The following is a 115,343-nucleotide window of genomic DNA, read 5'->3' as shown; positions in this document are numbered from 1 at the left end:
TTGTGCCGTTGACTGGGCGGTTGGCATTGCCGGCAGCGAACAGAATAACGCAGCCTCTGCCGCCCCGCCCTTGGGTTGCTGCTTTGGTGATAACGGCACTCTGCCGCAGGGAAAGGGGATAGTAAACTGCCACAGGCCCCCAACTGCAAGAAATGACGGCGGCACCTTTTTCGATCGCCCAATTAAATATTTTTTCGACAGAATCGTCATCGAGAAAACCCGTGGTACGAATGGGCATCAGGGCGCATCCGGGGGCGACGCCGACAATGCCTTTGCCGTTTTCTTCAGCAACGGCGACGCCGGCACAACTTGTGCCGTGGTTGTCTGAGTCGGCGACTGGCATCGGGGAAGTGTCGCCCTCTTTGAAATCGATGGGTGAGACGATTTTGCCTTGGGCTTGAAAATCCGGGTGGGTGATGTCAACTGCATCGTCGGCGATCGCAATTACGATCGATCGAACTCCGCGAGTCAGGTTCCAAGCTGGTTCTGCATAAATTTGAGCACCGCCGACAAGTTCCTTGCCGCCTTTGTTGTTGAGATACCACTGTTTGGGATAAAGCGGATCGCGGGGCGTGTAATGCTGCTGCGTCTCTACTAAAATGTTGGGTTCTGCTACGAGAACTTCTGGATATCTTGTCAGGCGGTTGGCAATTTTGACCGGGTTTTCTGTTGCTTGTTTGGTGACGAAGCAGACGAAGGTGTTGGGAATTCCTTCTACTGGCCGGACTATTTTTAAAGCTGCTGCATTGGCGATCGCCTTTCGCGATTCTTCGTCTACTTGTTCGCCAAATTGAATGGTAATTTGGTCGGTTAAATAAAAGAATGTACTGGGATTGTTCGCGGGGCAATAGACGTGGCTGGCAAAAGCTACGGCATCGCTGGCGCGCGCTGTTTGCATTGCTGCTTCTAGGCGATCGGCTGAAACGAGATATTCTTCGAGATTACTTTGGCCGACGCGGCGGTTGAGTTTTGCCCCAGTTGTTGCAGCCCAATCGTTTGAGGCTGATGCTGTTGGTGAGGGGCGGACTGTAAAGCGATCGTCCGCTTTTGACAGCAGCAATTCATCGCCGCCGCGCTGCAAAATCAGTGGGAGACTTTCATCGGGAACTCCAATTCCTTGATAGTTTTGGAGAGTCTCGGAGGTGGGTTTGCTTGGTTGTACCATCAGAAATGTTCCTGTTTGATTTTGATGTAGATTTATCAAACATATTTATAAGCTGTCAGGGAGGTTTTTGCTATGAGGGGTTTGAATCTGTAACTAACAGCGGTAGTTTTTCCATCAGTCCGCGTCGGACTTAGTTTGTGCGATCGCGTTGCTAGCGGTTTCAACCGCCGAGTCTTTTTCGATATCAGCGAGTTTTTCAGATAAACACGCTCAAATAAACACGCTAGGATTAACATTAAAAAATTCTCCCAGCGCCTTAGCTTGGGCTTTGCTAATCGCCCGTTTACCATTAACCACCTCAGAGACTACTCCTTTGGAACCAATCACACCCACCAAATCGGCTTGTTTGAGTTCGCGAACTTCCATGAGATGCAATAGAACATCCTGGGGAGTCGCTTCTGGAATTGGGTAATATTTTGATTCGTATTCTTCGATCAACAGCCCCCAGAGACTCAGTAAAGTTTCTTCTTCTACTGTTAATTCTTCCTTAGACATCAGAAAATCGACTTCTGCGAGGGCAAGATCATTATCTTCTTCGTTCAGGATTGGCTTAGGCTGAGATTTAGCCAGCAGTTGACCGTAAGCTGTTCTTTCAATTGCCATATTCATGGTGCGTTCGATTGTTGAATTAGATCGGGACTTACGCATCAAATACCAAAGAAACCGGGTTTTTTACCAGGTTTAAAGCCTCAAATGCAGTATTTAGGTAAAAAAACCCGGTTTCTGCGTCCCGGACTAGATTGCCGGGATCTGTCCAATCCCCCGCGATTTCCTTGTTCAATCCAAAATCTAAAATCCAAAATCTAAAATCCAAAATCGATCGCCCACCCTTTGACATTTCAACAAATTTGGTTTACACTTAGCCGGTTGCGATCGCCAATGGTAAGATCGGCTCAAGCTAAATATTTTTTTAAAGCGCATAGGCGCAAAGTAATTTCATGGTATACTCTGGAACTGTTTGCTGGCTTCGCTCCACTGCCCGGATTACGATCGGGGCGATCGCAGCTTTTACCCTGTTGCAACCGATCCAAGTCCAAGCACAACAACCTTCTGGGCCAGAGAACCAACAGCAAATCGAGCCCGCCGACGACCCCACAGACCCCAACAATCTTCGCCCTCTGACGCAAGACAGCAGTCTGCTGAGCGTCCCAGGAGGCCAGCGTTTGATGACAGAAGCCAGCAGTGCTATTTCCTCTCAGAATTACGCACTGGCTACTCAAAAACTCCAAGAATCCCGCCAAATTTTCAATCAACTGTCCAACTTCTACCAACAACTGGGTAGCAGTTTTGCCGGAATTGACATCCGCTTGGCGGAAAGCCACCGCACCAAAGCTGTAGAAACAGCCCAAATGCGCGACGAAGCCACCTACCGGCTGGCGTTGGTACACCGGGCCCAAAATAAGCCCGAACTGGCTGTGCCCCTGCTGATTCAGATTATTCGATCGCAGCAGCCAACTCGCGACTTGGGCAAGAAAGCTTACCAGCAGTTACTGGAATTGGGTTTTGTGGATTCGCCCTTTCCCCGACCTGCCAGCAGTCAACCGCGATCGTCTAACAAATAGTTCCACTAAAATCTAAATTACAGCCGTTTATCAGAGAAACCAATGGTTACACCGTCTCAAGTAGCAGAAATGATTAAGGCAGGGTTGCCCGACGCTAAAATACAAGTTGACGATTTGACCGGTGGCGGTGACCACTACCAGGCGAGAGTCGTCTCTGCAGCCTTTGAAGGAAAAAGCCGAGTACAGCAGCACCAACTGGTATACGGCGCTCTCAAACAGGCAATGGCTAGTGAAGCCATCCACGCTTTGGGCTTGGAAACCTTAACTCCTGCAGAATGGGAAGCGAAAAGTCAAGCTGCTTAATTGTTGAGCGGCAATTGGGTATCACAAGTTTGTGCTTGTGTCAATAGTTGCTTGAAATACAACTGCTGCACTTACCCACAAAAACCAAAGAAACCGGGTTTTTTAACCGGAATCTATGGCTGTAACGAAAGATTTTCCTAAAAAACCCGGTTTCTGCGTCAGTCAACGTTGAAAAATTTTCAAACAATATTAGGACCTACCATGAGTACAACAGCACATCAAAGAATTGACGAGTTGGTTAAGCAAAACAAAATCATGGTGTTTATGAAGGGCAATAAGTTAATGCCCCAGTGCGGTTTTTCTAATACTGTGGTGCAAATTCTCAATACTTTGGGAGTGCCTTACGAAACTGTTGATGTTTTAGCAGACCAGGAAATTCGTCAAGGCGTTAAAGAGTATTCCAACTGGCCGACAATTCCTCAAGTTTATATCAACGGCGAGTTTATTGGTGGCTCGGATATTATGATCGAGATGTATCAAAAGGGCGAATTGCAAGAAGTTGTGGAAGTGGCTTTGGCTTCTTAAATTAGACAGAAAAAACATTTCCCCGACTTCTTTAAGAAGTCGGGGAAATAACAGCAATCGCGTTTTACTTTGAATTAAGTTAATTTACTTACAGCGGATTCCAGGTTGATAAAGTACACCCCAGAAACCGGGTTTCTTCTGGATTTCTCGCCAGAAACCGGTTTTATTCAAGAAACCCGGTTTCTCTGTACTTCACTTACCTGGAAAGTGCTGTAATTATTCGTTACCAGGCAAAGCCTAGGAACGCAATGCAGTAGGCTAGGCATCGAATTTTTAGGCTCCCAAAGCGAGGCCGAGCCTGTGGACATCGGTTCCGAGGCATAGCCGGGGAACCAGTTAAAATTCCCAATTCCCAATTCCCAATTCCCCATTCCCCATTCCCAAATCATCAAGGGTTTATCAAACCGAATTTGCTATTTAATAGTAGTCTGCTTCAGTTTGGGTCTGTGGCATTGCAAAATTGGAGGGGTCGTGAATGTAACGGGCTGCTTCTTCCTCTAGTCTGTGAATCAGATAGGGTTCCAAACTGTTGGAGTGCCGCAGGGCTGCTAAATAGCCGTCTAAGTAAAGCCGCAGGTCATCAAAGCGATAACCTCTATTCCACATTTCGACGAGGGCGTCGGTGAGTTTTTGGTAGTGCCGGATTGTTTGGGTGTCTTGTAGCATGGTGTGAGTTTGAAATCCTTTGTGGTTTGTATAATGACGGCGGGATTTAGGAATGGCCTCGATTGATGCTGAGTGGCTCAGCTTGAAGCTATTTCTAAATAAAAGTTTTTACCCTGCTCAACAGGCTACCCTCCATAAAAAATTTCACTCGTTGCAATGCAGTTGCTCGACTTTTTGCGCGCACCTAGATAATTCGCTGTGCGTTTAATTGAGTCGGGATGTGGCTGAATTTGACGGTCAAAGTGGCTGAGTGTTCCGGCTACCGAGCGAACGGTTGGAGGAATTCTAGTTTCACTTGCGCGATTTGTCAACCTCCTGGAATTGGGGGCTGGGTCGGGGGGATCGCTTTTGGCAGGCGGTTGGGGCATGGGATCGATCGGCTTTACACTGTCCTATTTTCATTGTAAGCTCATCGCCAGAATGATTTAACCTTTCTGCAGGCTGACCCTGCCAAATTAACCCAATCTTTAAAATTCCTACCCTAGGTATGTCCGCTGCTTTAAACGCAGCTCATGCTTGAGTAGCGATGGTTACAAAAGCTTGACAAAAGCTCTGTTAACCTTGTAGCAATTAGTGATATGGGAAGCTCGCCTCTGTGGAATCTGCAAGTATTTCAATTGTTGAAGGGAATCCGCACCTGCGATCGCTCTTGGGCTGGCATCTACAGCAAGTCGGTCACTGGGTGCACCAGTCAGCGGATATCAGTCACGCTAGGGAAATATTTTTCAGCCGCCAGCCAACCCTAGTCATTCTGGATGCCCAATTGCCCGATGGGGACGGTTTGGAATTTTGCAACTGGCTACAACAGCAGCAGCAGTCGCTGATTTTGATGCTGTCGGCGCGGAATTCGGAATCGGATATTGTTGAAGGTTTGAAGGCGGGGGCAGACGATTACCTGACTAAACCCTTTGGGATGCAAGAGTTTATGGCCAGGGTGGAAGCTCTGATGCGCCGCAACCGCACGATGCTACCGCCGGCGACGCTGGAGTGCGGGCTGCTGAAAATTGATTTGGTGCAGCGCCGAGTCAGGTTGTACGAGGAACATATTGAGCTGACTCCCCAGGAATTTAGCCTGCTGTACGTGCTAGCTCAAGCTGGAGGAGTGCCGCTGTCGCGCTCGGATTTGCTGCGTCGGGCCTGGCCTGATGCGATTGATAACCCCCGGACGATCGACACTCACGTACTCTCTCTGCGTAAAAAAATCGAAATCGACCCGCGACAGCCGAGCTTGATTCAAACTGTACGCAATGTCGGCTACCGACTGAATCTGGAGTTGTTAAATAATGCCAATCAACATTCACCAGTGCCCAGGGCGGTGCTTTCTTAAACTGCGATCGGGCTATAAGTCTGATTTTATTTGGGGAATTGATTGGCGATCGCATCGGTTTTCGCTGCCATAATAAAGTCATTGCGATGCAGTCCAGAAATCTCGTGAGTCCACCAAGTAACGGTAACTTTCCCCCACTCGGTTAACAGTGCGGGGTGATGTCCTTCAGTTTCTGCTGCTTCGCCGACGCTGTTTGTAAAGGCGATCGCACTTTTGAAATCCGGGAATTCGTAAGTGCGTTCTATTTGGGGAATGCCATTTTTTTCGATCAAATTCCAGTCGGGAATTTGAGGTTTTAGCTGGACAATTTCGTAAGCTGTGACGCGGGCAGAGTTTGGGCTGCAGGCTGCACAGGGTTCTGTTGCTAAAGGTTCCATAAATTGCTGTTTAGCGAGAAGATGCTAAAAGATATTATAGACATTTCTAATCTGAATTATTTTGAAGGGCAACTGTCCTTTAGGATTGACATCTTGCACCATTTTTAATAAGCTTTTTATGGGCGGGTAGGATGCCCAACCCACAAGAAATTCACTCTTTGTGGAACAGGCCGGAAAGCCTGTTTTTGAGAATGGTGCAAGGCAGACATTGCGATCGAAATCGTTCAAAAAACAGATGAGCAATCCTTTAAAATTTCTGGAAATTATCGTTCACTGTGGAATCGGTTGACCGATAATATCAGGAATGGGCGGGTTGATTTGGCTATCTCGGTGATATTGTAAAACTTGGCGAACCCGCCCCTTCAAGTGCGATCGATCAACCGATAATTTTCTTAATCAAATCCAACTTACCCTTATAGGGAGCGTACCGCCATTTTAAGTCAAGTAAAAATGACTTTTGCAGCACGCTTTTTTGATGCGAAAAGGTATCAAAACTTGCTTTTGCGTGATAGCTACCGATGCCGCTTTCACCAACTCCGCCAAAAGGTAAATCTTTTACTCCCACTTGCATAACCGTGTCGTTGAGACAAACTCCCCCCGAAGAAGTTTCCCGCAAAACTCGCTCTTGTTTCTCTTTATTTTTGGAGAACAAATACAAAGCTAAAGGTTTGGGACGGGCGTTGATTTGGGCGATCGCCTCCCCGAAATCATCATACTCCAAAACTGGCAAAATCGGCCCGAAAATCTCATCCTGCATCACCGGCGAATCCCAGGAAACACGATCTAAAACCGTCGGTGCAATATATCTATCTTCCGGTTTCACTTCCCCACCGACGACAATTTCTCCATCTTTGATAAACGCACTCAAACGGTCTAATTGCCGCTGGTTGATAATCCGCGAATAGTCGGGACTTGTTTGCGGATTGTCGCCGTAAAATTCGTGAATGGCTGTTTTAATTGCTGTCATCAAAGCAGGTTTAACTTTTTTATCAACTAATAGGTAATCGGGAGCGATGCAAGTTTGTCCGGCATTGAGAAATTTGCCCCACGCAATGCGTTTTGCTGTGTATTCAACCTGAATGTCTGAGTCTACAATGCAAGGACTTTTTCCACCTAATTCTAATGTGACAGGTGTCAGGTGTTTAGCGGCAGCTTCCATGACTATTCTACCGATTTTAGTGCCGCCTGTAAAGAAGATGTGGTCAAATTTTTCGGCTAGCAATTGTTGGCTGATTTCGACTCCTCCTTCGACGGCGGCTATATAGGCGGGATCGAAGGTTTTGGATATCAGGTCGGCGATAACTTCGGAGGTGTGCGAGGCGATTTCCGAAGGTTTGAGAAGTGCACAGTTGCCGGCGGCGATCGCCCCGACCAAAGGTGATATCATTAGCTGAAATGGGTAATTCCAAGGCCCGATGATTAAAACAACGCCCAAAGGTTCAGGGTAAATGCGGGCCGATGCTGGGAATTGATCTATCGAAGCAGCCACTTTTCTCGGCTTTACCCACGATTTGAGGTTTTTGATGGCATAATTAACTTCGGCGATCGATGCGATTTCAAGATAAGCCTCGAATTCCGGCCGACCGAGGTCTGCCTTGACGGCATCGACTATTCGTGATTGATTAAGTTCGATCGCACTTTTAAGTTTTTTGAGTTGTTCAAGCCGAAAATCCACATCTTTCGTTTTCCCAGTCGCAAAAAATTGCCGCTGCTGCTGGATAATATCGCTGACGCTGATTACCATTTTTTGTCCTCCATGTCTATAAATAAATGTTACAACAGGAAAACGGAACTTGGGTAAAGTGCGATCGGTGTTAAAGCGCAGACCTCTTGAAAAAGTCTGCGATCGGGGCTTTATGCTATAACTTATAAAGTATTAATTGTAGATGCTTAATTTGAGTTAAGTCATGAAAATATCTAAGAACGATTTTTTTTTCTATTCCTGCTGGCTGCTTTGCTTGCTTGCAGTAGCAGGATGTACCTCTAAGCCCGAAAAGCAAGTTGTCATCTGCTCGAAAGACTTTACCGAACAAGTCATCCTCGCCGAAATTTTAGCACGCCATATCGAAGCTAAAACAGATATCAAAGTAGAACGAGAACTGAATCTGGGAGGTTCGCTTTGCCATCAATCCCTAACAGCAGGTAAAATCGACTTGTACGTCGAATACACGGGGACTGCTTACGCCAACCTGCTCAAACAAAAACCGATTTCTGACCCCAAAAAAGTCCTCGATTACCTCAAACAAGAATATCCCAAACAGTTTAAAGCAGAATGGACGGAACCGCTGGGATTTAATAACAGTTTTGCGATTATTGTGCGGGGAGACGATGCCAAAAAACTCAATTTACAAACTCTCTCGCAACTTGGGAAAGCTTCACCTAACCTCCGGGCTGGTTTCGGCCCAGAATTTAACGAGAGAGAAGATGGGTTTCCCGGGTTGGCGAAAACTTACGGAATTAAGTTTCGAGAACAACCGAAGGAATTGCTGTTAGGATTGCTTTATCAAGCGCTGCAACAAAAAGAAGTAGATGTGATTGCTGGTAATACGACGGACGGTTTGATTCAAAGTTTAGGTTTAGTAGTTCTCAAAGATGACAAGGGCTATTTCCCGCCCTACGAAGCAGTTCCGGTTGTGCGATCGCAAATTTTGGAACAATACCCGGAATTGCGTCCAGTGCTCGCAGAATTGGGCGGCAAAATCTCTGAGGAAGATATGCGGAAACTCAACTATCAAGTTGACGGGGAACAGCAGGAAGCGGGACAAGTGGCGCAGGAGTTTTTGCAGCAAAAGCTGGGCGCTGCAAAGCCCGCACCTAGCGCAAAGTAATGGTTAGTTTCTCTCCTAAAAGTTCACTTTATAGGCGTAGCAGCTTACTTAAAAGTTGGGATTAGAAATTGGTAAGTATTGGGATTTCTACGGTTTCAGCAATTTTATGAGCTAGCTTTTTAAAGTCTCCGTAAACACTTTGCACGGCCTGGATGTGAGAACCAATTGCCCCATCCGCAGGTTTGAGGTGGAACATAGGTTTATGGGCTTCCTGGGCAAGCGGCATCAGACTCTGATAGTGTTTTAGCAAAGCTAAACAGTGAGGATCTTCGGCGATGGAAAGTGTGCTATTTTCCGATTCATTGAGCACAGCTTCCCGATAAATATTAGGAATCCGTGCAATCCATCGCTGATAAGCTTTCACTGGGCGGTCTAGCCGTACCGAGTGTTGCAGGACAATATAACCAACAGGTTGCATTTGACCTTGAGGAAGCTTTAAATCAGGGGCAGGATTTTTCTCTAATCTTTCTAGCCATTCTTGCCGCCAGCGTCTGAGAGTTGGGCCGAGATTTTTCAATCCTTGCAGTGAGAATAAATCCGGTGATAGAGGAACTACTACATAGTTAGCTGCAATCAAAGCGGCCCGGTTAATCGCTCCTAAATTCGGGCCGATGTCTGTCAAAACTACATCAGCTTGATGAACTGTTGCTGCTTCTTGCAAGAGTCGCCAAAAAGCAGAAATGACCCGAAAAGAACGCTCCTTGCGATCGGTGCAGCCGGGCCATTCTGCTGAGAGGTCATCTTCAAATCCAGAGAGCAATAAATCTCCTACCAAGAGTCCCAATCTTTCTTCAATGTGCTCTACTTCTGGAGTAGCAATATCACCAATTCCTCTAACTAAAGGCTGTACGCAGCGAAAAACTGTGTTAGGTCGGTTATTGCCTTCCCACAATTCTTCTAAACGTTCTTCCTCTAGAAAAGCAGCAGTCAGATTGGCTTGGGGGTCTAAATCTGCTGCTAGCACCCGCATTCCTAAATTGCGATACATCCAGGCTAAATGATATACTAGCGAAGTTTTACCGACGCCACTTTTATTATTGAAAAAAGCAATAATGGGTACTGTCACGGATGCCTCCTAATAATTACTAAAACATGAGCATCTTCGACAACAAACTCCGGTGGTGGACTGCCATTTTTTTGCAGTGAATTGCGATCTATGGCGATACCCATTCCAAACCTTTGTACATAACCAAGATTTTTTAAGGCTTCTGCTAAGTTTGGATTGCGGTAGTCAGTGATTCCAGGCCTACCAAAATTTTGTCTGTTAACTTGTCCAAAGGGCCCTCCGGGGTTTTGAATTTCAATGCGATCGCTAAACCAGGTAATTCTTACTGGTGCATACGTCCCTTCATAGGTGCGGTGCAAGAGCGCATTTCTAGCAAGCTGTTGCAGTGCTACTAACGGGTAATCTGGCTGCTGGATTTCCACTGACTGAGCGGTAATATCAGAAGCTATTGAGATATGAGATTGCAGTATTTCATCTAACACTCTCAGCATCATAGAAAGTGGCCCGGCAATTTCTTTCTGGTCTTTAATTGGGTCGGTTAGCTCAGTTCCCTCAATTCGCAAAAATTGAATGTAAGCACCCGGTATCAATTGCCTTGGGTCTTTTCCTACTACCAATATACCTAAATTTGTTGGCTGAATTGACGGTAAACTGGTAATAAATCTTACTGATGCTAATTGGTGTTCGACGGTTCTTTGATTTTCTTCTAATATGTCACTAGGCAATGCTGAAGGTAGATATTCCTGTTGAAATAAAGTTAAATTTAAGTCATCTAGTGTCCCGGAAGGCAAAGATTGAATATCAAAAGGTAAATCTCTGGAACGCCGTTTTTCTGAGAGACGGCGCTCTTCTTCGGCTGTGGCAGTAGCGCGGCGGGGGCCCACCCGTACCCAGATTCGCCCCTCATAGCGGACAGGGGGTGCATCTGATGGTTCTACAATGACTGCTGCTAACTCGCATCCCGCAAGCGTTCGCTTTTGCACGGTTATCGCGGGAAAAGGCAGTATATTTCCATCTGAACGCATATCCGAGAGGGTTAGTAACAGTTGATCGGTGATGCTCAAATTGGCACAGCTTCCATCATCATTAACACCTATAAATAGTACCCCTGGCTGTTGGTGGTTTGGCAAGTCGTTGGCAAAAGCGCATATAGCCTGACGGAGTTTACCCCTATCGGATGTTGAGGCCTTGCGCTCTACTCGATCGGATTCAATGTCTTTGAGGAGATTTTCTAACTGACTGTCATCCATGCTTTAACTTATTTGTCGTAAATTATTCTTACTGCTTGCTAACAGCCGACTGCGGCTATAGCAATCCTAAATCATTTGTGAATTTCTTACTCCCTCCCCTTGATAAGGGGAGGGTTGGGGTGGGGTAAAAAATTTACGACTCCTGCAAGGATTGCTATAGTTTGGGAATTGTTAAGAGTTTAAATAGAAAAGTTTATTTTCAATTACTACTTACCAATTTCCCGCATCAGCCGCTAAATTAAATTTCTAAGTCCCTTCACTCAGCCTCCGCAAATTCAAAATATCGCTCATCTTTTTAATTTGCATACAAGTCCGCTCGAACTGTTGTTTATCCTGGATATCCATGCACAAATCAATTAAGGCCGGCAATCCGGGATATGTTTTGACTTGAGCGCTGCGGACGTTTACTTGGTTGTCCTTCAAATGCGATAAAACATCATTGAGAACTCCCACTCGATCGAGGGCTTCAATTTGAATGTTAACCGGATAAGTGTTGGGTCGAGATTCATTGCGGTTGCTGGAATTCCAACTCACAGGAACCAAGCGATCCCCAGGTACGCTCTCAACATTTGAACATCGTTGTCGGTGAATCGAAATTCCGCGAGTGCGAGTCACAACTCCAATAATTGATTCCCCAGGAATCGGACAGCAACAGCCGGCTAAATGGTAGAGCAATCCCTCTACACCTGCGATGGGCGATTTGCTCGGAGACGAACTCGGTAATGGTTTCGGTGTCGTCGATGCAGGTATTAGCTGGGGCAATTCGTGGGTTGCTGCGGGAGCAGCTTCAATTTTTTGCTGCACTTTTACTAAATCTCGCAGTCGATTTACTACGAGATTTAGGGTGACTTCGCCGTAGCCTAAACCGGCGATTAAATCTTCGACGCTGTGGTAGTTGCAGCGCTGAGCCACCGATTGCATGGGTTCAGATTTTAGCAAAGATTCTAAGCCGTTTTTACCTAATTCTTTTTCCAGCAATTCTCGGCCGCGAGCGAGATTTTCATCTCGGTGCGATCGCTTCAACCACTGGCGAATTCGGTTTTTTGCTCCGTTTGTCTTGACAAAATTCAGCCAATCGGAACTCGGATGACCATTTTTTTGGGTCAAGATTTCTACAATATCGCCGTTCTTTAAAACCTTGTCTAGTGTCACCATTCGCCCGTTGACTCTGGCACCGGTGCAGTGATTGCCAATTTCTGTGTGAATGCGGTAAGCAAAATCTACGGGAGTTGATCCGCTATTGAGAGCAATTACGTCTCCGTTAGGAGTAAAAACGTAAATATCTTCGTCGAATAAGTTGTCCTTAATGCTTTGTAAATATTCGCGATCGTCTTTGAGGTCGCTTTGCCATTCAAGGAGTTGTCGCAGCCAAGTAAATTTTTCGTCATCGCCGGTGACTTTTGTGTTAGAACCGCCGGTTTCTTTGTATTTCCAGTGCGCGGCAATGCCGTATTCTGCAATGTGGTGCATGGCTACGGTGCGGATTTGCACTTCGATGGGGCGGCCGCTGGTTCCGATTACTCCGGTGTGCAAAGATTGGTAGCGGTTGGCTTTTGGTAAACCGATATAATCTTTAAAGCGGCCGGGAATCGGGCGGAAAGAATCGTGGACGATCGCCAAAGCCCGATAACAGTCATCATTGGTTTCTACTATGATCCGCACCGCTGCAATATCGTACACTTGGTTAAAGCCTTTTTGGCGGCGCTGCATCTTCCCATAAATTCCGTACAAATGTTTGGGACGACCGCTAACTTCATAGCATTTAATGCCTAAATTGTCAAGCCTTTCTCGCAAACTATCTGTGACTTCTGCGAGTTGAGTTTCTCGATCGGCCCGCTTCACCGCCACCAATTCCTGAATTTCGCGGTAAGCTTCAGGTTCCAGGTATTTAAAGGCTAAATCTTCCAATTCCCACTTAAAGCGGCCAATACCCAAACGGTTCGCTAGGGGAGCAAAAATATCTCGGGTTTCTAGGGCAATACTGCGCTGCTTTTCTTCGGACAAATGCTCCAAAGTTCTCATGTTGTGCAGCCTGTCTGCCAGTTTGACGACAATGACGCGAATATCTTTAGCCATTGCTAGGAACATTCGGCGGAAATTTTCCGCAAGGCGCTCTGTTTTGCTGGAAAAATTAAACTTAGAAAGCTTGGTGACACCTTCAACCAACTGTCGCACTTCGGCGCCGAACCGCTGTTCTATTTCTTCGAGAGTAATATCTGTATCTTCAACAATGTCGTGGAGGAAGCCGGCGGCAATCATGACGTTGTTGCCGCCCATATACCGGAGTATTCCAGCGACAGCTACCGGATGGCAAATGTAAGGTTCTCCTGATTTGCGGTATTGTCCTTCGTGCAAGTCGCGGGCAAATTCAAAGGCCCGACAAATTAAGCTGTCGTCCGTCGAACAATTCGGGTTAGGGCCCCCATCAGGCTCCGATCGAGCATTCAGGCATTCTTGCAGCCAATCGGGAACTACAGCAGGATCGATCGAAGGAGAGGGAGTCAGAGTGTTCGCGTTCATGGGGTACACCTTTAAAACTTAGAAATACAAATGGTTAAAAGCCGGTTTTCGGTTGAATTGCCGAAATTATGTGTTTAGCTATACTAAACTAATTGAATGCCACAATTTGCAATTCAAAAAAATAGTCGATTTTTCTCAAACTATACCTATCTAATTCCGAGTCGCCCCCCCTCGCAGGTAGGAAAAGATAGTGACACCACTGCTGCCGCAGCAGTCTGTCGATCGGGGAAAATCGGGTAAAATAAGCATATTTTGGCGGTAGCCGTTGAGGTTGCGGGCGATCGGCATTTACCGGCAACGCTAAACTAAAAGCAGCAGCCAGAAGGGTAGAGTCAGGGCAGCAAATCAAAAAAAGTTCTCACAAAACAGGGAATAGCTCCAAAAACGCACAGCTTCCCTCCCTATGAGCAAACTTAAGTAAGTATCTACTTTGATTATAAATACAAATTTGTTTACAAAATCATGATATTGTCCGAAGACCGCCGCCAGTGCTACCAAGAATTACAGCAAGCGCTAGAAGAACTACAAAGAACTGCTGCACAGGAGAATCTGGATCGGGCCGCGCTGGCGATCGAATACACAAAAGTGCAACAATTTTTCGGAAACCAAATTATGAGAGCCGAAAGCGATGAGTTAGACGCCTCAGAAACACCCCCAGAGCAGTCCTATTTGACGGAAATTCACAAGCAACTGCGGTTATTGGGGACAGATGTCACCTTTTTGCAAGCGTCGCGCCAGCCAGCGACAGCAAAGGCGAGGCAAACTGGGGCGATCGCGCGGCTTAACACGCTAATTGGCTACTGTGGCGCGCTGCTGCAAAAAAATTCTGGTTCTTCAGGGCCCGCCTAGATACAGAATTAATAATTGAATTAACAGGGAATTAATAAGGCAAGGAGAAATAAAGCGGTGGAATGTCCAAAATGTAAACATCCCAATTTAGAAGGCGGTACCTTAGCCGGCCGTATGTCGGTGCAGTGGTGTCCCAACTGTTACGGTATCTGGATTCCAGGCAGAGAATACGAAGCTTGGCAAAAAGAGCAAAGCCAGTGGTACAACAAATCCGAGAAGCCTGATGCGACAGCGACTCTCGGCATAGAATTCACGCCGTCTCCCTACGACAGCAAAGCAGCGCTGTGTCCCGAAGACGGTCACTATCTGTCGCGGGCGAAAGTTCCTTTCAGCAGAGTGCCCTTTTACATAGAGCGCTGTATGTTGTGCGGGGGCATTTGGTGCGATAACGGCGAGTGGGACATTCTCGAAAGTCTGGGATTCCACACCGAGATTGACAAGATGTTTTCTCCGAATTGGCAAGCTAAGGCCCGCGTGCAAGAACTCGCCTCTCGGGAACGTCAAGTGCTGACTGAGAAGTTGGGGCCGGATATCGCCGGATATGTGTTGGAACTCGCGGAAGTTTTAGCAGACCATCCTCACGCAGATTGTGCCGCTACTTACATACTGCGGAGAGCTGAGTTGAAGCGAAGGGAAATTTAGTCAGTTGTCAGTTGTCAGTTGTCAGTTGTCAGTTGTCAGTTGTCAGTTATCAGTTGCTCGGTGAATGATGTACTAATAAAAGCTTTGTTTGTAGCTATTTTTATTTGTATTTACAAACAGCAGAGCCGTCTCTTGCCCATAACTAATAACTCTGAAACACTAAGAAGTAACAACTAACAGCCAGGATATTGACCATTAAATAACAAATAACAAATAACAACTGACCGCTGACTACTGACCGAAAGGATCCAGGATACAAGCCCCCGAATTTATCTCGCGCAAGTTAATGCTTTAATTCTTTAATCTAAAATCCAAAATCTAAAATCTAAAATCGATTGACTAAGGACTAATGACTAATGACTAATGACTCTTCTCTATTTTCCGTTGACAATCTGCGAGTAGCTTATCCCCAGCGGCGGGGCCAATCCGGTTGGGCCGTGGACGGGGTTTCCCTGACGCTGAAACCGGGGGAAAAGCTCGGATTAGTTGGGGAGTCTGGGTGCGGTAAGTCAACTTTGGGAAGGGCGGCGATGCGGTTGCTGCCGGATTCAACGCTGATTGAGGGGCGAGTTAGTTTTGCTGGAGAGTCGGTGTTTGATATGAATGCTTCGCGGCTGAGACAATTTCGGGGCGAAGCTGTAGCATTGATTTTTCAAGATCCGATGACTCGTCTCGATCCTTTGATGACTGTAGGAGAACATTGCATCGAGACTTTGCAAGCTCACCGACCGAATTTGGATCGCAAGCAAGCTAAGAAACGGGCAATCGAAACTCTGGAAGCTGTGAAAATTCCCGCGTCTCGCTGGTCGCAATTTCCCCACGAATTTAGCGGCGGAATGCGGCAAAGAGTAGCAATTGCTTTGGCTCTTTTGCTCGATCCCAAATTAATTGTGGCGGACGAACCGACTACAAGTTTGGACGTAACTGTAGCTGCTCAGATTTTGCAGGAATTAACCAGACTTTGTGAGGAACGGGGAACGGCTATTTTGTTGATTTCTCACGATTTGGCGATGGTGGCTGAGTATTGCGATCGCATTGCGGTGATGTACGGCGGTAAAGTTGTAGAAACAGGGCCGGTGCTAAACGTTTTTGAAAAACCGCAGCACGAATATACTCGATCGCTCCTCAAAGCAGCTTTGCACATTCAAGCCGATTCTGACAAAGGGTTAGCATTCGAGGAAATCAGGACTGAAGCCGTTACTGCAAACTTAACAAATTCGCCTCTTTTGACCGTAACCAATTTGCAGCAACACTACAGTTTAGAAAGCAATTTATTAGATCAGTTGTTTTCCAGGAATCGGCAGGTAATTAAAGCCGTAGACGGCGTTAGTTTAGAGCTACAACGGGGAGAAATCCTAGGGCTGGTGGGGGAGTCCGGCTGCGGCAAAAGTACCTTGTCACGCACGATTTTGCAGCTAATTACCGCGACTGGCGGCAAAGTGGAATTTCAAGGAATAGATATAACTGCCCTGAACCGCGATGCTGTGAGGAAGCACCGCCGCGAAATGCAAATGATTTTTCAAGATCCCCACGCTTGCCTGAATCCGATGATGACTGTCGGGCAAAGTATTGCTGATCCTTTGTTTATTCACAAATTAGCTAATGGCAGCGAAGCTAAAAAACAAGTAATCCAAATGTTAGAGCGGGTGGGTTTAAGTCCAGGGGAGGATTTCTTTCGCCGCTATCCGGGGGAATTGTCAGGAGGACAACAGCAGCGAGTTTCTATAGCCCGTGCTTTGATTACTCGGCCGCAACTGATAATTTGCGACGAACCTGTGAGTATGCTGGATGCCAGCGTGCAGACTCAAGTTTTAGAGCTGATGTTGGAGTTGAAGCAGGAATTTAATTTGACTTATCTGTTTATTACGCACGATTTGTGGGTGGCGAGATTTTTTTGCGATCGTATTGCGGTAATGAATGCTGGAAAAATTGTTGAAATCGGTAAGACTAGGGATATTTTTACTAATCCGCAGCACCCTTACACTCAGCAGTTGTTGCAGGCTGCTCCTTTACTAGCCCGAACTAATTGATTTGGGATTTGGGATTTGGGATTTGGGATTTCGGAAATTTCGGGTTAAATTGGTTAAAGTTAAGGGATACTTTTCAAATCCTTCCACCGACACCAAGCACGATATGGCAGAATCTGACCTAGGCAGTTTTGCGGTGGCACCCGAAGCCTCATTCGCGATCGCAGAAGATGAAGACACCGAGATCGATCGTCCGACGGTAACTCGATCGTCAGCATACAACAACTGGTCTGCCGACGATCCAGTGGGAGCTTTGTTCAAGGAAATGGCTCGGTATCCTCTACTGACAGCAGCCGAAGAAGTAGAGTTGGCGCGCCGCGTTCAAGAATTGGTAGCCCTGGATGAACTAGAACAGCGTTTGCAGCAGGAATTGGACAGAGTGCCGACAAAAGCTGAAATCGCAGCGGCTTTGGGGATAAGCGAAACTCAAATGCAACAGCTTCGCCACCAGTGTCAGTCGGCGAAACGGAAAATGATCAGCTCGAATTTGCGCTTGGTGGTTTCGATTGCCAAACGCTATCTTAATCGGGGCGTGCCTTTTCTCGATTTAATTCAGGAAGGAGCTTTGGGTTTAAATCGAGCAGCCGAAAAGTTCGATCCAGAGAAGGGTTACAAGTTTTCTACCTATGCCTATTGGTGGATTCGCCAAGGAATTACCCGGACAATTGCCAATCAAGGGCGGACGATTCGCTTGCCTGTTCACATTGTCGAACAGTTAAATAAACTCAAAAAAGTTTATCGAGATTTGAAGCGTTCTCTTCAACGAAATCCAAGTGAAACTGAACTTGCTAGAGAAATGCAAGTTAGTTGCGAACAGCTTCGCTACCTCCAGCAAGTACGTCGGCAATCTTTGTCTCTCAACCACCGCATCGGCTCAGAAGAAAGTTCGGAACTTTTGGATGTTCTCGAAGATAACGCGACGCAATCTCCCGAAGCTCAGATGAATGAGATGATGATGCGCCAAGATATTTTGGAGGTGTTGGACAGTATTTTGACTGAGCGGGAAAAAGAGATTGTTGCTATGCGTTACGGTTTGCTGACCGGCGAACCTTACACTTTAGAAGAGGTCAGCAGTTTGTTCAATTTGTCCCGCGAACGAGTCCGTCAAATTCAAAATAAGGCAATGCGAAAGCTGCGCCGCCCTCAAGTGACGGAACGATTGAAGGGCTGGTTGAAATAAACTAAAAAACCTTGAGTTGGCATTTTGAAAAATCTTAAAATTATTGTGGGGTGGCACTCCGAGGCCACCGTAAATATGCTGGTTTAATGTGGAAAAGCTTAATTAAAAATTACCAATTAAAAATTTCTGGATGTGGTATTTTTAATTGTTGATTGTCGCGTACTACTTACTTATTTATGTCTTCTGAGGTAATTTTGCGCCCCGCTACCCGCGCCGACGTGCCGGTGCTGTTTGATTTGATTAAAGCTTTAGCTGAGTACGAAAAATTATCTCATGCCGTTACTGGCAATGCCGTTGATTTGGAGCGTCATTTGTTTGGCGATAGACCTTTTGCTGAAGCGGTTTTAGCCGAGTGCGAAGGTCAAGTTGTGGGCTGGGCGCTGTTTTTTTACAATTATTCTACTTTTTTAACTCAGCCGGGAATTTATTTGGAAGATTTGTTTGTGGTGCCTGAGTTTCGAGGGCGGGGGATTGGCAAGTCTTTGATAGTTTATTTAGCGCAGTTGACGGTGGAAAGGGGCTGCGGGCGTTTGGAATGGAGCGTTTTGGATTGGAATGAATTGGCGATCGGATTTTACAAGGGTATCGGTGCTGATGTGATGCCCGACTGGCGGATTTGCCGGGTTGCGGGCGAGTCTTTGGCAAATTTGGCATCGAAGTAATTCAGGCGTGTGGAACAGGCATCTTGCCTGTGTGTGAAACAGGCATCTTGCCTGTGTGTGGCACAGGCATCTTGCCTGTGTGTGGCACAGGCATCTTGCCTGTGTGTGGCACAGGCATCTTGCCTGTGTGTGGCACAGTATGTGGAACAGGCATCTTGCCTGTGTGTGGAACAGGCATCTTGCCTGTATGTGGAACAGTATGTGGAACAGGCATCTTGCCTGTATGTGGAACAGGCATCTTGCCTGTTAACCTAAAATGCCGCACTGGGGTTAATTAATACCGACCTAATTAATTGACAAAAATATAGGAAAATTTAGATAAGAGTTAAGTTAATTGGGAGAGTAAATCGTGATTATTTGGGTAAACGAGCAAATCGATCCGTCGGGCATTCTTTATTCTTGTATTGCTTGTTGCGATGAGACTCAAGCGAAGGATTGCCACGAATCTTTTGAGAAGAATTTGACGGCCGAGCAAAAACAGCAGGGCTGGGTTGCTACCTTGCGGACTGTTAGTTCTTGGGATGAGGTGCCTGTTAATGCTTTGAAATTGAATTAATGAGTGCAAGTCATCAGCAGCTTTAGTCTCGCCCTGTTTCCGTTCGCTTGAAACGGCAGGAAAACGTGGGCAATCTGTTCGTCCAAGGCAAGATAGCTCGATCGCACATTGGTCAAAATAACAGAAGTTTTGTGAATCTGAAGGCAAAAACCTGCCATCATTTGGCGCGGAGAATCTGAGGATTGTGCCCTGGAAGCTGCGGGAATTTGGGCGGAAATTTTCGGGCTGGCACTGCTGCGAACACGCTAGGACGAAAAAGCGTGCCAGTGCGATCCTTTTCGAGGGCTCCGCTAACGACAATTTGCATTTTTTAAACTGATTTTAGCATTACTATTAATAGATAGAGGCATTTCCAATTGTCTAGTTAAATTTTTATGATTGAAACCTTATTTCACGCTTATACGCCTCTAGTTATCTGGACGGGCTTGGGACTGCTGCTGTTTCGGTACATCCCAGTTAATTTTCCCAAGCTGCTGAGCTACTTTCTTTTCTGGATTGGGATACCGCTGCAAATTCTAGTTTTAGCCCGTCACAGCGAATTTTCGGGTGCTGTGGGATTCACGCCGGCGATCGCCATATTCGTGTTATTTCTGAGTACGAGTTTTGCTTGGCTGACTTGGGTATTATTGCGTAGGCTGAGTGCGGCCCACATCCAAAAGCCCTATTTTCAGGGCAAAAATTCTCTAGTAAATTTATTTTTAGTAAATTTTAATTCCCTGAAGCGATCGAGCGAAGGAAGTTTTATCCTAGCTGCGATGTTAGGGAATACGGGCTTTGTTGGATTAGCAATCACCCCGTCTATCATCAGCACCGATAACAACAACTGGGCTGTCTTGTACAGCGTCACTAACAACGTTATTGGCACTTATTGTTTCGGTGTATTTATTGCTAGCTATTTTGGGAACTCCGAGCAAAAAAATCACTGGTGGACTCAGATCCGGGACGTGCTGACAGTTCCCGCCCTGTGGGCATTTTTAATTGGTTTTTATACTAGAAACATCCCCCTGCCCGAAATAGTGGAATCGGGATTGCAGACTGCTGTTTGGGTGGTAATTGCCAGTGCTTTGCTGCTGGTTGGCATCCGGCTGAGGTCTATTAAGAAATGGGAAAGTTTTGAACTGGCCTTAATCCCGTCGCTGTTAAAAGTGGTAATTGTGCCGGTGCTAATCGGATTGGGTGCTAGTTATTTCGGATTGAGCGGCGATCCGAGGTTCGTGTTGGTGTTGATGTCGGGAACGCCCACAGCTCTTTCCGTGTTGATTTTAGCAGAAGTCTACGAGCTCGATCGCGATTTGTTAGCTAGCAGCATCGCCATCACTTCTGTCGGGTTGCTGTTGATGCTTCCGCTGTGGTTAGCTGGGTTTAGTTAATATTAGCTGGAGTCTACAATCGGCTGGAGCTAAAATTTCGCAGTACAATCAAACATAACTGCACGGAAAAGGCTATGAATGAGACAATAACTGCTACAGGTCTGCCTCCTGCATTCCCCGACCACACGCAATTGCCAGACGAAGACGGTACATTTGTGAAAAATTTTCACGAGCATCCCCAGAGCATCATTCTGGCAGATTGGATGTTTTGGGATTTGCTAGCCGTAATGGAAAGCAAGAGCGCGATTGTACTCCGTTGGCTGTAGTTAGCGACTGTGAGCAATGGAAATAGATCCCCATGCTGAGGATTGATATCAAATTCCCCAAACTCTCTCTGTAGCGCGAGCATCCCGCACCAGATATTTTACAATCACAAAAAACAAAGCTGATGGAAACTAAACCACCTCTACCGCCCTTTACGTTGGAAACGGCTAAAGCCAAAGTTCAAGCTGCTGAAGATGCCTGGAATACCCGCGATCCCGAACGAGTAGCCTTAGCTTATACGGAAGATTCTCAGTGGCGAAACCGTGCCGAATTCTTCAGCGGACGGGAACAAATCAAGGCTTTTTTAAGACGAAAATGGGCAAAGGAATTAGATTACCGTTTAAAGAAAGAACTGTGGAGTTTTACAGACAATCGGATTTCTGTTCGATTTGAGTATGAGTGGCACGATGATTCTGGCTACTGGTATCGGGCCTATGGTAATGAACAGTGGGAATTTGCCGAAAATGGGTTAATGCGAAGACGTGAAGCTAGCATTAATGATGTTCCGATTCAAGAGTCTGAACGGAAGTTTCGATAAGATTTATCTGTGAGTTGTTAGACGCATAAACCGGGTTTATTAGGAAAATATGCAGGTTGGTAAGCTGTCGCGCATTTAAATTATATATTCAGGGCGGGCGGGACACCCCACAAGACTGTAATTTTTTTTGACAGACAATTTATATCATGTCCAATCGATTGACCGCGATTAAAAGCCGGGGCGGGTTTACAGATTTTCCCGTTTCTATTTAATATATTGGCGAACCCGCCCCTACAGGAATCATGGTTAATTGACCGGACATGATATTAAATGTCGCAACAGCTTAGTAAGGACTTTAGTCATGATTGACTAAACGCCAGAAAGACAAATAAAGTCCTCACTACGAACGAAAGGTTTGCAGTAAGGACTTTAGTCATGATTGAATAAACGCCAGAGAGAGGAGTAAAGCCCTCACTACGAACGAAAGACGCGCAATTGCTCAACTTTCCTCAATCGGTAAGCAAACTTGGAGAAGTAAGCACAAAGACATCCCTGGTTCCCACTCCTTCAGATTCCGGTTTAATCGGTGTAGTAAAGTGGAAAAACTCGTGGTCGTTAACTAACAGCAATTCTCCCGGATGCAGAATTTTATTAAAAACAGGCTTCTCTTTTTTAGCCAAGTACAAATGCGTTTCCCCGCCTACAATATTAGTTCTGTCAACCGAGAAAATCCCGATAAAGTCAGTACCGTCTTGGTGAATGCCTTCCGGTGCGGGGTTGCCGAAATTGTTTGGCGAACAAGTCGTCCTGATTTGATGGATGCCGATTTCAGCTTCGGGGTGAATTTTGCAGGAATCGAAAAAAGCAAAAATCATCTGTTTGAAATTATCGAGGGCGATTAGTCGATCGTCCAATTCGGCAAATTCCCGCCTGATATCACCCACTAGCGGATTGTATGTTTTGCTTTGATACAAATAGCCGTGAGGTAACTTAACTAACTCATTTCCGTTGACCGCAAACCGCGATAATCTTCTCGAACGATACTTACCTTTCACATACGGATCGACAGGCATATCGTCAAAAAATTCCTTGAAACCTTCTAGCTTAATCGAGTTTACTTTTTTGAAAGTAAACATGAAGGCATAATCCAAATGAATGGATTCTAATACGGTTTTCATAGATTTTACTCCCTGAAGCCTTGCTCCCCTCCCTAATTTTGCCTGTAGGAGGTGTATGCTTCTACTCTAGCGCAGGTTTTTTGTATGTGTCGTAAAAGGCACTACAAAAATTGCAAAGATATCGTAAAGCTTGCAAGATGAATCCGGGGGCTGGTTCTTCTTTTAATCCAAAATCCCCAATCTAAAATCCAAAATCCAAAATCTAAAATCGATTGACTGCTTTCACCAGCGACTGACAGGCGCGCAGGAAAACGGCAACATCGACCCCAAGTGCAACGTACTGAACGCCAGCATCAATCCACTGCTGGGCGATTTCGGGGTTTTCGGCAAAAGTACCGGCGGCTTTGCCTGCTTTGCGGATGGTTTGCACTGCCTCCTGCATCATGTCGATGACTCGGGGATCGCGGACTTGGCCGGGAATGCCGATCGACTGTGACAAATCGTAAGGCCCTAGAAAAATCACGTCAACCTCTGGCACAGTAACAATTTCTGCCAGGTTGTCGATGCCACCTTTGCCTTCGACATGAATCACAACTAAGGATTCTTCGTTGAGTTTGTCGGTGATATTTGTACCTGCGGCGGTGTACAGTCCGGCCCGCGTAGCGAAGGAAAGGCCTCGCGTGCCCAGAGGACTGTATTTAGCACTTTTGACAGCGGTTTCGGCATCGATTTTGCCTTCAATTTGAGGTACTTGAACCCCTGCACTGCCGATGTCGAGAGCTCGTTGAATTTGCGGCCCGTCGTTTTTGCTGACGCGAACGATCGGTGCAATTCCACTACAGTCGGCGGCGCGACACAAATCTTCAGCAGCAAGCGGGTGCAGGGGGCCGTGTTCCATGTCGATAACGGCAAAGTCGAATCCAGCGTGACCGCAGATTTCTATGAATGCGGGATAAGGGCAGTTCATAAATAAACCGAGGACTGTTTCGCCTTGTTTAATTTTTTGTTTCAGTTGGTTTTGACGCATGGGTAATCCCGGAAAGTTAATTTTTTTTAGCCGCAGATGAAGCCAGATTGTTTTTAACAATACAGCTAAAATATTGTCGCGGTCGATTACTTTATGTTAACAAAATAGACAAAAATTTTATAGCTGCTTTTGCTTCTATCTTAAAGGGAATCAAGCACAAAAGCCAGCCAAAAAGAAACATTCCTAAAATTGGTAAAAATATGGCTCCCACGGATGGTTCGACTAACCAAGCAAATAAAGAAAACATTCCAATACTGCCCGTTGTCCACAGCCAAAGAATCAGAAATCCTAGAACTATTTTATGTAAAGTCATCCTAATTTTTATATAACAACCAAACTTTTGAGTATGTATATCTCCTTCTATAATTGGGATCAATGACTTGCGACCGATGATGATGCGATTGATTTTGAATTTTTTGCCAGAGATTGTTCCTTCATAGGGTTTTGCAGGTGGCGGGCCAAAGGGTAGTGTTACTCTAAAAAGTTTGGGAGGAGTGACAACTTCCTCCAACCGGGACACAACTTCCGAAAAAGTTAAACTGGTAGTAATTGTTAAACTCTCAAACGGAATAAATAACCTAAAAAATTTGACTATTTTGAGCATAATGTTCATCCGGCTGTTCAATAGTTGTTGCTGGTATTAATGCCTCTTATCTAAAAAAGTTTTCCCTGACAACAGCGCGAAATACCAGTATACTGCAAAATAAACATTTAGATGGGATGAGTGTTTTTCGCGCTATGTCAAAATTAATTCCACAATCTCCGATGAAACTTCGACAGTATCTATTTGTGCTCAAAGGTCGATCGATCCTTAGCCTCACCCTCGGCATAATTTCCGCGATAGGGAGCATTTCGCCAGTATTTGCCGAACCTGGGCGTAATCCAGACAATGCAGAAACTTGCGACATTCTAGTAGCAGGCGGCGGGCTCGCAGGCGCTGCTACCGCTTACGAAGGTTTGCTGGCGGGGCGCACAGTTTGCCTCACTGAAATTACTGACTGGGTAGGCGGTCAAATTTCCTCCCAGGGAACTTCCGCACTCGATGAAAGAGATACTCAGCGATCGCTCTTATTTTACCCCCGTGGCTACCTAGAATTGCGGCGGCGGATCGAGCAACATTACGGCCGGCTAAATCCCGGAGGCTGTTGGGTTAGCTATTCCTGTTTCATGCCCTACGACGGTCACAAAATTCTATTTAACATCTTGCAGGATGCCGCTAGAAAAGGCAAAGGCACGCTGAAATGGTTTCCCAATACAGTTATTAAAGAACTAGCAATTACTCCTGCTGTGGCGGGGAATACGGTTGGGGGTCAACAAATTAAAAGTGCGATCGCCATTCAACACAAACCAGCCGCCAACACCGGGCCAATCAACACCGAAACTCTTTCTCAGACTATCGAAGATGCCTATCGCTACGATAATTCTCCGCGATTTAACAAAACTATTATTCGGTTTATTCCCAAACCACCTAACCAGTCAAATTCAAAACCTAGACCTGCTGATTGGTACGTGGTAGATGCCACCGAAACAGGGGAATTGATCGGACTTGCCGATGTTCCCTACCGCCTCGGAATTGACCCGCGTTCCCCTCTTGAACCTTCTTCTGCCAGCCCCACCGGCGACGCTTACTGCACTCAAGGTTTTACCTACACCTTTGCGATGGAGGCAACGAAGGAACCGCAGCAGCATCAGGTGCCGTCTTTTTATCAACAATACGCTCCTTACTACAGCTACGAATTGCAGAGATTGGCTAGCTTTCCCTTAGTTTTCACCTACCGCCAAATCAGGAGTATGAGACCGGATGAAAAGCGACCTTCTGACCCGAAGCAATTCCCCATTTATCCGGGGGATATTTCGATGCAAAACTGGACTTGGGGCAATGACTATCGTCCCGGCAATTCTCAAGATAATTTAATTTACACTCGCGCGCAGTTGGAAGCGGCCGGTCAACTGCAACCGGGGGGATGGATGGGCGGTTTGCGAACGGAAACTTTGCGAAGAGGAGAGGAAAATGCCAAAGGATTTTTCTACTGGTTGGTAACAGGAACTACTGACTCGCAGCTAGGAGATGGAGTGAAAAAGCCTCATCCAAACAATCGTTTTTTGAGCGGGTTGGATTCGCCGATGGGGACGGTGCACGGACTTTCTAAATATCCTTATATGCGGGAGGGCCGGCGCATTATTGGGCGGCCGAGTTTCAATCAGGCTCAAGGTTTTACGGTGTGGGAAGTTGATATGTCTCGCACTGACTTTAGGGCTGATTTTTACCGCCAGAATTTGTCGGAGGAAGAGTATCGGAAGTTGTGGTTGGCTGTGGGTGGTTTGAATGCGCCGGCTTTGGCTGTGGGAAGTCAATCTGTTGAGGATACAAAATCGCGATCGCGCGCTACGATTTATCCTGATTCTGTGGGTATTGGTCATTATGCGATCGACTTTCACCCCTGCATGACCAACAGTCCGCCGGAAGCACCGGGAAATACCGAACGCGAAGGCACTCGCAAAGGTCAAGGGCAAGCTTATCCCTTCCAAATTCCGCTGCGGGCAATGATTCCTCAGAAAATTGACAATATGTTAGTGGCAGGTAAAAGTATTGCTGTTAGCCACACAGCGGCCGCTGCTTATCGAGTGCATTCTTTTGAATGGTCTGCCGGTGTGGCGGCGGGAGTTACGGCTGCTTTTTCCCTAGAAAAGGGGATTCTCCCTTATGAATTAGTGGACGAATTGCCATCCCGCGAACCGAACTTGGAAGTTTTGCAGTTGCGGTTGCAACAAAATGCTAATCCCATCGCCTTTCCGGGTACTTCTATTTTCAATAGTTCGTGGCAAAATTGGAAATAATCGCAGTTGGTAATCTGTAGGGAGGGCATCCGGCCCGCCCCACAAGAAAATTCACTCTTTGTGGAACAGGGTGGAACAGGCTTTCGAGCCTGTTCCTGACACCCCACAATTAACTCGTTACCAAGAAGAGCCTGCTAACCAGTATAAAATAACCAATAACTCAATATCCGATCAACAGCAATTTGTCATCTATCTTTCGATATAAGCAGTCAGACACTGCTTTAGTCCGATAATATCAATAATCTCAAAAATTGTCCCCCCTTCCCCTTCAAACTCCCCAAAGGTAACGGTCATGTCAACTGCACAGATAACAAGCCCTAATTCCAATAATGCTTATGCCAAACAGTTACTCAGAACCTTAGTAGCTGTCAAAAAAGGGGACTTTTCAGTTCGGATGCCCATAGATCAGACTGGTCTAGCGGGAAAAATTGCTGACGAACTTAACGACATTATCGATCTCAATGAGAGAATGGCGGCCGAACTCGATCGCATCGGCACAGTTGTCGGTAAAGAAGGCAAAATCGCCCAGCGGGCCACCATCGGCAACGCCGAGGGGTCATGGGCAGCTAGCGTAAATTCTGTCAATACCCTAATTACAGATTTAGTGCAACCAACCTCTGAAACCGCCAGAGTAATTCGGGCCGTAGCAAAAGGAGATTTATCGCAAACCATCGCCCTAGAAATAGAAGACAGACCCCTCAAAGGAGAATTCCTCCAAACAGCGCAAATTGTTAACACAATGGTAGACCAGTTGAGCTCCTTTGCGTCGGAAGTAACGCGGGTGGCTAGGGAAGTAGGAACCGAAGGGAAATTAGGCGTACAAGCAGAAGTTAAAGGAGTTGCCGGAACCTGGAAAGATTTAACGGATTCAGTTAACTCAATGGCAGGAAATCTTACCGCCCAAGTACGTAACATTGCGGAAGTGACAACCGCTGTGGCAAATGGCGATTTGTCGAAGAAAATTACAGTAGATGTAAAAGGGGAAATTCTCGAACTGAAAAACACGATTAACATCATGGTGGATCAGTTGAGTTCCTTCGCATCTGAAGTAACCAGAGTTGCTAGGGAAGTAGGAACCGAAGGCAAATTAGGCGTGCAAGCTGAAGTGCGGGGAGTTGCCGGAACCTGGAAAGATTTAACGGATTCAGTTAACTCGATGGCGGGTAATCTTACCGCACAGGTGCGGAACATTGCCGACGTGACGACTGCTGTGGCAAATGGCGACTTATCCAAGAAAATTACCGTAGATGTTAAAGGTGAAATTCTGGAGTTAAAAAACACGATTAACATCATGGTGGATCAGTTAAATTCCTTCGCATCTGAAGTAACGCGGGTGGCGAGAGAAGTGGGTTCCGAAGGCAAACTCGGCGGTCAAGCAGAAGTTAAAGGAGTTGCGGGAACTTGGAAGGATTTAACTGATAGTGTTAACTTCATGGCAGGCAGTTTGACATCACAAGTCCGCAACATCGCTGAAGTGACAACCGCTGTGGCAAAGGGCGATTTATCCAAGAAAATTACCGTCGATGTGAAAGGGGAAATTCTTGAACTCAAAAACACCGTCAACACGATGGTTGACCAGTTAAATTCCTTCGCATCTGAAGTCACCAGGGTGGCTAGGGAAGTGGGGACGGAAGGGAAATTAGGCGTCCAAGCTGAAGTGCAGGAAGTAGCAGGAACTTGGAAAGATTTAACGGATTCTGTTAACTCAATGGCCGGGAATTTAACAGCCCAAGTTCGCAACATTGCTGAGGTGACGACGGCGGTTGCTAACGGTGACTTATCTAAAAAAATTACGGTACAGGTTAAAGGCGAAATTTTAGAACTGAAAAACACCATTAACGTGATGGTGGATCAGCTTAATTCCTTTGCATCTGAAGTAACCAGGGTTGCTAGAGAAGTGGGTTCCGAAGGTAAACTGGGCGGTCAAGCGGATGTCCGAGGCGTAGCAGGAACTTGGAAGGATTTAACGGATTCAGTTAATTTTATGGCGGGTAGTTTGACAGAGCAAGTACGGAATATTGCGGCTGTTACTACTGCTGTGGCAAATGGCGACTTATCTAAGAAAATTACTGTCGATGTGAAAGGTGAAATTCTGGAGTTAAAAAACACCGTCAACACGATGGTGGATCAATTGAATTCCTTTGCTTCGGAAGTAACCAGGGTGGCTAGGGAAGTGGGAACCGAAGGGAAATTAGGCGTGCAAGCTGAAGTTAAAGGAGTTGCCGGAACCTGGAAAGATTTAACGGATTCAGTTAACTCGATGGCGGGAAATCTTACCGCCCAAGTGCGGAACATTGCGGAAGTGACAACGGCTGTAGCAAATGGCGATTTGTCGAAGAAAATTACAGTAGATGTTAAAGGTGAAATTCTCGAACTGAAAAACACGATTAACATCATGGTGGATCAGTTGAGTTCCTTCGCATCTGAAGTAACCAGAGTTGCTAGGGAAGTAGGAACCGAAGGCAAATTAGGTGTGCAAGCTTACGTGCGGGGTGTAGGGGGAACTTGGAAAGATTTAACTGATAATGTTAACTTGATGGCGGGGAATTTGACGGCGCAGGTGCGGAATATTGCGGAAGTGACGAAAGCGGTGGCAAATGGCGATTTGTCTAAGAAAATTACCGTGGATGTCAAAGGCGAAATTCTTGAACTGAAAGACACTATTAACGTGATGGTGGATCAGCTTAATTCCTTCGCTTCTGAGGTGACGCGGGTGGCGCGGGAGGTGGGAACTGAGGGTAAATTGGGCGGCCAAGCTGAGGTGAAAGGAGTTGCGGGCACTTGGAAAGATTTAACCGACAATGTAAACTCGATGGCGGGGAATTTGACAGCGCAAGTGCGGGGTATTGCTAAGGTTGTGACGGCGGTGGCGAATGGTGATTTGAAGCGCAAATTAATGCTGGAAGCTAAGGGAGAAATTGCGACTCTGGCAGATACGATTAACGAGATGATTGATACGCTGGCGACGTTTGCAGATCAAGTTACTACGGTGGCGCGGGAGGTGGGAATTGAAGGAAAATTGGGTGGCCAAGCGAAGGTTCCGGGCGCGGCGGGGACGTGGCGAGATTTGACGGATAATGTGAATGAGTTGGCGGCGAATTTGACTACTCAACTGCGGGCGATCGCCGAAGTAGCAATTGCTGTTACCAGAGGCGATTTAACGAGGTCAATTTCCGTCGCCACTGAAGGAGAAGTTGCCATTGTTAAGGACAACATTAACCAGATGATCGCCAATCTCCGGGAGACGACGCAGAAGAATACTGAGCAAGATTGGCTGAAAACAAACCTTGCTAAGTTCACTCGAATGCTACAAGGTCAGCGGGATTTAGAAACTGTTTCTAAACTAATTCTCTCAGAATTGACGCCGCTGGTTTCGGCTCAGCATGGCGTCTTCTTTATGATGGAATCTGTCGAACACGATCCGTTTCTCAAACTGTTAAGTACCTACGCCTACCGGGAACGCAAACAGTTAGGAAATAGATTCCATTTAGGAGAAGGTTTGGTAGGACAGTGCGCCCTGGAAAAAGAACGGATACTGTTGACTGAAGTGCCGGAAAACTACGTTAAGATTGGATCGGGACTGGGAGAAGCGACGCCGTTGAATGTGGTGGTTTTACCCGTACTATTTGAGGGACAAGTGACGGCAGTAATTGAGTTAGCTTCGTTCCGCCGCTTCAGCGAAATACACTTGACATTTCTAGATCAACTTACAGAAAGTATCGCCATTGTTTTAAATACAATTGCGGCGAGTATGCGGACGGAAGAGTTGCTAAAACAGTCACAGTCTTTGGCAGAAGAGTTGCAAACTCAGCAAAAGGAACTAACGGAAACTAACAAGCGTCTCGAACAACAAGCGCAGTCGCTCCGTGCATCGGAGGAACTGTTGAAGAGTCAGCAGGAAGAGTTGCAACAAACGAATGAAGAACTAGAAGAACAAGCTGAATTGCTAGCGCTGCAAAATAAGGAAGTTGAGCGGAAAAATCGAGATATCGAACAGGCGAGGGGGTTGTTGGAAGAAAGAGCCGAACAGTTGGCTCTAACTTCTAAGTATAAGTCGGAGTTTCTGGCAAATATGTCTCACGAGTTGCGAACTCCGCTGAATTCGCTGTTGATTCTGGCTCGATTGCTTTCTGACAATACTGAGGGTAATTTGACTCAGAAGCAAGTTGAATACACGCGCACAATTTACTCGGCGGGAAATGATTTGCTGGGGCTGATTAATGACATCTTGGATCTCGCTAAGATTGAATCAGGCACGATGTCGGTGGAAATTGAGCAAGTGTTGTTTGCGGATTTGCGAGATCATTTGGATCGGACTTTCCGCCAAATCGCCCAGGATAAGAAGTTGAATTTTCAAATAGAGCTTGAGGGTGGGTTGCCAAAAGGTCTTTATACAGATGCTAAACGCCTGCAACAAGTTTTGAAGAATCTTCTCTCTAATGCGTTTAAGTTTACAGAACGGGGTGAGGTGAAATTGCGTGTCGAAGTAGCGCGGGAAGGGTGGAGTTTAGAGATAGAAAGTTTAAGGAGTTCCCCTACTGTTTTGGCTTTCTCAGTTAGCGATACGGGGATTGGGATTTCTGCTGAAAAACACAGGGTTATTTTTGAGGCTTTCCAACAAGCTGATGGTAGCACTAGCCGCAAATACGGGGGCACGGGTTTGGGTTTGTCAATTAGTAGAGAAATCGCTAATCTGTTAGGCGGAGAAATTAAATTGACAAGTCGCCCTGGTGAGGGTAGTAGGTTCACGCTTTATCTGCCGCAAACTTACCAAGAATCGCGAATAATGAACGATCGGGAATCGGGAACGGGCAAGCAAGTGGCTCAATTGCCTGCTGCTATTTCTTCTGCTGTTCCTTCGCCGAATTTCAACTTGCCGATCGCTCCTTATCCATCACCGGTTATCGCTGACGATCGGGAAAATGTCGAACTCGACGATCGCGTGCTGTTGATTGTCGAGGATGATGTAAACTTCGCTCGGATTCTGTTGGATATGGCGCAGGAACAGGGTTTTAAAGGTTTGGTGGCTTTGCGGAGCGATATCGGTTTGGCGATGGCGCGAGAGTTCAAGCCAACGGCGATTATGCTGGATCTAAATTTGCCTGTGATGGATGGCTGGACAGTGCTCGATCGCTTGAAGCACGATCCAAGTACGCGCCACATTCCGGTTCACATTGTATCAGTTGAAGAAGGGCGGCAGCGCAGTTTGCAGTTAGGGGCGATCGCGTATCTACAAAAGCCTGTCAGTCGCGAAGCTTTGAGCAAAGCTTTGACTGATATTAAGGGGTTTGTGGAGCGGCCCGTGAAGAATTTGCTAGTCGTGGAAGACGACGAAACACAGCGTCTCAGTATTGTGGATTTAATTGGCAATCACGATGTTTCTACAACGGCTGTGGGGAGCGGTGCAGAGGCGCTAGCAACTTTGAAATTAGGGCATTTTGACTGCATCGTACTCGATTTGGGACTGCCAGATATGACGGGTTTTGAACTGATTGAGCAGATCAAGCAAGAGGCAAGTTTGAAAAGTCTGCCGATTATTATTTATACGGGCAAAGAGTTGACGAGAACCGAAGAAACTCAACTGAAGCGGATGGCGGAAACAATCATTGTTAAAGATGTGCGATCGCCAGAACGTTTGTTAGATGAAACAGCTTTGTTTTTGCACCGAGTTCAAGCAAATTTGCCGGAACCAAAGCGCCAAATGCTAGAGCAATTGTATCAAACAGATTCGACGCTGGCGGGCAAAACAGTCTTGATTGTTGACGATGATATGCGGAATATTTTCGCCCTCACAAGTATGCTGGAGCGCCATAAAATGGAAGTTGTGTATGCTGAGAATGGCAGAGAGGGCATTGCTAAATTGCAAAGTACGCCTGAGATAAATATTGTGTTGATGGACGTGATGATGCCAGAGATGGACGGTTACGAAACCATGCAAGCAATTCGTAATATGCCTCAATTTGCGTCCTTGCCAATGATTGCTCTGACTGCGAAAGCTATGAAGGGCGATCGGGAAAAATGTATCGAAGCTGGTGCGTCTGACTACATTACCAAACCTGTGGATACGGAACAGTTGCTCTCGCTGCTGCGTGTCTGGCTTTATCGATAGTCATTAGTCATTAGTCATTAGTCATTAGTAAGCAGTGAACAGTTGTAGGGTGCGTCGCTACCAACCATCCCAAACAAAAATCGACCATCGATGAGCGACGCACCTTACAGTTGACCTGTGACATTAACCAATTCCCAAGTCCCAATGCCCAATTCCCAATAACTAATTAAAAATGCCCGAAAGCCATGAACTTGAAACAATCGAAATTCAACTCCTACTAGAGGGAATGTTTCGCTATTACGGATTTGATTTTCGCAATTATGCTCTTGCCTCTCTCAAGCGCCGTATTTGGAACACTATTCGCTCGGAACGGCTCACCACTGTGTCTGCACTTCAGGAAAAGGTACTCCACAATCCTGCTTACCTAGACCGTTTACTGCTGGACATTTCTGTCAATGTAACGGCGATGTTTCGCGATCCCAGCTTTTACATTAGTTTCAGAAAAAAAGTTGTACCGCTGCTGCGTACTTATCCTTTTATTCGGATTTGGCACGCGGGATGTTCAACGGGAGAAGAAGTCTATTCTATGGCAATTTTGCTGCAAGAAGAAGGACTTTATGACCGTTGTCGGATTTACGCTACGGACATGAATGAATTAGTTTTGAAAACCGCAAAAAGTGGGATATTCCCGCTGAAACAGATGCAAGAATATACGCAACTTTACCACCAAGCGGGGGGCAAGAGAGCGTTTTCTGAGTATTACACTGCGGCCTATGAAAATGCAATTTTTCGCTCTTCACTTAAAGATAATATTGTCTTTGCTCACCACAACCTAGCAACGGATAATTCTTTTAATGAGTTTAATGTTATTTTATGCCGTAATGTGCTGATTTATTTCAATTCACACCTCCAAGAGCGGGTACACAAGCTTTTTTATGAGAGCCTGGTAATGTTTGGGGTTTTAGGCCTGGGTCATCAGGAGTCTCTGATTTTTACACCTTATGAAAAATATTATGAAGCACTTGAAAGTAGTGATAAACTCTACCGAAGAGTTAAATAAAAAAAATTTTGAAATAGTGGTTGTGGGCACGTCTTTGGGAGGGCTAGAGGCTCTGACTGTGCTGCTGGCAGATTTGCCAAAAAGCTTTCCTTTGCCTGTAGTTATTGTCCAACACCGCCATAAGAGTTCTCAGAATAGGCTGACAGATTTTTTACAACAGCACAGCTCTCTCCCAATCACAGAGGCCCAAGACAAAGAGCCGATCGCACCTGGACGAGTTTACTTGGCTCCTGCTGACTATCACTTGCTAATAGAATCGCCCTGTGAGGAGGAGTTTAGCCTGTATGAAAACAACTTGACAGAATGGGGGAGCGTGGCAGTGGAGTCAATCCATAATTCAAAATCCCCAATTCCCAATCGCGTTTCTCCTACATTTGCACTATCAACTGAGGCTCCTGTCTGCTATGCGCGGCCCTCAATCGATGTGCTGTTTGAGTCTGCTGCGGATGCCTTTGGGGAGAAAGTTATCGGCATAATTTTAACGGGAGCTAATTCGGATGGTAGTAAAGGGCTGGCAAAAATTAAAGCTGAGGGAGGATTGACATTCGTGGAGGAACCGGCTTCAGCTCTATGCCCAACCATGCCAGCATCGGCGATCGCAAATGTTGAAGTAGACTGGATTTTACCCCTCTCTAAAATTGCTCCCTGTTTAGTCAATTTGCTAAGAATTAAAGATTAAAAAAATTATGAATCAGCAGTCGCCCCATCGAGTAAATGTCCTTTTAGTTGACGATCGCCCAGAAAATTTGATAGCTCTAGAAGCTATCCTCAACAGCCCCTCTTATCATCTAGTACAAGCTAATTCGGGCGCGGAGGCTCTGAGATGTCTGCTTAATGAAGATTTTGCGGTAATTTTGCTTGATGTGCAGATGCCGGGAATGGATGGATTTGAGACAGCAACATTGATTCGCTCTAGAGATCGATCGCGAGCGACTCCGATTATTTTTATCACAGCATTCAGCAGTAATGACACCCACGTGTTTAAAGGTTATTCTCTGGGTGCGGTGGATTACCTGTTCAAACCCTTGGAACCGGAAATATTGACCTCGAAGGTGCAGGTGTTTGTGGAATTGTTCCAGAAAACAGTGGAGGTGAAACAGCAAGCAACACAGTTAGCTGCTGTTAATAGTGAACTAAGTAAAAGTGAAGAGCGGTTTCGCACTTTGTGTGCTTGTTCGCCGCTGGGAATTTACTTAGCTGACGTTGAAGGGCGTTGTACATACATTAATCCCCGTTGTCAAGCAATTTGCGGGTTAACACTGGAGGAAAGTTTAGCAGATATTTGGCAGCGGGAAGTTCATGAAGAAGATCGCGATCGCGTAGTAGCACATTGGTTAGCTTGGATTAAAGAAGGCAAGGAATATTCTAACGAGTTTCGATTAGCTGGTAGCGAAACTGTGCGTTGGATTAATGTGCAGTCGTCGCCAATGTTTTCGGATTTGGGAAAACTGATCGGTCATGTGGGTACGGTTAGAGATGTCACAGACCGCAAGCAAGCAGAGGAAGAACGCGGCCGACTAATCCGCGAACAAGTGGCGCGGCAAGAAGCGGAGAGAGCTAACCAGATGAAGGATGAATTTTTAGCTATTCTCTCTCACGAACTCCGTACTCCTTTAAATGCAATTCTCGGCTGGTCTAGGCTGCTTCGTACCAAAACATTTGACCAAGACACTATAGAGAAAGCCCTAGAAACAATAGAGCGCAATGCTAAATCTCAATCTCAACTCATCGAAGATATTTTAGATGTTTCGCGGATTCTGCGGGGGAAACTAAATTTAAATAAGCATCCGATTCGGTTGGAATCTGCGATCAAGCTGGCAATAGATTCTTTGCAGCCGCTGACTGAGGAAAAATCAATAGTCATAGAATTAACGTGCAGTCCCAATGTAGGTGAAGTTATCGGCGATTTCGATCGCTTGCAGCAAATTGTGTGGAATTTGCTGTCAAATGCGATTAAGTTTAGTCCGCAAGAGGGTAAAGTACAGGTGCGCTTAGAGTCGGTTGGAGATGAGGCTCAAATTCAGATAATTGATAGCGGCATTGGTATCGCTCCTGATTTTTTGCCTTATGTTTTCGATCGCTTCCGCCAAGCTGATAGCAGCACAACTAGGTCTTACGGGGGTTTGGGACTGGGATTGGCGATCGTCCGTCACTTGGTGGAACAGCACGGCGGTAAGGTGCAAGCAGAGAATAATCCGGGCGAGGGTGCGAAATTTACGGTGGCTTTACCTGTGGCACAGAGGAACGCCGTCGCTGCTGACGATGATTGGTCGGAGCTCAATGACAGGACAGAGACCCTTCCTACTCTAACTAATTTGCAATTGCTGGTGGTGGATGATGACGATGATACGCGGGAGTTTTTGATTGCTTTACTCGAGGACGAAGGAGCTATGGTGCGATCGGCGGCATCGGTGGCAGGGGCTCTAGCTGCACTGGAGAGTTATTGGCCGGATCTACTGCTGAGCGACATTGGAATGCCGGAAGCAGACGGCTATGAGTTGATCGCGCGCGTGAGAGAAATGGAAGTGATCAGGGGTGGAAAGATGCCTGCGATCGCCCTGACGGCCTACGCGAGAGAGGAAGAGCGCCAGCAAGCGCTGGAAGCGGGTTTCCAGATGCACTTATCTAAACCAGTTGACATAAATAAGTTAATTGCCGCAATTGCTAACCTCACAGGGATGCTCGGAAATCCCGATCCAACTCACATCTTGCACCATGCTCAATAACAGGCTTTTCGGCCTGTTCCACAAAGAGTAAATTTTCTTGTGGGGAGTAGGGGTTGGGCAGGAGAGCCCGTCCCTGAAGGCTGATTGACAATAGTGTTCTTCGGTGATTTCCAACGGACTCGGCGGTTAAAACCGCTTTGTTGACCCAAAGCATCCAGGATACCCGCCACGTGATTCATCCGTCCAGAAATAAAAAACCTGTATCCGATGAAACTTGCCGAACGTATTTATTCGTGGGCTCTATGCTTCAATCTAAAATCTAAAATCTAAAATCGATTGACCCCCAATCCCGTGCCGATTAGTGAGAAAAATATTAAGCTAGCTTAAAGGACACGCGATCGACAGTTCGGAACAAGACACCCGTTTTTCCACAAAAAACTGGATATTTGCCGTTTTTTTGCTTCAACCTGCCGTCAAAGTACAAAATTACTCGCCAATCAATTCATGAATATTTTTAGCAGTCTGCTTTCTAGCCCAACTCAAGCACCCCAAGTCAAAAAACAGCGTCGAGGCATTGAAATTAAGTCGGAACGCGAAATCGAAATTATGCGGCAGGCCGCGAAAATCGTTGCAACGGTACTCAAAGAAATTTCCCAAATGGTGAAACCGGGAATGACTACTGCTGATTTGGATGCTTATGCCGAAAAACGCATCCGTGCTATGGGGGCAACTCCGAGTTTTAAAGGCTATCACGGTTTTCCCGGATCGATTTGCTCTAGCATTAATAACGAAGTTGTTCACGGCATCCCCAGTCCCAAAAAGGTAATTCGGGCCGGAGATGTTCTTAAGGTAGATACGGGGGCATATTATCAAGGTTTTCACGGCGATTCTTGCATTACGATCGCAGTTGTGGAAGTGACTCCCGAATCGGCAAAATTAATCCGAGTCGCAGAAGAAGCTCTCTACAAAGGCATCGAACAAGTGAAGGCGGGAGCCTATTTGCTCGATCTGGCTGGTGCGATCGAAGATCATGTCAAAAGCAACGGTTTTAACATCGTTGAGGAGTTTACGGGCCACGGTGTCGGGCGAAATTTGCACGAGGAACCGTCGGTTTTCAATTTCCGCACGCGGGAAATGCCGAATGTGAAATTGCGAGCGGGCATGACATTGGCGATCGAACCAATTCTGAATGCCGGTTCTAAGTACACTCGGACGCTTTCTGACAAGTGGACGGCTGTAACCGTTGACAATGCTATGTCGGCTCAGTTTGAGCATACTGTGTTGGTAACAGAAACTGGCTATGAAATTTTGACCGATCGTTCCAAAGTTTAAGTGGAAGGGTTCAACAATAATTTTGAGTTTTGAGTTTCGAGTTTTGAATTAAAGATTTAAGAACTTTTTAATCGTTAGATCAAAACCTAACTCAAAACTCTTGAGTTGGACAACAAGTTTTTAACTTCCTTCGAGGGATGGAGTGACAATAAGAGTTAAATGCGGCTAAATTAAAAAATAGTGGTAAAGCGTAAGGGTAACAACTATGTCAGCACGATTATTATTGGTAGATGATGAACCGGGCTTGCGGGAAGCAGTACAAGCTTATTTGGAAGATAGCGATTTTGCGGTTGAGGTTGCCAGTAATGCTCGCGATGGGTGGGAACTCTTGCAGCAGACTAATCCAGATTTGGTGATTTCAGACATTATGATGCCCCAGGTGGACGGTTATCAATTTCTCAAGCAAGTGCGGGAAGATCCTCGCTATAAGGCTTTGCCGGTGGTGTTTTTGACGGCTAAGGGGATGACGAGCGATCGTATTCAAGGCTATCAAGCAGGCTGCGATGCTTATCTTTCTAAGCCCTTCGATCCCGACGAATTAGTAGCAATAGTAACCAATTTGCTAGCCCGCCGCGCGGCTGCTAAGGAGACAAGCGAAAATCCTGAAAGTCCAGATATTGCTGCTTTGACAAGCCAAATGGCGAGAATTGAGTCTTTGCTGAGTGGGCGGAGTTCGATCGCCCAAAGTCCTTCGCCGATTAAAATTGATTTGACTCCGCGAGAACAAAGTGTTTTGGATTTGGTTGCTCAAGGTTTGATGAATAAGGAAATTGCCCGCCGCTTGGAAACTAGCGTGCGTAATGTGGAAAAGTACGTCAGCCGTTTGTTTAGCAAGACGGGTACTAACAGCCGTACTGAGTTGGTTCGCTTCGCCCTCGAACACGGCTTGACGAAATAGGAGTCCTCTCGACTTGGCTGGAGGCTGTGGCTTGCCGAGCTGCGTTACCAGGCTCTTCCTGGTAACGAGAATTATGCAAAAAATTAGAAATGTTAAGATTTGACACTCCCCAGCCTAAAGGCGTGGGGATTCTTAATTCATCGACTGACCTTTAAGCACCATGTCCTTGCGGCAGTCCTTAAACCTTTCAACCGTACAATAGTACAAATTGACGAGTCTAATTCACTGTTACCCCAGAGGGTCTATCTCCAAAAGCGTACTAGGATACAAGCAAGCGAGTTTGGGTATGCCCTACCCTACTTAACAAATCAAGAAATTGTTTGTTGTTACTGGTTTAAGGATGCGTTGATCCTTTAGCTGTTTTAAGAGTTTTCGCCGCTCTGCGTCCCCCGGTTTATACCTAAAAGTGTGTCTTAACTGTTTCACGATGGTAAAGGAGTTTAACCTTGACTATTTTAGTATACTACAAATACCAGCAATTCCTGATTTTTAGGAAGGGATTTAAGAAATTAAAGCCGCCCTAGAAGGACGGGTTTTAAACCCAATTTCCTGATAAGTATTGACAGGTATCCGGCGGCTGTGGTATGTCACATCAGCTTGCTGGTGGCAGCGCGGGAGTGCGAAAACTGGTGTGCGAAAACTGGTGTGCGATCGAACTTCTCACCCACTTTGCTTTGAGTCTGAGATAAACACTCGCAAACACCGGGGAATTACTTAGCGGGAAAACCTGACTGTTTAAGAGTTTTCACGTAGTAAATAGAAAAGCAAACACTTGACCGGATATGCTCCGTTAAGCAAACTTGCCACGAAAAGTCACAGATAAGGTTATATCCTGTGGAAAAACAAGCCACTATTAATTACAGTTCTGGACGCACTCCTACAAAGAAACCGGGTTTTTTACCTAATTTACGGTGTGTAACAAAGTATTTCGTAAAAAAAAACCGTTTCTGGGCCCCCAGGCTAAAATTTTACACCCTAGTTCAAGCTCTCAGATTCATCTGTGGAGTCAATCTAAAATCTAAAATCTAAAATCGACTGACAGCGAAGGAAAGTAGCCGCAGATGTTGAATGTATAGTAGTACCAAAGTTTAGTTTATATCAGGAGGATACCATGAGGAAAATCACGGCGCGACAAACGATAAGTGCCATAGTAGCACTGCCGATCGTACTAATAGCCAATACAACTCAAGCTTTAGCGACTGATACCGCTCAAAAAATAGAGCCCATTAAGAAAGTTTCGGATTTTGGCGATGAGCTAGATTTTGATATTGGGCCACCAACAACCATCAGCATTGAAGAAAGCGAGGATTGGGATGAACCTGATTTTACAGCTACTTTAGATATGGAGATTAGTAAATTTATGACAAAAAATCTTCAAGCTGTATTTGATGAGCCGCCGCCGATAGTTTATCTCAGTGCTGCAAGGGGTCAGTCAAGCAAGGAATGCCGGATTTCAGCGATATGCGAATAACTGAATCGGATTTGTGCGATTTTGGCGATGGCTGGGACTCCCGCAAACAAAGACTCATTTGCTGGGTAGAATTTGAGCAATTATCAAGATTTCAGTAAACTCCGGTTGATTTTGCTGGGAATATGCGAATAACAGAGTATGTATTTTTTTGGGTATGCTTTAATTGCGATCGGCTAAAATAATAAGTATGCAGGCTGAAAAAAACTTAACTAATTGATAGTTAGTCCGTAGGGTGCGGATCTGCTTAATATTTGATAAAGATTGCAGATTGACGGGTGTATCCGCACCTTACTCGCGTCTCTCTTCTTGTGTGTACCACATATACATGGAATATGCTGTAAGTATGCAGGCTGAAATAAACTTAACTAATTGATAGTTCCCAGTGATGGGAAATCGCCAAAAAGGGCAGAAATAAAATTAATCATGTGATTGTTCGCTGTGATTGGCAAACGTAAAAACGGGTAAAAGTAAACTTAGTTAGAGCAACCGCCCAAAAGGTGAGGACGTTCTTAATTGCAGTTCCCCCCTGCGGTCTATTCTTTCCATCCGTTACATCCGTTACATCCGTTACATCCGTTAAATAATCCGTTGCCGAACTTCCATCCGTTACATCCGTTACATCCGTTAAATAATCCGTTGCCGAACTTATTTTTTTCGGCAGTTGACAGCACCTATCCTGAGAATTTTTTTCAAATATTAATTATGATTAATTCGCACTACCAGCAAGAAACCGCAGCACAGCAAAACCAAAGTTCGCTGCAAACTCTCTCCCGGACTCTGAGAATGTCTCACGGGCAATTTTCGCTCATTTTGGTACGGTGCAATTACAGCGCTATGAGAGAGGAAATTGTAAGGCAATTGCGGGCAGAGTCTGGGATCGAGATTCGAGAAATTGTCCTCCCGCCATCTGTTAAAACTCTTTACACGACGATAGAAACCAAACTTTCCTGCACCCATCCGGCAGCTTTAATGGTGTTTGGATTGGAATCGGTAAGTGCGATCGATCGCCTGCTGACTTCTACCAACTACGTGAGGGAAGAATTTCGGAATAATTTTCCTTTCCCGGTGGTGCTGTGGGTGACAGACAAAATATTAAAAAAACTGATTCGGTTAGTAACAGATATCGAAACTTGGACGACAAGTGTTGAATTTGTGATGGGCCCGGACGACTTGGTAGATTTTTTGGGCAAAAGTGCCGATCGCATTTTTTCCAACATTTTAGAAAGTGGCAATTGGCGTTTAACTAATTCTGCCATTCTCGGAGCCAATTCTTTGAGTGAACTAGAGTCGGCTAGCCAAGACTTGCAAACTTGCAATATCAGATTAGAACCAGCTATTGAAGCAAGTTTGCAATTTATTCGCGGTAGGCACGAATATGCTTGTCACCGCATCTCTGCGGCTATTGAATTATATCAAAAAAGTCTCAGTTTTTGGAAGTATCAAGTAGCATTTATTGGACAAAAAACAGAATTTAGCGATTTGTTATTTACCGTTCACCCTGCACCGGTGTTAGAGGGAATTCTGCTATTCCACATCGGTCTTTGCTACCGCTTCCAAGCAGAAAAACACCGCAGCGGCAACCGTCCTTACTGGACGGAAGCTAAGAATTATTTTCAGGAATGTATAGATGTTTTAGAACGCGTGGGGCGGCCGGATGCCGTGAGTATATTCATCAATCAACTTGAGGAAGTATTGCAGCATTTAGAAGATTGGGATGCACTCTGGAATTTAGCCATAAAAGCTCGGAGGTTACATGAAAATATGGAAAATTCAGCAGTTAATTTGGCTCAAGATTACGGCTTTTTGGCTAGAGTAGCCTTAGAGCAAAAGAACTGGCAAGGGGCGAAAGAATGGGCTTTAGTGGCTCTAGACGTTCTCAACTCAAATTTAGAAGCGACGGGACAGGGAACCCCTGTAAAGTCGCAGCATTTAGGCTTGTATCTGTTAATTTTAGCAGAGGCCCAGAGTCATTTGGGTGAGGTGCAAGAGGCGATCGCGCATTTAGAACTTGCTCGCTCGGAAACCGAACCTTGCTACAACCCGCAACTGTATTTGCGGGTTTTAGAAATGCTGCGATCGCTCTATTTTCAGCGGGGAGAATATCTCGAAGCATTTCAAATTAAGCAAGATTATCGAGCGGTGGAACACACGTATCGGTTCCGAGCTTTTATTGGGGCCGGAAAGTTGCAGCCGCACAGAGAAGCGGTTAATTCCGTCGCCGAAACTCTTGCCGGCGCTGCTACTATTGCTGACGAGATTACAGCTTCCGGCAGAGAGGAAGACCTCAACCGCTTGATATATAGAATGAACAATACCCCCGACAAACTGACAGTAATTTACGGTCAGTCTGGAGTTGGCAAAAGTTCAATAGTCACGGGAGGATTAGTACCAGCTCTCAAACAAAAAAAAATAGAAATGCGGACTGTTTTGCCGGTAGTGTTGCAAGTTTACAACAACTGGCCGCGGGAATTGACCAGACAGTTATCTGCTGGAAAAGCTGAAATATTCGATTCGGAAAATTCCGAAGCAGTACCAGAAACTGCTCCGGTAGATTTGACCGTAGAAGCAGGTGCAGTCAAGGGAAATCTTATTTCGGGATTGCACGGTGGCTCGGCTGCGAAAAATGAGGAGCAAAGGGAGCAGTCACAGCCAGTAGAATTTATCATACAACAACAGGCGATCGAATACGAAAACATTATCAATGAGCTGCAAAGAAATTCAGAACATTTAGTTACTGTTCTGATATTTGACCAATTTGAAGAATTCTTTTTTGTATGGAAAGAGCCAGCGGAAAGACAAATATTTTTTGATTTTTTGCGGGAATGCTTGAAAATCAAATATTTAAAAGTCGTCCTGTGTTTGCGGGAAGATTACCTGCACTATGTGCTGGAATTTACTCGACCAAAAAACCAGACAGGATTCGTTAACAATGATATTTTAGATGACATTCTCAGCAAAAATATTCTGTTTTATTTGGGAAATTTTTCGCCGATCGATGCGCGAGCGGTAATTCGCACTTTAACTGAGCGAGCGCAGTTTTACTTAGAACCGGAGCTGATCGAAGAATTAGTCAATGATTTAGCTGGAGAATTAGGAGAAGTTCGCCCGATCGAACTACAACTTGTCGGCGCTCAACTACAACAAGAGAACATTAGAACTTTAACTCAATATCAGGAACTTGGCAACAATCCGCAACAAAAATTAGTCGAAAGGTTTCTCGAAGAAGTTATCAAAGATTGCGGCCCAGAGAATGAAGTAGCGGCGCGCCGAGTTTTGTATTTGCTCACAGATGAAGAACAGATTCGTCCCCTAAAAACCCGCGCAGAATTAGCTTCAAGTTTAGCGACATTTGCTGAAGCTGACAAATTAGATTTAGTCTTAGAATTGTTAGTAAAGTCTGGTTTAGTCTTTCGATGGATGGAACTGCCTGCTGAGCTTTATCAGCTCGTTCACGATTATTTAGTTAGCTTCATTCGCCAGCAGCAAGAATTAGATAAAAAGGCAGAATTTGAGGAACTGCGAAAGCAAAACCAAATTAACCGAGATGAAATTGAACAAATTCGCAAAGACAGAGAGCAAGATGCTTTGCTGTCGGAAGCTAGAGACAAACAGTACCAAGCAGAAGCTCAACTTTACCACACTCGGAGATGGCAATTGCAGGCGGCGGTTCTAGGAGTGCTTGTACTCGGAGGAGTTTCGGGGATGGCTTTCGAGCAAGCAAAATTAGCAGAAAGCGCACGGCAAGAAGCAGAAACCAGTCGGACTGATGCCCTAAATTCGGCGTCGGAAGCTTTGGTGCTTTCTAATGAAAAAAATCAATTAGGAGTGTTGGGAAATAGTATCAAAATTGGTCGTGATTCTCTGAAAAGTACGGCGCTGCCTGTGGACACTAAAAATCAAATTGCTGAAAGACTAAGACAAGCAGTTTCCGGGGTGCAAGAACGCAACCGTTTCGAGCAGCACAGCAAGTTTGTTTTGGATGTAAGTGTTAGTCCCGACGGCAATTCAGTTGCTTCAGCAAGTGCAGATCAAACTGTTAAATTGTGGAGCAAAGAAGGTAAGTTATTAAAAACTTTCAATCACCCAGATAGCGTGACGAGTGTTAGTTTTAGTCCTGATGGGAAAACGATCGCTACTGGTTGTGCCGATCGCACAATTAGAATTTGGCAAGTAGATAACGACAAAAGTGCGATTGGCATTTTATCCGGCCACCGCGATATCGTCACCAGCGTCAGTTTCAGTCCAGACGGCAAAACCCTAGCTTCCGCCAGTCACGACAACACCGTCAAAATCTGGAACCTTGCGAACAAAAAATTGCTGCAAACCTTAACCGGACACAAAGACTGGGTGCTCGGCGTCAGTTTCAGTCCCGACGGCCAAACAATTGCCTCAGCAAGTGTTGACAAAACTGTCAAACTTTGGAACCGAGAAAGTAAAACGCAGAAATTTAGAATTAATCCCAAAACATTAACCAAACATTCTGACATTGTTTACAGCATTAAGTTCAGTCCAAACAGTCGAGAACTCGTCTCAGCAAGTGCCGACACCACAGCCAAAATTTGGAACCGAAACGGTGAGGAAATCAGAACTCTCAAAGGACACAACGATGAAGTTGTCAGCGCGACTTTCAGTCGCGACGGCGAAAAAATTGTCACCGGCAGTGCAGACGATACGGTGAAAGTTTGGAGTCGCAGCGGCACTTTGCTCAACACTTTTCGAGGACATCAAGACGACGTGAGGGCTGTAAGTTTCAGCGGCGACGGCACTATTGCTTCCGCAAGTAAGGACAAAATAGTGAAAATTTGGAAACCAGACAGCACTCCGCTGAATAAGATTTTATCAGGACACGAAGACTGGGTTTACAAAGTCAGTTTTAGCGCTGACGGCAAAACAATTGCTTCTGCTAGCGGGGACAAAACAGTGAGACTTTGGCGTGCTGACGGCAGTTTATTCAAAACCTTAGAAAGTCACAAGGATTCTGTTACCTGGGTTAGCATTTCGCCTGATGATAAAACTGTTGCTTCCGCGAGCGATGACAAAACCGTGAAAGTCTGGAGTTTAAACGGCAAACTGTTAAATACTCTCAGCCACAGCGGCATTGTTAGAAGCGTGAGTTTTAGTCCAGATGGAAAGATAATTGCTGCCGCAAGTGCCGATCGCAAATTGTACCTCTGGCGCTGGAACGGTGCTAAAGCAACTTTGTTGGCAAAACTCGATCACAGCAATCCAGTAATTAGCGTTAGCTTCAGTCCCGACGGCAAAACTATTGCTACTGCTACCGCTGCTGAGGACAAGCCAAGCGGGAAGAAAAAGGCTTTTGAAATTACCGGAGAAAAGAGAGTTTACCTATGGGAATTTAACGGTTCGTCGGCGAAAATCCTGAAAACTCTCGACCACCAAGACAGCGTTAAAAATGTTAGTTTTAGTCCAGACGGCAAGACTATTGCTGCTGCTTGCGCTGACAAAAAAGTTTACTTGTGGGGGTTTGATGGAAAGGTGGCGAATTTAACTGAAAAACTCGACCACAGCGATACTGTAGAAAGCGTGAGTTTTAGTCCCAACGGCAAGTTGATTGCGGCGGCGAGTGGGGGAAATACTGTTAAGCTGTGGGATTTTGACGGCAAGAAGGCGCTGCTATCGAAGACTTTGGAATCGAGCGATCGCGTGTTGAGTGTTACTTTTAGTTCTGATAGCAAAACTCTGGGTTTTGCTAGTAGGGATAGGAATGTAATTCTGTTGCCTGTGGAGAATTTGGAACTGAATAATATTATTGCTCGCAGTTGCGAGTGGTTAGGAGATTATTTGCAGAATGACCCGAATGTTGCTGAGGGCGATCGACTGCTGTGTCTTGGGTTTGGGAAACAGGCGTTAAATAAGGGGAAGCGGTGAAATTGACAGGGGTAAGTTGCGGGCTGCGCCCCCTACATAATTATATTTTGCTAATTCTCATCTACATAATTTTATGGAAAAATTCTGTATATGTCTCGGCGGTGCGCTACTCGCTGACAAATTAAAGTTTTTGTCGGTGCATCAACTGTGAGTCCAATACGGTAGTCACCAAGACGAATCTTATATTTATCTGGATAACCTTTCATTTTTTCCAGATATCCTAATGCAAAGGGATTGTCTGATTCTAAGAATTGAAAAACTATAGGTTCTATCCTACTTCTAATTTCAGCAGGTAAACCAGCTAGTTCTTTGAGGAACCGATTTGTATATTCAACTTGCCACATTATTTTGTTTAATTGAGTTATAATACTTTAGTGCTTGTTCTTTTGATAATCTCTCATCACCTTCAGTTTCTTCTATAAGTTTAGCCAGACCATAGTTTTCCAAAATCTCCTCGATTTTCTCAAATTGTTCAAGGGGGATTTGAACAGCAATCGGCTGCTGATTTTCGTCGATTACATAACTTTTATGTAGTTCTAGCATTTTGTAGTGTTTATATATGAGTATATGAATTATTATAATAGATACATTTTTTTTGTCAAGAGGCGATCGCGTCTGCCTGTCGAGTTACTCAACCGATAGGTTAAACAAATCTATCTACTGGCTAATTGTGGTCGCAGTAAACTTGCGCTAAAATTCGACTGATAAGCTTAAGCTTTTTGGCAATTCCCCACAGAATTAACCAGCAATCAAAACCCGAGGTAAACCACATGGATGTCAACTCCCAAAATGTCCAACCAATCCCGCCATTCAACGAGACAAACGAGGAAACACCAGAGATAGGTGGCGGTTTGCCCGTAATAGAATATTGGGCAGAACATACATTGTCCCCGGAAGGGCCGAAACTTTGGAAAACTTTGCTGCACAAAAGTGCTTGTTTGTCGTGTTCTTGGGGCACTGGCGGACAGAAAGGAGGTTTTACAAATGAAGAGGGCGAAAAACTTCAGCGGTGCATGAAAAGCGTCGAAGCAATCTCCGCTGAAATCAAGCCGGCTATCTCAACTCAATTTTTTGAACAGCAGAGTATTGCACAACTTCAGCAATTAACTTCAATGGAAGCCGATAGGCTGGGAAGGCTGAGTTTTCCGATGATTTTGCGGGCTGGTTCCTCTCATTACGATCGCATTTCTTGGCAAGAAGTTTATCAAATTGCCGAAGCTGCTTTTCGCAAAACCCCCGAACGAGTGGCATCTTACAGTTCCGGTCGTTCTTCCAACGAAGCGGCTTTTCTGCTGCAATTGATGATGCGGGCGATGGGTTCCAATAACTTAGCAGATTGTTCCGATCTCTGCCACGCTCCCTCGACAACCGGCTTAAGCGAAATGTTTGCCACCCGCACCTCGGTAGTGAGTCTAGAAAACTTGAAGGAAGCAGATTGCGTCGTGCTCGCGGGCAGCAATTCTTCCTACAACCATCCCCGCTTGATGAACGAATTGATTAAAATTCGCGACAAAGGCGGTAAAATAATTGTCATCAATCCGGTGATGGAAATCGGGTTAGTCAAGTTTGGTTCTCCCGCATTTCCTGTCAAATCGCTCATCCCCGGTTCCGATATTTCCTCCCTATACTTGCAACCAATTCCCGGCAGCGATACGGCGCTATTTGTAGGGATTCAAAAGTCTATAATCGAACAAGGATTGCTGGACGAAAGCTATTTGCAAGCTCATACAGAAGGCTGGGAAGCAGCAGTCCAGCACGCCCGCGAAACTTCTTGGGAAACTATTACTGAAACCTGCGGAGTTTCCCGCGCAGAAATTGAGGCAGCAGCCAGAATTATTGGCACGTCCCAGCGAGTTGTCTTCGGTTGGGCGATGGGAATTACCCAACACGATAACGGTGTAGATAACGTTTTCAGCATCGCTAATACTGCCTTAATGACAGGAAATGTCGGCAAAGAAGGGGCGGGATTAATGCCCGTGAGAGGACACTCAAACGTGCAAGGATTCGGCTCTATGGGCGTCACTGTGAAGCTGAAAAAAGAAATTCAACAAGCTTTAGAAAAGTTATTGAATCGTCCCCTGAGTCCTGTTAAGGGCTACGACACTCGATCGCTCATTGAAGCAGCAGAAGCAGGCAAAGTTGATACCCTGATCTGTCTGGGCGGCAACTTGTATGGGGCAAATCCAGATTTAACTCAGGCAAAACGCGCTTTAGCCAATGTTGAAACCGTTATCTACCTCGCAACCAAACCGAATTTAGGGCATTTTCACGGATTGGCAAAGCACAATACAATTGTGATCCCCGTGCTGAATCGCTTTGAAAACCCCCACAAAACAACCGTGGAATCTGGCAATAACTTTGTGCGTTTAAATGATGAGGGCGAAACTCATCTCCAGAATTCGGATTTGATTCCTGAAGTGCATTTTTTGACGGAATTAGCCAGCAGAATCCACGGCGATTTTCCGGTTGATTGGCGCCGACTTCAAGACACAAAATACGTGCGCCAATTGATTGCTAAAACTATTCCGGGCTATGAAAAAATAGCGACAATTGATGAAACACAAGAGGAATTTACCATCAGCGGCCGCATTTTTACAGAACCTAAATTTCCTACAGAGTCTGGGAAAGCGAAGATGTTTGTCACGCCTTTACCTAAGCTGAAATTACCGGAAGCGAAAGAGTTTGGACTATCGGAATCAACACAGGGTATTGTTGTAGCCTTAATGACGGGACGCAGCTATTCTCAGCATAATACTGTGGTTTACAAAATTGATGACAAGTACCGGGGAATGCCGCACCGCAACTGCATTTTGATGAATCGCGCGGATGCAGAAAGCACGGGTTTGCATGAACATCAACGGGTTACGGTGCAGGGAAATGTGGGGAAAATGGAAAATGTCGAGGTGATTTACGGGGCGGTTCGTGAGGGTGCTGCTTTGATGTTTTATCCTGAAGTTAATGTAATTTTTCACCCGGAGATTGAAAGGCGATCGGGCACGCCTGCTTACAAGCGCGTACCTGCTTTTGTATACGCCTAAGTTCGGCAAAGGATTCTGTAACGGATGTAACGGATGTTATGATTAGCTCTGCCTTCTGTCTTCTATAACTCACATTTTAGATGATTTTTAAGAACAGGCAAGATGCCTGTTCCACAAGGAGTTAATTTTTTGTGGGGAGTATGGGTTGGGCATCTTGCCTGCCCATATGCAAGTCTTAATTAACTCTTAATTTGCAAAGTTCTACCGCGCCAAGTCCACCCCCAACCGGTTTCAGTTTGAATCGCAGAACCGATCGCAATTGCGGCCACTAAGGATCGCGAATTAAATAACTTACAATTTTAATTGTTATTGTGGAAGTTATTTAATTCTCATTCCTAACGCACCTCCGAAACCTCCAAACCACCAGTATTTCGTCGGACATTCAGAAATCTCGGCACCCAAGGGGCGCAAAGTGTAATGCTGCCAAATTACGATTACGGATAAACAAATAGTTAACCAGGTAATTGGTTGGTTGGTCGCGGCTGACAAGCGAATTTCTTCATGTGGTATCCGCCACGTGATTTATCCGTGGAATTGATCCAAAATCTAAAATCGAAAATCCTCAAGAAAGAGCATTTATCTCGCGCAAGTCAATTTTTTAATCTAAAATCTAAAATCTAAAATCGCGCAATCGATTGACCTGCTAATATTTTAAGCCGGGGGTCGTTGAGATGCTGTTGCAGGGTTTCCCCGATCGCCTTGGTGTCGTCTGTCGATCGATCGTCTACAATTAAAACCTCTAAGTTGTCCACAGACAGCGGTGTACTCTCCCTCATGGCGATCGCGCAATCCCGAATATTCTCTGCCTCGTTGTATTGTAAAACTTCATTAAGTTTATAAGCATTAGTGGACAAAAGTAGTATCCTGTGGTCAGGAAGACCAAATGATACTACCTGACTAGGCCAAGGCAATAGGCATCACTCTACACAACCGCATGGCGAGTCGTGGAAAGCAAAATTAAGGAACCCAGACTCAACCATGCAACTAGCAGAAAGGCACATTATTAAGCATACAGAACACCGTTTTGCCGAACTCGATAACGCTTCGTGGCAATCCAAAAATCTCTACAACGCTGCTAACTACGTCCTTCGCCAAAACTTCCTCTACGGCTGGGGATATCTCACTTACAATCAGATGGCTAATTTGATGAAATCCCATCCAGCATATCAGGCACTACCTGCCAAAGTCAGCCAACAAATTTTGATGATATTGGACAAAAACTGGCAAGCTTTTTTCGAGGCTCTCAAAGCTTACAACAAAGAACCGACAAAATTTACAGGACGCCCAAAAATACCGAAGTACAAAGATAAAGTTAAGGGGCGAAATATTCTCGTTTATACAGTGCAAGCAATTAGCAGCAAACAATTAAAAAAAGGAATTATCAAACTTTCAGGGACAGAAATATCGATTCAAACAACTGTCAAGCCCGATCGAATTTGTCAAGTAAGAGTAGTTCCCAAATGCAATTGTTACGTAATCGAGGTAATTTACCATGAACAGGAGCCCGCCCGATATCGAGAGAACTCTGCATCGGTAGCCAGTATCGATCTCGGACTGAATAACTTAGTAGCGCTAACATCAAATCAACCAGGCTTTATCCCCCTACTGATTAACGGGCGACCGCTAAAATCCATCAATCAGTTCTACAACAAGCGCAAATCCCAATTACAATCTCAATTGAAAGGCAATCTTAAAACCTCATCAAGAATTGTGCGCCTCACTCGCTGTCGCAATCAAAAAGTCGATAACTACTTACACCATACTAGCAGGCTGATTATCGATATTTTGAGCGAGCGTCAGATTGGGACATTAGTAATTGGGAAAAATGTGCAGTGGAAAAACTGCATTAACTTAGGCAAGCAGAACAATCAAAACTTGGTCAGCATTCCGCACGCTCGATTAATTCAGATGTTGGAATACAAAGCTGTTTTGGCTGGGATTGAAGTAATAATACAGGAAGAATCCTATACTTCAGCCTCCAACTTCCTTTCTTTAGATCCGATTCCTGTTTACGGCGATAGCGATGCCAACAGCGTGGAATTTACTGGCAAACGCATCCACAGAGGTTTGTACAAAACGGCAGAGGGTTTGTTAATTAATGCTGATGTTAATGGGTCTTACAATATCATGCGAAAAGCACTCCCAAAAGCGTTGAGCAATGGGATAGGGAGCTGCGTAGTTCAGCCCAGGCGGGTTAATCCGCTCAAAGTAAAAGCGAAAGGGGAGGGGCACGATGCCTCCCATGTCATGTAATAGATGACTATACTTTTACCAGCTATGCTGGTACGATTACCGAAACTTTAGGAAACTACGCGGCGGGTTCCGGTGAGGGCCTCGCGGAACTTCTGTCGGTTTGAGGCGCATTTTTGACCGATCGGCGCAAATTCTTAGTGTAAGCTCTACTTACAATCAGAGAAAAAATTAGCAGGGTTAACAATATCAAAGCGAACTGACCTCAAAATTTCAGTACACGATTTGTCTCCCTAAATATTAAAAAATATTAAAACAAAAAGCTAGTCGATCGCCCGAAAAGTTATTTTGACCGAAACCATCCAGGATACAAGCCCCCGGATTCATCTCGCGCAAGTCAATGCTTCAATCTAAAATCTAAAATCTAAAATCGCGCAATCGATTGACCGCCTCTTTTGCTATAATTTGTGAGCATCTTTCGGCTCGCCCGCACCGAGGGGCAAGACCCCTCACCCAGACAGCGACCGAAAAGCCGAGGATAGATATCAGTTTTCAGAGGATATTGCAATGGGCGAATTTTTTACAGTCGATGTGTTTGCGAACACGATAGCGGTACTCGGCGCTTTGGGTTTTTTCTTTTTGGGATATCAAGCTTTGCAGATGTTGAAAAAATAAAGTATGTCAGAACTGAGATGTTGCACCATTGTCAAGAACGGGCAAGATGCCCGTTCCACAAAGAATGATTTTTCTCGTGGAACAGGCATCTTGCCTGTTCCTAAACAAGTAATTGAGAATGGTGCAATATCTCAGTCAGAAGTCAGAAGTCAGAAGTCAGAAGGAAAGAAGGAAGAGGGAAGAAGGAAGAGGGAAGAAGGAAGAAGGAAAGAAAAAAGAAGGAAAGAAAGAAGAAGGAAAGAAACAACTATTCCGAATACCCAATGCCCTGTTTTGCCAATGCCCAATGTCCTGTTTTGCCAATGCCCTGTTTTGCCAATGCCCAATGCCCTGTTTTGCCAATGCCCAGGAACACCTAATTTACCTGAAAAAGGCTATACAACTGACTCAACATTGCCACTGTTTCTTGCGAAAATCAACCAAAAAAAGGCTGCGTTATTATCATGGTGAGCCAACTTTTAGATGGACGCTATCAAATCATTGAAGTCATAGAAACAGGAGAATTTGGGCAAACCTATCTGGCCAAAGATATTCGCCGTCCCGGAGAACCGCAGTGCTTTGTCAAGCACCTGCGTCCCGGTACTACCGAACCGAAATTAATTAATACTACGCGCCGTCTTTTTCAAAAAGAAGCAGAAGTTCTAGAAAAACTCGGTCAACACGACCAAATTCCTCAGCTATTCGCTTATTTTGAAGAAAATGAAGAATTTTTCTTAGTAGAATCCTTCGTTGCCGGTCACTCGCTATCAACCGAGATTGTACCGGGCAAGCCTCTAACTGAAGAAAAAATGATTCCTTTGCTGAAGGAACTGTTAGAAATTTTAGTATTTGTACACGGACAGGGCGTAATTCACCGAGATATTAAACCGGCAAATTTAATCCGCCGCTATTCAGATAACAAGTTAGTTTTGATTGACTTTGGCTCGGTGAAAGAAATTCACATCGCTCAAAGACAAGCGCCGGTAACTGTGCGGATTGGCACTTTGGAATATATGCCGATCGAACAATTTCAATACAACCCGCAACTCAACAGCGATATCTACGCTTTGGGAATGATTGGCATCCAAGCAATGACGGGTTTGCCGGCTTACGATTTGCCGAAACTGCGGGATTTGAAAAATTCTAATAAAGGCGAAATTGTTTGGCGGCATTTAGCCACGTGTTCCCAAGCGCTGGCTGATGTTTTGGACAATATGGTGCGCTACGATTTTCGGGAGAGGTACCAGTCGGCGGCGGAAGCTTTAGCCGATTTGAGGAAAATTGGCGATCGCTCGCGGGCGCGGATTCCCAAGCTAACAATATATCGCGAAGAAGTCGATCGGCGCAGCAGCAGCCGGGGTGATATTACAGTCGTCGGTCGAAGAATATTAGATGAACTGCGCGTCAGTTTGGAATTGCTGCCAGAAGAAGCAGAGGCGATCGAAGATGAGGTATTGAACCCTTACCGGAAATACAGGGAAAAAGGCGAACGCTACGAACAATCACTGCAAGAAGCAATGCAGCAAGAATATCCCTTTTCTCTGGAAACTCGCGACGAATTAAAACGCTTGCAGCAAGTTTTAGGGCTTACCGACGAAGATGCCGCGAAAATCGAAGAATTAGTCATTCCTAAATCTTTATTTGCTAAATTGTACAAGGCGATATCCACAGTTTTGGAGGGACATCGCAACCCCAATCTGCCACCAGCGAGTAGCGCCCCTCACCTCGTCGAATTGCAGGCAAGTCCGGCGGTATCCCCGCAGGTAAATCTGAACGGAAAAACCGATTTGTCGAACTCCAGCCCAGCAGCACTTGTCCCCAAAGAAACTCGCAAATTCAACCCTTATCTTGCCGGGGCAACAATTGCGGCTATCTTAGCTGCGATCGGCGGAATTTACGGATATCTCAAATGGCAAGAATGGCAGCAGCTAGCCCAGAAAGAATCCCAACAGCTCAATCAAATTGAAGCTCTTTATACAGCCAGCAATTATGAAGGCTGCATCAGCCAAATACCAACAATTGCCGACACTTCCAGCACCTATTCGTCCGCTCAGGAGTTACAAGAACAGTGCCAAGCAGGTCTGCGTTGGAAGAACGCCACAGTCAAAAATTTCGCTCAGCATTCCGATGCAGTTGGGTCTGTTGCTTTCAGTCCCGACGGCTTAATGTTAGCCAGCGGTTCTAAAGACAAAACCATCCAAATTTGGGATTTAGCTACAGGCAAGTCGATTCGCACTTTTCCAGGAGATTCCTCCACTATTTGGTCGGTTGCTTTTGACTCAAACGGTACGAAACTGGCGACGGGAACCGGTTTTTGGCGAGTCATGTTGTGGGATTTGAAAACAGGGCAAGTGATTCGCAGTCTCGACCACACTGCTTCTGTTTGGTCTGTCGCTCTTAGCCCCGACGGACAGCTTGTCGCTAGCGGTAGCGGAGACAAAACCACAAAGATTTCGGATGCAACAACTGGCCGTTTGATTCAGAGTTTTCCAGACCATACAGATTTTGTTTATTCTGTTGCTTTCACTCCAGATGGAAAAAGTTTGGTTAGCGCTTCTAAGGATAAAAAAATTACAGTTGTGGATGTCGCAACAGGGGCGTTGCTCAAAACAATTGAGGGACATGGCGACGCGGTGAGGTCGGTTGCTGTTAGCCCGGACGGCAAGACAATTGTTAGCGGTTCCTACGATGAAAGTATTAAAATTTGGAATATCGAAACAGGAGATTTAATTCGCTCTATCAAGGGACATTCTGACGATATTGTCTCGGTTGCTATCAGCCCGGACGGGAAGTTTATTGCCAGCGGGAGCAAGGATAAAACTATTAAAGTTTGGGATTTTGCTACTGGAGAATTGCTGAATACTTTGACGGGACATTCCGATGAGGTTTATGTGGTAACTTTTAGTCCCGATGGCAAAACTATTGCTAGCGGTTCTAAAGACAATACTATTAAGTTGTGGTTGAGGTAATACGATTTTAGATTTTAGATTTTAGATTTTAGATGGGAATGACTTACTGCATAATGGTTGGGAATTTCCCTACAGTTGCATCCTTTTGAGGAACTGGTGTACTATCAATTCCGGTCGATTACCCCTAATATCATGTCCGAGCCATTGACCGTGATTAAACGCCGGGGCGGGTTTACAGATTTTCCCGTTTCTATTCAATATCTTGGTGAACCCGCCCCTACAGGAATCAGGGTTAATTGACCGGACATAATATAATACGGTAGGGGCGGGTTCACCCAAAATATATGCCAATAATTGACAATCTCAAAAACCCGCCCTTTTAATCGCTCGATCGTAAATGATATCATTAGTCATTGGTCATTTAATTGGTATAATTCAGCTCATTTTTGAAGGTTTGGGGAAAGTGCCAATAAGGCGTTTCTAATTCGTCCTCAGTTGGAGAATTTTCAGTTGAGTTCTCTCGGATTTGAAAAAAGTGGTAGAGGTTAGCGACAGTTAAATCGGATATTTCTTGCCAATTCGAGGCAGCTAAACCTTGATAGCCAGTAGCGATCGCCTGCTGGCTGACATAAACTTCGGATCTCCGGCGGATTTCCGGCGACACAGCGAAGGTTAGCTGGTCGCGCAAGGATAGAAAGTGAGACTTTTGCTTTAAACTTTCATAAAGTGAAGGTTCCGCAGCTAATACCGTGAATGTAGTGTACACGCTGCTTTTTAAACTCTCGCCGCTGAGTTTATCTAAACTAGCTAACTGGTGCTGCTCTTTTGGAGACAAAGTTTCCATCCAATCAACCTCATTGTGCCAAAATTCTATTACACTTAAATCATGACCGAGAATCCTAGTAACTTCGGGAAATAAAAAATCTAGTTCGGGTTCGGATTGACATCCTTTAACAACAGTTAGAAGATTTTGACGAATTTTTGATTGCAGTTCCCGGAGGCGATCGCTCACCATATAGTAGGCCCGCTGCAAGTGAAACGTGACCCCGATCGCCTGCTCGATCGCCCAAACACATTCCATTTGCCTGAGCTTTCCTGCAGAAGACAGCCCCTCCAACAAACTAGGATTATCATAAATTTTTAAAGCCTCAAACAGCATATCCCGCCCGCTATTAATTTCGGAATTCCGAAGTTTAATATCTGGCACTGTTAGGGCTGACTGACAGCGTTTGATAGCTTTAGAAAAAATCTCATAACCGTTAACCAGTTTCTGGCGGTGCATTTCAAAACTTGAGTCGTGAGCCACCTTAAAAATCTGCTGGATCACTTCTACTCCCCTATCTTTGAGGATGTGTCTGAGATCGATAAATCCGTCTTTAATTTTTAGCTTCTGGTGCTTTGCCTCTTCTCGGATTTTTAATACTTGGTTGAGGTTTACTGCTGACAAAACTGTGTTCGATACAGCGCCAATACCAATGACAGCAGCAGTCGCTTGCATCACTGCCAAATTAATTTTCAGACAGTTAAGCATTCTGTATATTTTTTGAAACCCCTGATGAGTTTGAGCAACCTGCAACGGCGCCACAGTGACGTACAGGGGAGCTACCAGCGGCTGTATGGGGCCACCTCCGGCTAACTGTGCGAGCAATCCTATAACTCCCCGCGAGGAAAGAGTTTCACTTCTTGATTGATAAAAAATTTTTGCGAGCTCCACAAACTCCCCTGTCACCGGATCTCTAGCTGCGGGGAGCAATTTTCCTGTTTTGGTAGCAGGCTGTACAAGGTTGCCACTATTGAGTCGCGCCTGAGTTGCAGGGGTGAATATATAATCCATGTTGTGGCTCAGTTTCCATTCAAAAAGGCAGATGTTTTGTATTGTATGCTGTTTATGGAAACGAGAGATGAAAGGAAATGAATGAGTATCTCAAGGCATTCCAGGCTATTAACCTGTTTAGCGATCGATTGTTGGCAGACGAATATCAATCCGTGGAGATTAAACAGTCAGCTACCCAACTCAATTTAGATGTGGAACCTTGTATTGACGAAATTAAGCAATCTGCCATCAGGCTCAAAGAGCTACTTCAGGTATGTTTCAAAGATGTATCTCAGGCTGAGGATGTCTGGAATAGCAAGCCGAGAATTGCGGGAGCATCTCCTGTTGATGTCTGGGAGCAAATTGGCGAACTAAGCGGATGCGATGTGAGAATTCGCACTTTAGGAAAACAGGGCAAATATGATGCTGTTGCTAAAGTTCGCAAATCTTGGAGCGACAAGGCAACCAAGTTAAAAAATCATTGGTTTTTGTGGGATAAAAACTCTCAAGTCTTTCAAAGAGATACTATTGGTTTTTTTGAAAAAGATAATTTGCACAAAGAGTTGCGGAATGAAGTTGATTCCCAGGCAGAGCGAGTGATTTTAATTATGGAAAATGAATTAAATTTAATTTTTAAAGAATTACAATCTATTGATATAGAAAAAATTGAACTTTGTATTGAATGCTTTGACCTAAACAGTCAGTCTAAATTTAGAGAGCGACTACAATCAATAGGCGGGGAGATTGTATCGAAGTTTACGGAGCCTCTGAAATATTTGCCGGATTCTTATATGAAGAGTTTTAAAGAAACGCTGAAAGAACCTGTAGAAACTCTGGTTCATAAAAGCAAGATGGGAATCAGTTCGATCGATTTTGAAGAGTGCTGTAAAGTGATTGGCTTAATCCTAGAAAATGTGATTTTAGCAATTTTTGAGGAGCGTCTGAAACTGGGAATTGAAACAGTTGAAAAAGCGATTAAATTCTACAATAATTTTTTAGAGAAGCAGGCGCGGTATCAGAAAGAAACGCCCCAACAGCGAGCGGCGGAAAAAGATTGGATTGAAGGCCAGCGGCAGCAACTCAGGGAAATTCAGCAGTATATTGATGCAGTCATTAGTCATTAGTGGTTAGTTATTAGTAATTGGCAATTTGTAATTAGGAGTTAGTAATTAGTGTTTTAACTACTAATTACTGACCCCTAACTGTTGAATTCACCCAAACAGGACTTACACAGAAGCTAATTAATTATTTACGGCTCCATGCACACCGCACCTTAGCGCTATAATTAGCGCGTCAAACCACTTTTTGCGTAAGTCCTGCTAAAAATAGATACAAGCCCCGGAATTAAGTCAGGGAAATAAAAAAATTAGACTTTAGTTCAACTTCCCACTCAAGGCTGGGGAGTTAATCTAAAATCTAAAATCTAAAATCTAAAATCTAAAATCGAATGATTATTGATATTGACCGCTGATTTCGTAAACGATCGCGCCCAAAGACGCTAAGCTAGCTAAAATTAGCATTCCGGCCGGCATGAATTTTTGAGTTTTAACAAGGCGCACAATAAAGACTATTACTAAAACAGCGGAGATGGCTGCTGCTAATGTTAAACCCCAACTTTGTCCCATAAGCTGGGCGGTGCCGGCAAAAATTAGCAGCGAACCGCTAATCAAGCCCGAAATGAGCGAGGCTTGGCTTTTGGCCTTGATATAACCCATGATGCCGCCAACCAGTGTTAAAATGCCGTAGCCGATCGCCGCTGCTGTACCTAAATTCATTTTTAATCCTCCCGATTTCACTGTTTGCATCTAAATTTATACAGCGCGGCCTGCAATTAGTGTCACGAATTGTTAGAAAATTTATTAAAGCCAGTCAGGATATGTAACTGTTATACAATTGCCATTATGTCAGCCCTAACTTCTGGTGCGATCGCCCAAATCCGTTACCTCCAGCGCCTCGCAGCATCCCTGCTGCTGTATCAATCGGTTCTCAAAAGCCCCGCCGGCCAAGCCTTTCTCGATTTGCTGCAAGCCCTTCACCACAGCGAAGTCAGCGGTTTGGAATGTCAGGTAGCTTACGGGAACTGGTTCAAACTTCAGGCTGCTAAAAATTTAAGCTGGAAAGATTCTTTGATTTGGGAAATTCTCAAAAACGAAAACCCCTTTTCACGCCGAGCACAGCAAACAGATTTTGCAAGTTTGCCCCCCGCTTTGGTGGAGGCCGCCCGACATGATTTAGAAGTGCTGCAAAATATTTACGAATGCAGCAGCGAACAGTTGAGCAAGTGGGTGCGGGTAGCGGGTCAACTTGACGCAGTGCCTCCGATTTGGCATTCAGAAAGTGTAGCAGAACAGGGAGATTTGCCGCTGCACGGAAAACTGGAAAAATGGTCGAGCGCTACGGAATCTTTGGCAGCTTATTACCGACAGTTTGGCACGGGTTTGTTTGCCGAATATCGCGCTTTTGCGTGGCGGGGAGGGCAGTTGGCGAGTATTTCCCATCCCGATCGCATAACTTTAAAAGAGTTGGTTTGCTGCGATTGGCAGCGGGATGCTTTGGTGAAAAATACGGAGTTTTTGCTGGCAGGTTATCCGGCTTTGCACGTCTTGCTATACGGCAGCCGCGGTTCGGGCAAGTCTTCTTTGGTGAAGTCGCTGTTAAATGAATTTGGATCTCGCAATCTGCGCTTGATTGAAGTATCTAAATCGGATTTGCAAGATTTGCCGCTAATTGTCGAGCAGTTGCGGGGAGTTCCTCAAAAGTTTATTATTTTTGTGGATGACCTGTCTTTTGAGGAAGATGATGATGCTTTTAAAGCTCTGAAAGTTGTGTTGGAGGGGAATGTGACTGCCCGCTCTCAAAATGTGGTAGTTTACGCCACATCTAACCGCAGGCATTTAATTCGAGAGTTTTTTGACGACAGGCCTCGCCCCCGCGACGGAGATGAAGTTCACGCTTGGGATACTGTGCAGGAAAAACTTTCATTTAGCGATCGATTTGGCTTGACTTTAACTTTTGAACCGGCAGATCAAAACACTTATTTAACAATTGTCCGACATCTGGCAGAACTTGCTGGAATCAAACTCGCTGCTGAGGATTTGGAACACCGCGCTAAAGAATGGGCAACTCGTCGCAACGGGCGATCGGGCAGAACTGCGCGACAGTTTGTTGATTTTCTGAAAGCAGATTTAGCCCTTTTTGACAAATAGATGGTCTGCGCTGTAATGGCGGGTTTTAACTGAGATGTTACATCCTTCTCAATAAGTTTTTTATGAACAGGCTTTTCGGCCTGTTCCACAATAAAATTCACTCTTTGTGGAACAGGCCGAAAAGCCTGTTGCTTACAAGGGTGCAAGATGCCTGTTTTAGCCGATATATGGGAAGGCAATTCAGGATCTGAATAAACCCGCCGTTGCAGCGCCGAAGGGCGAAATAAAAATTCTTAATTTTTTCATAATTTTATTGATAATAAATAACTAACCAAATTTGATATAATTATCAAAATCTCCCAAGAAACCTCCAGAGCCAGAACCCATCCTGACTCCATAAATCCACCACTAAATAATGAGGAAAATATCATGGGTTTATTTGATAAAGTATCGAAGACTCGCCAAGAAACGGAAGTAACTTTAGGGCCGGCCGAATCATTTGCGGCGATCGCGCTAATTGCCGTAGCAGCCGACGGTTACATCAATGACAGCGAAAGTAAAGCGATTAGCATGACGCTATCTCGGATGCAACTGTTCCGCAGTTATCCTGATGACGTGATGAGAAAAATGCTCGATCGCCTGCTGATGATTATGCAACGGCAAGGAGTGGAGGTACTGTTTAATGCCGCTTTGGCAATGCTTCCCGACGAACTTAAAGAAACAGTTTTTGCTGTGACAACTGATATCGCTTTAGCAGATGGCGAGGTTTCAGAAGAAGAAGAACAACTTTTGAACGATCTTTACAGTGCATTGGGGATTTCCGAAGATATTGCCCTCAAGATTATAGACGTGATGTTGATTAAGAACAAAGGTTAAGAAATCAGGGGAAGGAGTGAGGAGGGCGAATTTTACAATCTAAAAAATTAGTGCCTACTTACTTAGCTGACAACTTCTCCAAAAGTGCGGGTTTACCGATATGATGGTTGGTAAAATTGCGATCGAATTTGCGATCGCCGTTACTACCTCAAATGCCTTTCACTTACACCCGCACTGTTCGCTTTCAAGATACCGATGCTGCTGGAGTCGTTTACTTTGCTAACGTTTTGGCGATGTGCCACGAAGCTTACGAGGCATCTCTAGCAGCATCGGGAATCAATCTCAAAGCATTTTTCAGCAATCCCGAGGTTGCCTTTCCCATAATTCATGCTAGTGTAGATTTTTATCGCCCAATGTTTGCGGGCGATCGGCTGATAATTCAATTGACGCCCAAACAACTTACGGGCGATGAATTTGAAATTGCCTATCAAGTATTTTCTCAGGAAGTTGCAGGAAGAAGCGCGGCTAAAGCTCTGACTAAGCACGTCTGCATCGATGCAGTTGGCAGAACTCGAAAACAGCTATCTGAAGACTTGATGCAGTGGATGAGGAAAATTGAGAGTTGAGATTTCAGATTATACTAATTCTCAAAAGTCATGCAACAGTAGCGCTCCGGGTGCGTCGCCACCTGCCAATCCTAAAAAAGAGTGACAATCTCAAAGCGACGCACCTTACCTCATAGTTCAGGAAACAAACCCAACACTCATGATTGTTGCTTTCTGGAGGCGAGAATTGGCATTAGTTCTATCTTTAAATAGTAGCAGGGAATGACAATCAAATTTCTGTTTTGTTGATAATTATTTCTGAATAGTTGATAGTATGTCAAATCGCAATTATGCCATTGTGGGCACGGGAGCTTTAGGCGGATTCTACGGTGCTAGACTGCAACAAGCAGGTTTAGAAGTCAATTTTTTGCTTCGTAGTGATTACGAACACGTCAAAAAACACGGTTTGATTGTCGAGTCTCCCGAAGGCAACTTCACCCTCCCTCACGTCCGCGCCTACCACGACGCGCACAAAATGCCTCAGTGCGACGTAGTAATTGTAGCGCTGAAAACAACTCAAAATCACTTGTTGCCCAAAATATTGCCTCCTTTATTAAAGGATAACGGCGCGGTTTTAGTATTGCAAAATGGATTGAATACAGAACCGGAAGTCGCTAAAATTGTCGGTGCAGAACGAGTGGTTGGCGGGCTGTGTTTTCTCTGCTCTTATAAAGTTGGGCCCGGTCATATCTGCCACCTAGATTACGGCACTATCACCCTGGGAGAATATGCCCAGGACTACAAAGCAATCGGTATTACTGATAGATTGCACCAAATTGCTAAGGACTTTAAACGTGCTCATATTCCCATTAAAATGAGCGAAGATTTGCTATTGTCAAGGTGGAAAAAGCTGGTTTGGAATATTCCTTATAACGGGCTGTCTGTAGTGTTGGATGCGAGAACTGACGAACTGATGGCTAATCCCGATACTCTGATTTTAGTTGAGGAAATCATGGGGGAAGTGGTAGCGGCAGCCAAAAGTTGCGATCGCATTATTCCCGATGACTTTATCCCACAAATGCTCGAATATACTCAGAAAATGAAGCCTTACCGCACCAGCATGAAAATCGATTATGATGAATCGCGGCCCCTGGAAGTTGAGGCGATTTTTGGTAATCCGATACGGGTGGCGCAGCAAGCAGGTATTAGGTTGCGGCAAATAGAGGTACTTTACCGAATGTTGAAGTTTGTGGATTTTCAAAGACAAGAAGCGGAGAGGACGAGAAGGCTATTAGGTTTGTCCTAATTGGCAATTGGCAATTGGGCGGGGCGGGTTTGTGAGATTTCTCGCTGGTGTTGTAGATATTGGTGAACCCGCCCCTACAGGAATTACTGTCAAATCCGGTTAATTCTATCGATTCACCGGCGATGACACATCGCAATTTCTTGCAATTGTTCTCGATTGACTTTGCCTTGAGAATTGCGCGGCAATTGTTCGACAATTACCCAATATTTCGGCCGCTTAAACTTGCTCAACTTATCTTCTATTGCTGCGTGCAGATTTTTGACCGTAACTTCGGAATTAGCGGGAACGTAGATAGCCGTAACGACTTGACCCCAATCTTTGTCTGGCAAGCCAATTACAGCAATATCCGCAACTAAATTAGTCGATCGCACAACGGCTTCAACTTCCGCCGGAAAAACATTTTCTCCGCCTGTGATAATTTTGTCGCTGCTGCGTCCGACGATATTTAAGTAGTTATTTTTATCGAAAAATCCCAAATCATCTAGTTGGAAGTATTGGCGATCGCCAATATTTTTAGGATAATAACCCAACGCCAAAGATTTAGCATTTACCACAATATTTCCGATTTGATTTTCGCACAAAATATCACCATTTGCACTCCGAATAGTTATTTTAGCATGGGGTAAAGTTTGACCGGAACTGTTATTGCCCGCGAGAAAATCTTCGGGTTTTAGTGTAGCAATTTGCGAGGCGGTTTCGGTCATGCCATAACTGGGCGCTAATTTGATTTGATAGTTTCTAGCTGTTTCTAAAAGTTCCGGCCAAGCGGGAGCACCGCCCAAAAGTACGGCACGAAAGCGTCCAAGCCAATTAGCTGTATCGGGATTTTGCAGCAGCCGTTGCAGTTGAGTTGGAACTAAAGAAATGAAAAATTCTTCGGGTTCGATATCGCATATTTTACCATTTTCTAATTCTTTAAATGGCTGAATTGCCAGTTGTCCGCCGCTAGTAAAAGAACGCATGAATTGCATTAAACCGCTGACGTGGTATAAGGGCAAAATGCAGAAAGAGTTGATTTTGTCAACTTGAAAATATTGTTGAAAACCTTGTACTGATGCGGTTAGTGTTTCCCAAGTGTGGATGGCAAAACGGATTTTTCCTGAAGAACCGCCGGTGGGAATCATGATTGTATCAAAACCGCTTTTTGTCGGCGAATGGAATTCGCGGCTATACAAACGAAGTTCGCCTTCGCAGACTGGGATATGGGGAGTGGTGGGAAGCGGGCATTGTCCCCAAATTAAGTCGGGTTGAACTAAATCAAAGACTTGTTGCCATTCTTGTTTTACCCAGTTGGGATTGCAGAGAAAAATCGGGCATTTGGCGGCGCGGGCGGCGGTGAAACTGGCAAGAAATTGCACTGGTTCTGCTTCGGCGATGCAAATTTTTGGGGGTGTTTTTTGTGCGGGATTTTGGGTGATTTCTTGAAATAGCCGATCGACAATTCGGGCAAATTCGCGACTGTCACAACCGATCAGCCAATCATCGGGCAAGCCACACGCGATATCCAGGATATTTACTGTTAGATTTGTTGCCATAGATGCTTTCACCAAGTTTCTCGCTTCAAAACAATTACAGGAGTTACTCACTCCGACAAAGAAACCGGGTTTTTTACCGAATTTGTCGGCTGCAACGCGTCTTTTCGTAAAAAACCCGGTTTCTGAGCCCCAGGAGTAATTTAAAATCTAAAATCTAAAATCTAAAATCGAATGATTGTCATCGAACCAGCAATCGGTGGCGAAGCCGAGTGCTCTATTATTTAAAGACAATTGTGTTGCTAAGTTTAATGCTGCTTGTCTGCCGATTTCGGTTTCAAATACTGATGAGAAAACAGCGTCTATCTTATGAGTTTGACAAAATTTTCGCAGTTGGGATGGAGAACCAGCAATCGCAGGTTTAATGACGAAAATGCCTCGCCAGCCTTGGCTGTAGCACTCTTGGATGCGATCGAGGTTGGCGGCAGATTCGTCAAGGGCGATCGGAGTTGTATAAATAGCATTCAATTCTACCATTTCCTGAAACTGTGTTACTGGCAGCGGCTGTTCCAAAAATTCAATGTCTGCGGAAAAGTCGGGAGTTGCTTTTACCTTGTCGCAAGCTTCCAGCCATGTTTTAGCCTGCGAGTAACTGAGTCCCCCGTTGGCATCTAAGCGCAAAAATCCTTTTTCGCGATCGCACAAATTGTGCATTACTTGGATTAGCTGCTGAAAAATCTTTAATTCTTCCTCAATTGCAGCAACACCAATTTTCCATTTAAACGTGCGATATCCCTCTAACCAAAGTATTGGTAAAGCCTGCAAAGCTGTTTCTCCTGCTGGCAATAAACCGCTGAACCGATTTTGCATTTTCTCCCCCTTTTGGGAAAGGTAAGTTAAATTTTCGCTTTTCTCCCCCCCTTGGCAAGGGGGGGCTGGGGGGGGCGAATTTTTCTTGTTTGATAGTGCCGACTCAAAGCCAAATTGACAAGCCGGCAATTCAGCGGAAATAGCAAAAATCATCTCTGATGAAAGATTAGCTGGCAACTGGTGACAAAAATCTAAAGCTTGCTCAAAACTTTCGGAACCAAACCAACTCAAAGGGGCAATTTCTCCCCAACCAATTCGATTATTTTCGTCCACAAGTCGCAGGATAATTCCTTCGCGAATATCCCAGATGCCGTGACTTGTTTGCAAGGGGCGCTTAAATTTTCGCTGATAAGTGCGAAACTCGAATTGATAAAGCATTAGTTTTTTAGTTAATCATAAAATTGTCTCACAACTGATCCAAACTTATCAATATTTTCAAAATGGATATTGTGACCAGCTTTGGGTACAATTTCCAGAGTAGCCGCCGGACACAAGCTGGCCATTTCGGTATTTATATTTATAAATTTATCATCATATTCTCCCGCTAGCAAGATGATGGGGATTTGATTTTGTGCGAGTTTTTCCCAGAGAGATGGCTGGTTGCCGGTTCCCATGTTGCGGAGGGATTTGGCTAATTCTAAGGGATTGTTTGCTAAGCGGCTTTCTATGAGTTTGTCGAAGTTAGGAGAGTTTTTTAAAGATTTGAATAAAGGGATATCGTACCAGTTGAATAAAAAATCTTTAATGTTGCTATTTTCCAGCTTTTGTGCTAGCTGTAAATCGGCTTGTCGGCGGTGCGATCGCTCTTTTTCTGTCTTCAATCCCGGCGAGGCAGACTCCAGCACTACTTTCTCAAATCTTTCTGGAAAATGTAATGTCATGTAAAGTGCCAATCGCCCGCCCATTGAATAGCCCAATAACAAACATTTGTCTATTTGTAAATCATTTAATAACTGGATCAATGCTTGGGCTGTATTTGATATATTGTAGCAACTTTCGTCGCCGCTGACTCTAGTTTCTCCGTGACCTGGAAGGTCAACTGCTAAGCAGCAATAACTGTTAAAAAGTAAGGGAATGACGCTGCTAAAGTCTTGACTGCTGCCCGTGAATCCATGCAAAAATAAAATTGTCGGCTGATTCTTGTTGCCAGTTAAGGAATAGTGAAATTGATAATGTTTAAAGTCCATCTACAATTATTAGTATAATTGCCGTATTTACTGAAATCTAATTTCCGCATCGCCAACAGAGATAACTGCCTGAAAACGAGTGAGAAAGTCCATACCAAGAAGACCATCTATACGAACATTTGGCGGTATATCGTGGGCAAATACGTCAAAATTTTCTATTAGTTGACCCACGCAATTAAACCAAGATACATTAATTACAGGAACATAGATTCTTCCTTGACCTGTAAAGATTTCTTGCCTGCGTAGAGGATTGCGCGTATCGTAACCCAAATCCTCTAATGTTTTAACTGGCAATATTGTGTAGCTGGCTCCCGTATCCACCAATAAACGCACCCGATACTCAGTAGCCTCACCATTATTTCCACCAATGGTTGCTTGCACCGCGAGCAAATTTCGTCCGTGACGCAATAAGCGATAAGCTTTTTGATAATCTGGCATTTTTGTTACAACATAGCTGCTAAGTCTTCAGGGATAGGGCCGGTGTATTCTATTGCCACCGATTTTCCCTTCCTTGACAAAGCATTATTGTAAAGCAAATCGCGCTCCGGTGAGTGTGCTAAAACTTCACCTCGAATTACATTCAAATCCTCATCCAGCTCAGTGTAAGCAATTAGCACCCACTCGCTAGGATATAAGTGGATGATTTCTTCTAGGCTCATGATTTTGTCAATTTCTGTTTGCGTACTCATGCTTTGATTCTCCTTTTGACCATTCAATGTGAGGTACGGATTGCTGAATTAAAGAAGATTTTGAGAAGTCGCCCAACTCTGCCAACTCGCCCAACTCCCTCAGCTTAGCAAACCATACCTCCAGTTTACCCGAATTCTCGATCGCCCGATCTACAAACCAAAGCCCAACGCCAGCAGCAATCCGCTCGAAAAATGCAGCGTAACTGCGATAAACTTAGAGTTGCTCACCTTTGCAGGTTGGTCGTGATAGTCTGTGACATGGCGGCAAAGGTCGATCGCAAATGGCAAACTTCCAAAAATCAACAGCGTCCAAATTGGGAACATTCCCAAAGCCACAAATAGCACAGTCAAAGTATAAACGCTGCCGCATAACCACTGCAACAACTGAGCACCTTTTTTCGTACCGAGTCGCACAATCGGCGATTTTTTTCCCGCCGCCAAATCATCCGCAATTTGATGAAAGTGGGAACAAAATAAGATGATACTCGTAGTAATTCCCACGATTACCGAAGCCGCAAAATTAGTTGCAGACCAAGTTTGAGTCTGACTGTAATAAGCAGCGGCGAAGGCTAGCGGCCCAAAGGTAAAAAAGCAAATTATTTCCCCCAAACCTTGATAGCCAAGACGAAATGGAGGCCCTTGGTAAGTGTAGCCGAGAGCACAGCACAAAACTACTAGCAAAATTACTGTTGGGTCTTTTTGCCACCAGCTTATGGCACAGATTCCCGACACTCCCACTGCTAAAAATAGATTTGCCAGCCCGAAAATTAAAGCTTTATTTCCGGTTAAATTAACTAGGGAATGCGCTTTATTTTTATCGATGCCTGTTTCTGAGTCAAATACATCATTGCTGAGATTCAGCCATGCTATAATCAAAATGGCTGACATTAAAAATGTCGAAAAAATTGACGAATTAATCGTTTGAGTTTCGGCAAAAGCAACTGCTGTTCCTACTGAAATAGGAATTACCGCAACGCTGTACATGGGCGGCTTGATTGCCGCCAGCCACAATTTACTATTTGGACGTTCAATTAACTTTGTTGTCATTACACAAACTTGATGCAATTGATAGCAGCGTAGTAATTTTACAATTTTATTGGTGAAGAAACTCTACTCTGCATCGGGTTTAGTGCGCGGGGGGTATCCGTTGACAGGCTTTGCGGGCGATCGCGCGCCCGGTAATGCCCGTCTGCAAACCTCTGTGGGGGCGATCGTATGAGAGTCGAGATTGAGTCGCTCAATCTTAAAGTTTTATGTCTAAATGTTTCGATCGATCGCGGGTTGGCGTTAGCTTTCGCGATCCGAAGGAAAGCCCTCGAAGAAGATCGTCTGTTTTTTGCCCCCCGCCGATCCCAAACTTTCCGGGAAACTCGAAAGGTCATGTTTTGCGATCGCCCTCCCGTGCTTAGATCGAAATAGGGGTTCTAGCGGGACAAAACCGCACTCTTTCTGACAAATCTGCTATTCTCGCTTTCATGACAGTAATACCGCACCGCGCTAATCTTTTACAAGACCGCAATCAACTGCATCAGTTTCTGTTAGATTGCCAGCAGTCTTTAACCGAAAAAGATCAAACCAAGATAGTTAGTATTTCTCAGGAGATTGCCCCCGTCGATCCGCTAGTTGTACTTCAAGAGATTTCCGAACCTTGCCAGCGGCACTTTTACTTTGAAAAAAGAGACCCGATTTCCGGCAACAGTTTTGCGATCGCCGCCCTAGATTCGGCCATCCATTTAACAGTAGCCGGAAGCGATCGATTTACCCTAGCTCAAAATTTTATTCAATCTTGTCTTGCCCGAACAATTACCATCGGTACAGAACGCTTGCCCTTCAGCGGGCCCCACTTTTTTTGTAGCTTTGCTTTTTTCGATGAGAATGTCGCGACCAATTCTTACTTCCCCCCTGGCACCGTATTTTTACCAAAATGGCAGATTACTCGCCTGAAAGATAGCTGCATAATTGTTGCCAATGCAATTATAAACCGAGATATAAATGTTAAAATTATCACGGATAATATTTGGGAAAATTTTGATAAAATTTCGTGTTCACCTTACAAAAAAATCACGTCTATTAGAAACAGCTCGATATTTTTCAAACAAATTCCTGTGAATGATGCCACTCAATTTAAAACATCCGTCAAGTCCGCTTTAGACTTGATCCACTCTCAATATTTCAGTAAGATTGTTTTGTCCCAAGCAATAAATGTCATTTCCCAAACCCCTTTCAGTTTAATAGATTCGTTAAATAACTTGCGCCTTACTTATCCCGGTTGCTACGTATTTTCCACCAGTAACGGCAAAGGTCAAAATTTCATCGGTGCCAGTCCAGAACGCTTAATCAGCATTCACAAAAATGAGTTAGTAACAGATGCCTTAGCAGGTTCCGCACCGAGGGGGAAAAATGAAGCGGAAGATGCGAATTTAGGCAAAGGTTTACTCAACAGCGAAAAGGATATTCGAGAACATCGAGTTGTAATTGATTTTATAGTCGATCGCCTGTCGAGTCTCGGTATCAATCCCGACTTTTCCCCGGTTCCCAGGCTACTGCAACTGTCAAACATTCAGCATTTGTGGACACCCATAAGGGCTAGAATTCCCCGTGATATTCATTTATTAAAGATTTTATCCCAACTGCATCCAACGCCAGCGGTGGCGGGCGTACCGAGAGACATTGCCCTACAGCAAATTCGCGGCTGCGAAAGCTGCGATCGCTCGTTGTATGCAGCGCCCCTCGGCTGGATAGATCGCACCGGCAACGGCGAATTTGCCGTGGGCATTCGATCGGCATTAATCGATGGCGATCGGGCTATACTTTATGCTGGTGCTGGTATTGTTGCCGGTTCGGAACCCGAAAAAGAACTAGCAGAAATTCAGCTCAAATTACAACCACTTTTAAATGCTTTAGTTTAGCAATATATTATAAAAATGATTGATTTTCGCAATACCAACACTCTCTGGTCTTCAATATTAGCAGAGACATTGCAACGACTGGGATTAACTACCGCCGTGATTTGTCCCGGTTCGCGATCGGCACCATTAACAATAGCCTTTGCTCAAAACAAAAAAATAGAAACTATTCCCATACTAGATGAACGTTCAGCCAGCTTTTTCGCATTAGGAATTGCCAAAAAATCCGGTTTTCCAACCGCACTAATTTGCACATCGGGAACCGCTGCAGCCAACTTTTATCCTGCGATAATAGAAGCCAGAGAAAGTCGAATTGCGCTGCTAATATTCACCGCCGATAGACCTCCAGAACTGCGGGACTGTCACGCCGGACAAGCGATCGACCAAGTGAAAATATACGGCAATTATCCCAACTGGCAAGCCGAATTAGCGATACCTTCTGCGTCCAGAGGAATGCTAGACTATCTGCGGCAGACGGTAATGTATGCTTGGGAGCGATCGCAATTTCCAACACCCGGCCCCGTCCACCTCAACATCCCCTTTCGCGACCCACTTGTACCCGTTCCAGACATAGCCGTAGAAGCTTTAGAAACACAATTCAATCCCGAAGAATTCTTTGCAGGATTAGAACCCATTTTCGCAGGAGAAAGCTCTACCCCCCCCAGCCCCCCCTTGTTAAGGGGGGGAGAAGAAAATACAATGCACCAATGGCACAAGTGCAGCAAAGGCATTATTATTGCAGGCGTTGCACAGCCCCAATTTGCCGAAAAATACTGTAGTGCGATCGGCCAAATTTCCAAATCCTTAAACTGGCCAATTTTAGCAGAAGGACTATCCCCAGTCAGAAACCACGCCCAACTAAACCCCCATCTAATTTCCACCTACGATTTAATCCTGCGAAACCGCGAACTAGCAGATAAATTAACTCCAGAAATCGCCATTCAAATCGGAGACTTACCCACAAGCAAAGAACTGCGAAACTGGCTAAACAAAACCCAACCAAAACGCTACATAATCGACCCCAGCCACCACAACTTCGATCCCCTACACGGCCAAACAATTCACCTGCGAACCTCCGTAGAGCATCTAGCCACTGCTATTTCCCCTCAAATCCCCCCCCTTAACAAGGGCAAATCAACTCCAGTCCCCCCCCTTAGCAAGGGGGGGTTAGGGGGGGTTCAAACCTCTCCCTCAAACGAATACCTCCAACTTTGGCGCAACACCGAAATCCAAGTCAGACAAACAATAGACCAAAAAATAGCAACAATTAACAACATAATCGAGCCCAAAGTTTCCTGGCTGCTTTCCCAAATTTTGCCGCCTGGAACACCGATATTTATTGCCAACAGTATGCCCGTCAGAGATGTAGAGTTTTTCTGGAAGCCAAACAACTTAGAAATAAAACCGTTTTTCAATCGCGGCGCTAACGGTATAGACGGCACATTATCAACAGCTTTGGGAGTTGCTCACCGCAATCTAAGCAGCATCCTGCTAACAGGCGATTTAACACTTTTGCACGATACAAACGGTTTTTTAATTAAAAATAAATTTGTCGGTCATCTGACAATATTATTAATTAATAACAACGGCGGCGGAATTTTTGAAATGTTGCCCGTTGCCAAATTTGACCCGCCCTTTGAAGAGTTTTTTGCCACGCCGCAGCAGATGAATTTTGCTCATTTGTGTGCAACTTATGGCGTGGAACACGAGGTAATTGAGGATTGGGAACAGTTCAAACAAAAATTAAATTTGCTGCCAAATAGCGGGATTCGCGTCTTAGAATTGCAAACAGACAGGCGATCGGATGCTAAATGGCGGCAAGATAATTTAGGTAAATTTGCCAAAGGTTCGTAGTAAGGACTTTTGTCAATAAGCCTTTCGCGGGCGGGCAAGATGCCCACCCCACAAGCAGAAAATTCACACTTTGTGGAACAGGCATCTTGCCTGTTCTTGGCAATGCTGCAATATCTCAGTTTAAACCGCTGGTTGAGCTAGCAGCGGATCTAACTGTCCATCTGCATCAAGTTTGTGAATGTCATCGCAGCCGCCTACGTGTTGCTTATTAATGAAAATTTGGGGTACGCTGCGGCGTCCGTTAGCGCGATCGGCCATTGCCTTTCTAGCCGCTTCGTCGCCATCAATTTTGTATTCCGTAAAATTTACGCCTTTCCACCACAGCAAAGTTTTGGCGCGGATGCAGTAGGGACAGGTTTGCCAAGTATAGATTTCCACATTGGCTTTGATGCGATCGGGCTTGCGGCCCAAGATGGGATTGAGAAAATCAAGCATTTTCAGTACGGGGGTAAGGGTGGAACTCATTTAGAAATCATACCCAATGTATAAATTCCGCTGGTATGGGCGCATCTGCCAGAGGTGGGTTTTAAGCTGTCGGGCGATCGCATTGTGACCCAAATCACAATTTGACTCTACTCGGATCACTTGCTTTCACCCCTGACAATCACCTTCGCGGCCTCATTAATATCACCGATATTTTGAGGAAACCAGAAGATGATAAATATATCGAATTCAACCGCACTGCCATGAACCCCGTACAACTCCTCCCCGGCGCTATCTCTGAAATCCTCGCTTCTGTAACGGATACAGGCGTTTTGACTCTGGCCGATCGCTACGGTTTGATGGCCGCCACCTTCGACGACTCTCTGAATGACGAAGACAGAGGCTGTGTCAACCGCCTGCTGCGGGCGGTGCTCAGAGGCAGAGTCCAAGTAGTCAACGAACTTTCCGCAGCATTCTAATCGGGATTTGAAGTTTTGTTCTGAAGGCAAGGTGAGTCAGCGGTAGATGAAAATAGTGGAAACTCAGGCAGGAGTTGAAACAGCGGTAATTTGAATTCGATTTAAAGTTTTCTCCTCTAACTCAACAACGGTTTTTTTGTCAAAGCAGCCTTTACCGGCTGCTTTTTTTTTGATTTAATCGCGGATTTCGATGTTGTACTGGCGGCAGAGGGCAATCAATTTTTGTTGGAAGCGATCACGCACTGACTCTGGGGCAACAATCGCGCAATCTTCCCAGTAAGGAGCGATTTCGCGAAAAAACCAGAAGGTATTTGAGATATTCCGAATCACTCGCTTGATAGGCGGATCGCCTTCTGGTTCGCTGACTTCCTCATCTTCCTGCTTGCGTCTGTAGTTAAAGGCAAGTCTGCCGGATAAATGAAATTCTACGGGAATCCGCGCTAAATCTGGCAGCCAAGGTCGATCGACCGAAATCACCGCAGCATCTTCAATGCGATCAAGCAGCAGCGTCCAGTTGTGTTCGAGTCCTGGTACGTCTTGATTACCTTCCGATTCTTCGCAGCGACACATTAAATACTGTCGCTTTTCTATGGGGACAATGCGAGCGTGCAAGATGGTGTAATGCCAAAGGCGATCGGTTGCATCCCGGTAAGACAGGCGGAAGGGTTGCTGTCTGTGAATAAAATTGTCGATTTTTTGCCGCCAAGTAGGTAAGGGGTTGCTCAAAAACTGATCGATTTCAGCCCGGAAAGGGAGAGTCAGTTCGCTGCGATCGCTCAACAATTGGGCAATGGCCAGCGCTTCATCAGTTTTGCCCAAGTCAAGCAATTGCTGTCGGGCGATGTCTAGGGCTTTGATGCGGGTTTGCGGCCAATCGTGGTTGGGGGCGATCGTCAGTTGGCGGCGGGCGATCGCTTCTATCAGTTTGGATATGTTCGGGCGATCGCCCCACGTCTTCCCGAATTCTTGGGCCAAGGCTTCCAACTCAGTTTTATCTCGTTCAGAAACCGACAGGGTGATCGATTGACCTTTGCGACTCATAAATATACGGACACTTTATCTTGGTACAGGCTTGATTATCTCTATTGTCGGTGCCACTATGGGGAATATCAACTTTCTACGGACACACTTTCAGCATATGTCCGACTACCAAATTACTCTCAAATCCGTTTACTCCTCTCCCGCTGCGGAAATTCCCAAGAAAGTCAAATTACCGGAAGGTTGGACTCTTTCTTGGCATCAAGCCGAAACTTTAAAGGCAATTCGCAATCCCAATATTGATGTCATTTTCAACTCAGCTATCACTAGCGATGGCAAAAGTTTAGCCGCTTTTTTAGAAACATTGCAGACAAATTGTTGTGCAGTGGCGCTATATCCGACGAATGAACTGGCGCGAGATCAGGAGACTCAAATTCAGCGCTATATCGAACAATTCCAACCCGAACATCAACCCCGCGTTGTGCGACTCAGCGGCTCGGAATTAGAAATCTATGCAGAAAATGAAAAACTTAGAAAAGCAGCCGCGATCGCATCTCGCACAGGTCAATCAGAGATTTTATTAACTAACCCTGATATCTTGCACTATCTCCATCGAGGAGCGTATTTAAGCTCTGAAGATAGCCCCGATAAACTGTGGGGTCGCATCGACAAAGATTTTGACCTATCCATTTTTGATGAATTTCATGTTTTAGCATCTCCCCAGATTGCCAGCGTCATCAATACTATGTTGTTAATTCGCAATACAAACCGCCGAAAAAAGTTTGTATTCCTGTCAGCAACTCCTGACGATCAATTAATTAGCAGACTAGAAATAGCAGGTTTTCGCTGTCAAACTATCGACCCTTTAAAAGCAGGCAAATATCAGTTTCCCGATCGCCCTGCTGAAATCGAACAGTTGAAAGCCGACTCCTGGCGGCAAATATTGAGGGAAAGTACGCTGACTTTTATTTCCCTAGAACCAACTTCAAAAGCTTCTGAAACTTGGCTGAAAGACAGTGCAAATCTCATCCTGACTCACTTTAAACAGAATCCGGGAAGTAAAGGAGCGATTATCCTGAATTCAATTGCTGCCGTCAAGCGGCTGACACCATTTTTTCGGGAATTGTTCGCGCCTCACGGTTTAGTTGTTGGCGAAAATACCGGGTTGTCGGGAAAAACGGAAAAAGAGCGATCACTCTCGTCAGACTTAGTTCTCGGTACTAGCACCATTGATGTCGGGGTAGACTTCAAAATCAATTTGCTAATTTTTGAATCCGCCGATGCGGGCAACTTCATCCAAAGATTGGGAAGGTTGGGGCGACACGATGGGTGCGATCGCAATGGGGAGTTTATTCAGTTTCAAAATTTCACAGCCATCGCACTCACCCCTAATTTCTTAGTCGAACGCTTGTTTTCGGCTGAGACTGCCACTTTAGAGTCTAACGGAATTTACGATCGTCCTTTTTTCTATCAACAAATTCGCGAAAAGTACCGCCTAATCAACAATTTTGAGGGATATTATTCGCGGTGGGGTGCGGTGCAGTCAGTTCAAATTTGTTGGGAATTAGGGCACAAGACAATTAAACAGCAGTACGCATCAAGTCAGAAAGCTTTTCAGGAAGCTGCTCAAAAAGTATTTAAAACTAGCTTGGGGAAAGTGGCAGGTGATATTAAACAGTGGGGCAAAGAGTGGCAAGAGCGATCAGGTAATAAGACAGGAAATCCAATAGTTGAAGATGCTAGCAGTTTTCGAGGTTCTAGCCCCCTACAATGCGGGATTTGCGATTTAACCGATTCCTATGAGGCAGACAAATTTAAAACTTACGATTTACCAGGAATTTTGAGCAACTTGGAAATTGAACCGATGACGGAATCTGCATTTATGCGAATGTTGAACGAGACATCGGAACGCCTTGGGCAACCAATTGCCAAAGGTCGATTTAAACATTGTCTTGCTTTTTTGAAGTTGCGTAGTTATCGGGAGGAAAGACTGAATTGGAAATTTACTTATTCGGGAACTTTAGAGGAAAATGCTTCTGCTTGGAAAGTTCAGGTTTTGACGGGGATTGAGGTTGTGCAACCTGATAATTATTGGATCGGGGAAATCAACAAGCGTTTGAAGAAGCAAGCATTGGTTTGTTATGTGCTGCGCTATCCGGTGGCTGAAGTGCGATCGCGCCTGCGACTGCCGATGCACTTTCAGATTTATCCGATTTGCGATCAGTACAGTTTCCACGATACGACTGCACCTTATTCTATAGCTTTTGGCCAGTCGGCCCTGTTGGTGGACACGCTGGCCCACTGGCTCAAGAGCAGGGGGGATGAAATATGGATTGCGTAGAAGTTCAAGCCCTAATAGGGGGGGTTAAGTCAGGTAGAAAGATAGAGGAACGAACGCCATTAGGAGCGCAGCGAATTTTTTCAATCCCTAATAGGGTGTTAAGCTCTCAATAAAAATTAATAAGCTTTTTCTACCTGTCCACACCATAGTACATAAATATAGCAAGGATGACAACTATGTTTAGATCGCTTACACTTAGACCATGGAAAGCTTCGCGGCTCTGTGAGCAACGATCGCGAGTAGGAACACAGATATGTAATCGCAGCCCTTCTTGTTCTCTAGACAGAACGGTTTTTAGCGTCACTTTATTTGGGTGGGGGTATAACGCCCCCCTTCTGCTGCTGTTAGCAGTCAGCAGCCGTGAGTCTTTCCAGTCTGTAAAAACTAAACAGGAGACATTAACAATGCCAAAGCCAAAACGCTCTGGTGAGGGAGGGCCTTTGCTATTTATTCCCTATTCCCGGAAACCTTTTTTGGAAAACAAAAAGAAAGTTCGAGGGAGAAATCGCCACCCCTTTGAGTTGCTGGAAAAAGTTCAGAACTTATTAGAAACTGCATTGGACAGAAATGAGTTTGAGTCAGAGGAGGTCAAAACAGAAGTCTATGACTTTTTAGTAATCCTCCGAGGCTCTAAAAAGGTATCTCAAAGGCGCTAGATAGTAGCACTTTGCGAATTTTCAATAGTTAGGCTCTACAGGATTAGTGTAACTACATCAGAGCCTGTAGAGCTTTTTTGTCAAAAAAAAGATAAGTGAGTTCTTTCATAGACTCCCTAGAGGCATAAAATGGCTAAAAAACGTCAAAAACCAGACGAAGAGTACCAACAACTCTCATTATTTGATATCCCAGTTAATTTGAACTCTGAACAATCTGAACAATCGGATGATGCAGATGATGACTGGTTGCAAGATGAAGAATTAGGGTCAAACTTTCAAGCATCCGATCGCACAATCGAACCTCAAACTCGCGACTTACTAACCCTCAAACTCTTGCGAGAAGCCATTCAGAGTCAAAATCCAGGCGATCGCGTCATGGCAGACTTCGCAGAATATGTCTTGCCAAATCTGCTGCGAGTTGCCATTGGCGTCACAGCCAAAGGGGGCAAATTTTTTGACGAACTCGATCGCCAACAAGGAAAAGAGAATGTGAGACGGCATAATGCAGGCGATCAGTCCCTAAATACTCACCTGCTAAATGGATTATTTCCCGCTAATTTAATTGAACAGCGGTTAGAAAAACTCGATACCACCGTGCGGCGATCCGTAGGAGAAAAAGAACGGCGGTTAGTAATTGCTGGCTTTATTCTCCACGACTTTGAAAAATTCCCAGATGTCCCCAACGATTGCCGCAAGTTACCGCTAGAAAAGCACCGTCAAATTATTGATGAAAAAGTGCGACAGTTAGGAATAGATAGCTTCATCAATCCCGACGATCCAGATGCTTATCGAGAATACATTGACGACTTGCTCTGCCTTGCTTACAACGCTCAGCGGCGTTGGGATACTAACTGGAATTTTTCGGAATTTGGGTTAAATCCAGTTTTGCGCGATCGCACACTCCGCAGTCTCTCAGACTTAACCTGTTTAGCAGATTCCCTAGCATCTATTATCAAACATCCCCAAGATGCAGAAAATACCAGACTAAACGAGTTAATCCACAGCCTCAGCGGCGGGCAATTAAAATTCACTTATCACAGCATCGCTGAAAACAGAGGCGTACTTACTAACGTCGTCAATAACGCTTTAATGGAAGTGCATACGGCGCTGAATACCGACGATCGCACCTACTACGAACCACTGCTTTATTTACCAACAGGTGTAATTTACTTAGCTCGATCGGATGCTCCTGCTATTTCAATTGTAGACTTACCCAAACGAGTAGTTACCAAAATTAAACAACTCTGCGCCGGACAATTGCAACGGCGACAAACTGGTTTTGGCCGAGATGGTAAAGGCATGAAATATGCCGAGTATTATAACCTATTTTTTGATACGTCAGAGTTGATGCTAGTTGCTGTTGATGCTACTTTACGCATTCTCAAAATAGGGAAAAGCTCTGTCGCCAAAAGTCGCAGCGATAATCTGATAAAATTTCAGCGTCAGGATGTTTTGTCTGCTGATTTTAACTTCAACTTTAATGACGATATTCGGATCGATCAAATTGCTGAACTTGGCGACTTAGTGAGCCGCAAGATTTGGGGAGAACAGGTTAATACCATCGAAACTGCACGCAAGAAAGACAAAAAACTACCCGCACTACCTCATCTAGATATTGTCGATGAAATTGCTAAGTTTTGGAACCTATCCGAGTATCTGCCAGCCCTGAGAGAAATTCAACGGATTAATGAACGCCTCAAAGAACTTAAGCTAAAAGGCAATACAGGTGGCGTTCCTTACGAATGGTACTATTTAGCAGCAAAGTACCTAGAACATCACCCAGGAATTGAGGATGTGCGGGAAGTTTGCGAACAGGCGATCGCCCGCATTTCCCAAATGATTAAACCGATTGTTTCACAGTACAAATTGCCCGACGGTTGGGACGATTTGCGACTGTGGGTAACGCGGGTTGTCATGTTACCCGGAAATACACCATTAGACACAGCATCCGCTGACGTATTTTTAGATGAATTGGGACGTTACCAACTCGCTAAAAAACAGGGTAGAGGAAGACAGTTAATCTGTTCGATTTCCCATTCAGCTTACACGGTGACAGAACAAATGGAATCAGCCGTTTTGTTCACCCCTCAAGTTTACACTAACAAACAAATGTTGGGAGGTTCTAACGCCAAACGCAATATTTCTAGTATTGCAGGTTTGGAAATGATGCTGAGGCAAATTTTAATGAATCAAACTCAAGCTGTAGGTAAAAAATTTGAAGATGGCAAATATCGCTATCTCTATTTTTATCCCACATATTACTTCACCCCAGAGACAAATAAGTTTCTGCAAAAAGCCTACACTAGCATTTTACAAACCCGCTTTGATACCAGCATACGCAATCATTTTATCAGCAAGGATTTGCAAGCTGATTTTGGGCGCGATCGCTACCAAAGCATCGATGCTTTCCTAATCGATGAAAACATCGAACCAGGAAAAGACCGCACCTTCAAACTTTCCTATCCAGAAGACCAACCCCTAACATTTTACTTCATGGCGCTTCCCCCCGGTAGAGATGCAACTGATACAGAATCTTGGGTAATGCCAACTTGGTTAGCTTTTGCTTTCCCGATGATTCTGGATGTCAAAACTGTAGTTTCAGAGTCGCCAATTCCGCCTTTTAACGACGGTGCGGAATTTGAAGAAAGCGTATTTCTTGACAGTGTACCCCAAGCTTTTAGGGTTTTGACGAAGCGATCTCGCTTTCGCCTCGACTACATCCTAGAAGGTTGGGAAGAAAACGGCAAATCTTATCCAGCACCTTTGAATGTTTTAACTGCTGCTTATGCGATTCACCTTGATGTTAATGCAAAACAAGGGAAGTCCGGTTATGACTCCAACTGGGGAAAATTAACTGAACTCGCCACTGATTTTGAAACCAGCCCGCTTTATGTGTTTAGCTACCTAAACAAGTGGGTGCGGAAACAAAAAAATGAAACAGCATCAATTCAAAAAATCAAGCTTTATGCTTATCATTTTTACCCTTGTTTTGATGCTTATGCCCAATATAATTTTATATCAGAGGAATGGATCGTGGGAGAACAATCAAGCCTAAACCACCCTGTCAATTTAACAGGATTATATCGCAAGTTTTATCTGGCTGATAAGTGGTATAATCCCAAATCAAATTCTGTGTTAAAACCGATTGATATTGCAGCTAAAGTTGTCCTTGATGCCCATCCAAGTTTTGAAGGTGATGTCATATTACCTACTGTTATTGAGGGAAATCCAAGTTTTCAAAGTAAAGCATTAATTGCTACTGTTACTGGGGAAATATGCAAGCTGATGGATCGAGTTCATGCTAAAACTGCTAATGGACGCTGGGTATTTAATGCTCGACAACGCGATCTAGAACGAGAGGCAATTTTAGAGTTTGCTCGCTACTTTGTTGAGGAGGTATTTGAGAAATCATTTGCGAGCGATCGCGCTCGTTTAGCTGGCCGCCAAATCAACTTAATTCGAGATACCTGTGAATTCCTTTACCGTTTAGAAAATGACAAAGACAATCGCGCTAGAGATGACAAATCTCCTGAAGATTCACAAGAAGAAGCTGACAATTAAAGCTAACGCTTTTGTTTGACAAGCTACACGCCAACTACAAAACTAACATTTTTACATAGGACACAAATCATGGCTTTCTTGAAAACAGTTGATTCTAAATTTTTCCACGCTAACATCCCCTACAAACCAATGGGTAAATATGTACATTTCCTGACTGTGCGCGTCACAGAATCTTATCCCCTATTTCAGACCGATGGAGAACTGAATAAAGCGCGAGTTCGCGCAGGAATTAAAGACCAAAATCCGATTAGCCGCCTTACCATGTTTAAGCGCAAGCAATCTACACCAGAACGTTTGGTCGGTCGCGAGTTGCTGCGTAACTACGGTTTTATGACCGCTGAAGACTGCGAATACAATGTCAAGTTTGCAATGAATAACCCTGATTGCATTATCTACGGATTTGCGATCGGTGACTCGGGTTCCGAGAAATCTAAAGTAGTAGTTGACACAGCATTTTCAATTACCGCTTTTGATGAATCTCACGAGACTTTTACCCTCAATGCTCCCTTTGAGAATGGCACAATGGCATCTAAGGGTGAAGCAGGTTCTAAACCAGGCGAAGTTACCAGTCGCATCAATCAGCAAGACCACATCAAACCCCAGATTTTCTTTCCTAGCATTGTCACCCTGAAAGATCCTACAGAAGCTAGTTTTTTGTATGTTTTTAACAACATCCTCAGAACGCGGCACTATGGCGCTCAAACCACCCGCACAGGTCGAGTCAGAAATGAGTTAATTGGTGTCGTATTTGCCGACGGCGAAATTACCAGTAACCTCCGCTGGACGCAAGCAATTTACGATAAATTGCAGGGTGACGATAAACTTAATTCCAACAACCCTCTCAATGAAGATGATGTGATTATGGCTGCTAGGGCTGCTATCCAAACGTTACTGTCTGAGGAATTTATCGTGCATGAAGACTTTATTGGCGATAAGTTTACACCATTAGTGACAGAGGTTAAAGCTGTTATTGGCAATGAAGATGAACTCAAAAAAATGTTAAAGAAAGCCGATGACGAGGCTAAAGCTTACGCGAAGAAGCATATCAAGGGTAAGGCAGGAGCTACAGCAGCAGCGGAGTAACAACCATGACTTTTATTTACCGCTGTCAAATCGAGTTGCACGATAGCCTTTATTTTGCAACTCGCGAGATAGGGAGACTTTACGAAACCGAGCCAGTAATTCACAATTACGCGCTTTGTTACGCCCTCGGTTTGGTGGATAGCGAAATCTATTCCACCACCGTTGCAGAAGAAGATTCCTATCGCTATTTCTGTCCCGAACAAGTTCCTAAATACGAGCCGCATTTAACGGCGCTCAACCAACAGGGGATTTATGTTACTCCGGGGCGTTCTCTTTCTCACTCCTCTACTCTCAATACTTGGAAATACGCCAACAACAACTATCACGTTGAGATGGAGAAAACCCAGAAAAATATCCCTAGTTTTGGCAGAACCAAAGAAATCGCGCCGGAAAGCAAATTTGAGTTTTTCCTAATCTCAGAGAAGTCTCTCAAACTTGCAAAGTGGATTCGTCTGGGAAAGTGGATGAGCAAAGCAGCAGTCGAAATTGTAGAACAGAAGGAAGTGAAGCGATCGCCCTCAGAAACAGACTTCATTTTTCCCTATCTTCTCAACCCTTTAGATGTGATGTTTACCCATCAAGTGATTAGCTACGATGTGGTTAATATGCCTCCGGTTAGCCTCATCCAAAATGTCAAAATGCTAGGGCGATATTACGAGTTTGACAAACTCAAAATTCCGGCGTGTATGGAATACCGCTTTCGGGCCGATTAATAGGAGGCAGAGCCTCTAGAAATGCGTTCCCAGGTAGAACCTGGGAACGATAAAAATTAAACCAATTTTAAGCATTAACCATTAACCAAATATGCCGCACAGCCTAGTCCTCAACATCCTTCCCCTGGCCCCAATTCCCCCCGGATACCTCACCGGAAGACACCTGCACGCCCTCTTCCTCACCCTCGTGAGCTCCGTTGACAAACAACTCGGCGATCGCCTCCACGATGCCGCCGCCCAAAAATCCTTCACTCTCAGCCCTTTGCAAACTAAAAAATGCCCTTTCAAAAAACACCATTTCCTGCAATGGGAACACACAGAATCGATTCCAGAACACACCCTCTGTTGGTGGCGAATTACTCTCCTTGATGACACTTTATTCGGCAAGTTAACTAATCTTTGGCTGAACCTCAATCCCTCGAAGCCGTGGCATCTCGGACCCGCAGATTTGATGATTACTAAGATTCTCGGAACGCCCCAAATAGATCAGCCTTGGGCTAATGCTTGCGATTACTCTCAATTGTACGATCGCGCTTCTGAAACCAATCGTTTAATTGCCTTCAGCTTTGCGACTCCTACTACCTTTCGACAGGGGAAATTCGATTCCGTGATTCCTACTAGAGACTGCGTTTTTAATAGTCTCCTCAGTCGCTGGAATAAGTACAGCCCGATCGCAATTCCCGATCTTTCCTTCGATGCACTTTTTTCCACTTTTGTCAATATCAGAAGTGAAAAATTGACTAACTATCAAAGCGATTTTGTTGGCATGGTTGGGGAAGTTAGTTATCGGATTTTGGGAGATGTAGAGCCTTTAGTGATTAAGCAAATTAATGCTTTGGCTGATTTTGCTGTTTACTGCGGGGTGGGGAGGAAAACTCCGATGGGGATGGGAATGACTAGGCGAATAGTTGTTAAAAAAGTTCTTGATAACTGAACGTAAAACCCATAGTCCGCCAGGGGTTGAAACCCCTGCCTAATAGCTAAAGTCCTCTGAAGAGGACTGCAAGAATGAATGATTAAATTACTGCTTCAGTCGGTTTCAACCTTTGCGCTTACTGTTACCGATAAGCTCAAAATATCATCAATGATTAAATTACTGCTTCAGTCGGTTTCAACCGACTTTAGCTATGAGACAGGGGTTTCAACCCCTGGCGGAATGGGGCATCACTAATTAATTCCAATTACTAATTTCCTACAAACCATCAAAATTATGAACGATTCTGATTACATTTCGATCGCAACTCTCAACCAGTATTCTTACTGTCCTCACCGCTGCTGGCGAATGTCTTGTGCGGGAGAATTTACCGATAATCAGTATACCATTGAAGGGACGAGTTTGCACGATCGCGTTCACACGATGGGCGAGATTAACCGGGATGAAACTTGGCAGGTGCGGGCGATTTGGCTGAAATCCGAGCGCTACAAACTGATTGGTAAATCGGATTTGATTGAGTCGGCTGAGGGTGAGATTTACCCCGTGGAATACAAGCGGGGACGGAAGGGGGAATGGGATAATGATGAGTTGCAAGTTTGCGCCCAAGCGCTTTGTTTAGAGGAGATGACGGGGAAAACTATTGCGACTGGATATGTGTATTACGCGCAGTCGCATCAGCGGCAATTAGTCGAGATTTCTGAGGGTTTGAGACAGGATGCGATCGCCACTATTGAAAAAGTCGGTGCTCTTTGGCGATCGGGAAATATCCCTTTACCAGTTTACACCGCTCGGTGTACGGGATGCAGTCTTTTTCCCCAATGTCTGCCCCAAGCTGCGGCCAAAGTCAACCGCTATCAAGAAGCAAGTTAACCTGCAAATAGGAGAATTCACAATGGGAACAGTTTACATTACTCAAGAAGATGCTTTTATTGGCAAAGTCGATGAACGTCTGACGGTTAAAGCTGACAAAAAAAATCTGTTGGACGTGCCATTAATTAAGATTGATGGGGTTGTTGCATTGGGACGCGCTACAGTTTCGCCGGCTGTGGTTGTGGAACTTTTGGAACGTCACATTCCTTTAAGTTTTTTGACGCTAAACGGACGTTATTTGGGGAGGTTGGAACCGGAGATGACGAAAAATATTTTTGTGCGAAAAGCTCAGTGGCAAGCGGCTGGGGAATCGGAAAAATCCGTGCATTTAGTGAGAGGCTTTGTACGGGGAAAACTCAAGAATTACCGCAATACTTTGTTAGAATGTCAGCGCAAATATTCTCCACAGGATTTTGAAAAACCCATTGCCCAATTGAAACAAGTCATCGCGTCTATTGAGAAAACTTCGAGTATTAATTCTCTGCGAGGATTGGAGGGGGCGGGTAGTGCGACTTATTTTGGCTGCTTCAATCAACTGATTCGCGTGCCAGATTTTAGCTTTGAAGTTCGCCGCCGCCGTCCGCCTACTGACCCGGTAAATTCTCTGTTAAGTTTGGGATATTCTCTGCTGCGGCACGATGTTCAAAGTGCGGTGAATATTGTGGGATTCGATCCGTATTTGGGATATTTGCATTTTGAGCGCTATGGCCGTCCTTCCTTAGCGCTGGATTTGATGGAAGAATTTCGACCTTTGGTAGTTGATGCTGTAGTGTTGAAGGCGATTAATTTGCAGAAAGTTTCGCCTAATGATTTTACGGCAGAACCGTTGAGCGGGGCGGTTTCTTTAACAAAAGAAGCGCTGCACAATTTTTTGCGACTTTACGAAGAAAAGAAGCAGTCAAAGTTCAAGCATCCTGTGATGGGAAAGTTGTGTAGTTATCAAGAAGCTTTTGAAATTCAAGGGCGGCTGATGGCTAAGTATTTGATGGGTGAAGTTGATAAGTATCCACCTTTGATTTTGAAATAGGGAGGCAATTAAGTTATGTTTGTTTTGGTTTGCTACGATATATCTGAGGACAAGCGCCGCACTAAGATTCACCAGATTCTCAAGTCTTATGGGGAATGGAAGCAGTATTCGGTGTTTCATTGCGAGGTGACGGATACTCAGTATGCCCGGATGCGCCAACGTCTGAGTAGGGTGATTAAGTCGGAAGAAGACAGCATCCTGTTTCACTATTTGTGTGCTTGCTGTCAGGGGAAGATCGAGCGGATTGGCGGCCGGGCACCGCTGGATACTACGATCTTTATGGTTTGATTTTGCGTCTGGCTGTAGGTGTTAAACTGAGGGGGTGAATTTTAATGGCTGAGAGCTTTGCCAGGACTGGGTTTGCGGTGGTTTGTACCTCATGCGGGTCAGACGCAAATGCTGAAAGCTTTACTGGGAAAGAGTTTGAGGTCTATTTGAAATTTGCCCCCTTGACAGGGCGATCGCTCAAATGGTATATTGATTGCAGTCAGACGCAACTGAACCTTGAAAACCTTATATTTCAAGCCTCCCAGACCCCGGCCGCCGAAAACAACCTAAAACCCTATCAGGGATTGAAACGTGGCGGTGGGGGTGATTGTGCCTCTACAAGGCTGCCGAAAACAACCTAAAACCCTATCAGGGATTGAAACCCGTGGGTAATTCCAGCTTGTTCAGCCACTTCATACGCCGAAAACAACCTAAAACCCTATCAGGGATTGAAACCCAAACTCTCCAGCACTCATTACCCTCAAAATCGGGGGCCGAAAACAACCTAAAACCCTATCAGGGATTGAAACGCGCTTCCTACAGGGGGAATGACAGGAGTACACAAGCCGAAAACAACCTAAAACCCTATCAGGGATTGAAACTCTGGCTACTTTGGGATAAATCAGCACTGGGGCGCCGAAAACAACCTAAAACCCTATCAGGGATTGAAACAAGGATGACCAATCCAGGACTGCCGTGCTCGCACTGCCGAAAACAACCTAAAACCCTATCAGGGATTGAAACCATCATTACAGATACTTGTCCTGATTCATCTAAGGGCCGAAAACAACCTAAAACCCTATCAGGGATTGAAACGGGACAATACCCCGAATTGGAATATTCCAGAGAGGCCGAAAACAACCTAAAACCCTATCAGGGATTGAAACTGCAGAGAAGACAAGCAAAAAAAGTTTGCTGGACTTTAGCCGAAAACAACCTAAAACCCTATCAGGGATTGAAACATTTGCACCCATTGTTGTGGCGCTTGAGCTTGAACTGTTGCGCCGAAAACAACCTAAAACCCTATCAGGGATTGAAACTTATTTCTTGGCACCAGACTTTGTAAGGGTGATGCAAGCCGAAAACAACCTAAAACCCTATCAGGGATTGAAACAAAGATGGTTGATTGGGATGGTACTAAGGCTATGCAGCCGAAAACAACCTAAAACCCTATCAGGGATTGAAACGAACTTAAAAAAGTTGAAGAACAGCCGATCGCCCGCCGAAAACAACCTAAAACCCTATCAGGGATTGAAACGCTAAGAAGTAGCCTTTTATGTTCACCCCCGATTTCCGCCGAAAACAACCTAAAACCCTATCAGGGATTGAAACAAGCATTATCCAATGTGGCGGCAGGCTTATAAAAGCCGAAAACAACCTAAAACCCTATCAGGGATTGAAACTTCTACAGCAAGGTTTCAAGGTTCAAGCCGGCTCAGCCGAAAACAACCTAAAACCCTATCAGGGATTGAAACCTGCACTAGCTCAAAGATATTTACAAATGGTGACGCCGAAAACAACCTAAAACCCTATCAGGGATTGAAACACGGCCAAACAACTATACCGCCACTCTTTATTATATGGCCGAAAACAACCTAAAACCCTATCAGGGATTGAAACACTACCAATCCACTACCAACTGAATGGCGATTGCGGACGCCGAAAACAACCTAAAACCCTATCAGGGATTGAAACGCTGAAGTTGCCGAGGCGATCGCAAATAAAGAATTAGCCGAAAACAACCTAAAACCCTATCAGGGATTGAAACTGAAGCCATTGCTTTTAGGTGCTGAGCTGGTAGAGCCGAAAACAACCTAAAACCCTATCAGGGATTGAAACACGGGCAAAAGTATTATTGCACGGATGAATACAAGTGCCGAAAACAACCTAAAACCCTATCAGGGATTGAAACAACGCTTCGCTCCAAGATGCTCAACAAATTGCTCAGGGCCGAAAACAACCTAAAACCCTATCAGGGATTGAAACACGTACTGATAACACCCGCCTCGCCCTTCCTCATGCCGAAAACAACCTAAAACCCTATCAGGGATTGAAACAATATCGCCCACTATACCTACAAGTCAGAAGAAGAGCCGAAAACAACCTAAAACCCTATCAGGGATTGAAACATATGTTCTCCATCGCCACTGAGGGGCCGAATGGGGTACTAGCCGAAAACAACCTAAAACCCTATCAGGGATTGAAACTACAAACTCCTGCTTTAGGCAAGAATCTGGCTTGCCGAAAACAACCTAAAACCCTATCAGGGATTGAAACTTTTGCCAGACACCTCTCAAAGCTCCGCGACCCGGCCGAAAACAACCTAAAACCCTATCAGGGATTGAAACGTTTGCTGCTGAAGTTGTAGTGCTGGATCACCATGCCGAAAACAACCTAAAACCCTATCAGGGATTGAAACATCATCTGGGAAGCCTTGAAGACGTTCGCACTCAAGCCGAAAACAACCTAAAACCCTATCAGGGATTGAAACGCAATACTTCCTCCGACAAAATGGCACTGGACAGCCGAAAACAACCTAAAACCCTATCAGGGATTGAAACGGAGCGCATTAACAATCATACCAGGTAAGCAGATGGCCGAAAACAACCTAAAACCCTATCAGGGATTGAAACGCGGCTCTGAAACTCCGCCAGATTGTCCCGACGCTAAGCCGAAAACAACCTAAAACCCTATCAGGGATTGAAACGCAGCGAAAGCACCGCCAGCGCCAAGAATTACCAGCCGAAAACAACCTAAAACCCTATCAGGGATTGAAACTTGATAATAAATTTTACTTACCAGGAGCAGAAGAGCCGAAAACAACCTAAAACCCTATCAGGGATTGAAACAGCGGCAAAGATTTTACGCCCAAATTTGCGATCGACGCGCCGAAAACAACCTAAAACCCTATCAGGGATTGAAACGCTCTCAGTAATGTTTTCAATTTTATCATCAAGCCGAAAACAACCTAAAACCCTATCAGGGATTGAAACGCAGGATTGCTCAACTGTCCCTACTCCCCCGGCGACAGCCGAAAACAACCTAAAACCCTATCAGGGATTGAAACGATCGATTCCTAGCTTTTTGAGAACTGCGTAGCCGTGTTGCCGAAAACAACCTAAAACCCTATCAGGGATTGAAACAGATGGAGGATGGATACTTTCAAAATGACCAATATGCCGAAAACAACCTAAAACCCTATCAGGGATTGAAACTCGATAAAATTACTTGGCTAACTAACTTTTTTCTTGCCGAAAACAACCTAAAACCCTATCAGGGATTGAAACATTTGCGTGTCTTCTTCTAGCTCAACGCCTGCTATGCCGCCGAAAACAACCTAAAACCCTATCAGGGATTGAAACCTGGTAAAAAGTTTGGCGATGAGATGGGTGGTGTTGGCCGAAAACAACCTAAAACCCTATCAGGGATTGAAACCCGATTGCATCCGCTTCACTTTTCGAGGTTCTTGCCGAAAACAACCTAAAACCCTATCAGGGATTGAAACTTTCGGAAGTATTCAGCAGTATTCAGCAGAGGAGGAGACAGGAGGAAAGAGGGTATTCTTCTCCTGACTCCTGACTCCTGACTCCTGACTCCTTCTTCGCCGGAAACAAGTTTACCTCCAGCACTCACAGCACAGGTGGTGCTCATGGATAATCTCACATTTGATAAAAGTAGTCGGATTCAGGAATTGATTCAAACAGCACGGTGTAGACTATTATATTTACCGCCATACTCTCCAGAGTTTAACAAAATTGAACAAAAAAGAGTCTTGGCTAAAAAATCAAATTCGTAAACAGCTTGATGAGTTTGATTGCTTACATTTTCGCGACCCTTGGATGTCTTGCGCCTGGGAGCATAACACCAGCGGTTGCTAAATATGATTTCCCAGATTCTTCAGTTGACAAAACCTCAAAATTATGACCAATCAAACAACTTCTCCACTCCTACTCAGTCCCTTCAAAATCGGAGATTTACCCTTAAAAAACCGAGTAGTCATGGCACCCCTGACGAGAGCCAGAGCCGGTGAAGCGCGGATGCCCAACGCCTTGATGGCAGAGTATTACACTCAGCGAGCCTCCGCTGGTTTAATCATTACAGAAGCCACAGTCGTTTCTACTCAAGCTAATGGTTGGCTCAATACCCCCGGTATTTATTCAGACGAGCAAGGCGAGGCTTGGAAACAAATTGTGACTGCGGTTCATGCCCACCAAACGCCGATTTTCATGCAGCTTTGGCACACTGGGCGGGCTTCCCACAGCAGTTTTCATCAAAACAATCAATTGCCAGTTGCAGCGTCTGCCATCAAAATAAACGGAGAGGGCATTCATACACCTCTAGGCAAACAACCCTACGAAACTCCCCGTGCTCTAGAAACCGATGAAATCTCCCTAGTTGTAGAAGATTATCGCAAGGCGGCGGAACGAGCTAAAATGGCAGGTTTTGACGGTGTAGAAATTCACGCGGCAAACGGCTATCTCATTGACACATTCCTGCAAACCAAAACCAATCACCGCACAGATTCCTATGGCGGCACAGTTGAAAACCGCTACCGTTTTCTTAAGGAAATTGTAGAGGCGATTATCACAGTATTTCCGGCAAACCGAGTGGGAGTTAGACTGTCTCCCAACGGTAATTTCAATGATATGGGTTCTCCCACTTATCGAGAAGATTTTCTGTATTTCGCGGAGCAGTTAAATGCCTATGATTTAGCTTACCTTCACTTGGTAGATGGTCTGGCTTTTGGCTTTCATGAATTGGGAACGCCGATGATGATAGGAGAGTTTCGCGATGTGTTTACAGGGCCGCTCATTGGCAACTGCGGATATACTCAAGAACAGGCTGAAACTGCCCTGAGCAGCAAACTTGCGGATTTAATTGCTTTTGGTCGGAATTTTATCAGCAATCCTGACTTGGTAGAGCGTTTTACTAATGCTTGGCCGCTCAATCCGCCTGCTGAAATGGGCGTCTGGTATTCTTTTGGGCCTGAAGGTTATATCGATTTCCCTACCTATCAGGAATCTCAAGCTATTTCTTAGTTGAGTTTTTAGGGGCGGGTTTATCAATAAATACCGAGTATGTGCATCATAGATACAGCATATTCCATGTATATGCGGTACACACAACCTTGTCGTAAGTAAGGTGCGGATCCACCAGTCAATCTGCAAGTTTCATTAAACATGAGCAGATCCGCACCCTACATAACAATGTACCAACAATAGAGCTTTATAGTGTACTTCACGAACCACCGAATATGCTGTAATTGTCAACCCGCCCCTAATATCATGTCCGGTCAATTAACCATGATTCCTGTAGGGGGCCGTGAGCCAAGATATTGAATAGAAACGGGAAAATCTGTAAACCCGCCCCGGTCTTTAATCGCGATCAATCGATTGGACATGATATAAAAGATGTATGGTTGATTTATCCAAATAAGAGGCGGAGTTGGACTCATATTTAATTTTCATCCCCCGTTGAAAACGAGTATTTATTATTTGTAAAAACACTTCTTATGGCTCCTGCCTCCCGTCTCCTGCCTCCTGCCCCCTGCCTCCCCTCTCCTGCCTCCAATTTCTAGCTTGGGTGCAAAAGTTAGAGGTTCCCAGTTGAGATCGAGAACGTTTCCTCATATCCTAATAACCATAGGGTACTTCAAAACATCCAAGCTGCTAGCTCAGGGTTTGAGTGCCTGAAAAAAATCCATAGCGGAAGCGCTTTTAACAAGATGGCACAAAATCACAAATCAACGGTTATCATTACCGGCGCTTCCTCCGGCGTCGGTTTGTACGGCGCGAAAGCTCTCGCAGACAAGGGATGGCACGTAGTCATGGCCTGTCGGGACGTGCGGAAAGCCGGAGACGCCGCGCGAGAGTTGGGCATACCTGAAGGCAGTTTCTCCATCATGGAGATTGACTTGGGCGATTTGGAGAGCGTGCGTAGGTTTGCTCGCGCATTTAAGGCCAGCGGCAGGTCTCTGGACGCTTTGGTGTGCAACGCGGCCATTTATATGCCTTTGATTAAGGAACCGCTGCGGAGCCCGGAGGGTTATGAGTTGACGATGACTACCAATCACTTGGGTCATTTCCTGCTGTGCAACCTGATGATGGAAAATATGAAGCCTTCCTATTATTCCGATGCGAGAATCGTGATTTTGGGAACCGTGACTCACAATCCAGACGAGTTGGGCGGGAAGATTCCGCCGCGCCCGGATTTAGGCAAGTTTGAGGGTTTTGAAGCGGGTTTCAAAGATCCGATTTCGATGGTTGACGGCAAGAAGTTTGAACCCGTCAAGGCTTACAAAGATAGCAAAGTTTGCAACGTGCTGACGATGCGGGAATTGCACCGCCGCTTTCACGAATCCACGGGGATTACTTTCACTTCGCTGTATCCGGGATGCGTTGCGGATACGCCGCTTTTCCGCAATCACTATCCTTTGTTTCAGAAGCTGTTCCCGCTGTTTCAGAAGAATATCACCGGGGGTTACGTGTCGCAGGAGTTGGCGGGGGAAAGGCTGGCGATGGTGGTTGCCGATCCAGAATACAAGCAATCTGGGGCTTATTGGAGTTGGGGGAACCGCCAGAAAAAAGATGGTAAGTCTTTTGTACAGAAGGTTTCTCCCCAGGCCCGCGATGATGAAAAAGGCGAGCGGATGTGGGAGTTGAGCGCTAAGTTGGTGGGATTGACTGACGGGGCTCAAATGGGTGCTGCGGCTGGTGCGGGCCGGTCTGCATAATTCAAAGTTACCAATCCCCTTTATCAGGCTTGGCGGTTGAAACGGCGTCTACGCACAGGAGGTGGGTAGACGCGGACTCAATAATAAAGGGGGTATTAAAGTCGGATTTGGTATGATGCACCAAAATCAAAGAAAGCGGGTTTTTTAGTGGCTCTGCGGGTTGTAACTCACATCTTGCACTATTCTTAAGAACAGGCAAGATGCCTGTTCCACAAAAGATGAATTTTATTGTGGAACAGGCATCTTGCCTGTTCATAAAAAGATTATTGAGAAGGGTGCCATATCTCAGTTGTAGCGCGTTTCTGGTTTACCCTGGCGTCCAGGACTATTCTGCTCTCTGCGTTAGCATGAAAGTGTAGGTTTTGCAACCAAAAAATTTGGTTTTTTTTACTGTTTACGATCGACTTACAGGATATTTTTTCGGATAATCACCCGATTGAAGCGTAAGTCTTGGGAAATGAACAGCCGTCGATCGACCTTTTGGTTTGTAGCAGTTGCGAAACTGTGGTCTGGGACGGCTGTTTCCTTTTTTGCTGTTAAGATTGATTTTTACTTGAGGGTGCTGACTTCCTGAAAATATTTTCCCCCACTTAAGCGAGATAATAATTATATCCTATGGCTGGTCCCTCACAAAAACTATTTTTACTCGCTGGAATTTTTGGGTTAGTTTTGTTGGCAAAACCAGCAAAAACCTCCGCTAGCACAGTTGAAATTTTGACCTCAAATGTTGAGGATTTGGCAGCAGTTAGCAGCGCAGGCGACACTAATCTTGACAGTCGCGAAGACTTAGCCACCGCTGACGACAAGACGCATTTACCCGCTGAATCAGAACACTCGGTGGCTGCGGAAACTCCCGACTTACCGCCGTCTGCGGCAAATTCAGTCGATGTGACATCTTACACCATTCTCAAGAACAGGCAAGATGCCTGTTCCACAACGAGTGAGTTTGATTGTGGGGTGGGCATCGTGCCCGCCGGTACAAGGCTGATTGACAAGGGTGCAACATCTCAGCCCGTTAGCGAAGCCCTCGGAGAGGATCGCACTTTCAGCACAAAAACTCAAGAAACCGAGCTTTTTAATTCAGATCAAAAGCTAGAAGAAAAGATTGACCGAAAAAAAACCGATTTGGGTATCGATCGACCTTTGCAACTCAGTCAACTGCCCAACCCAATTCAGCCCAGAGAGCCGGAATTACCTGCACCAACAGCACCGGAACCTCCCCCGCCATCTCCCCTCCAACCAACCCCGCTAACACCTGTTCCCGGCGATGATAGACCGGGGATTATGGGTACAATTAGGGTCGATCGCTTTGAATTTGAGGGCAACACAGCTTTTAGCGATCGCGAACTCGCAGAAGTTACGCAACAGTTTGCCGGCCGCGAAATCACCTTTGCCGAACTGATCGCAGCCGAAGCAGCCGTTACTCAAAAATATGTAGCCGCCGGATACATCAATTCCGGCGCTGTAATTCCCGCCAACCAAACCTTTCCGAGAGAAGGAGGTGTGGTGAAAATGCGGATTGTCGAAGGCGGATTAGATGAAATTGAGATTACTGGAAACAGGCGCTTAAATTCAAATTACGTGCGATCGCGCCTTGAACGCGCCACCAGACGGCCCCTCAACCGATCTCGCTTGCTGGAAGCCTTGCAAATGCTGCAACTCGACCCCTTAATTGGCAATATTTCCGCCGAATTGCAAGCCGGAAGCCGCCCGGAAAACAGCCGCTTAGAAGTGCGCGTCAAAGAAGCAGACAGCTTTAGCGCTGAAGTGTTCGCAGACAACAATCGATCGCCCAGCGTCGGCAGTTTTCGGCGGGGTGTTCGCATCAATCAAGCAAATTTGCTCGGTTTGGGCGACGGATTAGAGGTATCTTATGCTAACACCGACGGCAGCAATGAATTCAACGGCAGCTACACAGTCCCCGTCAACGCGCGCAACGGCACGATTGGATTCGCTGCGAGTGCTGCTAGCACCAACATCATCGAGGAACCGTTTGATGCTGCTGAAATTGAGGGGAAATCGCGCACCTACGAATTAACTTACCGCCAGCCGATTGTCGAAAAGCCCGATCGCACTTTGGCTTTGGGACTGAGTTTTTCGCGGCAAGAAAGCGATACATTCCTGTCAGGGGAACGATTTGCGCTTTCGGCGGGAGCAAATGAGCGCGGCGAAACGCGGGTTTCGGCTGTGCGGTTTTTTCAAGAATACGTGCAGCGGAGTTCCAACCAAGTGTTCGCGGCGCGATCGCAATTCTCCCTCGGCACTAATCTGTTCGGCGCTACTGCGAACGATAGCGGGCCCGACAGCCGCTTTCTGGCGTGGCGCGGACAAGCCCAGTACGTGCGGCTGTTAGCGCCAGAAACCTTGCTGATTGTGCGTTCCGACATTCAATTAGCCGATCGCCCCCTGCTTTCCCTGGAACAAATCGGGATCGGCGGCGTTCAAAGCGTGCGCGGATACCGCCAAGATTTGCTGTTAACTGATAGCGGTGCGATCGCGTCTGCTGAAGTGCGAATTCCGGTTTGGCGTGTCCCGGAAGTCGAAGGATTGTTGCAAGTGGCTCCGTTTATCGATTTTGGGCTAGGGTGGAACCAGTCGGAAGAAAAGCCGAATCCTGAGTCGGATAAACTTCTGGGTGCGGGTTTGGGCTTAGTTTGGCAGATGGGCGATCGGTTGAATGTGCGTTTAGACTATGGTATTCCTTTGATAAATGCTCGATCGGGCGATCGAACTTTGCAGGAAAAAGGCTTATACTTTCGGATTAATTACTTTGCTTTCTAGCTAATTCTGTCGGCGATTAAAGTCGTCTAATCGCGACAGTCCTTAACCGAGGACTAAATATAGGTTAGCTAATATCAATTCCGGTTTCATTGGAATGATTAAACCGCAGAGGACACAGAGAACACAGAGTCAGAGAACAGAGAGATAAATAATTGCGATGCTACCGGATTTGATATAATTCCCTGCTCTCCTTCAATCTAAAATCTAAAATCTAAAATCTAGTTAACCAAAGAGGGCTTGTCTTATGGTTCAGACAAAAACTAAACTAACATTTGCAGATTTTCTCGAAAAGTACCCAGACGGATCGGGCATCTACGAACTTGTAAATGGAGAGATTGTCAAAGTGGAAGCAACCAGAGCTCATAAAAATGTGGCACGATTTCTTGTTAAGTCTTTCGACAGAGAAAGCGATCGCTTGGGGCTTGACTATATCGTTGACAAAGATATAGTGTTGAGAACTGTCACAGCTTCAGGACAAGAACAAGGCAGAAATCCTGATGTTGGCGTGGTTAAGGCATCAGTATGGAACAGTAATGTACGTGGCTACGGAGCTCTTACCGAACCTATCCAATTAGCAGTAGAAGTTACCTCAACTAACTGGGAAGACGACTATGTGGATAAGCTAGATGAGTATCAAAGGCTCGGCATTTATGAGTATTGGATTGTGGATTATTTAGCGATCGCTTCTAGGACTTATTTAGGAAATCCCAAAATTCCCACAGTTTTCGTTTACTGTTTGGAAAATGGCAGCTATTTAGTTCAAAGTTTTACAGGGAATGAGCGCATTATTTCTAAAACTTTTCCCGAACTAGAAATCACAGTCGAGCAACTTGTACTCAGCAGCCAAATTCAAAACATTTAGAGACACGAGATGAGATTACACTGATAAACTTTATCATGGAAAGAGTGTTTTTATGCCTCCCTTTCATTACTCGTTACTATTTGCACTATTCTCAATAACAGGCAAGATGCCTGTTCCACAAATACTAGATTTTATTGTGGGGAGTAGGGGTTGGGCATCTTGCCCGCCCGTAAGTTACTCCCTACTGTTTGCTTTCCTGTTGCTATTTCCCTCGAAAACCTTCGCCCAAATCATTCCCGATAATACCTTGGGCCCGGAAAGTTCGCGAACAGTTCCCGATACTATCAATAACATACCCTCAGATAGAATCACGGGCGGCGCAACTCGTGGCGTTAACCTCTTTCACAGCTTGCGCGAATTTAACATCCGTGAAGGGCGGGGAGCTTATTTTGAAAATCCCAAGGGAATTTCTAATATTTTCACCCGCGTTACGGGCCCAAACTCTTCAAATATTTTAGGAACTCTGGGAGTTTTAGGCAACGGTAATTTATTTTTAATTAACCCAAAAGGAATTATATTCGGGCCGAATGCGCGGTTAGATTTGCGCGGTTCGTTTATTGGTTCAACGGCTGACAGTATTGTGTTTAATAACGGCTTTGAATTCAGCAGCACCAACCCGCAAACATCCCCGCTGTTAACCGTTAATATTCCCGTTGGTTTAAGATTTAGAGACAATGCCGGTGCAATTGTCAACCAATCGACGGCTTTAGGAAAGGTAAACCTGCCAGCCTCTGCTGTGCCAATCCCAATTAGCGATCGAGTTGGTTTAGCAGTAGAACCAGGTCAAACTTTAGCACTGATTGGCGGCGACATCCAACTCCCAGGCGGCAATTTAACCGCCAGCGGCGGACAAATTTTACTCGGTAGCGCAGCGAGTCCAGGTTTAGTTAATTTTGCAATGACAGCGGGGGAAAAGGGAAATTTAACTTTAAATTATGACAATCTTCAAAACTTTGGCAATATTCAAATAGCCGATGGAACACTTATTAACACCAGCGGTATTGGGGGTGGCAGAGTAGAGTTAAAAGGTGGAAATGTCGCCCTTAGCGGTGCGCGGATTTATGCGCTGACTTTGGGAAATATTGATGGTAGAGGTATCGATATCAGCGCCCAAAATTTGCGAGTGCAAAACGGCACGCAATTTTCTACCCTGACTCTCGGAGATGGTGCAGGAGGTAATATCAACTTGCGCGCTGCTGATTCTGTAGAAATGAGCGGGCTGGGAGTTGATGGCTATCAACAAGTTGTAATTAAGTATCTGGTATCGGGAACCGCAGACCCCTTTGACCCGCTATTTGTGCTGTTTAATGCTAGTGCTGGTGCTGGTTCGGGGGGGAATATTACGATCGACACTGGCCGCCTGCTGTTCAACAATGGCGTAGTAGGTAGCGGTATCACTTTTGGCGGTGGAAGGGGCGGGAATTTAATCATTCGCGCCAATACTTTTGAGATGGTGGGTTCTGGAATTAACAACGGGACGGCTAAAGAAAGTACCGGTGCGGGAGGAAGTATTAGTGTTGATGTCAATCGATTAATTATGCGCGACGGTTCTCTTCTGGGTACCACCAGCTACAGCAGTGGCCCGTCGGGGAATATCAACATTAAAGCTGCTGAATCAGTAGAATTGTCTAACACCGGCCCGAGAACTGTTGTGTCAACTGGAATCAGCACGCTGAGTATCGGTTCTAACGGAAGGGCGGGGAATATTAACGTTGATACGAAGCGGTTGACTCTCTCTGATGGTTCTGCTTTTACTTTAGGAACGGGTGTTTTAATTGGCAGGTTTTTGTTTTCTCAGGAGGGCGGGCCTGCGGGAAATTTAACTGTTAGGGCTAGTGAATCAGTAGAAATTTCTGGTATTTCTCAAGTTTTGACCAGCGGAATTCAGAATGCTAGCGCGCTGACTTCTGGAACTTTGAGTTCGAGTCGGGGTGGGGATATTCGGATTGATACGCCCAGCCTGACTGTGCGGGATGGGGGGATAGTTTCTACGAGTTCTTTGGGCTCTGGAGATGTGGGGAATATTACTGTTAATGCCGATCGCATTTCAGTCAGCGGCAGCGGAAATAATGGTTTGTTTGTCAGTACAATTGATGCTTCCGTGGGCAAGATATTTGGTACTAATCCTAATGCTACAGCAAATGCCGGTTCGTTGAATCTGAATGCCGATCGACTAATTGTCAGAGATGGAGCTACAGTCACGGTACAGGCTACGGGAACCGGACGCGCTGGTAATATCAATATTGTCGCAAATTCGATCGCTCTTGATAACAAAGCGAGTATTGACGGTACGACTGTATCCGGTACTGGAGCAAATATTAACCTGCAAGCGCGAGACATCCAATTGCGCCGCAACAGCCAAATTACCACCGATGCAGGCACTTCTGACGGCGGCAATATCAACATCAACAGCAACATTCTTGTCGCCCTCCCGCAAGAAAACAGCGACATCACAGCCAACGCCCGCACAGCAGGCGGCGGCCGCGTCAATATCAATGTCCCCAATGTTTTCGGCTTTACAGCAGCGAGTCGCGAACAAGTCAGAAACAGATTGGGGATCAGTGACGCCGAATTTGCAGCGTTGCAAGTAAGTCCTACATCTCTGCTTAATAGCAGCGACATCGCCGCAATTTCCCAAAGTGGTGGCCCGGCGTTGCAAGGAGCCGTAACATTTAGTTCTGTTGGAGTTAATCCGGTTCAAGGTTTAGTGCAACTGCAGCAAAATGTGGTCAATCCGGCTGCGTTAATTGCGGCAAATCCCTGCATCCAAGGGGCCGACAACGAGTTTACTGTGACTGGTCGGGGGGGAGTGCCACCGAGTCCTAATGAAGTTCTCAGCAGCGCTCCCTCGCCGTTTCCGTGGGTGGAACCAGCGGTAGGTGAAAGTCAGCAAGTAGAAAGCCAAAGAACATTCATAGAAATTCGGCCAAGAGAAATTATGCCCGCTCAAGGTTGGGTAATGGACGATCGAGGACAAGTGACGCTGGTAGCCTATAATGCTGGTGGTGTTGCATCTCTTCGCAGTCCGAAACCGACGGGTGTTTGCGTACCTCAATAAGTAATCTTCACGTTTTAGCTAATCCCTCGCTATTTTTATAATATTAAATTAACCACACTTCAAAGATGCAGCGCCAATCTTCCTCCCTATTTTTTGTATTTTTACTGCTGTTTCCTTTCCCCGCCGTCGCTCAATTTGTCCCCGATAATAGCTTGGGAACAGAAAGTTCGCGCACAGTTCCCGACACGATTAATAACTTACCATCGGACAGAATAGAAGGCGGTGCAACTCGCGGAGTAAATTTATTTCATAGTTTCCAAGAATTTAACATCCGTGAAGGGCGGGGAGCATATTTTGCCCGTCCTAACGGGATTGCCAACATCTTCACCCGCGTTACTGGTAGCAACCCTTCTAATATTTTAGGAACTCTGGGAGTTTTGGGAAACAGTAACTTGTTTTTAATTAACCCCAAAGGGATTGTCTTTGGCCCCAATGCTCGGTTAGATTTGCGCGGCTCATTTATTGGATCTACTGGTAGCGGCGTTCTCTTTGATAATGGCTTTGAATTTAGTGCAGCTAATTCTAATGCAGTGCCATTGTTAGCGATTAATATTCCTGTGGGTTTAAGATTTAGAGAAAATCCCGGCACAATTGTTAACTCTTCCCAAGCAATCGGCCCCACACCAACCTTACCGCCCTTGCCCGTAGAAATTCCTGTTTCTAACAAACTTGGTTTAGCAGTAGACCCCGGCCAAACTTTAGCATTAATTGGCGGAGACATTCAAATCCCAGGTGGAATTTTAACAGCTTATACCGGACAAATATTACTGGGAAGTGTGAAAAGTCCAGGTTTAGTGCAATTTGAGCCAACAGCTTTAGGTCTGAATTTAAACTACGGAAATATTCAGAACTTCGGCAATATAGAAATGAACGGTGCATTTATAAACACCAGCGGATTAGGAGGTGGAAAAATTGACATCAGAGGTGGAAATGTTACCGTCAGTAGTTCGGGAATTTATGGACTGACATTGGGAAATATTGATGGTAGAGCGATTGACATCAATGCTCAAAACTTGCGAGTAGATAGAGGGTCACAAATTTTCACCCCGACAGTGGGAGATGGGAAGGGGAGCAATATCAACATCAACGCTACTGAGTCAGTAGAAATGATCGGGTTGGGAACTGAAGGCTATCAGCGGTTTTACAGCCAATTTCTGGCATCAGGAACGCTCAATCCTTTTGACCCGCAAATTGTTCTAATCACTGGTACTGTTGGCAAGGGAGCCGCCGGAGACATTAACATTGACACCGGACGGCTGCTGCTGCGCGATGGGGTAGTGGGCGGTACCGGCACCCTGGGTGCAGGAAATGGCGGAAATCTGAATATCCGTGCTCACACCGTTGATGTCGTCAGTTCTGCGATCAATAACGGCACAACGACGGAAAGTACCGGCTCTGGCGGCAGCATAACTGTTGACGCACAACGGTTAATCCTGCGCGATGGCTCCAATCTCGTCAGTATTAGCCGCAATGATGGAGCATCGGGGAATATCGCGATTAAAGCGAATGAATCTGTAGAATTGTCGGGGAGCCTCCCTGGAAATGGGGCACAAACTGTACTCGGCACGAACTCTTTCGATGGGAATGGGAAAGCCGGGGATATTACGATCGACACTAAGCGGCTGAGTGTTTCTAATGGAGCTGCAATTACTTTATCGACTGGTGCGATTATTGGTGAAAACGTGTTTTCTACCAGTGGGGGGGCTGGAGGAAATTTAACTGTGAGAGCTTCAGAGTCTATAGAAGTGAGCGGCGTGTCTGGAGTTTTGGGGAGTGCGAGCTTCGCACCAAGTGCTCTGGCTACTCAAAGTACAAGCTCTGGTAGGGGTGGAGATATCCGCCTCTCTACGCCCATGCTCACTCTAAGAAATGGAGGTATTATTACTGCGGCTTCTTTGGGTGCAGCAGATGCGGGAGATATTACAATTGATGCCGATCGCACAGAAGTCCAAGGCAGTGGGAATAGCGGTCAGTTCAGCAGTAGAATTGAGGCTTCGGCTGGCCGGGCGCTGAATTTTGTCAATCCCAATGCTACGGCAAATGCGGGTTCGTTGAATCTGAATGCCGATCGATTGATTCTCCGGGATAGTGCAGTGGTTAATGTTCAGTCTTTAGGCACGGGAAGGGCTGGCAATATTAACATTGTAGCTAACTCAATTGCCCTAGATAACAAAGCGAGTATTGATGGTACAACTGACGCAGGCGGTGGTGGAAATATTAATATCAGGGCGCAAGATGTCCAGTTGCGGGGCGGTAGCAGAATTACAACAGATGCAGGTATTTCTGAGGGCGGTAATATCAGAATTGACAGCGATATTTTGGTAGCTTTACCGCGAGAGAATAGTGATATTACTGCTAATGCTCGCACAGCTAGGGGCGGTCAAGTTACGGTAAATGTACCAAATATATTTGGTTTGACAGCAATTAACCGCGAACAAGCTATAAGTAGTTTAGGACTGACTGATGCTGAATTTGCGGCCTTACAAGTAAATCCAACTTCTCTAATTTCTACCAGCGACATCGCCGCGATTTCCCAAAGTGGTGGCCCGGCGTTGCAAGGAGCCGTAACATTTAGTTCTGTTGGAGTGAATCCCGTTCAAGGTTTAGTGGAACTGCCGCAAAATGTGGCCAATCCGGCTGCGTTAATTGCCGCAAATCCCTGCACGCAAGGGGCCGAGAGCGCATTTACAGTCACTGGAAAAGGAGGAGTGCCACCCAGTCCCAATGATGTTCTCAGCAGCAATTATAGCCAGTTTAATTGGGTGGAACCAGCGGTAGGTGTAAGTCAGCAAGTAGAAAGCCAAAGACCATCCATAGAAATGCGGCCAACAGAAATTATTCCCGCTCAAGGTTGGGTAATAGATGAGCAAGGAAAAGTAACGCTGGTAGCGTATAATTCAAGTAATGGTGCATCTCTTCGCAGTCCGAAACGGACGGGTGTTTGCGTACCTCAATAGGTACTCTTCAGTTTTTAGCTAACCCGTCGGTATTTTCCTAAGAGTAAATTAACAGGAATTAAAAGATGCCCCGCCAATCTTCCGCCCTATTTTTTGCATTTTTACTGCTGTTTCCTATCCCCGCCGTCGCCCAAATTGTCCCCGATAGCAGCTTGGGTGCAGAAAGTTCGCGCACAGTTCCCGACACGATTAATAACTTACCCTCAGATAGAATAGAAGGCGGTGCAACTCGCGGCGTTAACCTATTTCACAGTTTACGCGAATTTAACATCCGTGAGGGGCGGGGAGCATATTTTGCCAATCCCAGCGGAATTGCCAACATCTTCACCCGCGTTACTGGTGGCAACCCTTCTAATATTTTAGGAACTCTGGGAGTTTTGGGAAACGGCAATTTATTCTTAATTAACCCCAAAGGGATTGTCTTTGGCCCCAATGCTCGGTTAGATTTGCGAGGCTCATTTATCGGTTCTACTGGTAGCGGCGTTCTCTTTGATAATGGGTTTGAATTTAGTGCAGCTAATTCTAATGCAGTGCCATTGTTAGCGATTAATATTCCTGTGGGTTTAAGCTTTAGAGAAAATCCTGGCACAATTGTCAACTCTTCCAGTGTTACCCAAGTTATTGAAGGCACAACAATCCCCGTAGGTTTAGCAGTTCCTCCCGGTCAAACCTTAGCAATGGTGGGAGGAGATTTAATTTTTAACAATGGTTTTGCCAGCGCTTTTAGTGGCAACATTCAATTAGGAAGTGTGGCAAGTCCGGGTGTAGTAAGCTTTAGCATCACGCCCATAGGATTAGGTTTAGATTATACAAATGTTGCCAATTTTGGCAACATTGAATTATCAGGTTTATCGGCGGTGACAGCTAGCGGGCCAGGGGGAGGCGCGATCGCACTCCGGGGAGGAAATGTGACATTGCGCGATCGATCGAGCCTAGTCTCCGATACCTTGGGAAGCATTGACGGCCGCGGCATCAATATCGAAGCAGTGCGCTTTAGCCTATTAGATCGAGCCTTTGTCGGCTCCACCACTACCGGAAGCGGAGCCGGAGGCCCGATCGATGTCCGAACCGCCGAGAATATAGAACTCAAGGGAATAGGATTTGAGAACTTTCGGCGACGGATTCTCGATCCTGGTGCAGCACAAGAGCCGCCAGATGTCGCCTCCCGCGAAAGCAGCATCATTACCGGAACCCTCGGTGCCGGCAGAGCCGGGGATATCGCGCTCGACACCAAACGATTAACTATCCGAGACGGATCGGCAATACTCAACCCTACACTCGGTACCGGAGACGGCTCTGGTGTGACAATTAGAGCCTCTGAATCGGTAGAAATCAACGCCTCCGGGCTGTTCACCACAACTTTTAACAGCGGAAATGCAGGTAGTATCGCTATCGAAACCGGTCAACTGAGTGTCAGCGACGGAGCCATTATCTCGCCCTCGACTTTTGGTGCCGGGAACAGCGGAAATCTGAGCGTGAGAGCTTCTGACTCGGTAATAGTAGCGAGAGAGCGATCGGATAGCCCCCTGAGTACGGCTCTAGCAGCTAACAGTATTGGCGGCACGGGAAGGGCTGGAAACATTGAAATTAACACCCGCTCCCTGCGCGTCGAAGCAGGGGCTAGCATCACTTCTTCGAGCGGGGTGAGAACTGCAGAGCAGGTGATTCCTGCGGGGGGGCCCGGCGGCAACATCACCGTCAACGCTTCAGACTCGGTGGAAGTGATCGGCACCGCACCGGGCGAAATTCCTTCCCGAAGTCTAATCGCTGCGGGAACGGCTGGGGGCGGCAAAGGCGGTGATGTGACGTTGAATGCCAGACGGTTGATTGTCCGAGACGGAGGAGCTATCGGAGCCTCAACTTTGGGTGAGGGACAAGGGGGAAATGTGACTGTCGCTGCTTCGGAATCGGTGGAAATAGCCGGAACTACCAGAGACGGGATCTTTCCCAGCAGCATCGGCACAGCTTCGGGAGATTTGCTGTACCAGACTTTGTTGGGGCTGCAACCTCCATCTGGTGCGGCGGGAAGCTTGAGCATTGCGGCGGGCCGGTTGAGTGTCCGAGACGGCGCAGCGGTTAGCGTCCAGAGTTATGGAACGGGGGAGGCTGGCAGCATCAATGTTGTCGCAGATTCGATCGCCCTCACCACCAAAGGCAGTATTGACGGCACGACTGTATCGGGTATCGGGGCTAATATTAACTTGCGATCGCGCGACATCCAATTGCGCCGGGGGAGCCGCATCACCACTGATGCGGGCGCTGCCGACGGCGGCAATATCAACATTAAAAGCGATATTCTGGTTACTCTTCCCAACGAAAATAGCGATATTACGGCTAATGCGCGATCGGCCCAAGGTGGGCGGGTTAATATTAATGTCCCCAATGTTTTCGGGTTTACATCAGTCACTCGCGAACAGGTTCGAGCGACTTTGGGATTAACAGATGCTCAATTTGCAGCGTTGCAAGTAAGTCCGACTTCTCTAAATCCTACCAGTGATATTGCGGCGATTTCCCAAAGTAGCGGCCCGGCTTTGCAAGGTACTGTAACATTTAGTGCTTCTGGAGTGAATCCGGCTCAAGGTTTAGTGGAACTGCCGCAAAATGTGGTCGATTCGGCTGCGTTAATTGCGGCAAATCCCTGCACGCAAGAGGCCGAGAGCGCATTTACCGTCACTGGGAAAGGAGGAGTGCCACCCAGTCCCAATGATGCCCTCAGCAGCAATTCTAGCCAGTTTAATTGGGTGGAAGAGGCAGGAAGTTCGGCAACGAATGTAGAGGGTTTAACCGATGTAACCGATCGAGGGAAGAAGAAGGAAGAAGGAGAAATCCCCGATCGCGAAGTTGTGCCGGCGCAAGGTTGGGTGGTGAATGCTCAAGGAGAAGTTATGCTTGTTGGATATAATCCGGGTAATGCTGCTGACTCTCGCAATCCTCGACCTAGTTCTGTTTGTGTGCCGCGTTGAAATTAGGTTTTTTTTACCGCAGATGTAGGCGGATTAACGCGGATTAACGCAGATCAAAAATAAGATGTATTTGGGTTAATCAGTAGGTGTGTCTGCGCTTGTAATTTTATTTTCTAACTATGAAGTTTACCCGATCGCTCCGACAAGTAATTCTGTTATTTGTGATTTCCTGTCTGCTAGCAATTGCGATTCCTCCTGGAATTGCTCAGGTTAATCCACCACCAGCGGTGCAGCTTGTTCGACAAGCTCGAACTCTGTACCAAGAGGAACGTTTTTCGGAAGCTGTACCTTTGTTGCAGCAAGCGGCGGCGCAGTTTGAGGCAAAAGGCGAAAATCTCGATCGCGCCACAGCTTTGAGCAATTTAGCTGCAACCTACGGGCAGTTGGCGCTTTGGGAAGAAGCAGAAAAAGCTGTAAATTCGAGTTTGTCGGCTGTGCGAACCCAAGCCAAAACTCCCGAACAGCAGCGGATTTTAGCTGAAACTCTCAACATTCAAGGACAGTTGCAACTTGAACGCGGGCAGACTCAAGATGCGATCGAGATTTGGACGCAAGCTGCTAAAATTTTCGAGCAAATTGATAGAAAGAACCAACTTTTTCAAGTTCAAATTAATCAAAGTCGGGCTTGGGAAATTCTCGGACTTTACCCCAGGGCTTGCAAAATGATGTTAGCTTCTTTCAAGCTGGAAAACCAAACTTGCGAAGTTTCCGCAGCGGGTTTGGAAACTTTGAAAAATGAATCGGTTTCTCTCGAACAAGTCCGGGCAATTCATGCTTTAGGGCGGGTATTGCGGGTTTTGGGACAACTGGAACGATCGCAGGATGTGCTGTCACTTGGACTCGAAGCAGCCCAAAAATTAGGTAGCCGGCCAGAGGAGGCTGCAATTTATCTTAATCTGGGCAATACGGTACGGGCTAAAAGCAATAAACCGGGTTTGACACCAGAACAGCGGGCGGATTGGGAACGCTTTGCCCTAGAGTATTATGGTCGATCGATCCAGGCGATGCCGGATCGATCGCCCCTACAAATTCAGGCAAAGTTAAATCAATTGAGTTTGTTAGTCGATCGCCAAGATTGGTCGGAAGCAGAGGCTTTGTGGCGTTCTCTCGAATCTCAAACCGATCAATTTGGCTCGAATCGCGCCGGACTTTACGCTCAAATTAATTTAGCTCAAAGCTTGATGAAATTAGCTCAGTCGCCTGCGAAAACTTTGAGTTTAAGCGATATTGACACAATGCTCGATCGCTCTGTCGAAGGAGCAAACAGTTTGGGCGATCGACGAATACAAGCTTATATTCTGGCAGCAAAAGGCAAACTATCGGAAATCCAACAGCAGTATCAGAAAGCAGAAAATCTCACAACCGAGGCTTTGAGTTTAGCACCGGCTTTTCAATCTCCCGATATTGCTTACCAATTGTTTTGGCAACTGGGACGGATTCGGAAAGCTCAAGGAAATACAGAAGGGGCGATCGTTCAATATACTCAAGCTGTCAATATATTGTCTTCTCTGCGGGGCGATTTGGTAACAGTCAATCCCGAAGTGCAATTTTCGTTTCGGGAAAGTGCCGAACCGGTTTATCGGGAATTAGTCGGGCTGCTTTTGCAAGAGGAATCTCCCAGCCAACCTAAATTGAAACTGGCGCGCCAAACTGTGGAATCTTTGCAGTTGGCGGAATTGGACAACTTTTTTCGGGATGCTTGCGCTGATGCTAAACCAAAGTCGATCGAGGAAATCGATCCGACTGCGGCGGTGATTTATCCGATTATTTTGAGCGATCGTTTGGAGGTAATTTTGTCAATTCCCGGCAAACCCCTGCGCCGCTACGCTACGAAGAAGTCTCAAGCTGAGTTGGAAACTGCCTTCAGACAAGCCAAAAATCTCATCAGGCCTGCTGCTTTCCCCCGCAACAGGAGGCAACCCGTTGAACAGGTTTATGACTGGTTAATCCGCCCCGCAGAGGCGGATTTGACTGCCGCCGGGATTAAAACCCTGGTATTTGTGCTCGACGGTTATTTGCGAAATCTGCCGATGGCGGTGCTGCACGACGGTGAAAAGTTTTTGGTAGAAAAATACAGCATTGCTTTGGCGCCGGGATTGCAATTGCTGGCACCGAAACCGCTGAACAAAGTCAAGTTAAAAGTGCTCACCGCTGGCCTCTCGGAACCGCGTCAAGGCTTCTCGGCTTTGCCGGGGGTGAAGGAGGAAGTTCAGCAAATTGCAGCCGAGATGCCGGCGAGTTCGCTGCTGAATGAAGATTTTGTCAGCGGGCGATTGCACGATCGAATTAAAGCAGTATCTTACCCGATCGTCCATTTGGCAACTCACGGTCAGTTTAGCTCGAATGCAGCGGATACTTTTATTGTGACTTGGGATCAGAAAGTGAATGTTAAGGAGTTCGATCGACTGCTGCGAGCCCGCACAGGGGAGAGACAACAGCCGATCGAACTTTTGGTTTTGAGTGCTTGCGAAACTGCTTCGGGGGATAACCGGGCGGCTTTGGGTTTGGCGGGGGCGGCAATTCGATCGGGTGCGCGCAGCACCGCCGCCACCCTTTGGCAAGTCAACGACGAATCTACAGCTATCTTTATGGCTGAATTTTACAAGCAACTGGCTTCTTCTAAAACCAGCAAAGCTGAAGCCCTCCGCAACGCTCAATTAACGCTGCTGAAAAACCCAGACTATCAAAATCCCTATTTCTGGGCGCCTTTCGTGCTAGTGGGGAATTGGCAGTAATTTAAGATCGGGCATCGGGCATGGGGCATCGGGCATCTGACAATTTTAGATTTTAGATTTTAGATTTTAGATTGCTCAGGGCATTGGGCATCGGCGGGCGGTGGACAACAGTCAACAGTCAACAGTCAACTGACAACTGACAACTGACAATTGACAAGTGACTCAAATGCAGTTGGTTTTTTGTTAAAGTTTGTAAACTGTTAAGAGTGCTTTTTGCATCTAATATTTTTTCGAGGAGTCCCATGAAGCAACTTTTGATTGCTGAGCGCTTTTGCTTAATTGCCCACGTCTTGTCAATGGCTTTTGGATTGGCAGGGTTGCTGCTGATTTTACCCCGTCCCGAATTGGTGATGAGTTTACCGCCCGCGGGGCAAACGCTATTCCAGTGGGGGATGGCTGGGGGTGGAGTAGTTTATATCATCTTTGGTGCAGCAGCAGTTGCTCTCTATGCCTTGCGGACATTGGGTTGGGGTGCAACTCTGGCTTTTTTAGTGCCTTCTGTGTTTTTGTCCTTGAGTAGCGAGTTGTTGGGAACGAGTACGGGTTTTCCCTTCGGCCACTACCACTATTTAAGCGGTTTGGGCTACAAAATTGCAGGGCTGGTTCCGTTTACCATTCCCCTCTCGTGGTTTTATCTGGGACTGGTTTCATACATAATTGCTCGCGCTGGAGTAGCTGGCGGTAAAGGTGAACTCAACTGGGTGCGCCAAATAGGGGCGATCGCCCTTGGTGCTTTGCTGCTAACTGCTTGGGATTTTGTACTAGATCCGGCGATGAGTCAAACTGCTGTTCCTTTTTGGGAGTTTGAGGAACTTGGGGCTTTCTTTGGAATGCCTTACCGCAATTTGGCTGGTTGGATGGGTACGGGGGCGCTATTTATGTCTGTAGCAGCTTTCTTGTGGAGAAAAACACCGATTAAATTAGAGCGATCGGAATTGGGTTTGCCCTTAATTGTTTATTTGGTAAACTTTGCTTTCGGAGCAATTATCACTGTAGTTTCCTTGGATTCTCGGTTCTGGTTCCCGACATCGCTAGCGGTGCTTCTGGGTGTAGTTCCGGCGATCGCGTTATGCTGGATCGCTAAACCCGCAACAGGTGACGTAACCGAAACAATGCCGTCTTTGGATACATCTGTTATCACGGCCCAAATTCCACCTCAGCCCGTGGGCGTTTTGCGTAAGTGAGTTGCTAGCGAGCAACCCCGGCTGATTTAGCAAAAATTTACACTAAATTTTGAGCTAGTTTAAAAACCCGGTTTCTACAAGAAACCGGGTTTTTCAATGGCGATTTTTTCATGCCCAATTCCTGTAATATGTTTGAGGCAAAAATTTTATTAAATTTTTAAATTGACACCAACCGTAATTTCCAATTCTTCAATTGAAAATCTAAAATCTAAAATCTAAAATCTAAAATCCCATGATCGCCCCTCACCTGTTCTCCCAACCGCTGACAAGTATCATCGCTGTCGCACTCCTGCTGCTGCAATTACCCGCCGCCGCCCTTCTGATGTCGCGTTTGATTAAAGGCCCATCGCGCATCCCACCCCTGGAACCGGATTCGCCGACGCTGGATTTGTTGGGTAGTTGTACTGCGGTAGTACCGACTTTGAACGAAGCCGATCGCATTTCGCCTTGTTTGGAAGGATTAAGCCGCCAAAGTTACGAACTCCGAGAAGCGATCGTGGTTGACAGCTATTCGGTAGACGGAACCGGAGATTTAGTCAAAGCAGCAGCACAAAAAGACCCCCGGTTTCGCTTGATTAACGACGATCCGCTGCCGGCGGGTTGGGTAGGGCGTCCGTGGGCGCTGAATGCGGGTTTTTTGGCCAGTTCCGAGAAGTGCGAGTGGATTTTGGGGATAGATGCGGATACTGTGCCCCATCCGGGTTTGATTGCGAGTTTACTCAAAACAGCGAAAGCTGGAAATTACGATTTGATTTCGCTGTCGCCACAGTTTATCCTCAAGTATCCAGGGGAGTTGTGGCTGCAACCTGCTTTGTTAATGACTTTGGTTTATCGGTTCGGGCCGACGGGGACTGGCGGGGATGTGCCGGAACGGGTGATGGCGAATGGTCAGTGTTTCTTGTGCAAGCGCGAGGTTTTGGTGGCATTGGGGGGCTATGAGGTCGCGAGGGGTTCTTTTTGCGATGATGTGACTCTGGCTCGCTATGCGGCTGCTAAGGGCTTTAAGGTGGGCTTTTTGGATGGGGCTAAAGTGTTGAAGGTGCGGATGTATGAGGGGGCGATCGAGACTTGGAATGAATGGGGTCGATCGCTCGATTTGAAAGATGCTGCTTCGGGCGGTCAAATCTGGGGCGATTTGTGGCTGTTGCTGGCGGTTCAAGGTTTGCCGGTGCCGATTGTGTTGTGCTATTTGTTGTTTGGTTCGCTGCCGCCGGTTGGTGTATTTCCGCACTTTTGGCTGTTGGGATTGAATGTATTTTTGGTTGCAGTGCGATCGGCTTTGTGTTTGGCGATCGCACCTTCTTACGATACAACTGGGGCATCGGGTAAATGGCTGTTTTGGCTGTCACCTTTAGCCGATCCGTTGGCGTTTTTGCGTATTCTAATTTCTGCGTTGAATCAGCCTACTCAGTGGCGCGGCAGAAAGTATGAATAATCGTTAAATTTTTGCTAGACCTTTTAAAATTGGTAGAAGTGCGATCGCCCTTTTCTTTCTTTCTTAAGTCAGCGGGGAATTAGCAGATATTATCAAATTCGTATTCACTCCAACGCTAACACCTAACTGCTCCCGGATATCGGCTTGTTCATTTTGCACGAGCGACATGATGTAGATGATACGGCAGTGCCCTTGGACTACCGCGATTAATTGTAGGGAAACGGCACAGTGCCGTCTCGAAAGCTGTGGGTAATATTAATTCCGATGCTACCTACCGGATTTGACTTGAGTCCTAAAGCCATTACCTACACCGCCACAGATAGTATCAGGAACTAACTGTCCAAACAGGGAGGCAAACGCCTCCCTGTGATGGCTTAGCGTATAGTATCTTCCCCAGCAATCTTACAAGAAAGAGCTACTATTAAGAGACGTTGGATTCAGATTATAAACCACTCCCAAGTAGTCATTCCCCGATTTTATCGCCGTTGATGCTACAGCAGTTGCACCATCTAAGATGACATTAACAGACTCAAAAGTTAATTGACTGAAAGTGACATCAATTAACTTGATTTTATCCTCGGAAGAGAAGTCAGTAATCACATCGGCTTGAGATAGTTCCGTAGCCGTATCTTGCAATACAAAAATATCATTCCCTGCGCCACCTGTGAGGATATCCAAACCGGAATCGCCATTCAGGAGATCGTTACCCCCACCGCCTGATAAAATATCATCTTGCTTACCACCGCGCAGGGTATCATCGCCATCACCACCTAGCAGGATATCGTTGTCATTATTCCCGCTAAGAAAATCGTTGCCAGTACCGCCCGCGATCGAATCTGAACCTTTGCCGCCAATTAGTTCGTCGTTACCTCCTCCACCTACTAAAGTATCTTCTCCTTGATTCCCAAAATAGGTGTTTGGGAAGTCTAATCCCCTCAAGGAATCGTTGCCGGCAAGGGCAAATACGCTTAAGCCTAATGCTGCTGCTGGGAAGCTGGTATCGTTGCCATCTGTTAGCAGGTAAACATCTCCTAATCGGGTGTTTTCTGGTAAACCCGATCGCACGTTACTTGATACCGATGGTTTTGGCATTGCGATCGCAATTTGTACTTCCGGTGTCGGTGTCGGTGTCGGTGTCGGTGTCGGTGTTGGTGTAGGAGTTGTGACTGCGGGTGTAGGAGTTGTGACTACAGGTGTTGGTGTTGTGACTACAGGTGTTGGTGTTGTGACTGCGGGTGTTGGTGTTGTGACTACAGGTGTTGGTGTTGTGACTACAGGTGTTGGTGTTGTGACTACAGGTGTTGGTGTTGTGACTACAGGGTTATTACCACCATTCAAAATTTGTTCATCTAACGCCGTACCCGTGTTTTCTGCAACTAGAGAATCGAGGGGTTTTTGACCGGCACCAAATGCTTTAAAGTCTTGAGTTGTTTCACCCAAAGCAATTTTTTGGATGGCTGCTACTTGTTTTTGCAGTTGTGTAAGATCGGTATTAGTCGCGATCGCCTCTACAATCCGTTGATTGGATGCTGCGATTACCTGGGCTAGTGCTGGTGCCGCCACTGATATCTCTTGGGCGTTAAAATTAGGATCGATCGCCTTTACTTGATCGCCCACTTGGACGATTAAATCCGCCACTTGTTCGGGTTTGGTGAAATCTAAGGTTCCTGTTAGGATGCGATCGGCGATCGTACTAATTATTTGCTTGACAGCATCACCCATACTCAGATTGCTGGCACCTTCAATTAATCCTGCTGTTTGAGTGATCGAGTTTTGGGCTACCAGCATCGCAGTTAATACCGCTTTACCACCCGGTTGTTCCCCTAGGGTAGCGGCGATCGGATCCACATAATTAATCGGGATATCGCTAGGAATATCGAAAGCGCTAGTGACTTTTGCATCAGCTTCATTAACGGTTAAACCGCGATCGGCTAATTCAGCTACCATGCTAGTCAGTAAAGTAATTACTTCTGCATCGGGTGTCGCTTTGAGCGGAGTTTCTAGGGGTAAACCGGTACCGATGTCGGTGCCGCCAAAAGCAACTAAATTACCTTCACTTGCATCAAGTTTGCCGTTATTATTAGTGTCAAAAGTGTCCGAAGTAATATCAAAACTAAATGCGCCGTTACCGTCTGTTGTGCCTTTGGGTTCGTTCGGATCGGCGATGCCATTTTTGTTAGCATCAAAGAAGACATTCGCGCCGGCAATATAGTCGTCAATTACAAAACCACCAAAAGTAGAACTCTTGAAGCGGATTATTTCGCTAACATTGGCACCAGACGAATCCGTTCCTATTATCTTCATCCAGTAGTCAAATTTCTGCGGGCGAGTCTCGCCGATCTCAATTTTGCGAGTTGCGGAATTGAAAGTTAACCATGAGGGGAGAGGAATCTCAGGAAAACTTAACTCATTTACTGGCTGACGATAGCGACCGCCACTCCGATCGGTTTTCCATGTAAACGCCGACGAATTCAACGCCTTGAAATCTGCTAGGGCGATCGAATAATTAATGCTGTCGCCCGGGTCGGGGTCAGTATCGGTGTTTGCAGCCAAGGTAAACACATTGCCAGTTTGAGAAAAACCTAGTGCTCCACTTTGTTGCGAAAAGGCAGAAAGATTTACAACTGGGGGGTTGTTCTTATTCGTTGGCGTTACTGGCATTGGCGTGGGAGTTACTGGCGTTGGTGTTGGCGTTACTGGCGTTGTCGTGTTGAGCAGGATCGAGGCAGTGTCGCCGAACGAGTTCGCCACAGCTAAGTCAGGTTTCCCGTCGGCGTTGATGTCGCCGATGCTGACGGAGCTGGGGTTACTGCCAGTTGTGAAGTCTACTTTGGTGGCAAAGGTAGGAATGGTGGCTCCGGTGGCGGTGGTATTGATCAGGATGGAGACGTTGTTGTCGTTGGCGTTCGCCACAGCTAAGTCAGGTTTGCCGTCGCCGTTGATGTCGCCGATGCTGATGGATTTGGGGCCAGTGTCAGTTGTGAAGTCTACTTTGGTGGCGAAAGTGGGGGTGGTGGCGTTGCTGGGGGTGGTGTTGAGCAGGATCGAGATGTTGCTGCCGTTATTCGCCACAGCTAAGTCAGGTTTGCCATCGCCGTTGATGTCGCCTATGCTGACGCTTCTGGGAGAACTGCCAGCTCTGAAGTCAACTTTAGTGGCGAAAGAGGGGGTGGTGGCTCCTGTGGCGGTAGTGTTGAGCAGGATGGAGACAGTGTTGCTGAACCGATTCGCCACAGCTAAGTCAGGTTTCCCGTCGCCGTTGATGTCGCCGATGCTGACGGAGTTGGGACCAGTGTCAGTAGGGAAGGTAACGTGGGTGGCGAAAGTGGGGGTGGTGGCTCCTATGGCGGTGGTATTGAGCAGGATGGAAGCATCGTTACTGAATACCACCGCCACAGCTAAGTCAGGTTTCCCGTCGCCGTTGATGTCGCCGATGCTGACGGAGTTGGGGTGAGTGCCAGTAGGTAAGTCCTGTGTAGGTAAGTCTACTTTGGTGGCGAAAGTGGGGGTAGTGGCTCCTGTGGTGCTGGTGTTGAGCAAGATGGAAGCGTCGTTGCTGCCGAAGTTCGCCACAGCTAAGTCTGGTTTGCCGTCGCCGTTGATGTCGCCGATGCTGATGGAGGTGGGAGTAAGGCCAGTTGCGAAGGTGACTTGGGAGGCAAAGGTGGGGGTGGTGGCTCCTGTGGTGCTGGTGTTGAGCAGGATGGAGGCAGTGTTGCTGCCGCTATTCGCCACAGCTAAGTCAGGTTTGCCGTCGCCATTGAAGTCGCCGATGCTGACGGAGATGGGGAAACTGCCAGTTGTGAAGTCAACTTTAGGGGCGAAGCTGAGCACGCCGCTGTAGGTTTTGAGGGTGGTTTCTGTCAGAGAAAGTTTGGGCTTTTGGCTCGATGGGGGGATGAGTTGCGGGATGTTCCAGGTGCCACCTAGTTTGCTGTTACCTGTAGGCTGGGAGTTAGCGGCGATGTTTGCGCCTGTGAGTTGGTTCAGTTGAGTCAGGAATTGGTGCCCGGATTTTTCGGCTGCTACGTTACAGCCATACAAGATGATGCTGGCGTTGGCTGTGAGGGCGTTTCGCCACTGTTGCAACTGTTGGCTGTAGTTTTCGATGTTGCTGGTGTTTAGTTCTGTCGTGCCTAAGTAAATCTTGCCGGGGCTACCGTGGGTGATGATGTGTAGCGATTCGATGCCTGTATGCTGAGCTAGGAATGTGGTGATTTGCTCTATGGCATCAGGCTGGTTTTCGAGGATGTAGGTGGCAGTGCCTGGTTTGATGCCTTGGATTATGTAGTTGCTGTCTGGTACTGTGGGGTCAAGGATGACGATCGAGCTTGGCTGGTTGCTCATGCAAGCAACAAAGGGATTTTTTTTGTTAAGTTGAGTTAGGGTTTTCATCTGTTTTTGCTTTAGGTAGAATTACTGGTTTTTGAGTTGCTAAAAGCGATCGCCCGATTTGATTTGCGATGGCGGTATTTCTATCTGGTAGCGGATGACCCCCTAAACTTTTAATTACTCGGAGCTTAGCAGGGTTCGATCGCACTGTCAGTGCTTTAGCTAGCTCATGTACAAATCTTTATATATTTCTAAGTAATTTTACACAAATTATAAAAAATCGAAGCGATTTACAGTGGCGCGGCGACGGCTTTATGAGATTATTGATTTTAGGCAATTACGCTCAGTGATTCTATGAATAACGATCGCACAAATTTCAATACAGTCCAAGAACACGAGATTTTTGGCGATCGCGATTTTCCCTCTTGGTTAACCCAACAACAAATCAGCCTCGCTTGCACTACCTATCAAACCAGCAGGTTAATGTTAATCGGCGCTGTGCCAGAAACGAACAGAATATCAGCTTTTTGGCGAATATTCGATCGCGCAATGGGGCTTTACTGCACGCCGGAACGCCTTTATTTAAGTTCAAAATATCAACTCTGGCAATTAGATAATGTCTTAGAATCCGGGAAATTATACCAAGGATACGACAAATTATATATACCAAGAATCGGTTATACTACAGGTGATATCGACATTCACGATATCGCAGTCGATAAAAATAATCAAATCATTTTTATTAGCACTTTGTTTAATTGTATCGCTACATTGAGCGATCGCCACAGTTGCAAACCTCTCTGGAAACCAGGTTTTATCTCACAATGTATAAATGAAGACCGCTGTCACCTCAACGGTTTGGCAATGGTAGCTGGGGAGGCGAAATATGTCACGGCGTCGAGTCAGTCGGATGTAGTGGATGGCTGGCGCGATCGCCGACAAAACGGCGGTATAGTTATTGATATTGAATCTAATGATATTATCGTCACAGGATTGTCAATGCCACACTCGCCTCGCTGGTATCAAGACAAGTTGTGGTTGCTGAATTCGGGGAGAGGGGAATTCGGTTATGTGGATTTAGACACAGGAAAATTTGAGGCAATTACGTTTTGTCCGGGATATGTGCGAGGACTAGCATTTTGGCAAAATTGGGCAATTGTTGGACTCTCGAAACCTAGGGGAGGTGACAACACTTTTAGCGGTTTAGAATTGGATGAGTTGTTGCTCGCCAAAGATGCTGAGGCTCGCTGTGGTATGATGGCGATCGATTTGACTACGGGGGCGATCGTTCACTGGTTGCGCTTTGAAGGAATTGTCACCGAACTCTATGATGTACAAGTGATTCCGACAGTGCAAAAGCCGATGGCCTTGGGTTTTCAGACTGACGAAATTGCTCAGTTAATTACTTTGGAACTTTAACCGCAGATGGTGGCGGATGTACGCGGATGGACGCAGATACAGCAGATTCCACGTTTATGAAGCACACCCCGGAAGTGCGATCGCCGTAGGGAAACGGCATTACCCAAAGCGTGTCAACTTAAGCTTTTAGTCCACCAGTCCTCCCCCCCACCCGCTACTCCGCCAGGGGTTGAAAGGGAGCATGTCACTTTTGCAATAAGTATTTATACTTGTGCAGTTTTTGGCGGTCTACCAATTAAGCCATTTAAGTAA

General features: G+C 45.8%; 84 protein-coding genes, 1 pseudogene and 1 CRISPR repeat array (1 of these 86 running past the window's edge). Of the genes and pseudogenes, 57 read left to right on the top strand and 28 right to left on the bottom strand.

The annotated features are described in order from the left end of the window. The 3 genes from QUB39_RS06625 to QUB39_RS06615 all read right to left on the bottom strand — a co-directional run. Window positions 1-1,165, bottom strand: partial view of a S8 family serine peptidase gene (locus tag QUB39_RS06625; protein WP_333485037.1) — the 5' portion only. The gene continues 1,163 nt to the left of window position 1, outside the view; the window shows 1,165 of its 2,328 coding nt (coding positions 1-1,165); its start codon is at window positions 1,163-1,165; the stop codon falls past the left edge of the window. 210 nt (window positions 1,166-1,375) lie between these two features. Then, on the bottom strand, window positions 1,376-1,774 hold the full coding sequence (locus QUB39_RS06620; RefSeq protein ID WP_333208412.1) for a transcriptional regulator: 399 nt from the start codon (window positions 1,772-1,774) through the stop codon (window positions 1,376-1,378). A 31-nt stretch (window positions 1,775-1,805) separates the two neighbouring features. Next, window positions 1,806-2,003, bottom strand: coding sequence for a hypothetical protein (locus QUB39_RS06615; RefSeq protein WP_333208411.1), 198 nt, complete (start codon window positions 2,001-2,003; stop codon window positions 1,806-1,808). A gap of 100 nt (window positions 2,004-2,103) precedes the next feature. On the opposite strand from QUB39_RS06615, the gene QUB39_RS06610 reads away from it, so the two are divergent. The 3 genes from QUB39_RS06610 to grxD all read left to right on the top strand — a co-directional run bounded on the left by QUB39_RS06610 (window position 2,104) and on the right by grxD (window position 3,555). Next, window positions 2,104-2,727 carry a hypothetical protein gene (locus QUB39_RS06610; RefSeq protein WP_333052522.1) on the top strand — a complete coding sequence of 208 codons (624 nt, stop codon included), beginning with the start codon at window positions 2,104-2,106 and terminating at the stop codon, window positions 2,725-2,727. Window positions 2,728-2,769: 42 nt separating this feature from the next. Continuing rightward, window positions 2,770-3,030, top strand: coding sequence for a BolA family transcriptional regulator (locus tag QUB39_RS06605; protein WP_333052524.1), 261 nt, complete (start codon window positions 2,770-2,772; stop codon window positions 3,028-3,030). Between the two features lie 201 nt (window positions 3,031-3,231). Then, window positions 3,232-3,555 carry a Grx4 family monothiol glutaredoxin gene (gene grxD / locus QUB39_RS06600; protein ID WP_190657705.1) on the top strand — a complete coding sequence of 108 codons (324 nt, stop codon included), beginning with the start codon at window positions 3,232-3,234 and terminating at the stop codon, window positions 3,553-3,555. Between the two features lie 417 nt (window positions 3,556-3,972). Here grxD and QUB39_RS06595 read toward each other — a convergent pair whose 3' ends face one another. Further along, the gene (locus QUB39_RS06595; RefSeq protein WP_332985209.1) at window positions 3,973-4,221 is read right to left on the bottom strand and encodes a DUF6761 family protein; all 249 of its coding nucleotides are present in this window, start codon (window positions 4,219-4,221) and stop codon (window positions 3,973-3,975) included. A gap of 595 nt (window positions 4,222-4,816) precedes the next feature. On the opposite strand from QUB39_RS06595, the gene QUB39_RS06590 reads away from it, so the two are divergent. Further along, entirely contained in the window at window positions 4,817-5,548 is a 732-nt protein-coding gene (locus QUB39_RS06590; protein ID WP_333052527.1) for a response regulator transcription factor, read from the top strand. A gap of 26 nt (window positions 5,549-5,574) precedes the next feature. Here the strand turns inward: QUB39_RS06590 and QUB39_RS06585 are convergent, their stop codons facing one another. Continuing rightward, on the bottom strand, window positions 5,575-5,925 hold the full coding sequence (locus QUB39_RS06585; protein ID WP_333485036.1) for a 4a-hydroxytetrahydrobiopterin dehydratase: 351 nt from the start codon (window positions 5,923-5,925) through the stop codon (window positions 5,575-5,577). Between the two features lie 376 nt (window positions 5,926-6,301). Then, window positions 6,302-7,669 carry an aldehyde dehydrogenase gene (locus tag QUB39_RS06580; protein WP_333052532.1) on the bottom strand — a complete coding sequence of 456 codons (1,368 nt, stop codon included), beginning with the start codon at window positions 7,667-7,669 and terminating at the stop codon, window positions 6,302-6,304. Window positions 7,670-7,832: 163 nt separating this feature from the next. Here QUB39_RS06580 and QUB39_RS06575 point away from each other — a divergent pair, with 163 nt between their 5' ends. Further along, on the top strand, window positions 7,833-8,753 hold the full coding sequence (locus QUB39_RS06575; RefSeq protein ID WP_333052534.1) for a glycine betaine ABC transporter substrate-binding protein: 921 nt from the start codon (window positions 7,833-7,835) through the stop codon (window positions 8,751-8,753). Between the two features lie 61 nt (window positions 8,754-8,814). Here QUB39_RS06575 and QUB39_RS06570 read toward each other — a convergent pair whose 3' ends face one another. The 4 genes from QUB39_RS06570 to QUB39_RS06555 all read right to left on the bottom strand — a co-directional run bounded on the left by QUB39_RS06570 (window position 8,815) and on the right by QUB39_RS06555 (window position 13,878). Further along, window positions 8,815-9,819, bottom strand: a complete 1,005-nt coding sequence (locus tag QUB39_RS06570; RefSeq protein WP_333208410.1) for an AAA family ATPase — start codon at window positions 9,817-9,819, stop codon at window positions 8,815-8,817. Further along, entirely contained in the window at window positions 9,816-11,009 is a 1,194-nt protein-coding gene (locus tag QUB39_RS06565; RefSeq protein ID WP_333208409.1) for an ATP-binding protein, read from the bottom strand. Before QUB39_RS06565 ends, QUB39_RS06570 begins: the two co-directional genes overlap by 4 nt. Window positions 11,010-11,255: 246 nt before the next feature. Next, window positions 11,256-13,529: a bifunctional (p)ppGpp synthetase/guanosine-3',5'-bis(diphosphate) 3'-pyrophosphohydrolase gene (locus QUB39_RS06560; protein ID WP_333052541.1), complete on the bottom strand. Its 2,274-nt coding sequence runs from the start codon at window positions 13,527-13,529 to the stop codon at window positions 11,256-11,258. Between the two features lie 88 nt (window positions 13,530-13,617). Continuing rightward, window positions 13,618-13,878: a hypothetical protein gene (locus QUB39_RS06555; protein ID WP_333052543.1), complete on the bottom strand. Its 261-nt coding sequence runs from the start codon at window positions 13,876-13,878 to the stop codon at window positions 13,618-13,620. Between the two features lie 113 nt (window positions 13,879-13,991). Here QUB39_RS06555 and patD point away from each other — a divergent pair, with 113 nt between their 5' ends. The 10 genes and pseudogenes from patD to QUB39_RS06505 all read left to right on the top strand — a co-directional run bounded on the left by patD (window position 13,992) and on the right by QUB39_RS06505 (window position 21,617). Next, a complete protein-coding gene (patD, locus tag QUB39_RS06550; protein ID WP_333052545.1) occupies window positions 13,992-14,378 on the top strand; it encodes a heterocyst frequency control protein PatD in 387 nt (128 codons plus the stop codon). A 57-nt stretch (window positions 14,379-14,435) separates the two neighbouring features. Continuing rightward, window positions 14,436-15,020 carry a zf-TFIIB domain-containing protein gene (locus QUB39_RS06545; RefSeq protein WP_333052547.1) on the top strand — a complete coding sequence of 195 codons (585 nt, stop codon included), beginning with the start codon at window positions 14,436-14,438 and terminating at the stop codon, window positions 15,018-15,020. Window positions 15,021-15,376: 356 nt separating this feature from the next. Further along, complete coding sequence (locus QUB39_RS06540) at window positions 15,377-17,050, top strand: ABC transporter ATP-binding protein (protein WP_333052550.1); 1,674 nt, start codon at window positions 15,377-15,379, stop codon at window positions 17,048-17,050. 103 nt (window positions 17,051-17,153) lie between these two features. Beyond that, window positions 17,154-18,227 carry an RNA polymerase sigma factor, RpoD/SigA family gene (locus tag QUB39_RS06535; RefSeq protein WP_333052553.1) on the top strand — a complete coding sequence of 358 codons (1,074 nt, stop codon included), beginning with the start codon at window positions 17,154-17,156 and terminating at the stop codon, window positions 18,225-18,227. Between the two features lie 176 nt (window positions 18,228-18,403). Continuing rightward, the gene (locus QUB39_RS06530; protein WP_333052556.1) at window positions 18,404-18,889 is read left to right on the top strand and encodes a GNAT family N-acetyltransferase; all 486 of its coding nucleotides are present in this window, start codon (window positions 18,404-18,406) and stop codon (window positions 18,887-18,889) included. A gap of 23 nt (window positions 18,890-18,912) precedes the next feature. Beyond that, window positions 18,913-19,167, top strand: a complete 255-nt coding sequence (locus tag QUB39_RS06525; RefSeq protein ID WP_333464533.1) for a hypothetical protein — start codon at window positions 18,913-18,915, stop codon at window positions 19,165-19,167. A gap of 71 nt (window positions 19,168-19,238) precedes the next feature. Continuing rightward, a complete protein-coding gene (locus QUB39_RS06520; RefSeq protein ID WP_333038077.1) occupies window positions 19,239-19,445 on the top strand; it encodes a glycogen debranching protein in 207 nt (68 codons plus the stop codon). Between the two features lie 374 nt (window positions 19,446-19,819). After that, entirely contained in the window at window positions 19,820-20,815 is a 996-nt protein-coding gene (locus QUB39_RS06515) for an AEC family transporter (RefSeq protein WP_333052562.1), read from the top strand. A gap of 74 nt (window positions 20,816-20,889) precedes the next feature. Further along, window positions 20,890-21,015 (top strand): annotated as a pseudogene (locus QUB39_RS06510) (Uma2 family endonuclease); the annotation flags it as partial. A gap of 188 nt (window positions 21,016-21,203) precedes the next feature. Continuing rightward, on the top strand, window positions 21,204-21,617 hold the full coding sequence (locus QUB39_RS06505) for a nuclear transport factor 2 family protein (protein WP_332978470.1): 414 nt from the start codon (window positions 21,204-21,206) through the stop codon (window positions 21,615-21,617). Window positions 21,618-22,066: 449 nt separating this feature from the next. Here the strand turns inward: QUB39_RS06505 and QUB39_RS06500 are convergent, their stop codons facing one another. From QUB39_RS06500 to QUB39_RS06490, 3 genes are all read right to left on the bottom strand, one after another. After that, complete coding sequence (locus QUB39_RS06500; RefSeq protein WP_333139431.1) at window positions 22,067-22,735, bottom strand: 2OG-Fe dioxygenase family protein; 669 nt, start codon at window positions 22,733-22,735, stop codon at window positions 22,067-22,069. A gap of 202 nt (window positions 22,736-22,937) precedes the next feature. Then, window positions 22,938-23,702, bottom strand: a complete 765-nt coding sequence (locus tag QUB39_RS06495; RefSeq protein ID WP_333052567.1) for an aldolase/citrate lyase family protein — start codon at window positions 23,700-23,702, stop codon at window positions 22,938-22,940. A 91-nt stretch (window positions 23,703-23,793) separates the two neighbouring features. After that, window positions 23,794-24,306: a hypothetical protein gene (locus QUB39_RS06490; RefSeq protein WP_333485035.1), complete on the bottom strand. Its 513-nt coding sequence runs from the start codon at window positions 24,304-24,306 to the stop codon at window positions 23,794-23,796. Window positions 24,307-24,467: 161 nt separating this feature from the next. Here QUB39_RS06490 and QUB39_RS06485 point away from each other — a divergent pair, with 161 nt between their 5' ends. From QUB39_RS06485 to QUB39_RS06445, 9 genes are all read left to right on the top strand, one after another. Beyond that, window positions 24,468-26,540, top strand: a complete 2,073-nt coding sequence (locus QUB39_RS06485) for an FAD-dependent oxidoreductase (RefSeq protein ID WP_333208408.1) — start codon at window positions 24,468-24,470, stop codon at window positions 26,538-26,540. 292 nt (window positions 26,541-26,832) lie between these two features. Continuing rightward, a complete protein-coding gene (locus tag QUB39_RS06480; RefSeq protein WP_333208407.1) occupies window positions 26,833-32,649 on the top strand; it encodes a HAMP domain-containing protein in 5,817 nt (1,938 codons plus the stop codon). A 172-nt stretch (window positions 32,650-32,821) separates the two neighbouring features. Further along, window positions 32,822-33,649: a protein-glutamate O-methyltransferase CheR gene (locus QUB39_RS06475; protein WP_333052577.1), complete on the top strand. Its 828-nt coding sequence runs from the start codon at window positions 32,822-32,824 to the stop codon at window positions 33,647-33,649. Then, window positions 33,621-34,328, top strand: a complete 708-nt coding sequence (locus QUB39_RS06470) for a chemotaxis protein CheB (RefSeq protein ID WP_333269666.1) — start codon at window positions 33,621-33,623, stop codon at window positions 34,326-34,328. Before QUB39_RS06475 ends, QUB39_RS06470 begins: the two co-directional genes overlap by 29 nt. Before the next feature lie 7 nt (window positions 34,329-34,335). Then, window positions 34,336-36,375 (top strand): response regulator, encoded by a 2,040-nt coding sequence (locus QUB39_RS06465; RefSeq protein WP_333052582.1) that lies wholly within the window; start codon window positions 34,336-34,338, stop codon window positions 36,373-36,375. Between the two features lie 444 nt (window positions 36,376-36,819). Further along, window positions 36,820-37,647, top strand: a complete 828-nt coding sequence (gene map, locus QUB39_RS06460; RefSeq protein WP_333052584.1) for a type I methionyl aminopeptidase — start codon at window positions 36,820-36,822, stop codon at window positions 37,645-37,647. Window positions 37,648-37,852: 205 nt separating this feature from the next. Further along, complete coding sequence (locus QUB39_RS06455) at window positions 37,853-38,545, top strand: response regulator transcription factor (protein ID WP_333052586.1); 693 nt, start codon at window positions 37,853-37,855, stop codon at window positions 38,543-38,545. 1,111 nt (window positions 38,546-39,656) lie between these two features. Further along, window positions 39,657-40,016 (top strand): hypothetical protein, encoded by a 360-nt coding sequence (locus tag QUB39_RS06450; RefSeq protein WP_333052588.1) that lies wholly within the window; start codon window positions 39,657-39,659, stop codon window positions 40,014-40,016. 702 nt (window positions 40,017-40,718) lie between these two features. Then, complete coding sequence (locus QUB39_RS06445) at window positions 40,719-45,905, top strand: nSTAND1 domain-containing NTPase (protein WP_333313019.1); 5,187 nt, start codon at window positions 40,719-40,721, stop codon at window positions 45,903-45,905. 71 nt (window positions 45,906-45,976) lie between these two features. Here QUB39_RS06445 and QUB39_RS06440 read toward each other — a convergent pair whose 3' ends face one another. After that, complete coding sequence (locus QUB39_RS06440) at window positions 45,977-46,249, bottom strand: type II toxin-antitoxin system RelE/ParE family toxin (protein WP_333052593.1); 273 nt, start codon at window positions 46,247-46,249, stop codon at window positions 45,977-45,979. After that, on the bottom strand, window positions 46,236-46,448 hold the full coding sequence (locus QUB39_RS06435; protein WP_333052595.1) for a hypothetical protein: 213 nt from the start codon (window positions 46,446-46,448) through the stop codon (window positions 46,236-46,238). The genes QUB39_RS06440 and QUB39_RS06435 overlap by 14 nt, the downstream gene beginning before the upstream one ends. A 227-nt stretch (window positions 46,449-46,675) precedes the next feature. On the opposite strand from QUB39_RS06435, the gene QUB39_RS06430 reads away from it, so the two are divergent. Further along, a complete protein-coding gene (locus QUB39_RS06430; protein WP_333052598.1) occupies window positions 46,676-48,943 on the top strand; it encodes an FdhF/YdeP family oxidoreductase in 2,268 nt (755 codons plus the stop codon). 617 nt (window positions 48,944-49,560) lie between these two features. On the opposite strand, the gene QUB39_RS06425 is transcribed toward QUB39_RS06430, so the two are convergent. Continuing rightward, window positions 49,561-49,797, bottom strand: coding sequence for a glycosyltransferase (locus QUB39_RS06425; protein ID WP_333208404.1), 237 nt, complete (start codon window positions 49,795-49,797; stop codon window positions 49,561-49,563). A gap of 124 nt (window positions 49,798-49,921) precedes the next feature. Here QUB39_RS06425 and QUB39_RS06420 point away from each other — a divergent pair, with 124 nt between their 5' ends. From QUB39_RS06420 to QUB39_RS06410, 3 genes are all read left to right on the top strand, one after another. Next, a complete protein-coding gene (locus tag QUB39_RS06420; protein WP_333052604.1) occupies window positions 49,922-51,196 on the top strand; it encodes a transposase in 1,275 nt (424 codons plus the stop codon). Window positions 51,197-51,811: 615 nt separating this feature from the next. Continuing rightward, window positions 51,812-52,258 carry a hypothetical protein gene (locus QUB39_RS06415; protein WP_333052606.1) on the top strand — a complete coding sequence of 149 codons (447 nt, stop codon included), beginning with the start codon at window positions 51,812-51,814 and terminating at the stop codon, window positions 52,256-52,258. Next, entirely contained in the window at window positions 52,252-54,756 is a 2,505-nt protein-coding gene (locus tag QUB39_RS06410) for a protein kinase domain-containing protein (protein ID WP_333208403.1), read from the top strand. The genes QUB39_RS06415 and QUB39_RS06410 overlap by 7 nt, the downstream gene beginning before the upstream one ends. A 361-nt stretch (window positions 54,757-55,117) precedes the next feature. Here QUB39_RS06410 and QUB39_RS06405 read toward each other — a convergent pair whose 3' ends face one another. Further along, window positions 55,118-56,530: a hypothetical protein gene (locus tag QUB39_RS06405; RefSeq protein WP_333208402.1), complete on the bottom strand. Its 1,413-nt coding sequence runs from the start codon at window positions 56,528-56,530 to the stop codon at window positions 55,118-55,120. A 77-nt stretch (window positions 56,531-56,607) separates the two neighbouring features. Between QUB39_RS06405 and QUB39_RS06400 the strand changes: the two genes are divergently transcribed. Next, window positions 56,608-57,633: a hypothetical protein gene (locus tag QUB39_RS06400; protein ID WP_333052613.1), complete on the top strand. Its 1,026-nt coding sequence runs from the start codon at window positions 56,608-56,610 to the stop codon at window positions 57,631-57,633. Window positions 57,634-57,960: 327 nt separating this feature from the next. Here the strand turns inward: QUB39_RS06400 and QUB39_RS06395 are convergent, their stop codons facing one another. Continuing rightward, complete coding sequence (locus tag QUB39_RS06395; RefSeq protein WP_190735279.1) at window positions 57,961-58,284, bottom strand: TMEM14 family protein; 324 nt, start codon at window positions 58,282-58,284, stop codon at window positions 57,961-57,963. A 126-nt stretch (window positions 58,285-58,410) separates the two neighbouring features. Between QUB39_RS06395 and QUB39_RS06390 the strand changes: the two genes are divergently transcribed. From QUB39_RS06390 to QUB39_RS06375, 4 genes are all read left to right on the top strand, one after another. Then, on the top strand, window positions 58,411-59,715 hold the full coding sequence (locus tag QUB39_RS06390; protein WP_333052616.1) for an ATP-binding protein: 1,305 nt from the start codon (window positions 58,411-58,413) through the stop codon (window positions 59,713-59,715). A 369-nt stretch (window positions 59,716-60,084) separates the two neighbouring features. After that, window positions 60,085-60,531 (top strand): tellurite resistance TerB family protein, encoded by a 447-nt coding sequence (locus QUB39_RS06385; protein WP_333052618.1) that lies wholly within the window; start codon window positions 60,085-60,087, stop codon window positions 60,529-60,531. Between the two features lie 116 nt (window positions 60,532-60,647). Next, on the top strand, window positions 60,648-61,097 hold the full coding sequence (locus QUB39_RS06380) for an acyl-CoA thioesterase (RefSeq protein WP_445243093.1): 450 nt from the start codon (window positions 60,648-60,650) through the stop codon (window positions 61,095-61,097). Window positions 61,098-61,350: 253 nt separating this feature from the next. Further along, a complete protein-coding gene (locus QUB39_RS06375) occupies window positions 61,351-62,322 on the top strand; it encodes a putative 2-dehydropantoate 2-reductase (RefSeq protein ID WP_333208401.1) in 972 nt (323 codons plus the stop codon). Between the two features lie 113 nt (window positions 62,323-62,435). Here QUB39_RS06375 and QUB39_RS06370 read toward each other — a convergent pair whose 3' ends face one another. From QUB39_RS06370 to menA, 6 genes are all read right to left on the bottom strand, one after another. Beyond that, complete coding sequence (locus QUB39_RS06370; protein WP_333208400.1) at window positions 62,436-63,857, bottom strand: 2-succinylbenzoate--CoA ligase; 1,422 nt, start codon at window positions 63,855-63,857, stop codon at window positions 62,436-62,438. A gap of 147 nt (window positions 63,858-64,004) precedes the next feature. Then, window positions 64,005-65,042, bottom strand: coding sequence for an o-succinylbenzoate synthase (locus QUB39_RS06365; RefSeq protein WP_333208399.1), 1,038 nt, complete (start codon window positions 65,040-65,042; stop codon window positions 64,005-64,007). Between the two features lie 11 nt (window positions 65,043-65,053). Next, window positions 65,054-65,851 (bottom strand): 2-succinyl-6-hydroxy-2,4-cyclohexadiene-1-carboxylate synthase, encoded by a 798-nt coding sequence (gene menH / locus QUB39_RS06360; protein WP_333208398.1) that lies wholly within the window; start codon window positions 65,849-65,851, stop codon window positions 65,054-65,056. 27 nt (window positions 65,852-65,878) lie between these two features. Continuing rightward, the gene (locus tag QUB39_RS06355; protein ID WP_333052630.1) at window positions 65,879-66,289 is read right to left on the bottom strand and encodes a retropepsin-like aspartic protease; all 411 of its coding nucleotides are present in this window, start codon (window positions 66,287-66,289) and stop codon (window positions 65,879-65,881) included. A gap of 5 nt (window positions 66,290-66,294) precedes the next feature. Beyond that, window positions 66,295-66,540 (bottom strand): hypothetical protein, encoded by a 246-nt coding sequence (locus QUB39_RS06350; RefSeq protein WP_333052632.1) that lies wholly within the window; start codon window positions 66,538-66,540, stop codon window positions 66,295-66,297. A gap of 150 nt (window positions 66,541-66,690) precedes the next feature. After that, window positions 66,691-67,587, bottom strand: coding sequence for a 2-carboxy-1,4-naphthoquinone phytyltransferase (gene menA / locus QUB39_RS06345; RefSeq protein WP_333052635.1), 897 nt, complete (start codon window positions 67,585-67,587; stop codon window positions 66,691-66,693). Between the two features lie 428 nt (window positions 67,588-68,015). On the opposite strand from menA, the gene QUB39_RS06340 reads away from it, so the two are divergent. Together QUB39_RS06340 and menD are read left to right on the top strand one after the other, a co-directional pair. After that, a complete protein-coding gene (locus QUB39_RS06340) occupies window positions 68,016-69,449 on the top strand; it encodes an isochorismate synthase (RefSeq protein ID WP_333208397.1) in 1,434 nt (477 codons plus the stop codon). A gap of 15 nt (window positions 69,450-69,464) precedes the next feature. Next, entirely contained in the window at window positions 69,465-71,300 is a 1,836-nt protein-coding gene (menD, locus tag QUB39_RS06335) for a 2-succinyl-5-enolpyruvyl-6-hydroxy-3-cyclohexene-1-carboxylic-acid synthase (protein ID WP_333485034.1), read from the top strand. 120 nt (window positions 71,301-71,420) lie between these two features. Here menD and grxC read toward each other — a convergent pair whose 3' ends face one another. Next, complete coding sequence (gene grxC / locus QUB39_RS06330; RefSeq protein WP_333208441.1) at window positions 71,421-71,735, bottom strand: glutaredoxin 3; 315 nt, start codon at window positions 71,733-71,735, stop codon at window positions 71,421-71,423. Window positions 71,736-71,986: 251 nt separating this feature from the next. Here grxC and QUB39_RS06325 point away from each other — a divergent pair, with 251 nt between their 5' ends. Continuing rightward, window positions 71,987-72,202 (top strand): hypothetical protein, encoded by a 216-nt coding sequence (locus QUB39_RS06325; protein WP_333052699.1) that lies wholly within the window; start codon window positions 71,987-71,989, stop codon window positions 72,200-72,202. 174 nt (window positions 72,203-72,376) lie between these two features. Here QUB39_RS06325 and QUB39_RS06320 read toward each other — a convergent pair whose 3' ends face one another. Next, on the bottom strand, window positions 72,377-73,243 hold the full coding sequence (locus QUB39_RS06320) for a WYL domain-containing protein (RefSeq protein WP_333208396.1): 867 nt from the start codon (window positions 73,241-73,243) through the stop codon (window positions 72,377-72,379). Window positions 73,244-73,340: 97 nt separating this feature from the next. Here QUB39_RS06320 and cas3 point away from each other — a divergent pair, with 97 nt between their 5' ends. The 20 genes from cas3 (at window position 73,341) to cruG (ending at window position 109,340) form a co-directional block, all read left to right on the top strand. Continuing rightward, the gene (gene cas3, locus QUB39_RS06315; protein ID WP_333208395.1) at window positions 73,341-75,521 is read left to right on the top strand and encodes a type I-D CRISPR-associated helicase Cas3'; all 2,181 of its coding nucleotides are present in this window, start codon (window positions 73,341-73,343) and stop codon (window positions 75,519-75,521) included. Window positions 75,522-75,925: 404 nt separating this feature from the next. Continuing rightward, on the top strand, window positions 75,926-76,177 hold the full coding sequence (locus QUB39_RS06310; RefSeq protein WP_333208394.1) for a hypothetical protein: 252 nt from the start codon (window positions 75,926-75,928) through the stop codon (window positions 76,175-76,177). A 129-nt stretch (window positions 76,178-76,306) separates the two neighbouring features. Beyond that, on the top strand, window positions 76,307-79,738 hold the full coding sequence (cas10d, locus tag QUB39_RS06305; RefSeq protein WP_333208393.1) for a type I-D CRISPR-associated protein Cas10d/Csc3: 3,432 nt from the start codon (window positions 76,307-76,309) through the stop codon (window positions 79,736-79,738). A gap of 69 nt (window positions 79,739-79,807) precedes the next feature. Next, on the top strand, window positions 79,808-80,821 hold the full coding sequence (gene cas7d / locus QUB39_RS06300; RefSeq protein ID WP_333208392.1) for a type I-D CRISPR-associated protein Cas7/Csc2: 1,014 nt from the start codon (window positions 79,808-79,810) through the stop codon (window positions 80,819-80,821). 5 nt (window positions 80,822-80,826) lie between these two features. Next, entirely contained in the window at window positions 80,827-81,534 is a 708-nt protein-coding gene (gene cas5d / locus QUB39_RS06295) for a type I-D CRISPR-associated protein Cas5/Csc1 (RefSeq protein ID WP_333208391.1), read from the top strand. Between the two features lie 91 nt (window positions 81,535-81,625). Continuing rightward, window positions 81,626-82,468 carry a CRISPR-associated endoribonuclease Cas6 gene (gene cas6, locus QUB39_RS06290; protein WP_333208390.1) on the top strand — a complete coding sequence of 281 codons (843 nt, stop codon included), beginning with the start codon at window positions 81,626-81,628 and terminating at the stop codon, window positions 82,466-82,468. Between the two features lie 276 nt (window positions 82,469-82,744). Beyond that, window positions 82,745-83,338: a CRISPR-associated protein Cas4 gene (gene cas4 / locus QUB39_RS06285; RefSeq protein WP_333208389.1), complete on the top strand. Its 594-nt coding sequence runs from the start codon at window positions 82,745-82,747 to the stop codon at window positions 83,336-83,338. A 22-nt stretch (window positions 83,339-83,360) separates the two neighbouring features. Continuing rightward, the gene (gene cas1d, locus QUB39_RS06280) at window positions 83,361-84,365 is read left to right on the top strand and encodes a type I-D CRISPR-associated endonuclease Cas1d (RefSeq protein ID WP_333052662.1); all 1,005 of its coding nucleotides are present in this window, start codon (window positions 83,361-83,363) and stop codon (window positions 84,363-84,365) included. Window positions 84,366-84,380: 15 nt separating this feature from the next. Further along, on the top strand, window positions 84,381-84,653 hold the full coding sequence (gene cas2 / locus QUB39_RS06275) for a CRISPR-associated endonuclease Cas2 (RefSeq protein ID WP_333052664.1): 273 nt from the start codon (window positions 84,381-84,383) through the stop codon (window positions 84,651-84,653). Between the two features lie 254 nt (window positions 84,654-84,907). After that, window positions 84,908-88,137: a CRISPR direct-repeat array (repeat unit 37 nt; unit sequence GCCGAAAACAACCTAAAACCCTATCAGGGATTGAAAC). A gap of 135 nt (window positions 88,138-88,272) precedes the next feature. Next, the gene (locus tag QUB39_RS06270) at window positions 88,273-88,428 is read left to right on the top strand and encodes a transposase (RefSeq protein WP_445243092.1); all 156 of its coding nucleotides are present in this window, start codon (window positions 88,273-88,275) and stop codon (window positions 88,426-88,428) included. A gap of 124 nt (window positions 88,429-88,552) precedes the next feature. Next, complete coding sequence (locus tag QUB39_RS06265; protein ID WP_333208388.1) at window positions 88,553-89,671, top strand: alkene reductase; 1,119 nt, start codon at window positions 88,553-88,555, stop codon at window positions 89,669-89,671. 686 nt (window positions 89,672-90,357) lie between these two features. After that, entirely contained in the window at window positions 90,358-91,365 is a 1,008-nt protein-coding gene (locus QUB39_RS06260; protein WP_333052668.1) for a protochlorophyllide reductase, read from the top strand. A gap of 615 nt (window positions 91,366-91,980) precedes the next feature. Further along, window positions 91,981-94,146: a ShlB/FhaC/HecB family hemolysin secretion/activation protein gene (locus QUB39_RS06255; RefSeq protein ID WP_333208387.1), complete on the top strand. Its 2,166-nt coding sequence runs from the start codon at window positions 91,981-91,983 to the stop codon at window positions 94,144-94,146. Window positions 94,147-94,390: 244 nt separating this feature from the next. Next, window positions 94,391-95,008, top strand: coding sequence for a Uma2 family endonuclease (locus tag QUB39_RS06250; RefSeq protein WP_333208386.1), 618 nt, complete (start codon window positions 94,391-94,393; stop codon window positions 95,006-95,008). A 106-nt stretch (window positions 95,009-95,114) separates the two neighbouring features. After that, window positions 95,115-98,066 carry a two-partner secretion domain-containing protein gene (locus QUB39_RS06245; protein WP_333208385.1) on the top strand — a complete coding sequence of 984 codons (2,952 nt, stop codon included), beginning with the start codon at window positions 95,115-95,117 and terminating at the stop codon, window positions 98,064-98,066. Between the two features lie 65 nt (window positions 98,067-98,131). After that, a complete protein-coding gene (locus QUB39_RS06240) occupies window positions 98,132-101,023 on the top strand; it encodes an S-layer family protein (protein ID WP_333208384.1) in 2,892 nt (963 codons plus the stop codon). A gap of 65 nt (window positions 101,024-101,088) precedes the next feature. Further along, window positions 101,089-103,986, top strand: coding sequence for a two-partner secretion domain-containing protein (locus tag QUB39_RS06235; protein WP_333208383.1), 2,898 nt, complete (start codon window positions 101,089-101,091; stop codon window positions 103,984-103,986). Window positions 103,987-104,105: 119 nt separating this feature from the next. After that, window positions 104,106-106,721 carry a CHAT domain-containing protein gene (locus QUB39_RS06230; RefSeq protein WP_333208382.1) on the top strand — a complete coding sequence of 872 codons (2,616 nt, stop codon included), beginning with the start codon at window positions 104,106-104,108 and terminating at the stop codon, window positions 106,719-106,721. Window positions 106,722-106,963: 242 nt separating this feature from the next. After that, a complete protein-coding gene (cruF, locus tag QUB39_RS06225; protein ID WP_333052677.1) occupies window positions 106,964-107,905 on the top strand; it encodes a gamma-carotene 1'-hydroxylase CruF in 942 nt (313 codons plus the stop codon). Window positions 107,906-108,137: 232 nt separating this feature from the next. Continuing rightward, window positions 108,138-109,340 (top strand): 2'-O-glycosyltransferase CruG, encoded by a 1,203-nt coding sequence (gene cruG, locus QUB39_RS06220; protein ID WP_333208381.1) that lies wholly within the window; start codon window positions 108,138-108,140, stop codon window positions 109,338-109,340. Window positions 109,341-109,742: 402 nt separating this feature from the next. Here the strand turns inward: cruG and QUB39_RS06215 are convergent, their stop codons facing one another. Then, window positions 109,743-113,735: an FG-GAP-like repeat-containing protein gene (locus QUB39_RS06215; protein ID WP_333208380.1), complete on the bottom strand. Its 3,993-nt coding sequence runs from the start codon at window positions 113,733-113,735 to the stop codon at window positions 109,743-109,745. Further along, entirely contained in the window at window positions 113,713-113,880 is a 168-nt protein-coding gene (locus QUB39_RS06210) for a hypothetical protein (RefSeq protein WP_333208379.1), read from the bottom strand. Before QUB39_RS06210 ends, QUB39_RS06215 begins: the two co-directional genes overlap by 23 nt. 146 nt (window positions 113,881-114,026) lie before the next feature. Between QUB39_RS06210 and QUB39_RS06205 the strand changes: the two genes are divergently transcribed. Next, entirely contained in the window at window positions 114,027-115,091 is a 1,065-nt protein-coding gene (locus QUB39_RS06205; RefSeq protein ID WP_333208378.1) for a TIGR03032 family protein, read from the top strand. The last annotated feature ends 252 nt before the right edge of the window (window positions 115,092-115,343 follow it).

Source organism: Microcoleus sp. AT8-B5 (assembly GCF_036705565.1).
GTDB lineage: Bacteria > Cyanobacteriota > Cyanobacteriia > Cyanobacteriales > Microcoleaceae > Microcoleus.
The sequence above is the reverse complement of the archived record's forward strand: the minus strand, read 5'-3'. Positions and strand labels throughout refer to the sequence as shown.

What these genes read in the sequence shown, in the direction of transcription:
- map (WP_333052584.1), top strand. Translation starts at nt 36,820, where the DNA reads ATGAATATTTTTAGCAGTCTGCTTTCTAGCCCAACTCAAGCACCCCAA.
- QUB39_RS06540 (WP_333052550.1), top strand. Translation starts at nt 15,377, where the DNA reads ATGACTAATGACTCTTCTCTATTTTCCGTTGACAATCTGCGAGTAGCT.
- QUB39_RS06215 (WP_333208380.1), bottom strand. Translation starts at nt 113,735, where the DNA reads ATGAAAACCCTAACTCAACTTAACAAAAAAAATCCCTTTGTTGCTTGC.
- cruF (WP_333052677.1), top strand. Translation starts at nt 106,964, where the DNA reads ATGAAGCAACTTTTGATTGCTGAGCGCTTTTGCTTAATTGCCCACGTC.
- QUB39_RS06420 (WP_333052604.1), top strand. Translation starts at nt 49,922, where the DNA reads ATGCAACTAGCAGAAAGGCACATTATTAAGCATACAGAACACCGTTTT.
- QUB39_RS06260 (WP_333052668.1), top strand. Translation starts at nt 90,358, where the DNA reads ATGGCACAAAATCACAAATCAACGGTTATCATTACCGGCGCTTCCTCC.
- QUB39_RS06440 (WP_333052593.1), bottom strand. Translation starts at nt 46,249, where the DNA reads ATGTGGCAAGTTGAATATACAAATCGGTTCCTCAAAGAACTAGCTGGT.
- QUB39_RS06385 (WP_333052618.1), top strand. Translation starts at nt 60,085, where the DNA reads ATGGGTTTATTTGATAAAGTATCGAAGACTCGCCAAGAAACGGAAGTA.
- QUB39_RS06245 (WP_333208385.1), top strand. Translation starts at nt 95,115, where the DNA reads ATGCCTGTTCCACAAATACTAGATTTTATTGTGGGGAGTAGGGGTTGG.
- QUB39_RS06575 (WP_333052534.1), top strand. Translation starts at nt 7,833, where the DNA reads ATGAAAATATCTAAGAACGATTTTTTTTTCTATTCCTGCTGGCTGCTT.
- QUB39_RS06475 (WP_333052577.1), top strand. Translation starts at nt 32,822, where the DNA reads ATGCCCGAAAGCCATGAACTTGAAACAATCGAAATTCAACTCCTACTA.
- QUB39_RS06500 (WP_333139431.1), bottom strand. Translation starts at nt 22,735, where the DNA reads ATGAAAACCGTATTAGAATCCATTCATTTGGATTATGCCTTCATGTTT.
- QUB39_RS06605 (WP_333052524.1), top strand. Translation starts at nt 2,770, where the DNA reads ATGGTTACACCGTCTCAAGTAGCAGAAATGATTAAGGCAGGGTTGCCC.
- cas7d (WP_333208392.1), top strand. Translation starts at nt 79,808, where the DNA reads ATGGCTTTCTTGAAAACAGTTGATTCTAAATTTTTCCACGCTAACATC.
- QUB39_RS06365 (WP_333208399.1), bottom strand. Translation starts at nt 65,042, where the DNA reads ATGCTTTATCAATTCGAGTTTCGCACTTATCAGCGAAAATTTAAGCGC.
- cas6 (WP_333208390.1), top strand. Translation starts at nt 81,626, where the DNA reads ATGCCGCACAGCCTAGTCCTCAACATCCTTCCCCTGGCCCCAATTCCC.
- QUB39_RS06465 (WP_333052582.1), top strand. Translation starts at nt 34,336, where the DNA reads ATGAATCAGCAGTCGCCCCATCGAGTAAATGTCCTTTTAGTTGACGAT.
- QUB39_RS06615 (WP_333208411.1), bottom strand. Translation starts at nt 2,003, where the DNA reads ATGTCAAAGGGTGGGCGATCGATTTTGGATTTTAGATTTTGGATTTTA.
- QUB39_RS06390 (WP_333052616.1), top strand. Translation starts at nt 58,411, where the DNA reads ATGTCAGCCCTAACTTCTGGTGCGATCGCCCAAATCCGTTACCTCCAG.
- QUB39_RS06610 (WP_333052522.1), top strand. Translation starts at nt 2,104, where the DNA reads ATGGTATACTCTGGAACTGTTTGCTGGCTTCGCTCCACTGCCCGGATT.
- cas2 (WP_333052664.1), top strand. Translation starts at nt 84,381, where the DNA reads ATGTTTGTTTTGGTTTGCTACGATATATCTGAGGACAAGCGCCGCACT.
- QUB39_RS06375 (WP_333208401.1), top strand. Translation starts at nt 61,351, where the DNA reads ATGTCAAATCGCAATTATGCCATTGTGGGCACGGGAGCTTTAGGCGGA.
- QUB39_RS06595 (WP_332985209.1), bottom strand. Translation starts at nt 4,221, where the DNA reads ATGCTACAAGACACCCAAACAATCCGGCACTACCAAAAACTCACCGAC.
- QUB39_RS06400 (WP_333052613.1), top strand. Translation starts at nt 56,608, where the DNA reads ATGAATGAGTATCTCAAGGCATTCCAGGCTATTAACCTGTTTAGCGAT.
- QUB39_RS06205 (WP_333208378.1), top strand. Translation starts at nt 114,027, where the DNA reads ATGAATAACGATCGCACAAATTTCAATACAGTCCAAGAACACGAGATT.
- QUB39_RS06455 (WP_333052586.1), top strand. Translation starts at nt 37,853, where the DNA reads ATGTCAGCACGATTATTATTGGTAGATGATGAACCGGGCTTGCGGGAA.
- QUB39_RS06445 (WP_333313019.1), top strand. Translation starts at nt 40,719, where the DNA reads ATGATTAATTCGCACTACCAGCAAGAAACCGCAGCACAGCAAAACCAA.
- QUB39_RS06255 (WP_333208387.1), top strand. Translation starts at nt 91,981, where the DNA reads ATGGCTGGTCCCTCACAAAAACTATTTTTACTCGCTGGAATTTTTGGG.
- QUB39_RS06265 (WP_333208388.1), top strand. Translation starts at nt 88,553, where the DNA reads ATGACCAATCAAACAACTTCTCCACTCCTACTCAGTCCCTTCAAAATC.
- QUB39_RS06585 (WP_333485036.1), bottom strand. Translation starts at nt 5,925, where the DNA reads ATGGAACCTTTAGCAACAGAACCCTGTGCAGCCTGCAGCCCAAACTCT.
- QUB39_RS06320 (WP_333208396.1), bottom strand. Translation starts at nt 73,243, where the DNA reads ATGAGTCGCAAAGGTCAATCGATCACCCTGTCGGTTTCTGAACGAGAT.
- QUB39_RS06450 (WP_333052588.1), top strand. Translation starts at nt 39,657, where the DNA reads ATGAGGAAAATCACGGCGCGACAAACGATAAGTGCCATAGTAGCACTG.
- QUB39_RS06430 (WP_333052598.1), top strand. Translation starts at nt 46,676, where the DNA reads ATGGATGTCAACTCCCAAAATGTCCAACCAATCCCGCCATTCAACGAG.
- grxC (WP_333208441.1), bottom strand. Translation starts at nt 71,735, where the DNA reads ATGCTTGATTTTCTCAATCCCATCTTGGGCCGCAAGCCCGATCGCATC.
- patD (WP_333052545.1), top strand. Translation starts at nt 13,992, where the DNA reads ATGATATTGTCCGAAGACCGCCGCCAGTGCTACCAAGAATTACAGCAA.
- QUB39_RS06620 (WP_333208412.1), bottom strand. Translation starts at nt 1,774, where the DNA reads ATGAATATGGCAATTGAAAGAACAGCTTACGGTCAACTGCTGGCTAAA.
- QUB39_RS06580 (WP_333052532.1), bottom strand. Translation starts at nt 7,669, where the DNA reads ATGGTAATCAGCGTCAGCGATATTATCCAGCAGCAGCGGCAATTTTTT.
- QUB39_RS06560 (WP_333052541.1), bottom strand. Translation starts at nt 13,529, where the DNA reads ATGAACGCGAACACTCTGACTCCCTCTCCTTCGATCGATCCTGCTGTA.
- QUB39_RS06340 (WP_333208397.1), top strand. Translation starts at nt 68,016, where the DNA reads ATGACAGTAATACCGCACCGCGCTAATCTTTTACAAGACCGCAATCAA.
- QUB39_RS06370 (WP_333208400.1), bottom strand. Translation starts at nt 63,857, where the DNA reads ATGGCAACAAATCTAACAGTAAATATCCTGGATATCGCGTGTGGCTTG.
- QUB39_RS06515 (WP_333052562.1), top strand. Translation starts at nt 19,820, where the DNA reads ATGATTGAAACCTTATTTCACGCTTATACGCCTCTAGTTATCTGGACG.
- grxD (WP_190657705.1), top strand. Translation starts at nt 3,232, where the DNA reads ATGAGTACAACAGCACATCAAAGAATTGACGAGTTGGTTAAGCAAAAC.
- QUB39_RS06395 (WP_190735279.1), bottom strand. Translation starts at nt 58,284, where the DNA reads ATGAATTTAGGTACAGCAGCGGCGATCGGCTACGGCATTTTAACACTG.
- cas10d (WP_333208393.1), top strand. Translation starts at nt 76,307, where the DNA reads ATGGCTAAAAAACGTCAAAAACCAGACGAAGAGTACCAACAACTCTCA.
- QUB39_RS06240 (WP_333208384.1), top strand. Translation starts at nt 98,132, where the DNA reads ATGCAGCGCCAATCTTCCTCCCTATTTTTTGTATTTTTACTGCTGTTT.
- cas4 (WP_333208389.1), top strand. Translation starts at nt 82,745, where the DNA reads ATGAACGATTCTGATTACATTTCGATCGCAACTCTCAACCAGTATTCT.
- QUB39_RS06405 (WP_333208402.1), bottom strand. Translation starts at nt 56,530, where the DNA reads ATGGATTATATATTCACCCCTGCAACTCAGGCGCGACTCAATAGTGGC.
- menA (WP_333052635.1), bottom strand. Translation starts at nt 67,587, where the DNA reads ATGACAACAAAGTTAATTGAACGTCCAAATAGTAAATTGTGGCTGGCG.
- QUB39_RS06490 (WP_333485035.1), bottom strand. Translation starts at nt 24,306, where the DNA reads ATGCTCAAAATAGTCAAATTTTTTAGGTTATTTATTCCGTTTGAGAGT.
- menD (WP_333485034.1), top strand. Translation starts at nt 69,465, where the DNA reads ATGATTGATTTTCGCAATACCAACACTCTCTGGTCTTCAATATTAGCA.
- QUB39_RS06310 (WP_333208394.1), top strand. Translation starts at nt 75,926, where the DNA reads ATGCCAAAGCCAAAACGCTCTGGTGAGGGAGGGCCTTTGCTATTTATT.
- QUB39_RS06410 (WP_333208403.1), top strand. Translation starts at nt 52,252, where the DNA reads ATGGTGAGCCAACTTTTAGATGGACGCTATCAAATCATTGAAGTCATA.
- QUB39_RS06495 (WP_333052567.1), bottom strand. Translation starts at nt 23,702, where the DNA reads ATGCGTCAAAACCAACTGAAACAAAAAATTAAACAAGGCGAAACAGTC.
- QUB39_RS06415 (WP_333052606.1), top strand. Translation starts at nt 51,812, where the DNA reads ATGTCAGAACTGAGATGTTGCACCATTGTCAAGAACGGGCAAGATGCC.
- QUB39_RS06480 (WP_333208407.1), top strand. Translation starts at nt 26,833, where the DNA reads ATGTCAACTGCACAGATAACAAGCCCTAATTCCAATAATGCTTATGCC.
- cruG (WP_333208381.1), top strand. Translation starts at nt 108,138, where the DNA reads ATGATCGCCCCTCACCTGTTCTCCCAACCGCTGACAAGTATCATCGCT.
- cas5d (WP_333208391.1), top strand. Translation starts at nt 80,827, where the DNA reads ATGACTTTTATTTACCGCTGTCAAATCGAGTTGCACGATAGCCTTTAT.
- QUB39_RS06565 (WP_333208409.1), bottom strand. Translation starts at nt 11,009, where the DNA reads ATGGATGACAGTCAGTTAGAAAATCTCCTCAAAGACATTGAATCCGAT.
- cas1d (WP_333052662.1), top strand. Translation starts at nt 83,361, where the DNA reads ATGGGAACAGTTTACATTACTCAAGAAGATGCTTTTATTGGCAAAGTC.
- QUB39_RS06355 (WP_333052630.1), bottom strand. Translation starts at nt 66,289, where the DNA reads ATGCCAGATTATCAAAAAGCTTATCGCTTATTGCGTCACGGACGAAAT.
- QUB39_RS06505 (WP_332978470.1), top strand. Translation starts at nt 21,204, where the DNA reads ATGGAAACTAAACCACCTCTACCGCCCTTTACGTTGGAAACGGCTAAA.
- menH (WP_333208398.1), bottom strand. Translation starts at nt 65,851, where the DNA reads ATGGACTTTAAACATTATCAATTTCACTATTCCTTAACTGGCAACAAG.
- QUB39_RS06535 (WP_333052553.1), top strand. Translation starts at nt 17,154, where the DNA reads ATGGCAGAATCTGACCTAGGCAGTTTTGCGGTGGCACCCGAAGCCTCA.
- QUB39_RS06250 (WP_333208386.1), top strand. Translation starts at nt 94,391, where the DNA reads ATGGTTCAGACAAAAACTAAACTAACATTTGCAGATTTTCTCGAAAAG.
- QUB39_RS06230 (WP_333208382.1), top strand. Translation starts at nt 104,106, where the DNA reads ATGAAGTTTACCCGATCGCTCCGACAAGTAATTCTGTTATTTGTGATT.
- QUB39_RS06435 (WP_333052595.1), bottom strand. Translation starts at nt 46,448, where the DNA reads ATGCTAGAACTACATAAAAGTTATGTAATCGACGAAAATCAGCAGCCG.
- QUB39_RS06485 (WP_333208408.1), top strand. Translation starts at nt 24,468, where the DNA reads ATGAAACTTCGACAGTATCTATTTGTGCTCAAAGGTCGATCGATCCTT.
- QUB39_RS06350 (WP_333052632.1), bottom strand. Translation starts at nt 66,540, where the DNA reads ATGAGTACGCAAACAGAAATTGACAAAATCATGAGCCTAGAAGAAATC.
- QUB39_RS06235 (WP_333208383.1), top strand. Translation starts at nt 101,089, where the DNA reads ATGCCCCGCCAATCTTCCGCCCTATTTTTTGCATTTTTACTGCTGTTT.
- QUB39_RS06530 (WP_333052556.1), top strand. Translation starts at nt 18,404, where the DNA reads ATGTCTTCTGAGGTAATTTTGCGCCCCGCTACCCGCGCCGACGTGCCG.
- cas3 (WP_333208395.1), top strand. Translation starts at nt 73,341, where the DNA reads ATGTCCGACTACCAAATTACTCTCAAATCCGTTTACTCCTCTCCCGCT.
- QUB39_RS06325 (WP_333052699.1), top strand. Translation starts at nt 71,987, where the DNA reads ATGAACCCCGTACAACTCCTCCCCGGCGCTATCTCTGAAATCCTCGCT.